This is a genomic window from Caproicibacterium amylolyticum (assembly GCF_014467055.1).
Taxonomy (GTDB): domain Bacteria; phylum Bacillota; class Clostridia; order Oscillospirales; family Acutalibacteraceae; genus Caproicibacterium; species Caproicibacterium amylolyticum.
The window spans coordinates 976,679-1,087,148 of the sequence record NZ_CP060696.1; the positions used below are offsets into that span (position 1 = coordinate 976,679).

Sequence of the window (110,470 nt, forward strand, 5' to 3'; positions counted from 1 at the left end):
TGATACAGTCCAGACAGGCGCTGCCGGACATGTGCATCGTCAGATGTAATGACCGCACGGTTGTCAGATCCGATAAAGCCAACACTTTTTCCATTCTTATCGGTAATTTCGTATCGGTGTTCTTTTTCTTGTGAACGCTGTACATGAAAGCCGTGCGTTTGCAGCTGGCGCAGAAAGTCTTGAATTCGACTTTCTTTTGACTGTTGGTGTTCTTTCAACACATCGCCTTGTACAAGTCCCGACTGTTGTGCATATGCTGCTGTCGCTTGTTCCTGTTCAGATGAGGAAAACAACAGATCCATTGATTCACCGTTTAACCGATATACGTTGAAAAGCGGCCTGTGATTTTCAATATCGTATGTAGTTGTCAGATAAACACTTTTATACTGTGAGAGCTTAAAACCGTCGCCAAGGCTTTCCATGCCCTGATTGTCCAATGAAAACTGTACCATGCTGTCCAATTCCGGCTTTATTTGTTCCAGTCCGCTGACCATGCGGAGAGAAAAATCCGGCATCAGAATTGCGGTAGGGTCGCCGTTTTTCATAAATGTGCAGGGGAATGTACCGTTTCCAATAGTCTGAATCTCATAGCCGGATTTTGTAATAAGGTCAAAAAGGCTAATCATTTGCAGCTCCTTTCTCGGTAATCAGTGTGAGTAGTGCATCCAAGTCTTTCTCGCGGATTGCCTCCATCACTTTGGGCATATCAACGCCACCATCGGCAAGCGCATTGACCTGGTTGACAATTTCAGCATTTTTCATTTTTTTAAGACGTGCTTCATCGGATTTGATTTGTTCTGTCAAAGCATCCCGTTTCTTAATTTTTGCCTGAATGGATTGTTCAAGGCGATCAATATTGCTGTTCATGAAACATACTCCTTCCTTAAAGTAGGTACGACAATTTGTCCGACTTCCCGCTGGGGGCGGTCTTTCCTTTTTCATAGAAGCACCTTATTTCTGAAATGGAGCAAGGGAAAAGTCCACTTTTGCATCCAGTTCCATTTTTGTGACTATCCAATGCCCAGCGCTCTTGCTGTATTTCATGTTCAAACTCATAACACGATTGGAAGTGTTGGACGGCATATTGTCACCGGCAACGGACAGGGTGTAGTAAATTAGTACGTTTTCCTGTGTGTCCGGAAGCGCTTTGGTGTACAGGCGGCTCACAGTGGCATAGGAATAAGTCTTTGTTACCGGCTGAAAAGAAGCAAGGCGCGGAGTGACTGCACCTTGAATTGGCCGGTAGGTTACATCCGGCGCGGAACTGGTAGCAGGTTTGCTTGATGTGCTCGGAGCAGAGGAAACGGCTGCTTTGGCAGGCGCTGAACTTGCAGGTTTCTGCTGTGCAGGTGCGGAACTGATTGGTGCAGCGCTGCTGACTGGGGCAGCAGATGCTTTTGACTGCTCAGAACTGGTATTGCTGAACATTTGCTGCAATGCATCGTCCGTCATATAATCCCGCAGGTACTGCTTCAAAACGTCAGGCGATACGGATGTGTCGGATAGGTCATAGCGGAGGTGCAGCACTTTCTGCGCGTCTGCTGATAGCGTTGCAGTGTAGTCAGTATCAGATGCAGCACTGCTGACCGAGGTGGATTGCGCATTAAAAAATCCTCCTGCATAAGCGCTGCTCAGTGAGGAGGAAGCAGATGCTGCATGGGAGGATACGGTTGTTGCTGCCGGTTTGGCTTTTTTATTCATGATGCTGGATACAAGAACCGTTGCGCAGACAATGCCAGCAATGACACAGATTAAAATGGTTCGTTTCTTTTGATTTGTCATATGAGATTCCTTTCTGTTGTTATTTTACGCGCCCATAAGCATAGAAGTGGGACTGCCAGTAGCTGGAACTGCAGTTTGCATATTGTACATGAGAGCCGCCTTCTTCCAGCATTACACCATTGCCGCAGTAAATTCCAACGTGGGTAATGGTTTCGCCACAGTCGTAAGTGCTTTTGAAGAAAATCAGGTCACCAGCTTTGGCTTCGCTGGGGGAAACAGGTGTGCAGTATTGGTCATAGATGCCTTGTGCAGTTGTACGCGGCATATTTTTTCCGGCCTTTGTGTAAACGTAACACACAAAGCTGGAGCAGTCCATTGCTACACCCGGCGAATTGCCGCCAAGCACATAAGGCGTGCCGAGCAGGCTTTCACCAACCTTTTTCACATTCTGGAATGATACATCGGCATAGCCGAGACCTCCTCCAATACCGGAATAGTAGCGCAGGACGTGTTCAATGTACTGCGGATCGCCGCCCCCACCTCTGTTATGAAAGTCATCAGCCAGTGCTTGTGTCCAGACGTGTGTGCCTGGCCAGGAGGGAGATGTGGCACCTATAATAAAGCCGGTGCCGTAATTGTATGCCTGCAGTGCCAACTTTATATGTTCCATATCGTAAGGAGAAGTACAACCAGCTAAACGCAGCGCTTCTTTTAGTTCCTGTATGCCACACCATATCGAATACTGTGGGTCTTGTATGCCATTTTGAACAGGCGGGTACTTTTTGTTGTAGGCTGTGTTTTCGGCGGCCTGCATCGGGTCAAGCCCTTCACCACCACTTTCCTGCGCCATTACGGCGAGAATCAAGTCAACGTAATCTGTCATGCCAAACTGAGCTGCATAGGCAGAAACGATAGGACGGTAGTTCTGAACGGCGGCGGGGAGGGGAACGGAAGAAGCATTGCTGCCTGATAAGGCGCCAAATGCAGATGAAATCATCAGCAATACTAAAAGCGGCAGCATAATCACACAAATTATAGAAAGTACACTTTTTTTTGATGAAGATGCAATTATTTCACGGCCAAACGCTTTCAATGCTGTCTTTCCGCTGGAAGCAGCCTGCTGTTCGGTTTCTTCTGAAAGTGCCACACTGCTATTGGATGCTTTTTTTCTTCGCGCCAGAGCCGCTGCGCCAAGTCTTTCTTTTTGACTTTTTGAGAGTTTTACAGACGTGATGATGGATGCTGCCTGTTGAGTGGCGGACAATCCGGTAGCGCCTGCATACAGTGCAGGATTACTGCTTCCATTGTAATTGGCAGAGGCAGCTTTTGCAGCTGCTTCTGCAGATTGCGAAGCTTTATTCAGTATGTGTGCGGCCACACTTGCTTTTGCAGAACGGATTTTTGATGTAGACGTTACATCAGCAAAGTATACTGATGGGTTGTCTGCTTGCAAATGTTGGCCAACATCATAGCCACTGGCCTGTTTCTGCTCTGTGTATTGCTGCGTACCGTTTGTATATTCAGGGGACGATGTATCCGTAAATGATGGTGTGTTCTTGGATGAACGCGATTGCGCTGCTTCTTTTTGAGCCTTTTGTGCACGTTTGTATAAATAGGGACGTATGGCAGCCTTTCTAACTGCGATTGTCTGATTTCCGTTCATTATGGTATCTTTGCTGTCACCATAATGCTTTTCACCCCGAGTAGAGGTACGAAGATAAAATCGTTTTTGATGTGAGATAGGAGTGAAAGTGGTTGATTGATGCTTATATGTGTTTTCGTGGTTTTCATAGCGCAACTGTTTTCCGTAGTCACTCACAGTAAGCTGCTTTTTTTCTCCGGTGGCCAAGTCGTGCTGAATCATTCCATTTTTCGTGAACTGAACAACCTCTTTATCGAGCATAAAATCACGTTCCTTCACGACGGCGTTTGTTTACATCAGACATAACGACCTTAAACAATTCCGTGTCATCCGGGTAACGATTATCAAATTCAACAATACTGTTTCCGGCTTTAAACAGCCCACAACCGCTGTCGCTGTGCTGCAGCTTTTTCACCTGGCGTCCGGAGAGATCCATGACCTGAGCCAAATCTTCAATCATATCAGGTTTCTGCCTGTAAAGCATAATGAATTCAGAATTGGAAAGAAGGGATTTTGAATCTTCATTTTTCAGGACATCCCGTACTTCCTGGGTCATACCAGTTGCAATTAAGCCATACTTACGGCCACGCTTCCAGCTGTCAATCAGCCACGAACCTGTATTGGCATTGCGCAATGAGTGATGAATTTCATCATTCCACAACCATGTAGTTTTTAATTTGGCCTGATTTTCAGAAATATGGTTCCAACACCAGTCCTGGATAATTGACATACCCATTAATTTGAGCTGTTTACCCAAATCACGAGTGTTGAAGCAAACTAACCGGTTGTTGATATCTATGTTTGTTTTTTTGGCAAAAATATTAAGCGAGCCTTCTACATAGATTTCCAAAGCACCTTTGAGAGCTTTTGCTTCCGGCTTGTCCTGATTTCCAAGCACTTCATAGAAGTCCTGAAAAGTTGGAATATTTGCTTTGCATGGGTGTTTTATATATTTCGCGTATATTTCTCTTACGCAATGGTCAATTACGGAACGGGTTATGGCATCAATACCATAACGGTAGTTTAAAGTGATTTCCAGCAATGAGATAATAAAATCTGATTTGAATGGAATTGGATCGGGTTCTTCTTCACCACCGTAATACTCATTAATGTCAAAAGGATTGAAATTGGTTTGTGAACCATTTGAAACTTTGATTACCTGACCGCCTAGCAGTTCAACAACCTTTGTAAATTCACCGTCTGGATCAATGATAATCATATCATCGTGTGTACGGAGAAAACACTCAATGATTTCAAGCTTTGCACCCATGCTTTTGCCGGAACCGGAAGCTCCAAAGTAAAACCCGTGCGGATTCATCAGTGTCTTTCTGTCCAGCATCAAAATGTTGTGAGACAAAGCATTCTTACCATAACAAAAGCCAGTAGGTTGTACAATTTCTGTTACGTTAAATGGAGTAAATACAGCGATGGAAGTTGTTTTAAAACTTCGTTTTACAAAAGTATCATTCCGGCCAAGTGGGACTACAGAATTTAGGGCATTTTCATGGTCAAATGTAAATGGGTGAATTGTACAGCCATGTTTTTTGGCAGGAGACATAACTTCTTCGGCAATGAGGTCAACTTCATCTTTGGTTTTACCGCGAACCATGATTAAAACATTTGCCATAAACATTTTTTCATTGCGTGTGCGAAGATCTTCCAAAAAGCGCGTTGTGTTTTTAATTTCCCCTTCCAACTCACGAGGAATTTCAGGTATTGGAATACCCGCTTTGCACTGGCGTGCAATGATATTGTATTTTTCGGTATCGAGCCGTTTTAATTTCTTTTCAACATCTTTAATAGCAATATCCGGGTCGGTTGGTTGTATGTTGATTGTAATAAACATATCGCGGTCGACTTTATCGGTCAGATCGTGAATCAATTCGTCAGATAGGTCATGCGGAAATGCTGAGAAGAAGAGGCACTGAACGTAATCATCACCGAGTTTAATGTAGCGGTCTCCCGGAACTTTATCAATGCCAAAGGGTGCGATTAGATCTTTGTCATATATGCCGTTCCGTAGTGTTTCTTCTCTACTTATAGGTGAGAGATCATCTGGACGATAGTATTCGCGTAACAGAACCAACCGTCCATATTTGTTAAGCTTGTGTGTGGCACATCCCATCGAGCGAAGCTGTGATAAAATGTCAGAATCAATTCTATTAAACCGCTGTTGGGCTGCCTCATAACTATTTTCGAGAATTGTCAACGTAATATATTTCTTTTTGATATAAGAATCAGAGCCAGTAAGACGCTGGTTAGCTGTATTGTTCAAGTCGTTGACAACAGTTTCCAAGTGCGCGCTGGAAGTTTGGGGACACGATACAAGAACATTTACGGCAGTCCGGGCAAGCTGCATATTGACAATATGCATTTGAATACCAATTGTATCATCAAAGGAATTTATGAGGTAGCAGTAATCCTCAAAGGCAGCAGTCCGTGTCTGATCATCGGTATTCGTGTAGTTAATATCATCAAAATTGTATGTGATGCTGTATTGGTGGTTTCCCAAATATGCGATTCCATCTTCATACAAAACATCATACGGAATGCTGCTCTGTGCCGTAGAACGCTTTTTCCACGGAAAATACACATTACTAATTCGCTTGTTGATGATATGCTCTGGGGGAAGAGAGGGCTTCTTTTTATGGGCTTTATTTGCTGTCAAGGTCATAAGTTTCTTCAATCTCCTTTATTTCGTTGTTGAGAATTGCAAAATCCTCATAGTAGTTTCTCATACGGAAAGGACGGTGTTTAGCATATTTGGCATCTTGCAATTTTAGTAGTAGGATGTGTTCAAAATGCAGTCCATCCTTTTTAATTACACTGAAAAAAATAATTGGAACACCAATCATACATGCTGCAAATCCGGCAGAAGTTACGTCACCGGTTAGCAAAAACAATGGGATAAAGACAGCCGCAACAACGATAAATGAAATTACAGCACATACAACTTGCCTCACAGTGAAGTTGCCGAAGAGCTTTGGCTCATATGCACTTATGTCATCCGGAATTTGTACAATCAATTGAAACCCTCCTTAAAATGTGTTCAGAATTCGTTTGGAAAGTTTGTCAGTAGATTTTAGTGCAGCGACCAGTACTACAGATAAGCCTATCAATCCCCAGAAACTACCCATTTGTGTGCCGAAATCTGCGAGACTCGCATTGCCCGCACTTGCATAATTTGCTACGGCTCTGGTTGCCACAATGCTATACAGGTATAGGCATATGATCATGAGAAAGCCTTGCAGAAGGAGAGCGAAAAACTGTTTGAAAAAGTTGAAGGCCAGCTGCCGTTCCTGTGTATTTACCAAGAAGGCCATTGGAACAGGTGAAATCACCCATAACAACGCCATTTCAAACAGTCGCCCAATGACGATTACAAAAATAAAGATTCCAATGATGTGTGAAATCAAGGAGATTGTACCTGTTTGTACCCACAATCCAAATTGACGGCCAAAATCAGCTTGATTAACAGAAGCCATTATGGAATCGACAATGGAATTTGTTTGTGCGGGCGTATAATGTAACGCTGCAATCAATTGTTTGAGGTAGCTGTTAATTATTGTTGTGAAGGCTTCCAACAACGAATAAGTATTGGAGATAATTAAAAACGGGATGATATACTTAATGCTGGTAATTGTAATCAGTTCAGCATCAAGATTGCTTCCGTTTTTTTCGTATACCTGAAGTAAGTCAATCGCCAGGCAAAATGCAAGAATTGTAAAAGCCAAAGGAACAATAGCAACAGTACACGCTTGTAATAACGTATGCCAGCGATCTGCACCAAAATATGATGCAGGGGTTTGTGCGATGTTGTCTCCGGAAGTTGAAAGTTGACCATTGATGACAGAATAAAAATCTGTCAAGTTGTCGCGAATAGCATTTTCAAACATCAGAGTCCTCCTTATTTAATACCAGCCATAGACTGTGCAGTCTGAACTTGCTGAATTGCCCACTGCATTAAAAAGAAAGCAATAGCAGCACCAGATGCACCACCAAGAATTTTTTTTATGCCGGTGCTGTTCTGCTGACCATCACCGTACATGTCATAAATGCCCCAAATTGCAATAATTGCACCGAATACGGTCAAGAAGATTTGCAAAATTTTCATAATAACTACAGAATCCATTTAATTTTCCTCCAATTTAATTTCAGTTATATATTTTGTTTGTATGGTTACTTCTTTACTTGGCGGAGAGCGGTAAAATAGATAACCTTGTTTTTGCCCGTCCGCCAATTGGGAGTAGTTTGGATGTGACTTAATATCATATTTTCGGGAATGGAAAGGAGAAAGCCCCTTGATACTTACAATGCATTCATCCATAGACAATTTTGATATTTCAGTTGCATCCAGCAATTTACGGCCAGCACTTTGCTCATTGATACTGTGATTGCCTTTTCCAGACATCCCTGCACCACTGTCGCCGGTACTTTTTGTAGTAATCGTAGTATCGCCAAGCATTTGTTCTGAAACATATTTTGTTGTCGTTTCACCGGTTCCACCGAGAAATAACTTAATTGGACAGTTCGACAAAATTGTGTCGTAGTCTTCTTTGTAGATATGCTTGATTTGTCCAAGATCTTGATACAGAAGTTCCAGACCAACATTATACTTTCTCATGGTGGCCAGTAAGTTTTCCAAATTCGGGAACTTGCCGATATTTGCAATTTCATCGATAATGCAGTGTAGATGTAAAGGAAGTTCGCGGCCAGGTAATGTTTTAGCTACTTTGGCCTGCGTGTTGAAAAGCACACTGAATAAAATTGCAATCATGTAATTGAATGTACGGTCAGTTTCATCCATAACCAAGAACAAGGCGGTCTTTTCCTGACCGATTTTCTCCAATCCAAGTTCATCTTCAGAAAATAAATCTGAATACTCCTGTATATCGAAATGCTGTAAGCGAATATCGACACTGATGAGAATGGATTTTGCTGTTTTTCCAGCTGCCAGTTTAAAGCCCTTGTATTGCTTGCAAGCAAAGCTTTGCGGATTCTGTTCTTCGAGTTTATGGAAAAGGATGTCAACTGCAGAAACAAAGTCTTCGTCTTCATCCTTAACCTCAGAAGCGTGCAGCAACTTCATAACAGATTCAATATTTTGTTCCTCCGGCGGGCACGTTTCAAGTATGTAGTTAATATGGGCTGACAGCCAAAGCCGTTCTGATTTCACCCAAAAGTCTTCCATTGATTGTGGGTTCGATTTATCGCCGGAGGTGTTGAGAATCAGCATTTCGATGAACTTCTGAACATCAACAGGTGTTTTATAATAATGAAATGGATTGAAATGCAGACTGTTGCTGGGACTGATGACATCAAAAACTTTGATCTTATATCCAGCGGCGGCCAGCATTGCGCCTTCACTGTATAAGTGTTCTCCGCTTGGGTCGGTAATCACATAGCTTCCGTTCATTTGCATGATATTAGGCTTAGCATAGAAGCGGGACTTGCCAGCACCAGTGTCACCTAAAACAAGCACATGATCCGCGAGTCTGGTCTTCTTTTGATCTATAGAAATTTGTTCGGTCTGAGACAAAATAATTGTATTTTGAAACTTTTTGTCTCGGAATGGTTTCAAATCTGACCGTTTACTCCAATGTGAAGAACCGTGTTCAATTCCGGCGTATTTTCGATACTTCGCATAAAATGACAGAGTAAGAAATGCAGTCGTACCAATAGTAAGCAGTATGGCAGTCTTATCGGAATAAGATAATATTGACGGATCAAAATTGCGCAGATATTGAAAAAAGAGATAGCTGCATACCAATGTGATACAACTTGGAATTATGAGGGCCATAATACGTTTTGGTTTTTTCATAAGGTAGGCTCACTCTTTTCACGTTTATGGCTTTTGGATTTAACATTTTCTTGAGCACGTGACCGATTAACCTTGAATGCTTCCTTTTGTGCTTCTTGTATTTTCTGCGCGAGGTCACCATGTTCCTGACCGTCCTTCAGAAAATCTTCCATAGCATGGCCTAGTTTACTCATATCTTTTTGCATATACGAAAAAATATAGTGAGACGGATCATTTTTTTCCCGCACCAGAGAGAAGCGCAGACCATATTTTTTAGCATATTGGTCAAAACCGTGCAATTCTTGTTTTGTAACGGCTGTGCACTCGATGCCTGACTGTTCTTTTGAAGAAGATTTAGTCAATTCATTCATTGACTTTTCCCCAGGCGCATATTCTTTTTCTGCTTTATTTTTATGATAATGCTTTTGAATAGCATGAATGATGCCGCGTAGTGTGGCTGCAGTAAGGTGTTCGGTTGCATGGACTGAATAAGATTCTATTTTATCGACTTCTTTTTCCCCAATCATGATAAACATCTCCTTTTTTGGTTGGAGCTTCTGCGTACACACGCTCCATTGTTCGTTTTGCTTCACTGATTTTTTCTAGGTCAGCCTGCAGGCCGTCATATTGTTGCCACAGCTTTTCTAATTGTGCGGAAGCACTGCTGTACAGATTTTGATACTGTTCTTTTGTCGTAGTATCCTTTGGACTAAGCCCCCTTTCACTTAATACAGCGGCAGCAGATTGATAAGCATTGATACTGTCATGATTTTGCTGGCGATACCGGTCTTTCAGCAATGCAGCATCTAAACCATTCATAATAGGTTGATACTTCTGAATGGCATCAAAGCTGTCGGTGACGACCTGCAAATTGTCAATGCGGTTTTCAAGTTCACGCATGGTGGTTTGCAGCTCAGCAGACTGTCCGACAATTTTTGAAATGATAGCAGTGAAGTCTTCGTAATTTTGAATATTGTTTTCCCGCAGCACTCCTTTCGTGCGAAACATGGATTCAATTTGGTGCAGCTTCTGTGAGTAGGAGAGGGACTGTTCTTCTTCTGGCACAGGAATGTAAACGCCGGTTGCAATGCGCTGGCGTATTGCGGATTCTTTGTAGGCGTCCCCAAGCGTGTAGGTACGGATATTGCGCTTCTGTCCATTAGTCCGATGTCGAAAAGCCAGATACTTTCCAGATGCTTTGCAAAAATAATCCTCGCCCATGAGAGCGAGGAATTCGTTATAGTCTTTTGCTTTTTCAATGCAGCGGTCAATATCGTTTTTAATGTAAGTGCGATAGGATGTGGGGTTTATCCAAGTGTACTTATGCCGCCGGTCACGGTTTCGATTTGGCGTAACAATCGAAAGTCCATATTCTTCGCAAAGCTTGTCACTGACTTCTGCCAGCCGCTTCGGTGTAAACTTGTTTTGACGGAAGCGGGTGAGATCATCACCAATAATATTAAAAGTGATATGGTTGTGCATACAGTGTGAATTTATATGAGTTGCAACAACGTATTGATACTTGACCAGACTTCCATTTTTATTTTTGTTTCCGTACTGTTCCAAAAACTTTTCAGCAAGCTCACAACCCAGCGTATGCGCGGTTTGTGCATCTACTTCGTTAGGCTTAAATGACTGGCGCATGGTCATGAGAATATACTTTGAACGGTTGTCCACAATCGTCCGGCCTTTCACATCCTCATACTGCTTTTGCAGCAGCGCCATTTCTGCTATGGCGGTCTGACTTTCACAATTTTGATAAGTAACATATTTTCCTCCTTCTGTCTTTTCGGGATTTGTGATGTATTTGATGGAATCCCGAATTGTGATTTGGGCAGTACGCCCAGGACGGATGCCTATTCCTTCGATGTAAGTTGTAGCAATATTTCATCCACTCCTTTCCGCACTTCTGAAATATCCTTGGCACGTACATCACCAAAAGTATTGGCAGCGCGTGCCAGCTGGTTAACGTTGGTGCCGAGTTTGTGCAGCTCATGCAAAATCTGTTTAAGCAGCGCGTAATCTTTTTTGATGATGAACCCATCAAGCGCCATTTTGCGAATGTACGCTTCACGATTTTTGATGCCGACCGTGTCCATCTTCAACTTCAAAAGTTGAAGTTCTCCGTCTGAGAAGCGGACTATAATTTCTCGATTGCGAGTTCTCCTTTCCATTATGGTTACCTCCATTTTATAATTTGAAGTTTGCTTGTAATTGATTTTTTTGCGGTAGCAAAGGGTATTAGGGGCAGCGCCCCTAAAGAAATTTCACAAAACCGGTGGAAACCGGTTCTTGCGAAAAGTGGCATTTGGATATCCAAATGCAGTGCTTGCCAGTCATGGAATGCGATTCACTTCGCCTGCGGCGCTTTCACTTTAAGGAGAAGGACTTTCAGGGCGCTGCGGTCACTTTCGTTCTCGGCCGCCACAACGGAATCTTCGAGAATTTGCATTTGCTGTGCTGCCGGATAGGAGGAAAGCTCTGCCAAAATGGCCTGTTCCTCATCCGTGTAAAACACTTTTTTCATTTTGCATTACCTCCTGAATTCATGTTACAATGTTTGACGATAGGTTGTGATAATTTGAATCACTCAACTGTGAATTTTGAAGACATCCTCGAGTTTTTGTGAATTTCAATGCCCTTACCGGATACACCGAAGAAAAAGCCCTGTGGACTTAAGTGCTTGAAAAAATCCTTACCGTACACACTAACCCAATATTCTTGAGGGCTTGAAAATTTAGAGGAATCAATTCTTTTCTCATCCTTGCAGAACATTTTTTTCATTTTCTTTTACCTCCTGAATTTTTGGAAATCGTTCTGCGTTGACTGCCTGTGCTTTCTGCTGTGCGGTGTGTAGTTGCTGGTCGAGGGAAAGCGGCTGTGCGCTTTTTTCCTGCTCACGACTTTTCTGAATCTCTTCAACGGTACTGTCTACCTCGCTGATCAGCTGGTGTGCATTTGCTTGAATGTTGGCAAGAACTTCGGAGAGCTTTTCAAAGTCCATACCAGTCGCCCATGCTGCAATATAATCGAAGCTGTACTCGGAAGTGTCCAGGCCCAGGTGGTCAGCAACGATGAAGGCAGTCGCTTCCGCTTCTACTTCGGCCTGCTTTCGGGGCTTGCCGCTGACAGCGTGCTGCAGTGTTGCATGACCAATTTCATGAATCAGCGTTTTGATGGTTTGTGCATCTGACATTCCATAGTCCAATGCAATTTTTTCGTTGGAAAAATCACAGTAACCATGCGAACCGTCATGCAGATGCTCAAAGACAACCGGGAAAGGGGAGACCTCTTTCAATGCCTGAAATACATCAGCATAGTTGTCAACGCTGCCCTGCAGCAGCGGGCAGATTTCTGGAAGCGGTTCTCCATTCGTTTGTGAAACATCAAAGACGTGCGTTACTTTGAAGCGGAGCAGCGGCTTGGTTTCGATTGTAGTCACAGGGTTGCCCTGACCATCAACCTTGATTGTGCCATCTTCATTATGCTGAGTTGTTTCTACTTTTGCTTTCACCGTGACCGGCGCGAAAATTTCAATTCCTTTCTCGCCGCGCAGCACATGGCGGTTTAGTTTTTTCCAGACGCCAAATCCGGCCACCTGCGAAGCGTCAGGTTTTTGCATCAGTATGAGCAGCGTATTTCTGAAAGAATAGCCGTGGAACAAAGAGGCCATTCTCAAATATTTTTGAAAATGCTCACTCGTGAAAGTTACCTGAATTCCACTTTCCAGCTTTTTCATCAGTTCATCTTTTTGTGCTTTTCTTTCATCTGCTTCCACGAAAATCACATCCTTTCGTCGTATGGCGGCAAACCAGAATCATCAGTGTCTGCGTATTGTGTGGCAGGCTTTCCACCGGCAAAGTCAGCGTTGTTGACAAGTATTTCTGTCTTGTAGCGTTTCTCTCCTGCAGTGGTTTCGTAACTGCTGTTTTGCAGCCGTCCGCTGATTGCTACGAGCTGGCCTTTAACAAAATTGCTGCAGATGAACTGTGCAGTGCGTCCGAAGGCAACGCATTTGAAAAAATCACAGCCGGATTTTTTGCCGCCAATCCACGGCCTGTCAACGGCCAGTGCAAACTGAACAGAAGTGGTTTTTCCCTTTTCGTTGAGCCGTGGTTCGTCTACCATGCGGCCATTTAGTGTACAAATGCTTAACATCTTTTATCCCCTTTCTGCGACAAATTGTCGCACCAATATTCACGTCGGACTGAATCAGTCCATTGGAACCACCCCCATCAATAAAAAATCCGCAGGTACATAAATGCACTGCGGAAATTATTTCGTATTTGATTTAGAACGCTTGCGTGTAATCAGTATCATGGCATCGGCTGCGCCGAGAAGTACGAAGCTCACAAGGTAGGGGAGAGTGGAGTCCTGTCCTGTCTTTGGTGCAGCAGGTACAGATGGTTTCTGTTGCGTAACAGCAGTCTTGACTTTTTGGTTATTGATTTTGACGCTTGCAACCAGATTGGCTTTTACAGATACGGTCTTATCAGCTGCCAGCACATAGCCCTTATTTTTCGCACCAGCCAGTTCGTGAATGGTGTATGTACCGACCGGCAGACCCTTGATTTCAATCATGCCGTGACTGTCAGTGGCAAAGGTTTTGTCGTACTTTTGACCATTGGCAGCGGTTCCGGTCACACGGAACTGAATGCCGTCAAGCTGACCGTCAGTAACACCGTCCATCGTCTTTACGATTTCCAGCGTGCCGGTTTGCAGTTGGTCTTTCATAACGGCCTTGACGATTTCGCCATCCGCTTTGATTTCAAACGGATAAGCTTTTTTGTCAATGGTGTAGTTTGCCGGGGCCTTGACTTCTTGATAGGTGTACTTACCGACCGGCAGCGTGATAACCAACTTGCCATCCTTATCGGTCTTGCCGGTGAAAACGACTTTGCCGGTAGAAGCATCCTTAATGGAAATTTCAGTGTTCGGCAGCGCCTTTGCCGTTACAAAATCGGTCTTTGTAAAAGTAAAGGTGCCGGTCAGAATCTGGTCTTTCATCGCGGCTTTCACAACCTGTCCATCCGTTTTGATGCTGAACGGATAAGCTTTTGTATCCAGCTTGTACTTCGGCGGTGCGGAAACCTCCTGATATGTGTAATCACCTACCGGGATGTCCTTAATCACCAGTTTGCCGGTGTTGTCCGTCTTGCCGGTGAAAACGACTTTTCCGGTTTTTGCATTTTTGATTTCAATCACGCAGTCCGGCAGCGGCTTGTCATCTGCAATATCGGTTTTGGTAAAATCAAACGAGCCGGTACTCGGCTTATCAGCCAGTTCTGCAGCAATTGTCTGCCACGCCGCAATAAAGATGGTATGTATCGTGCTGTCCAGCGTGTAGCCGTCCGGTGCTTTGGACTCCCACCAACTTGCAGCGCCGGTCGGCAAACTGGTAAATTTCAGCTTGCCGGTTGCGTCAGTTTTGGCGGTATGCATCGTGCCAGTGCTGTCTTTGAGAGAAATTTCAGCGCCCGGCAGGAAGCTGCCGGTCAGCTTATCAATCTTGGTAAGCGTAAAATCACCAGTAGACGGGCCAGTCGGTGGATAGTACGGCGGCGTCGGTTCTGGTACATCATATGGCCGGTTGAGCAGCGTCGTTTTGGTTGTTGTGACTTCAATTGTCTGACTGTGTTTTTGGTCGGGTGCACCATTCACATCCGTTCCAACGCCGCACGGGTAGAACAGCAAATCGTACTTTTCACTGTTGAGCGTATAACCGTCTGCTGTTTTCAACTCCTTGACATAAAAATCACCGACCGGAATATCAATGGACAATCCTGTGGGTTTCCCGTTTTTATCGTATGTGATGTTTGTTGCCTTGCCGTTTTCGTCGAAGCTGAATTTGGAAAGCAGCGTGTCTTTTTTTGCAATCACGCTGCCGTCCTTTGCAGAAGTGATATCTTCCGCTGCATACAGACCGAACACGCAATCTTTCAGTGCCTTATCCGGCGTGGTTTTCAGGTGTTTCTGCTCATTTGCCGTATTCCATTTGTAAAGGAAATTGGTCGTGAGATCAAGTGTCTGCGATAGTACAACCGGCTTTTCCGTTTCTTTGGAAGCGGAACCGGTGCCGGTTTTGTCCTTATCGTCCTGTTTCGGCAGTTCCACTATAAAGGTATACGGAGTCGTCATACGTAGGTCGATTTTATCCGGCTCCGGTGTAACGGTCATAGTCGCGGTATACTTGCCGCCGACTGCCAGCAGCTTGGTTGCAACCTTCTGCGCGTTATCCCCTTTTTTAAGGACAATGGTTTGAATGGTGTCACCAAGCTTCGCAGCGGGCAGAACTTCTTTGCCGTCCTTGTCTTTGACGGCAGGAATATTCTGCGCGGCTTTGATGATCACTGTTGCACCGGTGTAATCCAAATCCTTTGCAATCGGCAACTCCACGAACCGTTTGAGCATGTTAATGTGTGCCTGCTGCCGGGTGTCATTTGCGGTGCAGTCAACATGCTCCAGCGGAGCAAGTGGGTCAGCAGTTGCAATGCCGGTCTTGATACCAGCCAGCCGCTTTTCTTCGGCAGTGTAATCCAGATTTTCTTTGGTGATGGTTTTGTCGCTGCTGTTGTTTTGCGTATTGGAACCGATGTAGTGCGGCTCCTGCGGGTTAAGTTTGGTATCATTCAAATCAAAAACAGCGTTGTGCGTGTCTTTGATTTCAAAAGCAATCTTATCATCCGAAAGCGTATAGCCCACCGGGCTGTAAAGTTCCTTGAAATAATACTTGCCCTCATACAGATTGCTGGTGGTAATCTGGCCTTTGCTGTCGGTCATGGCCGTCTCCACAAGCGCGTCTTTTTTGAGCGTATCGGCAAACGTAAAGCTGATTTCGCGGTGCATACCGTATTTATCGTCTATACTGTAGGTCTTGCTGAGCGTGGTGTTGCGGTTGCTGCGCACCGTGCTGTCGATGTCGCGGGCGGTGATATCTTCGGCGGCATACACACCATACACAGCACCAGGCAGTGGAACATTGGTGTAGGTAAACTGCTTGCTTCCGTCACTGCCGGTCACGGCTGTTGCACCGTCGCCGGTCTTGGTGAGAGTTGCAGTGCCCAACACCGGTGCATCCGCGAAGTTAACGACCAGTGTTTGGTCAAGCGGGTCAACCGCACCGTCCAATGTAAAATGCACCGGCTTGTTAGTCAGGTAATAACCCTCACCGACGTGCACTTCGTAAACGTCATAACCGGCACTGCCGTACTCCAGCAGGTCAGCGAGGTTTGCAGCGCCGCCCTTGTCGTTGCCGGTCACGTTGCCTTTTTCATCTGTTTTCCAAACTGTAACCTTATTGAGCGCAGCGGAAACGGTCTGGTTATCTGTTACCCAGCACTTTCTTGTGCAGTCCCAAACCTTAAAATAGAAATTCGAGTAAGGTACGATCTTTCCGGAAACGGAATCTGTTTTCTGGATGCGGACATGCCGCGCGGTTACTTGATTCTCGATATACAAAGGCGCGGTCAGGTTATCCACCGTCTTGACTTCGGCGGTTGGATGCGCGGCTTCGTACTCGGACAGATGCGTGCTGAACGGGTCGGAATTGTCAATTTCGTTCCAGTACGCCCACAAGTCTTGATCAGTCATGTCCTTGTTTGCAATGACCGGAATGTCCGCACTAGCCATCATCACAATTTTGTTGCTGATGATAGTTGCGGCAAAGCTGGCAGCTTCCGCTGCCGTTGCCTTACGCGCGCCTGTTTTATTGAGCACCGCCGCCGTATTGAGGGTGCCGGTGTTATCGTACATGCTGCCGTCCGGGCCGAAATAATAGTCCGCATTGGCAAGAGCGGCATACTGTGTGCGGCACTGGTCGTAATCGCTGAGTGTAATGTAGTCATTGTAACTGTCCGCGTCATACGCGGCGTTGTTTACAACATCACGCAAAACTTTATCCGCATACAAATCCATACGGGTTTTGCCGCCGATGGTGCCGGACAGCGGCGGGTTGTGCTCCACGCCAAGGCCGTTGTCGTTGCCGAGGCCGTCGCCGCCGCGCACAACTGTCCAGTCTTTAATAGTGGCGTTCCAGTTAACTTGTGTGTCTACCCACTGGAACACCGGTGCGGCCTTATCGTACCCGGTAATGGGGTCACGCTCCACTACAATATACTGGCCGTAGGGCAGCAGACGGCTTGTCCATTCACCGGTTTTGTCCGTGGTCTGTGTGTCCACCAAACCCTTAACATTACCGGGGTTTGCGGCAATTTCAGCGGAGGTCATTTTGTGACCGTCCTTTTTGCTGATACCGAAATTGTAAAGCACCGTGGTGTCATTGTGCAGCGCACCAGTCGGGTTCATCTGCGGCGTGGCGCTTAACATATAAATGTCAAACACAATACCGGGCGCTGGAGTCTTGCCCTGGTTATCGTCGCCGTCAACGTTGCCGTTGGGGTCTTTCTCAAGAAATTTATAGCCGTGCAGATAACCGGCTTTGACTTTATCCGGGTTAGTGACAACACCATCCGAAACAGTCGTGCCGGTCATGGCACTGGGGTTGTCCAGCAGCGTAATCTGTGAGGAAGTCAGGTCAGCGTGATTGCCATTGAACAGGCAAACAAATTCCTGATACCATGAACCATGATAGGTGTTATAGTCCGCGTTATCATAGAGCAGGTAGCCTTTCGGGGCATTGGTTTCAATGATTGCGTACCGCACGCCCTGCCGGAGTGGGGAGCTGGAAGCGCTGCCGGAATTGTCCGTTGTGAGTGTCTGTAAGATCTCACCGATTGGACGCCCGCTGTCGTCGTGACCGTCCACGCGGATAATCTGATACTTCGCACCCGCAAAAGTGGCATCGCCCTGCGGTTTATTGCCGGTGGCGGGTTCCCATGTTCCGCCCGCAACAAGGATGCTTCCGGTACCTTTGTCGCGCTTGTGAACTGTAATCACAGACTTTTGCTGATAGTTGTACAGGTCTGTGCCGGAAACGGTGCAGCCGCCGTCATTGCTGTACACATAGTTGCTGGTGCGGCTTCCCGCCCAGGTGTACCCGCCCTGTGTGGTGGTGGTGTTTGCCACCTCGTCAACATAGTTGATAACCGGATTTTCACCCGGCACAGTCACGGAGTAGGAGCCATCACCCTGACTGGTTGTATACATATCGTCCGTTACGTCCTTCATCGGCGGGTCGGTAACGGTCTGCCCACCCGCAGTCATAGCGGCCAACGCCTCCGTATCAATTACCTGATAGGTAACATTGACATGGATTTGGCAGCCGCCAAGGCCACTCTCATCGTCAAACTCACCGTATTTGTGACCGCCGATGGGGGTCTGTACATTCTGTGTATCTTTGACAACGATTTGTGTAACTGTAGCTTTTCCGTTTTTTACTGTTAGTGCATAATAGCCGCTGTCGGCATTGTATTCGGACGGCGGGGTAATCTCATGCACATAGTAGGTGCCATCTTTTTTGACGGTGAAGCCTGCAATACCATCATCACCGGAAATAGCGGTGTTGCTGTCGGTAATGCTGGTATCGGTGATCAGATTGTGGTCTGCATCGTACAAGCCAAATGTTGCGCCGGACAGGGCTTTGCCGGTGATGGCATCTACCTTTTTTACAGTTACTGGGCCGGGAGTTGGAACTACATTTGCCTTTAACTTAAAATACAGCTTTTTGGGTGTAGCCGGTGCCTGTCCCAGCAGAACCTGGTAGCCGTTTGCAGTGCCTTGGTACATGGTAAGTGCACCTTTGCCGTATGTACTGATGCTGGAGTCACTGCGGCGCTTCACTTCAAAAACTGCATTGCTAACTTTCTGCGTAATGGATTGATCATCTGTCTGCGGCATCGAAACATAAATGTGCGTGTCGTCTTTTTTAACAAATGTCAAAGGCAAGCCTTTGGCGTTTGCCTGATTCTGCAGGTCAGAAACAAACATATCATCAATTTCGGATTTGTAACCGACCATCGTTAATTCCAGTGTTTTATTGGAATTGTTTTTTGTCATGACGTTCTTACTTGCGGTATTGCCGCCGTTGGAAGACGTACTTGTAAAGCCGGTTTCCTTGTAGTAATACGCCAGTTGGGTACTTACCTTGTTGTAGCATGTTTTAATTTGCGATAGCAGACTGGCAGGAGCCGTGATTTCATTAATCATACTGGTCGCGTTGCCTTTAAGTTTACCCGCGCTGGTATTCCATTTACTTGGCTTCGCCATCATTTCCCACAAAAGCAGCTGGCGGGTATAAAAATAACATGGATAAATATCTGGGCCACCGCCATAGGTGGGGTCATAGCTGATGGCAAAGGCTCGGCCAATCAGTTCTCTCGTATTGGCATCCACCGTGTTCCAGTAACTATTGTCTACTTTATATGAAGCGCCCGTGTGCATCCTTGCACCCTTGTTCATACAAAACACGTAGTCACCGGATGCCCGCATGAACCAGATAGGTTCGCCTGCGTAGGTGCCGGAAGTGAACTTTAAACCGGTTTCCTCACAGGTCATGGACAAATTGCCAGACTTGCGCAGGCTGCCAATGGAACCCTCCTGCTGCACCCCGCCAGCAGCGTTTACGCTCAAGGCACTGCTGGCAGCAACAATAACAGACATTGCAGCCGCCAGGCAGCGCCGGAATATTTTTCGCATTTCGCTTGTTCCTCCAATTTTATTAATAGACGTCTTATCTGTTGTCATGGCCATGACAGCAAGAAAGCCGTCCGGCGGCGGTCTGATGAAAGGATGTATGCACATTTTTACTCCTGCTTTCGCTTGATGTATTTTTGGCATAAGAAAAGGCGCTCCCCTTCGGGAACGCCCTGCATGAATATTGTGATATTTTGTCACGAATTTGTAGCCCGCCTCGGCTCTTGCACCTGCAGGCGGGCATAAAGAACTGCCGTCAACGGCAAAAGCCAATGGCGGCAGCTAAAAAAGAAAATGTACTAAACTTGTAAGCTTATTTCAGATAGACATACACGGTGTTCCACTTTTCGAGGGTGCTCTTTGTACGGGTTACACGGCCATAGTATAAACCATCACCGGGTTCATATTTGCCGTTGCCGCCGGAAAGTACGATGTTATCACCGTCTACGGATTCTACATATTCAAAGTGTCCTAAAGATGAAGCACCAGGTTCCATAGCAATCGCATTCTTTTTTGGTTCTGTGCCGATTGAATAACCAGCTGCTTTAATCTTCTCATATTCTTCTGGATGCTCATTTGCATATGCTGGAATTAAGCTAAAAATGGAATCAGCAAGAGTGATACCAGTTATCTCCTTTGCTCTACCCGTTACGTATTGCTCACAACCCATGTTCCCACCTTCTGCGGTAGCGTGTAAATTATAGAAGCCCTGATAATACTTGCTTGTAAACACTGGGTCAGGGTTGGTGTCATAGGTCAGGTTTGACTTAAAGGTGGGAATAATCTGCTCCGTGTTGTAGTCTAAGTTTGTGTTGTCAGGAACTGCATTGATACCGTATTCCGTAGCTTTATGTTTTTTAAGTTCTTCCACAAGGTCTTTTGCAGTAGCATCCAAAGCTTTTTCAACGTTTGCAGCGGAGTCAAAAGCGTTACCACTATACTGTTTAGCAGTTGGAGTTGTCCAAACGTTGGCGCTGTCCAAACTGGCATTGTGTGTGTAGCCCATATAGCTCATGTAATCAATGAGATACTGCTTTTTGCGGTTTGCAGCGAGCTGCCCATCCTCGTTATACCAACCATATTTATCTTGTACTTCGCCGCCATAATAATAGATAGGCGCACCATCTTTGTAATCATCTTTATGGTGCTGCACGCCAACTTTAATCTTGCAGTGCCGCACAGCGCTCTGCCCAGGCAGGGTGGTGTAAACAGCAGACTCCTGCCCACAACTGCCAATAGCGCGGACTTTAAAATAATAGGTGTCATTACCGTTTTCAACTTTCTTAACTGTGTTTTCCGTGCGCAGTACCGCACCGTTGCCAGCGGCAATTTGCGGGTTCGAGTGGCTGCCAATCACGGTAAACTTAAAAGCGTAGGTGTTGCCTCTGTCAACGGTGAAATCCATCGTTGTATCGCTCTGGACGTGCGGGGCAGCCGCGAACGCTGCCGGGGCGGACACGCCTGCTGCCAACACTGCTGCCATCAGTACGGATACGGCCTTTCCTGCTTTTTTCATATCTCTCGACTCCTTTTTATAGTTAGATTATGGCTAATAATGTTCGGTTTGTCAAATTTATTGTATATCCTGAAATTGGAAATGTCAACTGGCGCTTTACTGCGACAATTTGTCGGACTCATTTTTCTGAGTGCGCCGTTCCAGCTCGTCAAGGGACAGGCCGAGGGCAGCGCAGATGTCTGCAATCGTCCGATAACTGGGATTGCTATTATCACCACTTTCAATCGCGTGTAGGGTGGAAACAGCGTGGCCGCAGCGCCGGGCGAGTTCTGACAGCGATAAGTCTTGTTCTTCCCGTTCTTCCTTTATAACGTCTTTCAGCATAATATTTACATTCCTTTCGGTATGTGGTAGAGTGTTCGTAGATGAGGTATTCTCCGTCCTAACAAGAACCACTACCACAATGATACCTAGAATAATTACACTAAAAAGTAAAAATACTCCCGTCGTTACCCCGATGGAAACAAACTTTGTATAAAAGTCGGAAAACATTTCAATTATCATCCTTTTGTAGATTTTTTATTTTTGAATATAAGAATGGAGTGATTATTGTGGAGATGAACTATAGTCAAGTAAGTAGACACAATAATTAGGGAAAACATACTGGAAACAGGAATTAAGCCTGATTCCAGAACAGTTCTTCTTTCTCGTTAGGTGTTAGCATTCGAAGAGAGCCATGAGGCCTTCTTGAGTTATAGTATCCTTCAATATATTGGAATATGGACAACTGTAATTCCTGTAGGGAGTGATAAGCTTTCCTGTTGGTTTCTTCTTTTTTTAGATATTTGAAGAAACTTTCACAGCAAGCATTATCAAAAGGATAGCCCTTTTTGGAAAATGATTGCACAACATTAAGAGAATCTAGAAGCTGTCGAAATGAAAAAGCAGTATACTGAGATCCTCGATCAGAATGAAACATAAGTCCAGAAGGGCAGTTTCTTCTATCATAAGCTTTTTTGAACGCAGTCATGACGAGGTCGACATCTGGCTTGCCTGATATGTTCCAGGAGATGACTTTGCGAGAAAATAAATCCATTACAATACAAAGATAATACCATTTGCCGGCAACTTTGATGTATGTGAAATCACTTGCCCAGACAATGTTTGGAGTTTGCTGATTGAACTCCTGGTGAAGGTGGTTGGTACACTCGCCGTTGTCCCGATGCTTATAATTTTTATAAGGTTTTTCGGTGGACATCCGTGGAAGTTTTAGAGTCCTCATCAGTCGGTACACTCGTCCGACACTGATGTTAATGCCATAATCACGCTGGAGAACATAGGTAATCTTGTAAGCTCCAAGACGTTTGTTATAATCTGCATAGATTTTAAGAATAAGCTTTGCAATCGTTTGATTGTCTTTTGTACGATCAGCCGGTTCGGTGTTGTAATGCTTATAGTAAGTACTTCGATTAACGCCAAGAACCTTACAAAGGAGCTTGATATTGTGTTGGAAACGGAGCTTATGAATAGCTTCTAATCGTTGTTTGAGTGTGGCGTGAAGATGGCAATCGCTTTTTTTAGTATAAGGAGTTCCTCCTCAAGCTGAGCATTACGCTTTTGGAGGTCTTTGACCTGCTTAGCAGTTAGTATTTCGCCATCATCCGTTTCGACGATTGAGTATTGTTTAATCCAACGGCCAAGTGCGGTGATAGAAACGCCATACTCTTTACAGAGTGCTGCTTGTGATTTGCCGCCAGATTGATAAAGGTTGACGAGAGTTCGTTTGAAATCTTCGTCATATCGGGTTCCGGTTTTACCAGTGGACATGAGTAAGTGCCTCCTTTTGGGTGTCTACTTAATTATAATTGATAGTTACTTCAGGTGTCCACTTATTTAATATAGATCCAAGACGATAAAGAAAGTGTTAAAATGGTGGAAAACTAATATGCGGTACATCGTAATTTCTGTCTTCATTCCTTTGCTGCTTATTGGAATATTCCCTTTTACAAATGGTGTAAGTATAGGATATGTAATAATTTACTCCATTTTAGCCTTATTAGTTTCATTTGAAATAAAATGTGACCTAGCAAAAAGCATCAGTAAATTTCGTACTTCAATACGCGGCTACCTATGGTTTGGGCTACAACTTTCTGGATTAGCAGTTTTAATATTCGGTATGCTTGCCTTTGAAAACCGTTCGTTTTATGAGAACATTGCTAATCTGAATCAGTATGTTGTTGATATGACTGGAAAATACCTAGATGGTTTTGGCGCTTTACTTGTTTCGGTAATTGTTGTCAGCATTGTATTGTTAGGAGTTTGGCTAGTATTAAGCTTATTTGCTGACGTAAAAATAGTTGTTTTGGTAAATGCGATTTTTACATTTGGAGTAAACTTAATACATCAAATTGTGAATTACATTTTTTCTTTTTTGCCCAATTCTTTTTTTGTTGGGCAAAGTTTTACAGATAAAGAAGCTGAGGTATTTACACAATACTGTCGTGGTATGTCTCCAAAGGGAATGCTTCTTTTAATCCTTAATACATTCTATATGCCGCTGTTTGTAATAGGTGGTATTATTACAATCGTTGGAGTTATAAAAGGCTATCGGCAAAGTTGTAGACAGAATGTTAACAGTTTTAGAGAAATAAAATCAAAAATATTGTAAGCACTTCACCTGCATCCAAATCAGCCATGCGCGCGCTTCATCCTCAATGTACCGACCGGAACGCAACCGGTCATTAATTACCCTCACCCAGTGTACATATTCTTGCTCATTCAGAGGAAGCTTTGCGGTAAGCTGCGGAGCTTCCGCCGTCAGCTGCTGCAGGTAAGCCGCCCGACCATTGGGACTGTCCGGCGGTGCAGGTGCAGCAGTTTTATCTTTTCGCATTACTTTTTCTGCCAGACGTTGTTGCGGAAAAGCCCTTTGCCATGGTTGCGCAAAGTCCAGTCTGCCATAATAAATCCGGCAATCATCACCAGATAGCCGAGAACACAATACAAGGATAGCCAAAGTCCTACCAGCAGAAGCACGGCACCGGCAATCACAGTTGCCCGTGCCGTGCTTTTTTGACGCTTTCGGATATAGTCCGGGTCAAAATTTCTCATCATGAATACCTCCGTGCAGTTTTATTGTGATTGCTGCCAACACAGCGCACAGTACGGCAACGATGTTGGCAGTAACTAAAAATGGTGTGCAGATGCGTAAAAGGACGTAAACAACCAAAGCTGCCATGGTGATTTTTGCAAACAGCCATGACTTCTTTTTCTGATTGTTTGTATCTACGGGGGGAGCAACTAATTGCACTTCCGAAGTCTGCAGATCAATCGCGTCAGCAATAGAAAAGTGTATGTCTAGATCAGCGTCCAGCTTAATTTCGGTGCCTTCCGGCCCGCAGCTGCAGCGCCAGAATGCGTCGTCATGTTGCGTGATTTTCCAGTAGGTCAGGTCAAAATTTACTTGACCGCCGGATGTGTCCATGTGGCGCTCGGCAACGATGTCGCTGACGTGCAGCGGCTTGCCAGTGCATTTGTAACCTGTATCAGTCATTTCCAGTCCCCCTAAATAGCAGTGCTCCGGTGCAGTGCTGCATCTGGTATCGGGATGGTGGGTCACCGAGCAGTGTGCAAAGAGCATTTTTTAAGTCGTATGCGGCGTTAAAGTCCGTTGTTTCCAGCAGCCACAAATGTGTGTGCAGCGGTTTGTCATCGAGCAATGCATCCGCTTTGACAACAAAATATGGCTGACCAGCAAAGTCTTTTCGTACTTCCACCTCAAATGATACAGCTGCAAAATTCTGATTTGATTCAGAATCGTGAATATATACAAACGACTTTCCTGCGACATTTATGCTATGGCCGCAGATTTCAAAAGTTGATGTTTTAGTTCGCATTCAATCCCTCCGTTGCCTCCAAAATGAGATTTTCACAATCTCTTTCATAAGCTTCAATATCGTGGTTAGGCTTGTCCTGCGGCCTAACAGTGGGGGAGGTGTCATACTTTCCCGTCAGAATTTTTGATGCATTGTCCGGGCGCGTAATCCAGTCTATGTCTGCCCGGAACACGCGCTTATCATAGCCTGCAACACGGCCTGTGAGAAAATCACTCCTTTCAACCTGCGTAAACAGCGTGTCCAGGGAACAATGCTGTTGAGAAAGAAACTCCAGCTGATGGTACACTCGCTCTGTATGATTCGGTGTCCAGCCAATGGTTATCGGCTGGGGCAGGGAAGGACACTTCTCTGCAAAAAGCTGCAAAGCAGAATTAACTGTGTTTTGCATGGAGGGGAGGGGTGTTCGCACGTCCCTCCCCTCAGTCTGGATAAAGTCCGTCTGGTTAAGGTCAGTATGGATAGTAGGTAATTTTGACGTTTCTCGCAGGTCATTTTGACTTTTCTCAAGAGTCATTTTTACCTTTCTAGAAGCGTCATTATTACCTTTCTGAATCGGTAATAATGACAGGGGTTCCGGTGCGGATGAGGGGGTAAGTACCTCGTTTTCGGGTGTTTCAGGGATACAATGGGTGTCATTTTTACACATCTGCATATACCTTTCGTACTTTTCAAGCTCTTTGTCACTGTCACTTTCATTGTTAGAGTCCATGTCAACCGAGAATTTTTCGGCATCATCTGCAGCCATTTCGGCGTGCAGTACATAAATGCGATTGCTGCGGCCACACCCTGGTCGTTCTTCTTCAATTAATTTTGCATCGTGCAATTCCTTGAAAGCGTTGCTGACTGTCTTCGGCTGCATCCCCAAAAGGTCAGCAATCGTTTCACGCGGATAGATCAGATAGACTTCGCCATTTTCATTTTTCCAGCCGTGCTTGATGGAGAGTGTCATTCTGTCCAGCAGCAGAGCATAAAGAATTTTGGCTTTCGGTGTCAGTGGTTTGTACTGTGGATTGGCGAAAAGGGCGTAGGGCATACGGATGAACCGTTCCTGCACGGTTTCCTCAATCCTATAACGACGGTTTTTCATAACGTTTCCTCCAATAAAAAAGCACTCCTGATTTTTAGGAGTGCTGCAATTTGCTATCACATATGCCACATTTGCAGTCCAAGTAATGCTAAGAGCACAAACAAGGAAATGACGAGTCCGGCTTTAGCCTTGAAAGATTTTGATTTATGAACTACAATACCTAATACGATAAGATTGATTAAAATGAGCAAGAGCAAAAGTAGAAAAATGGAAATATTGTGCCATGCAATTTTTGAGTTAATCAAAATAATACACCTCCATTGTACAATTTCATCGACTAAGCAATTCCTGTGCAATGTGCTGCAAATATAATCAAAAGCATTCCGACATGATAATTATTCCACTTATAAGCCATGCCAACCAAATTAAACCACAGACTGTACTAGTCTTCTTCAACCTTTCAGTTGCATTTTTTTGGTTCATAAATGCCATTTGGATAAGGCCCAAAAGTCCCAAAATGACGAGATATATAGTAACGAATTCTATTGAAGTCAAAACTGTCACACCTTTCATGAGGAGTAAAATATGAAATACATCAAAAAAGCTGTTGAGTGGCTCAGAAAGCCGAATCAACAATGGATAAAAATAACCACATTCCTGCTTTCAGTCTGCTTAACGGTGTTTTACTTTGTTTTTCCAACGACAGTATGTGGATGGCCATTTTTAATTACCGGCGTAGTAATATTGGTTTTAGCCTTATTTTTCTATTACAGAGAAAAAGAAGCTGAAATTATGTGGTTACTCTGTTCAATCTTTTTCTCTATGTTTGGAGTTGCCTCAGTTTTTATTTGCCTTGAATTCGTAAATAGGAAGAATGATATACCCGCAGAAGTTAAGACTATTGAGATAATTACGTTAATTTTAGGTGTATTTGGGGTAGGCTTTTTTGTGAACACAATTAAGGTGCTCATACATAAGTATAAGAAAATTAACAGGGATAATAAGGGCAACCCGAAATTTCCATATGCAGCCATTGTGTCTATACTTACATCTGCTTTTGGGTTAGTAACGGCAATACTTAATTCTGTAACCTCATTTATGAAGGTACATAGCTAATTAGCCTAAACGGACATTTTGTATAATAAAGCACCGCCCGACAGCGCTTGAAAAGTCAACTGCCATTTTCAGCGGTTATCGCAGATTACGCAGGTTTTTACCTGCTGGCACAAAAACGGCCAGACCACAAGATGTTGTGTTCTGGCCGCTTTTCTGCTATCTTCGATTTCCTCAGGTTTTCTTAAGCTTTGAATAATGCAAGATAATGAGAATTGAGCACTGAAATCATGATAAATATGGCCATGCCAATCCAAAACCAAACAAACCATCTTCCAAATGAATAAAAGTAAACCGCTCCTATCACAAGGTCAAACAGTAAAATGAGAAAACCAAATCGGGAAGCTGCTCGCCCCTTTGCATACCATGGAACTTTCAAACTGTTGCAAACACTGAGCATATCATCGGCTACTTTCCAACCGTCTTCAGATGATTTCATATGAGCTATTTCCTCAAGTATTTCTTTTTCATGAGGATTATAGTCTGCTGCTTTGCGGTTTATGTTGTGATAAGTGTTCCATGCGCTATCAAGTGCCTGCTGCCGAACAATCTCTTGCAACCGCAAACATGCTTTTTCGGAAAATTCAGCGACAAAAGAAGAATTGTCTTTTTCCTGCAGGCGAGAAGCACACCACTTTAATTCCGCCTGATATTTGCCTAACTTTCGGTAATTAGAATATTTCACATTTTCACCTTTTTTCCTGTCCGGTGCAGTCATGGGTTGGCCTCCTCCGGATTGCCGAGCAGTGACCCGCAGAATGGGCAAATTTCAGCGCCGTTGAGTTCTGCAAGCATTTTTCCATATCCCTCAATCGCGCCTAAGTCGTGTTCCTTTTGCCCGGTTATGTCCCACACCACCCCGTCGTGCGAATCATCTCGGAATGTCCATCCGAGCGTTTGGTACAGAAAATTGCTCACAGCTTGAAAATCTTTTGCATACCAACGCATGGTACGCGTATCTTTACAATCCTTTGCGGCCACGTACTTGCTCCATATGTCCGCAAGCCCAAACGCACACTGCTTTTTGATGTCTTCATCGTCGAGGTTTTGCACATACTCAACTTTCATCCTTTTTCACCTTCTTTTTGATAATTTTCAATAAGAAATCTGCCGCAAAAAGGGCAGTTGTTGATAAAACTTGTTTCATACAAAACGGCGTTGTCAGCGCGGATTTTAAATGGTTTATTGGGCTTATGGTCTCGGCATACCACGCATGGCTGTTCTAACGGTTTTAAATCGTTGGTTTTCACCCCTTTTCACCTGCTTCCGGCGGGCGGCGGTAGGCAAGCCACGATTTGCCGTAGTCCTCAAAATAAGCAATTGCAACAACGGCTACTCCGTCGGTTGACGTACTGATTACGCCTCCCGATTTGTGAGAGTAGTGCATATTCGCACTTACAATCGCCCAGTAGTTAGTATCCGAATCGTTTGGGTCGACGGCTTTTACCCACACCGGCTGTCCATCCATTTTTCGCAGCTCGCCCACTGTCAGCGGCTCATTCGGCTGCTGGGCGCGGGTAATAGATTCTTCTGCCATTTCTACAGCATCACATAATTCTTTGCGGGTGCAGTGCAATGGCTGTTGGTTTCGCGCTGCCTCGCCCCATAAAATTTCAATAGCACGTTCTGGACTTAACTGGCATGGCTTTAATTCTTCACTCATTGGTTTCCTCCTTTACATCAACGATTTCGACGGCAACAAGCATTTCTGGCAGGTCATCGGGCAATGTGTCATTGCACGAAAGTTCGTCGCCAGCCCTGTTTTTAAGCGTCATGCTGTACCAACCGTCAGCATAATCTTCGTTTGTATCTTCGTCCGGCTCATTGAACTTAAATTTGCAGTCGTTTTCGACAAACTTTGTATCTTCGTCAAGGTCGTCAAGGACATTTTCAAAGAGCTCTGCGCCCTTGCAGTTTCCGCCTATTTCAAAGGCAATATGACCGGTGTATTCCCACTGCTGAAAGGTGAGTCTTACAGTCTGTATTGCATTGTACATATTCGGATTGTAATTCATTTTTTCCTCCTTTTGTTGAACTGTTTTTTCATGGATTCAAGTTTTTCAGTAGCTTTTTGCACTTGCTTAGGCTTTGCATAGAGCAAAGCTGTTGCACAAGCCTTGCATTTTCTGAGGGAGCAACATCACTCACTTGTAACTTGTGTTCAGCCATGAGCTGTCGAGCTTTGAGAAGCGCTGCTTTTGCTTCGTTTTCATTGGGACTCGTTGAGAGAGCCAGCAACTTTGTTATTTTGCTTTTGATGTCCATAGTGTCACACTCCTTTCGGCCCATCTGGATAGGCATTTTCAAACGCTGCTAACTACAATAAATTGGTGATTACACGAAGCCAATACTCAAAGGCTATTAATTCAGCATTGGTAGTCTTTAACCGCATCTTATAGTAGGATGGCCATGAGTCATCAAACTGGGCAAGTTCAAACTCCTTGATTTCTTGCTCAAGCTGATGAATTGATCGTGCAATTTCTTTTCGAGTATTCATAAAAGCATATTCAGGTTGTTCATTTACAAATTCTAAAAATGCTGTACGAATATTTTTTGTAATTTCGAGTTGGCAGGATTTTTTCACCGAAAAGAATATCAACAACCGCTTTTTTTGCGTTTCTGCAATATTTTTGACTAGTAATGAATTCAGTTGCCTATTTAACCCTCGCCAGTTTACTGCCTTTGTATCCATAAAAGGCACTCCTTTTTATCATTTTATTGGCCCATCAGGATATATGTTTTCAAACTCGGCTAGGCGCTGCACCAATTCCTCTTTTGTGGCCTCACTCCAATAGCCAGATTTAATTCCGTTGCAACGCTCATGTGTCAGGCGCTCATAACGTGCCGGGGCAACTGCATCATTGACCACAATATCATCCTCAGAGAAAACAGTTTCCTGGTTTGGCAGGGGCAGGTTTCCGCTGCTGTCACGGACGTGCTTTTCGACTGCCTTACATTCATGCACCGGCGCAAAAGCTCTATTACCGGCAGATTGAATTTCTGGTATCTCGACCATTTTGCTCTGATTCCCAGCCGGAACAGGTTCCTCTACACCATCCGCTTCGTCAGGTTCCGGCAAATCAATTTTTCCGGCAAAGAAATCAGCCAGAATGTCACTGTACCAGTTGTGAAGGGTTTCCAGTTTCATGAGTCCTCCGGCTTGCTTCAAAGATACTTTCTGACTGGGATTATTTATCAGATAATCTGCAAGGCGTTGCTGATTGCCAGGATAAGTGGTATCGGTCAGCATCACACCAGCCATAACCGGAATGCGTCCAGAATCAACAAAAGCCAGCAGATTGCGGTCCAAATCTGCCAGCTTTATGTAGCGCTGAATGGTTTTAATTGTTTCACCGTAAGTATCAGCGATGGCGGCGGTGCTTTTTTTCTCACCTCGCGCTTCGTAAGCTGCCTTTTGCATTTTGTATGCATGCGCCAGTTCCGAAGGAAGCAGCTCATGACGTTGGTAGAGATTGGTATCTGTTAAAGTCAAATCTGCTTCTGCATCCGTGCATTCGCGCACAATGCACTTTACCTTGCATCCGGCCAGTTCGCATGCACGTTTACGGTTGCGACCTGCCAGGATGATGTACTTATCATCTATCTTGCGGATGATGCAGGGCTGCTGCTGTCCGTTTTCGCGGATACTATCAGCCAACTGCGACAATTTGTCTGAGGCGTAGGCATGAAATGGTTGGTCTGTAATTTCTGTCAATTCAGACGGTTCAAATTCTACAATTTGAATATCGGATGGTAACGTGGTTGCACCCGAACCAAACAGCGTGCCGCTGAACGCTTGCTCCAGCGTCGGAAGTGCCTGTTTTTTCATTCGTTGTCGCTTCCTTTCAGCTGTTTAGCGCGGCAGTTCCACGCTTTAATGGCTTCTTCAGTAGAACAATATACTTCAAAGATACTGTGTGCAATGCACTTTTCATTGGAGCAAGTTATACCGTATGTATCACAGTGCTTATCAGGAAAATAGTCAATTTCCGGCTTTGCCCCACAAAACGGGCACATTTTTATTTTATTGCTCATTTTTTGTCACCTGCAATTCTCTTTGCGGCGGCAAGGTAAGCCTGCCCTACGCGGCTGCTCTTGCGGTGAACAAGGCTGCCGCACAGCGCGTTATCATCATCTGTGCTGTTCCGCGCCTCCTGCAGCATTGGCACAGGCTCTGAAAAAACGAGGCTTCCATAGCTTTCTTGCAAAGCTGCGAAAACCTCGTTGCTCATTTTTGTCTGGCGGCTGTACATGGTGACGAGCATCCCGGCCAAATACGGTTTAACGTCTTGTGTTTGCTTAATAGCCATATATCGCTGCAGCATCTGCGGGATGCAGTCATACGCAAATTTTTCAGCCTGCACAGGCAGCAACAGTTTGTCACTGCATTTTAGCGCGTTGCTGACCAGCAAATTATCAACAGCAGTCGGGCAGTCAAAAAGAATATAGTCGTACTGTGAAAAGAAGTCACGATGAAAAATCCGGTCAAGCACAGTATTGCTCTGACCGTCATTACCAAGCACAGCATAAATGCCGCCCAGCATCTTGTTTGCGGGGATATAGTCTATGTCCTCACGGTCGCTGTGTCGTATGAACAAGCTGTCATCATTCGAGCGGATACCGGATACTTCCTGATAAATCAGCTCAGATACGGTTGGCTTTCCATCTGGCTGATAGCCGAGCCAGCGGGACAAATGTCCCTGCTGATCAAGGTCTACCAGAAGGACACTCTTTTTCAGCAGGTGCAAACCAGCACCGATATTCAATGCCGTTGTTGTTTTGCCGACTCCACCTTTTTCGATAGCTACTGCAATAATCTTGCTCATGATTTTTCTCCTTTACAATGGGGGCTTTTCAGCCACAGACGTTAATATTTTGTCTTTTTGTCATTGTGCTGCCGATTGGCAACAAGTTTACTCATCAAGGAATGTCGAGTAAAACACTTCATCATCCGCAGGCTGGAGGGTCTGTATATGTGAAACCTGCGATTCTTTTGGTTCAGCGTCAACGTACTGCCGGTAATATATGCTGCCACGGTTGCGTTCCGGCTTTGACACATCAAGTATGATATGATTCTCTTTTAATCGTTCAATTTCCTGCGGCAGTTCGTCTGGAAGGGCTGTTAAGCGTATTTTTACCATAACAATTTCTCCTCTAAAAAGTGGTTTTGGTGGGGATTGCATCTGCAATCACAAGACGGATGATATCACAAGTCTTTTTGTTCATCGGTTCACTTCCTTCCCAAGGAGCGACATAATGTGGCTTTTGCGTCGTGTAAAATAAAAAAAATAGACACAGAATTTTGTGCCTACAAATTTAGCAAAAATATTACTGGAAAATCAACATTTGATTTGTAATCAGCAGGTCGTGAGTTCGAGTCTCTCTGCCAGCTCCAATCTGACTGAAAAATGCGGCCTGCGGGTCGCCATATGGAGGAGTTCCCGAGCGGTCAAAGGGGGCAGACTGTAAATCTGTTGCTTCGGCTTCGATGGTCCGAATCCATCCTCCTCCACCAAAGCGAAATGAAGCAAGCTGTTAATGCAGTTTGCTTCATTTTTTATTTTTATCAAATCACATGAGCTTTTGAGGTGTAAGGTGAAAAATTACGATACTCAAAATCTGCAGTTGCTCAATCGCGGCGGTGAAGCAGATATTTACGAATGGCAGAATGACCGCATATTAAGAGTTTTACGCGAATACCGCAGAGGCGGTGATGCGTTTGAAAAAGATAAATATGTTTTTTCACTTTTAGCAGAGCATAAAATTTCTGTTCCAAAAGTATATGAATACTGTACCGCAGATAAAAATCCAGCTGTTATTATACAGAAAATCAATGGGGTGGAACTGACCGATATACTTAAAAAGAACATTTTTCGCCTCTCCAAAGAAACGGAAGCATTGGTACATATGCAGCTGCAAATAGCAGAGATAGATGCTGCTTATCCGCTGAATAGTGTAAAACAGATTGTTGCCTATTTTATGCAAAGCCCGATGGTTACGACGCAGCAGGCGGATTTTGTTAATAAACTTTTGGATGATTTGCCGGACGGCAATAAATTGTGTCACGGCGATTTTCATCCCGGTAATATTTTGGTGCAAAACGGACAGAAATATATCATCGACTGGGGCGGAGCACATCGTGGGTGTTTCCTTTCAGATGCGGCACACACCTATCTGCTGATGAAGCATGTACCACAAATTCCGGGACAGAGTGCCATGCAGCATACTCTTTTACAAGTGGCCGGTGCAATGCTTGCACGGGCATATCTGAAAGCAGCTCGCCGCAGCGGTGCTTTTCAGGAAGAGCAATTTGCAAAGTGGACGGTTGTCATGGCGTTTTTGCGTGTGCATTACGGTTTGCCGGGGGAACGTACCGGAAGGTTAAAGTATATTGAAAAATGCGCCGCAGCATATCATGCTGGAGTTCCGGCAGAAAAATGGTATCGTTTATAGCAAAAGAAAAGGAACCATATCACAGCGATCACTGCTTGATATGGTTCCTTTATGTTTGTCGGAATGGTTGAAGCCCCAGCCGCGATTTTCACAGCTGCGGATAAAAAAGTTTTTTATCAATATGGCGATGAGCAGATAACAGAAACTGCTTTCATGTATTTGACGGTAACTGTTCTACTCTGTACATTATTTTGCCAAAAGCTTTTTCAAATCTGCTTCCGGTGTGCTGATTGGAGCAATCTTGTAGTGCTCAACAAGATAATTCAGCACATTGGGTGAAATAAATGCCGGAAGTGACGGTCCGAGCAAAATGTTTTTAATGCCGAGGTGCAGCAGTGTCAGTAAAATGCATACTGCTTTTTGTTCGTACCACGACAGCACAAAGGACAGCGGAAGTTCATTTACACCGCATCCAAATGCCTGCGCAAGAGCAACAGCAACCTGAATGGCACTGTAAGCATCATTGCACTGTCCCATGTCCATAATACGAGGAAGTCCGGCAACTGTACCAAGATCCAAGTCATTGAAGCGGTATTTGCCGCAGGCAAGTGTAAGAATGATGGAGTCCTTTGGGGTCTGCTTTACGAAATCTGTGTAATAGTTGCGCCCTGGTTTTGCACCGTCACATCCTCCGACAAGGAAAAAGTGACTGATTTGTCCGGCTTTGACCGCTGCAACAACTTTATCAGCGACGGAAAGCACTGTGCCATGGCCAAATCCAGTTGTTACTTCATGCCCGCCATTGATACCGGTAAAGGGTTGGTCTTCCTTGTATCCGCCGAGTTCCAGTGCTTTTTCAATAACCGGGGTAAAGTCTTTGTCTTCACCGATGTGCTGTACGTTTGGGAAAGAAACGACTTCTGTTGTGAATACCCGGTCTTGATAGGAAGCTTTTGGCGGCATTAGGCAGTTCGTGGTAAAGAGGATAGGCGCGGGGATATTTGCAAATTCTTTTTGCTGGTTTTGCCAGGCTGTACCGAAGTTACCCTTGAGGTGCGGGTATTTTTTCAGTTCGGGATAGGCGTGAGCGGGCAGCATTTCACCGTGGGTGTAAATATGAATTCCCTTGCCCTTGGTTTGTTCCAGGAGCAGTTTCAAGTCATGCAGATCATGGCCGGTGATGACGATAAACGGGCCTTTTTCAACGGTCAGCGGAACAGTAGTCGGCACCGGTGTCCCGTATGTTTCAGTGTTGGCTTTGTCCAGCAGCGCCATGCATTTCAGATTGGCTTCACCGGTTTCCAAAACCAGCGGCAGCAAGTCCTTCATTTCGTAATCATACCCAACAGCAAATAAGGCGCGGTAAAAGAAATCGTTGACTTCGCGGTCAGAATAGCCCAGCACCATGGCATGATAAGCATAGGCGGACATGCCCCGAAGTCCAAAAAGAATCAGCGATTTGAGAGAACGAATATCCGCATCGGCGTTCCAAACCTTATTCATATCGTAATCATCGTTGCGGGAACACGGGGATCCGCAAGTCGTGCAGTCCGGAACAAGTTTTCTTTTTTCTGCGAGGATACGGTCAATCATATCCTGTACTGTTTGATTGTTGAAGTTGACATTGGTTATTGTGGTAAAAAGTCCGGCGAGCATTGCCTCGTCTGTGCTTGCGGTTGGTCTGTTTGCGTTGCCGTCAACCGAACGTGCCAGTCCAATCAGAGCACCGGTCAGTTCGTCCTGCAGCTTTGCTGTATCGGCGGTTTTTCCGCATACACCGGCATGGCCTGTACAACCGCTGCACATTGCTGTCTGCTCACATTGAAAACAAAACATTTCACTCATTGTTAAAGTCCTCCTTCAATTATTCTTCTTCACTGATTACGGATACCGGGCAGTTTTCACAGGCTTCCTTTACGGCAGCCTCATCATCAGAAGACGGCTCGGCATATACCTCGGCCAAACCATCATCGGCGATCCGAAAAACATTTGGGCAGGTGCCGGCACACAGACCGCACCCGATGCAGCCGCTTCTGTCAATGATTACTTTCATTTTTTAACTCCTCTCTGTTTGTGGGGAAAACAACAGTCAGCAGCATCTTGAATGCTTCTTCTGCAAAGACGGCGTGTTTAATCTTTGCAGGCATGATTAGTGTTTCACCGGCATGGACATGATAAGGTGTTCCGCCAACAGTAAAACGTCCGGTACCGTCCAGAACCTGCACCATGGCATCGCCTTCGGAATCATGTGCGCTGATTTCTTCATCTTTGTCAAAAGCAAACAGCGTCATGCTGACGAAATCGTTTTGTACCAGCGTTTTGCTTACGACTTGACCTGGCTGTACTTCGACTTGTGCTGTCAGCGGAAGTACAGTTTCTGATTTGATGTTTTTAATGTAGCTCATTGTTTGACCCCTTTCAAAGTTTGTAAAACAAGTATTTGCCTATCATAACATGACATTGATGTTAGAAATCAGTCCAAAATTTCACCTTCCGTGGAAAGTGTAACGACCTGCCACGGAATCATTTTGCCGCTGCGCTGCAGTGCTGTTTTCACAGCGTTTTCAATACCGCCGCAGCAGGGGACTTCCATGCGTACAACTGTAACACTCTTAATGTCATTGCGGCTCAATATCTCTGTGAGTTTATCGGCGTAGTCACCTTCGTCCAGCTTAGGGCAGCCAATCAGGGTGATATGGTTTTTGATGAATCTTTCATGGAAATCAGCGCGCGCATAAGCTGTGCAGTCCGCAGCAATCAGCAGTTTTGTTCCATTGAAATAGGGTGCATTTACAGGCGCCAGTTTGATCTGCACAGGCCACTGCCCAAGCTGTGAAGCGCATCCGGCTTCGGTGACAGCTGCTGTGGGTGTGCTGACTGCGTGACTGATTGTGCGAGCTCTGCTTCCAGGGCAGCCTGCGGGGAAAGAACCAGCTTTTTTGGCTTTATTCGTCAGCACTGCCTTTTCATCGTACGCAGCGGCTTCCCGCTCTGTAAAAGTAATTGCACCAGTTGGGCAGGAGGGCAGGCAGTCGCCTAAGCCATCGCAGTAGTCATCACGCATCAGTTTTGCTTTGCCGTTTACCATTTCAATAGCGCCTTCGTGGCAGGCAGCTGCGCACATGCCGCAGCCGTTACATTTTTCCTCATTAATTTGAATGATTTTACGTTTCATTTATTTTTATCTCCCTTGTTTTTCTGATGTAAGTATATTACAATATTAAAAACAAGTATGTTGTAAAAACAACAAAAGAGGATTATTTTATGGAAAATATTGATTTATTTCTTTTAAAGCGCTCAAAACTTTTTAACGGAACCCAAGAAAAAGAAATTGCAGCTATGCTTTCCTGCCTTTCTGCGGAAAGGAAAAAGTATGACCGCGACAGTTATATCCTGCGGTTGGGAGAGCATGTCCATTTGGTTGGGATTGTACTCTCGGGGCGCATTAATATTGTAAAGGAAGATTATTGGGGTAACCGAAATATCGTGGCGGCAGTCAAGCCGGGCATGTCATTTGCGGAAAGCTATGCCTGTGCAGCGGATATTCCACTTGGGGTCAGTGTGCAGGCGGCAGTGGATGCAGAAGTACTTTGGATGGACATCCGAAAAATACTGTGCACCTGCTCATCAGCCTGCGAATTCCACAACCGCCTGATTCAGAATTTGGTTTCTCTGCTTGCTTCCAAAAACCTGCTGATGAATGAAAAACTGACTTTTTTAGCGCAGCGCAGTACACGCGAAAAGCTGTTGTCCTACCTTTCTGCGGAATCCATGCGGCAGGGAAATGCGGCATTTGAGATTCCCTTTGACCGCCAGCAGTTAGCAGATTTCCTTTCTGTTGACCGCAGCGCTATGTCAAATGAGCTTTCCAAAATGCGCAAAGACGGCATTGTAGAGTACAGCAAGAACCATTTTACTCTTTTACATGATATAGAACAGATTTAGCCGGATTTTCACAAAAAAGGACCAGCCCTGCGGGAGTATCTGCTTCCCGTCGGGCGGCCCTTCTTGTGAAGAATAAACTGAAAAAATTAATGGTTTCTGCGAATTGCATTTACAATCCAGAGGAGAATTACAGCGCCGACGATGGCCACAATCAGACTCCAAAGGTTGAATCCGGTGAATCCGCTTCCACCCAGCAGGCTCATAATGATGCCGCCAATAAAGGCGCCTATGATACCGACAACGATATTAGCCACAGGTCCCATCCTGCTGTCATTTCCCGTAATTTTGCTGGCAATCCAACCTGCCACTGCACCAATGATCAGCCAGCCTATAATCCACAATAACCACTCCATTAATATTCCCCTTTCGGTTCTGCTTAGTGAATAGTATTTGAAAGAGTTCGACAAATATACGCTTTCATTTTGGTAAAAATTAAAATTTTTAATTCCTGAAAAAGTAGCTTTGTGCTCAAAGTAAAGGACAATGCGCCCTAAAATCAGGACTACAGAGTGAATGTTCAAAATCATAAAAAAATGAGGCCGGCTGTATAGTACAGTCTGCCTCATTTTGCATTAAAAAATACTTTCATGGAAAAGAGCTGCACGCTTACACAGGGTAAAACTGCTCATTTGGGAATTTCATTTTCTGAAAATATTCGCATGGTGTGTGGCCGCAGACGTCACATTCGCGCAGCTTCATGATTTTGCAGCTGCAGACTTTTTGGCAGGTAGAGCGTGCCAGCTGTACGGTGCCGATCATGCCAACTGCTGCGTACACATAATTGCAGGGTTCATCATAAGGTCCCCAGCAGCAGGAAGGTTTCAGCCATGCTTTCAGCGGCAGTGCTTCTGCATTTACAAGGAACCGCAGACTGCTGCATTCTTCACCGTTTGTTGTAAAAAGCTTTATCGGCGGTTCTGTGCCGCCGAAAAGCGTTACTGAAAATCTGCAGGAAAGGCCGGCTTCAATCCATGTACGTTCTGCTGCTGGTTCTGTATCATGCGGAATGTCTTGGCAGCATACAATTTGAAAAGGTACGCCTGCAGCATTCAGCAACTGCAGGGAAAACGCAAATGAAAGTACAATATCAGCAGACCAGAATCCGGCTTTCTGCGCAGCAGGCAGTATGCTGCAAACTTTGATTTGTGTGATGCGGAAGCTTTCTGCATCTATTTTGGCACAAGTGGTGCAGAGCGGTGCCGCAATTTCATGTCCCGGCAAAATGACCTTACCTAATTTTTCGCAGTTTTTCCCACTGGGCAGAATGACACAGCTGCATGCTTCCTTTGAGAGTACCGGACCGATGTTCTCACAGCGCTTTAGTATGCACTGATCGTAAATTTGTAAGACAGAAATTGCTTCTTCCGTCATTCCACTCACCCCGTGCTGCTTTTATATTTATTCACACAGTATGCTTCTGCTTCTCAAAAGGTGCAGCGAAGCAGGGAGGTGCCCAAATCCATGAAAACGCTGCTTTGTATTCGGAGCGATTATTTGACCAGTTTTGCGGGGGATTCCAGGCAACTGCTGGAAACAGCCGCATTTTTACGCAGGCATGGTGCGGATGTTCAGATTTGCACTGCAGCTGATTCTATAAAAAAATGTGATGCGGTGCATCTTTTTAACTTGACGCGCATTACGGAAACCTATGCTTTTTTTCAAGCTGCGGTGCAGTACCGAAAGCGCATTTTGCTGACGCCAATCTTTTGGGATTTAAGCAGGTATTATCAGTTTATGAAAGACGAGGTACAGTTGGCACAGTGGGAATATTATAAAAGTTTTCGCAGAGAAATTTTGCAGGGATGCAGCATGGTATGTCCCTCCGGCAGGCTGGAGGAAACCCGTCTGTGTATGGACAGCGGTACGATTTTTCCCAGCACGGTAGTGCCCTGCGGCGTTTTTGCACCACAGCGGGAAGATACTTTAACGGAAAGGATTTTTGCACACAAGCCATATCTTTTCTGTTCAGCGCGAATCTGCCCGCGAAAAAACCAGCTGGCACTCTGCAAAGCGGCAAATCAAATCGGAATTAACGTTGTTCTTGCAGGCAAAGACGAGTGTCAGCCATACCTGACAAAGTGCCTTGCTTACCCAAATGTTTTTTATGCGGGCTTTTTGCGGGAAAATCAGCTTTGGCCAATTTACCGGAATGCGGCGCTGCATGTGCTTTGCAGTTTTGTTGAAACACCCGGGCTTTCCAGCCTGGAGGCGGGACTTGCCGGTGCAGATCTGCTTTCCACCAGCGCAGGAAACGCATATGAATATTTTGGTGAAGATGCTTGTTACTGTGACCCGTATGATGAGAGCAGCCTGAAAGACGCAATTCTTACAGCACTTTCAAAGTCAAAACAGCCTGCCCTGCGGCAGCGAATCCGGGAGCAGTTCCTTTGGGAAAATGCTTTGCAGCCTTTGCAGCAGGTTTACCGAAACTTTGGGTTATGTTCGCCCGCAGTGTAAAAGCAGCGCAGTTCCTTTCCTCTTATAAGCACATTCGCTTTCTCTGGAACATATTGTGGAACTAAGACTGTGATAATTTTGGGGCAACGGCGAGGCGATGTCATGAGGCAAAAAGTTTTGGCAGTGTTTGGTACCAGACCGGAGGCCATTAAAATGGCGCCGCTGGTAAAAGAACTTCTTGGCAGGGACACTTTGCAGACAAAGGTTTGCGTTACAGCGCAGCACAGAGAAATGTTGGACCAGGTGCTGCAAATTTTTCAGATTGTTCCGGATTATGACTTGAATATCATGCGAAAAGGGCAGTCCCTTTCAGAAATCACCACACGGGTACTGCTGGATTTGGACAGCATTCTTACACAGGAACAGCCGGCGCTTGTGTTGGTGCACGGCGATACTACCACTTCTTTTGCGGCAGCACTTTCTGCATTCTATAACCGAATACCGATTGGCCATGTGGAAGCTGGACTCCGGACGTACAAAAAGGATTCTCCCTATCCGGAGGAAGCAAACCGTCAGTTCGTTGACGCTATTTCGGACGTCTTTTTTGCACCAACGGAGCAGTGCCGCCAGAATTTGATCAGAGAGGGAAAGAAAGCCGAGCAGATTTTTGTGACCGGAAATACGGCGATTGATGCATTACAAACAACCGTAGACCTTGATTATCACAGTGAAATAACGGATTGGGTCGGGAAAAGCCGCCTGCTGCTGCTGACTGCGCATCGCCGTGAAAATCTAGGCAGCACCATGGAAGAAATATTTCGTGCAGTTCGGCGCGTTGTGCAGGAAAATGAAGATGTAAAGGTAGTATATCCGGTTCACCCAAACCCGGCTGTTGTCAGTACGGCCGAAAAAGTATTTCATGGCTGTGACCGTGTACTGCTTACAAAGCCGCTGGATGTGGTCCACTTTCACAATCTAATGAGCCGCGCTTATCTGATTTTAACAGACAGCGGCGGTATTCAGGAGGAAGCACCGCATCTTGGCAGGCCGGTTCTGGTTTTGCGGAACACGACGGAGCGGCCGGAGGGTGTGGCGGCAGGTACGCTGAAACTTGCGGGCACTGCGGAAGAATCGGTTTATGAATCTGTCAGTCAGCTGCTTACAGATTCAACGGTATACGGGCAGATGAGCCGTGCGGTGAACCCCTATGGTGACGGTCACGCAAGCAGGCGTATTGCAGACGAAATTGTTCGGCAGCTTTTGCAATCAGATGGCAGCAGATAGGAAGGCAAATTCATGAAAAAATTAATGACTTTGTATCCTTCGGCGGATACTTATGCTGACAGTTCCCTGCCCGCTCAAAATTTTTCCAGTGAAGAATTCTATTTCCTCGGCAATTTTCGATGCAGTACGATTTATCGGGTCTTCATGCAGTTTTGCTTAGATTCTGTGCCAAAGAACGCCAAAATCCTAAAAGCGGTGTTAAAGCTATACTGTACACGAAATGATAAACTGGAGCAGGAAAATCTGTTTGAGATTCATCCGATTGTGGATACATGGCAAGATACAACAATCAATTATGAAAATCAGCCGCGCGGGGACAGACAGTGGATTCCCCTGAAAGCAGAATATGCGGTTTTTGAAAATGTCTGTGCAGATATTACAGATATTGTACGTATTTGGCAGGAACAGCCGCAAACGAACCATGGCCTGCTGATAAAGCCGGCAGATGAAACCAGTACGGAATCGCTGATTGCGCTGCTCAGCAGCAGGCAGGCGTATCAGGCATGGAAACCCTGTCTGCAGCTTACACTGGAACTTCCGGAACAGAAAAAGCCGCAAAGCGAAACGAAAAAAAAGGTCGCGATTGTAACACCGCAGTTTTTGGAGTGGAGCGGGGAAAGGTGCATCTTTGGCGGAGGGGAACGGTACCTTGCGGAACTGGCGGAGCTGCTTGCCGGTATGGGCTGCCAGGTGGATGTTTTTCAACCGTCAAACGGATTGCAGTGGCAGAAAGAGTACAGCGGATTCCGTGTTTTTGGTGTGGGGGACGGCGGTTTTGACGAGGACTTTTTCCTTGCGCTGAACCAGCATTTTTATGAGCTTACGCAGGATTATGACCTGCACATTTACCTGAGTATGGATTTAACGTGTCCGTTTGTGTTCCCGAATTCCATTTGTGTAAGCCACGGTGTTTGGTGGGATTCTACAGAGCGTCCGTGGTGGCGTTCTAAAAAATGGTATGACAGACTGTTTGCGGGGCTCAACAAAATCGATACACTTGTCAGTGTGGATACCAATACCATCAACTGGCTCAATGCAGTCAATCCGCAGATCCAGTGCAAAAAAACTTATATACCAAATTACGCGGACCTTGATATTTTTAAGCCGCAAGAACCTTCTGCTGAGAAAAAAGGCACCGTAAAAGTCCTGTATCCCCGTCGGCTTGTTTCCGGCAGAGGATGGAGTGTTACCAAAGAGGTGGCAAAGGAACTGCTGCAGGAGCGCAGTGACCTTACTTTTTCTTTTGTCGGCAGGGGGCTGGAACAGTCAGAAAGGCAGATGGAACTGCTGGCAGAAAAAAATCCCGGTATCGAATACCGTTGGTACCCCATGGAAGATATGCATCTGGCGTATCAGGATGCAGACATTGTGCTGATTCCGTCCTGCTACACAGAGGGAACCTCGTTTTCCCTGCTGGAAGCAATGGCCTGCGGCAAACCGGTTATTGCAGGGTTAGTCGGCGGTTTGACTGATTTAGTAATAGATGGCTACAATGGCCTGCTCATTCAGGTTTCTGAAGATACACTGAAAAGTGCTGTTCTACGCCTTGCCGACAATGCTGAACTGCGCAGAGAGATGGGGCAGCATGCCCTGCAGGTGGCGCAGAGCTTTTCAAAAAGGTTTTGGGAGCAGCGTTGGAAAAAAGTAATCACGGAACATTTGCAGACCTGAAAAGTTAGTCAGGTGTCACGCCCGGTTCTTTCCAGGAGTAGGCAAAGTGATGGATGGTGTGCGTGTTGGGGGTCAGTTTGATTTCCCGGGTTTCCCATACCATTGGGCAAAAATAATCGTTTGGAAAAATGTGAACATCGTCTTTCAAAATTTGTAATTCATTGCCGCGTTTCAGACCGAATTCTTTTTCCGCCAGTTCTGTCATGAAGATGACATTTGGCTTTAAATCCATGGTGCCGTCCGGGTTAAAAAATGAGCGCCCACGGTAATGCTCCAGCATACAGTGAATCCATGGGTGGTGCGGTACGGCGGCCATAATGCCGGTGGGCATATAGTTATCCTGCTCAAACCCGGAAAAAGCCTGGAAATTCATGAATTTGTCTAAATCACTAATGACTTCAACATCAGTGTCCATATAAATTCCACCGTAGTGATAAAGCGCCCAAAGGCGCACGTAATCGCTGACAAAGGCATATTTTTTACAGTTGTATGCTTCCTGTGTGAACGGTACGCTGTCTACGTCAAAGGTTTTTTCGTTCCAAGTAATAATAGGATATTCCGGCAGATACTTGTTCCAACTTTCTATGCATTTCTGCGCTAGCGGGGTCAGAGGTTTGCCGCCGAACCAGCAGCAGTGAATGACTTGTGGAATAACGCTCATCGTAATCTGCTCCTCCACTTCAAGTTACAGGATATGCCATTCTATGACAGCCTGTGGCGTGGTGTTAATATTGCACGGTGACATGGAACAGGTCTTGTTAATAGGTGATGTTAGATGACGAGGAGTGGATTAACTGTGCCGGGTGACAGCATGAAAAATTACTATATTGCACTGACACCGACTTTGGAAAACACAGCGTGGAGCAAAGCAACGGATGATGTGGAATACTTTCTGTGCAAAATGAATTTTCAGCCAATTCCGGTGTCTGCATGCGGTCAGAACACGGAAGTATGTCTTAGCCAAATGTTAGGGCAGCAGAGCCAAGGCATTGTGCTGCTCCAGTATCCGAAAATTCTGTTTGAAAACTTTAATTTGAGCGGATTTCTGAATTGCATGAAGCGTAACCATCAAAATTATAAATCGGTGGCACTTGTGCACGACCTTGACTCCATTCGTTTTGGAAATTTCTTTTTGGATGGGCAGCTTCCAGAGCTTGCCGCACTCAATCAGTTTGATTACTTGATTGCGGTGAACGACAGCATGGCGGCTGTTCTGAAAGAGCATGGGGCAAAGCCGCCAATTTATTCCCTGACTCTTTTTGATTACCGGCTGGACAGTGGTTTTGAAATGCACAGGAGCTGGTCACCAACTGCTGTGTTTGCGGGAAATCTGAAGTACGAAAAATTTATATATCAACTGCATGAACTTGATTGGAAGTCCAGTACGCTAAATGTATATGGTCCTAATTTCGATGCAAGTAGTTTTGTATCCTGCACAGCGGTCACGTACTGCGGTGAACTGCCGCCGGATGCTTTGGCAACAGAAGTAGCAGACAGTTATGGCCTGTGCTGGGAGGGAGACAGTTTGGACCGCTGCCGTGGAAAAATCAGCGCGTACTTAAAGTATACGAATCCATATAAAGTTTCCTTTTATCTGGCACTCGGCTTGCCGGTGATTCTTTCAAAACAAATGGCGGCGGCGTCCTTTATTGAGCAAAATAATGCAGGGGTCGCCATTGACTCGCTGCGAAAGCTGCCTGAGGTGCTCACAGCCATTTCGGAACGGGAATATCAGTCAATGTGTGAAAATTGTTTGCGGCTTTCCCAAAAGCTGCGGCACGGGTACTTTTTGAGCTGTGCAGTGCAACAGATTGAATATGATATGCAAACCACTTGACTTTAACTGGAGAGATTCCGTTGGCAACTTATTTAAATGAAACAGAACTTTTTGAAAAATGGAAAGCAATCATAGACGGAACCAGCCCACATGCATCCATTCGGATTGGCGACGGGGAAGCTGCGGTTGCCGCGCAAAAGAAAATTCTGTCCATGGACTTTATACAGACAGTCTACCCATGGGTGAGGGCAAATGATATAAATTATTGCGGTGTGTTGCTGCCAAATGAAGATGTGCGTAGAAAACTGGTTAAAGCGCTGCAGCAGGCAGATTTTTTGGGTATCCTTTCGCAAACAGAAAACTGGATGTTCAGGCCGCTTGCAGATATGGTTGTGAAATGCTATCATTTGCAGCCCAAAAGCTGGTTTTATGCATTTGATAATTATATTCTCAGTACGAAAAAAGAATTTTACGAGTATTTCCAAAACAAAAGTGTTTTGCTGGTGGGAAACAAAGCAAAGTACCTGAAAAAAGTGCTTGAAAACCGTTACGGCTGGAACGGCATTGTGGGTATAGTGGACTGTCCGGACTGGCGTTTCCTTGAAATAGCAGAAGCGGAAATGAATCAGTATTTTTATCGGGTAGCATTGGTCAGCGCAGGCGTTCCGGGGAAAATGCTGACCGCGCACGCGAAAGCGGCGGGGAACGTTGGCATTGATTTTGGCTGCGGTGCGGATTTATGTTTGGAGGCGGATGCCGCCGGGCTGTACGCTTGGGAAATGAAAACCGGGCCAAAGCGGAATTTCGTATGTGAATAGTAGACCTTGACTTGTCTTGCTTTTTATGCTAATAATTAAGGAAATTCATGCTGGAATTATCCGGCAGAAAGGGACGTATATTATGGAGACAAGAACAGAAAAGATTGAAAACATGTGCGGCGGCAAGGGCCATGTGATTATCAAGCACATCCTTGGAGAAAAAGAACTGAACGGCAAATGCGGATTGTATGCGCAGGTTACGATTGAGCCGGGCTGCACACTGGGTTACCATGAGCATCACCATGAAAGTGAAACCTACTACATCCTCTCCGGCAATGGTATTTATGATGACAATGGTGTAAAGCGTCCGGTTAAGGCCGGCGACGTCACTTACACTGGTGACGATCATGGTCACGCACTGGATAACGCAGGGGACACTGACCTTGTGTTTATGGCACTCATTATTTTTGACTGAGCATAATATGTAAAAATCCTCCTGTACCGCTGGTTTTTACAGCAGTATAGGAGGATTTTCGTGTACGGGCAAGACCGAAGGTCACGCTTAACCCGCGAATGCCAAATGGCTGCGCTTGAGCGCCGCGCGAATCACATAGAACAGTGGAACAGCAATCACATCCGCAATAATGCCGTTTGTAATGGTTACGCCCAGCTTTACGGTCATGATTGTGTTCAGCGCTTCAGCGGCGTTGCCCAGCAGAACACCTTCAATAAAACCGTGAGTCAGGTACAGCACGCTGTAGCACAGAGAGCCGACAACTGCCGCGATAATTACGCGGGGAATCTGCTTCTTTTGAGCATTGCCATTGAGCAGTTTGCCGTGGATGCCCCATGCAATCATACCGCAGACGAATGCCATCACAAATTTGGTGACAAAGGTCAAAACGCAGGTGTCTGCCCAGCCTTTGAAGATGTCGAAAAGGAAAGCCCCCAGCCCGGCAGCCAGTCCGCCGTAAATCGGGCCGAGAATCAAACCAGCAAAGATGCAGAAAACATTACCGAAACCGAACATTGCTTTGCCTGAAATCGGCAGGGTAATGCTTAAAAAGTGACCGGCCAGCACCAGTGCCGCGAGCATACCGGTAAAGGCAAGATTTACAGTTGCGGACTTGCCTGTTACGTTGTAATTCATATTTTTCATTGCAAAGTACAGGCACACCAGTAAAACAGCACCCAACACGCCTGCAAAGCCGAATGCGCTGGCTCCCTTAAAGGAAGTCATGTTGAAAAATACTGCCGCAAATACAATGCACGCTGCCACCAGTGCCCAGTAAACAACTGTGCGCAGAACACTGCTTTTTTGCGCTTTTTGTTCCATAAAAGATCCCTCCAAATTTTGACTTTACTCAATTAGTCTGCTATAATCATAGAAAATATCTGTACATTTGAAAAGTGACAGTTTATAAAAAAATTAAATGTACAGTTTGAAAGCAGGGACAGCGGAAATGACATATGATTATATTCAACTGGAAAAAGAAAATGACCAGCCACTGTATCTGCAGCTTTATGAGCAGCTGCGTGCCGCGGCGCAGAGCGGCAGCCTGCGCCCAGGGCAAAAACTGCCCAGTATCCGCCGCCTGAGCGAGGACCTTGGCCTTTCCCGTACAACGATTGAAAGTGCATATCAGCAGCTTTGTGTGGAGGGCTATATCGAGGCGCGTCCGCAGCGCGGTTACTTCGTGCTGACAGGCGGGGGAAAGCGGGGCGCACAGCCCGCCGCAGTGAAGCAGGCACCGCCCATGCTGCCGCGGTACAACTTTGGTACGGACGCTGTGGACAGCAGTGTCGCTGATTTAAAAATCTGGCGGCGGCACATTCGCGACATCTTGAATCGGCCGGAAGCACTGGTTCGCTATGGGGAGCATCAGGGAGAACTGCTGCTGCGGGAAGCTTTGCGGGATTACAGCTACGGCGCCCGCGGTGTGGTTTGTTCCTCCGAGCAGGTGGTAATTGGTGCGGGTACCCAGCCGCTGCTTTATATTCTGTGCGGACTGCTGCAGGGGCAGATTGGCGCGGTTGCTATAGAAGAGCCGGGTTTCCCACAGGCAGAGCAGGTCTTTGCAGACTGCGGCATTGAGGTGCTGCATCTGCCCGGTGATAAAAGCGGAATGCAGCCGGAAGCACTGCGCAGAAGCGGTGCTAAAGTGGCTTATGTGACACCTTCCAGCAGGCGAGGCAGCGGCAGTCCGATTCCGCTGCTCCGGCGGCAGGAACTGCTGGAGTGGGCTGCACAAACCGGTGGCCTGCTGATTGAGGATGATTATAATGGCGAGCTTCGCTACCGCGCCCGCCCAATTCCTTCCATGCAGGGTATGGCGGCAGATGGGCGCGTTGTGTATCTCGGCTCTTTTTCCAAGCTGCTGCTGCCAAGTGTGCGCGTCGGATATATGGTACTGCCTATGCGGCTGCTGCCGCTGTATCTCGCGCGAGCACCGCGCTACAATCAGACTGCTTCAAAAGTAGAGCAGCTTGCATTGGCGGATTATGTAAAAAGCGGGCAGCTGGAACGGCAGCTTCGCCGCTTACGCAAGGTTTATGCACAGAAAAGCAGTTTGCTGATGCATTTGCTGCAGGAGGCTTTTGGCAACTGTGCGCAGCTGAATTTACAGGAAACGCCTTTGTGTATTACGCTTCGCTTTCAAAATGCACCATCCCCGGCACGTTTGGCGGAAATTGCAGCGGCAAACAATGTACGGGTGCGCCCAGGTCCGGAGAACCAGGTGACGCTTGGATTTGCAGGCATTCCACTGGAGGACATTGCACCTGGTGTAAGTGCTTTGCAAAAGGCATGGAAGTAAGCTGTATTCTGCATTTCGTCATGAATTTAGAAATATTAAAAAAGCCGCACAGTTAAGTTTTTAGCTTAACTGTGCGACTTTACTTTTTGGTGAACCATCGGGGATTCGAACCCCGGACACCCTGATTAAAAGTCAGGTGCTCTACCGACTGAGCTAATGATTCATATTGGGCTAAACGCTTTACAAAACATGTCGTTTTGTGAACCAGCCCTAATAGAATAGCATTTCTAATTCCGTTTGTCAATAGTTTTTTGCACTTTTTTGAAATTATTCATTGTAAAAGAAAGAATAGGGCAGAGCGCGCAGCGGCCGGGTACGCTGTCGGTAGTCCGGCATTGCTCGTTCCAACTCGCTGTAAAACGCTGCAGAATGGTCTGCATGCAGAAAATGAACATATTCATGCAGAGCAACAGCCTGTATACACGGCCACGGTGTTTCCAGCAGACGGGTACTGAGTGTTATTATTTTTTTTGCAGGGATGCAGCTGCCCCAGCGGGAGGTCATGCGGCGAATCCGCAGATTCACTGCAGATGGAATCGGGCGGTCCGCCAGCAGCACGGCTGCTTCTTGTATGGCTTTTTGAAAAGCAGATGTGCATTCCTGATTCAGCAGCTGTGAAATGCAGTATCTGCGCTGCTCATACGGCAGCGGCTGTGGGGAAGAAAGCAGCAGTGTTTTTTCATCGGGAAATACAGAAACTTGCGGTGCGGCAGCGGTCTGCAGGGTCAGCAGCCGCCCAAAAATGCGAAAGTGTTCTCCATCAGCGTATTGGTGTGGCGGCGGAGCTAATGCCTGCTTCTTTTTCAACTGCTCCAGCGCATGCAGTAAAAATTCACTTTTTTCCCACAACACACGTTCCACTTCTGAAATTGGAACGCAACGGTTTGCAGAGACTATAATCATGCCATCCGCGCGCACATGAATATTGATGTTTTTGACCGGTTTTTGTACCAGTTCATAGGAAAGCCGCTGTTCGCCGCAAAGAATACTGCCCAGTACGACCGCTTTTTTCATTGTTTCACCCCATTGCCACTTTAGAATAACATATTTTTTTCTGTAATGCTATGAAAAAAGAAAAATGGGTTGACACAGCGGTGCAGAATCATTATACTTGTAAACAGTTGATGATAGTAAACTATTCATATTTATAAATAGTTTATGAAGCACAATAATATGTGAATGAATTGTGAATTCAGCAGCACTTCAATTTTAGAGAGGAAGGAAACAAAGTGTCAGAAAGTGATCGGGATTTATTGTTCGTTGCTGCGCACCGCGTTGGTACGTTGTCAGGAAAGCTGTACCACCAGGCGGATTTGACGCACAGCGAGATGATGCTGTTTCACCATGTAAAGCGTATGCAGGGCAGCGAGGGCGTACGTGCCAGCGAACTTGGCCGTCACCTGGGCATCAGCCGTCCGGGTACCAGCCATTTGCTTACCGCATTGGAAAACAAGGGACTGATTGAACGTGTGACCAGCAAAAAAGACCGGCGGGCAGTGTATGTACGCCTGACCGACTGCGGCTTGGAACGCTACCAAAGCATGAATGCGCAGATTATGGAGTGTGTTGGCCGTGTTATGGTACGTTTGGGGCACGAAAAATCTGTTCAGCTGACTATTTTACTGAATGAGCTTGCAGATATTATGGAAGAAGAAATAAAAGCCTGCGCTCAGAAGAAATAGAATTGAATTTAAGAAAGGAAAGACACTATGGGTAGAATTGCTCGATATTTCAAAGCTTATATCGGCCCTATTCTGCTGGCAGTTTTTCTGCTGTTTTGTCAGGCATTGTGCGATTTGTCACTGCCAAATTATATGAGTGACATTGTCAACGTCGGCATACAGCAGAGTGGCATTGAGGATGCAGCACCAAATGCCGTCAGCCAAAAGGGAATGCAGTTTTTCCGCCACTTCATGACGGAGGAACAGCTGAAGCAAATGGACCAAAGTTACGTACTGACGAAAAAAGGAACCGATACCGGCAATTATCCGAAAAATGCGGATGAGGACATTTATACGCTGAAAAGCGGTTCCGACCGCACACAGCTAAGCAACACGTTTGGTGAGGTAACTTGGACATTCATTAACGCGATGGAAACGCTGCAGAAGCAGATGGGCAGCAAGTCTTCTACCACCAGCAGCGGAAGTTCACAAACGGACCTGACGGATATCGACTTTTCCAAGCTGTACCAAATGGAACCGATGCTTGCAAAAATCCCGCAGAAAACGATTTCAGATGCGCAGGACAAAGCAAAGCAGGTGCAGAATTCTATGAAGCTGCAGAGCGGCGCAGTCCTTGTAAAGTCTTTTTATAAGGAACTGGGAGTGGACACCGGCGCCATTGAACAGCGTTACATCATTATGGAAGGTCTCAAAATGCTTGCGTTGACTTTGGGCAGCGCATTGGCAGCAATTCTGGTTGGTCTTTTGGCGGCGCGTGTTTCCTCTGGCCTCAGCCGCAACCTGCGTCGCGACGTTTTCCACAGGGTAAATTATTTTTCCCATGCGGAATTTGATAAGTTCAGCACGGCTTCGTTGATTACCCGTACAACAAATGACATTACACAGGTACAGATGGTTACCATGATGGGCATCCGCATGCTGACGTATGCACCGATTATGGCAATTGGCGGCATCCTGATGGCGGTGCGCAAGAGTGTTTCTATGACATGGATTATTGCACTTGCGGTCATTGTGCTGGTTGGTCTGGTTGGCCTGGTCTTTGCAGTTGCACTGCCGCGCTTTAAGAAAATGCAGAGCCTGATTGACCGCCTGAATCTGGTTGCACGCGAAAACCTGACTGGTTTGATGGTGACCCGCGCTTTCAGCAACCAATCCTTCGAGGAAAAGCGCTTTGATAAGGCAAACTGCGACTTGACAAACAACCAGCGTTTTGTGAACCGTCTGATGACAGTGATGATGCCGGCTATGATGCTGATTATGAACGGTATTTCACTGTTGATCGTTTGGGTGGGCGCTCATCAGGTTTCGCAGAGCACCATGCAGGTAGGCGACATGATGGCCTATATGCAGTACGCAATGCAGATTATCATGAGCTTTTTGTTCATTTCCATGGTCTTCATCTTTGTTCCGCGAGCTTCCGTTTCTGCGGGCCGTATTGCGGACGTTTTGGAAACCGAACCGAGTATTCGTGACCCGGAACAGCCCAAATCATTCAACTCTACCAAAAAGGGCTGGGTCGAGTTTAAAAACGTGTCGTTCCACTATGCGGGCGCGGATGAAGATGTACTGGAGAACATTACTTTTACGGCAAAGCCAGGGCAGACCACCGCATTTATTGGTTCTACCGGTTCCGGCAAGAGTACATTGATCAACATGGTTCCGCGTTTTTACGATGCAACAGCGGGAAGTGTCTGTGTGGATGGACGTGATGTACGCGAAGTGACGCAGAAAGAACTGCGCGAGCGTATTGGCTATGTTCCGCAGAAAGGCGTACTGCTTTCCGGTACGATTGGTTCCAACCTCCACTACGGCAATGAAGATGCTTCTGATGAAGAAATTCGTAAGGCGGCAGAAATTGCGCAGGCAACGGAATTTATTGACAGCAACCCGGAGGGAATGACATCGTCGATTGCACAGGGCGGCGGCAATGTTTCCGGCGGTCAAAAACAGCGCCTTTCGATAGCGCGTGCGCTGGCTTCTGATGCGGAAATCTACATTTTTGATGACAGCTTTTCAGCTTTGGACTTTAAAACAGATGCAGCACTGCGTGCAGCACTGAAAAAGAACATCAGCGGTGCAACTGTTCTGCTGGTGGCGCAGCGTGTGTCTACCATTATGGATGCAGAACAGATTATCGTACTGGATGAAGGTAAAATCGTGGGGTGCGGCACACATCAGGAACTTCTGAAAAACTGCCCAACGTACTATGAGATTGCTTCCAGCCAGCTGACAAAGGAGGAATTGGCATGAGCGAGATGAAAACCTCCACACCTCCGCGCCGCCATGGGCCAATGGGCGGCCCAATGCATGGCGGCCCAATGGGAGTACCGGGCGAAAAGGCAAAGGACTTTTCCGGTACGCTGAAAAAACTGATGAAATATATCGGCAAATATAAAATCAGCGTTTTGCTGGTGTTGCTGTTTGCTGTTATTTCCACGGTGTTTATGATTGTTGGCCCGAAAATCCTCGGTAACGCAACTACTGAAATTTTTAAAGGTCTCATGGGCAAGGTGTCAGGTACCGGTCAGGGAATCAATTTTGAGCGCATTGGGCAGATTATGTTGTTCCTGCTGACAATTTACTTGATCAGTGCGGCTTTCAGCTATCTGCAGGGCTGGATTATGACCGGTGTGACTATGAACACCACTTACCGGCTGCGCAAAGATATTGCCGGCAAAATTCAACGTTTGCCGTTTAAGTATTATGATACAACCACAAATGGTGAAGTGCTTTCCCGCTTGACCAATGATGTGGATACCATTTCACAGAGCCTGAATCAATCGTTGACACAGATTATTACAAGTATTACGCAGTTGGTTGGTTACTTGATTATGATGTTTTCCATCAACTGGCAGATGTCACTGATTGCACTCTGTATTGTACCGGTTTCGGCATTGTTCATTATGCTGGTTGTAAAGCATTCACAGAAGTATTTTAAAGAGCAGCAGGATTATCTTGGCCATGTAAACGGGCACATTGAGGAAATGTACGGCAGCCATGTGGTTGTGCGCGCATTTAACGGTGAGGAGCGTAACGAGACCGCTTTTTCTAAGTATAATGAAAAACTCTATGGTTCCGCATGGAAAAGTCAGTTTCTTTCCGGTTTGATGCAGCCGGTCATGATGCTGATTGGTAACATTGGATTTGTGGTGACCTGCATCCTCGGCGGCTGGTTTGCTGTAAATGGCGTTATTACAGTTGGCGACATTCAGGCGTTTACGCAGTATGTGCGTCAGTTTACACAGCCCATTCAGCAGGTCGCGAATATTTCCAATGTGCTGCAGTCCACCGTTGCGGCGGCAGAGCGTGTGTTTGCTTTCCTCGGCGAAAAAGAAGAATCCGAAGACAGCGAACATGCGATTACGCTGAATACCACCGACAAGCCGGATACCGAACTGAATATCCATGTAGAGGGCAGCGTGCAGTTTGCACACGTGCACTTTGGTTATACACCGGAGAAAACTATCATCAATGATTTCTGCGCTGCAGTAGAGCCGGGGCAGAAGGTTGCAATCGTTGGTCCGACCGGTGCTGGCAAAACAACCATGGTGAAGCTGCTGATGCGTTTCTATGATGTAAATCAGGGTGCCATTCTGGTGGATGGATACGATATCAAAGACTTTAAGCGCAATGACCTGCGTGACCTGTTCGGCATGGTACTGCAGGACACTTGGCTTTACAATGCCTCTATTCGTGAAAACATCCGTTACGGCAATCAAAGCGCAACAGATGAGCAGGTTATTGCCGCTGCCAAGAGTGCACAGGTAGATCATTTTGTGCGTACACTGCCAGGCGGTTATGACATGATTCTGAATGAAGAAGCGAGCAACGTCAGTCAGGGGCAGAAGCAGCTACTTACCATTGCACGCGCCATTCTGGCCAATCCGCAGATTTTGATTCTGGATGAGGCAACTTCCAGCGTGGACACCCGCACAGAGATTCTGATTCAGAAAGCAATGGATAACCTGATGAAGGGACGTACCTCCTTCATTATTGCGCATCGTTTGTCAACGATTCGTGACGCCGACCTGATTCTGGTTATGAATGAGGGCGACATTGTGGAACAGGGAACACATGAGTCGCTGCTTGCAAAGGGTGGCTTCTACGCAAACCTGTACAACAGCCAATTCGTTGAGGCTGCCGAAGCCTGATAGGTTGTAAAATGACAAAGCACCGTTGGATTTATGAAGTGAACCCCAAAAGTTAGACAAGTGATATACTTGTTTAAGGAATGGGGTTCACTTCATTATTCCTGCGGTGCTTTTTGCTGTTTGTCCTTTGAGAGAAATCAGAGAAAAGAAACGTTTTTTGTAAATTGCAGGCGTGAATGTGTTTAAAACCACTTAGTGCCAACGTCTGAACATGAAACTTTTCAACATCTGAAAAGTTGAAACTAACGAAAATTATTTCACAATTTGTGAAAACAGGCATGATTATTGCACATACTGGTTGAAAATGCGGTTGAAAATGTGGAAGACTTTTTAACAGGAATAAATTTACTGCTCTTGAGAACATATATTATGTAAACAAATCAAGTTGTACGTAAAACCTGGCGAATAAAATTATACTTATTAAATTTCCAATATAGAATTAATTTTCGTGAAAAAAGCATTAAAATAAAGGAAAAATTTTTTTTGGGAGGACAGCTGTTTATGAAAAGCCACGTGAAGCCTCGGTGGATTGTTCTTTCAGTTTTAGCAGTTGTCCTTGCGGCAGCAGTCGTTGCAGTTGGTGCACACGTGCTTCAGGCACTTCATAAAACGCAGAATAACCCAAAAGCGGATGTACTTGCAGCACAGATGGTGCAGGAGCTTGGATACAGCGGCTCTTATGTACAGATTGCTGCTGGCTCCGTACAAAAGTATTATCCGGTGGACACTGCTTTGGTGGAAAGTGAGGGCCTGTGGCTTGCCAGTGGCAGCGACAAAGCCGGCGAGCTTTGCTGTTTTCGCCTGCATAAGGCTGAAGATGCAGCGAAAGTAAAGACGGTCATTGGTGAACGACTGAACAGTAAAGCGCAGGTACTGCACGCCCTGAATGCAGACCAGTATCGAATGGTGCAGAACGCCGCAGTTGTGCAGGACGGAAGTTATCTGCTGGTGGCGGTTTCTGCAGACTCAGGCGCAGAAACGGAACTTTTTAAAAAGCTGCTGAATTAAACTTGCAAGATAAAAAGTATTGTGCTATACTATAGTTCGCATTTGCAGAAGTAGTTCAGTGGCAGAACACCAGCTTCCCAAGCTGGTCATGCGGGTTCGATTCCCGTCTTCTGCTCCAAAGAAAAATGTCCGAAAAAACCGCATGGTTGAGCCATTTCTGACTTGCCATGCGGTCTTTTTATACCATTCTGAGCCTCTAATTTATACTGCAAAATATCGTAAAATAACAAAGAATAATTAATAGTGGTGAGTCAGTTAGTGAGTCAAAACTCATTCAGAATCCTTTTTGCTAAGATATTCATCTAGTTTGCTGATATTTTTTTTCTTATATTTTGCGTCAAGATGGGTGTAAATATCGAGCGTTGTCTTTATATCACTGTGGCCTAGTTGCTCTTTCGCTGTCAGCACATCAACTCCAGACAAATACAGCAATGTTGCAAATGTGTGGCGCATCCAGTGAGGCGTGATGTTTGGAATTGTCATTTTAACCTTTTCATGGGTGAACACCGATGTGACTTTGCTTCCGTCAGAAAGCACACTATGCCCATACTTTACATTGAGCAGCAGCAGGTACGAATACCACATTGACCTCCACCCCTGCTTTGTGAGCATCTTTCCTCTTGTGTCAGGGCAGACAAGAATTTTAAGGTTTCCGGTATCAATGTCCTTTTTGCGCTCTGCTTTTAAGAATTTGACTAAATCTTTTGGAACATTTACAATTCTTTTTGCGGAACTAGATTTACCATAGCTTTTCAAACAAGGAGTGCTACCATCATACTCTACAAATTTGTTGACTGATATTGTGCGCTCACTGAAATCAATATCATCCCATGTTAAGGGCGTTAATTCACCGCGCCTTAATCCAGAATACATCATTGTAATAGCGGCTCTCTGCGCTCTGTGCGGTGTGTCAATAATCCACTGCTGTTCTTCATCTGTTAACGCTCTGCGTGGCTCTGGCGGCGTTCCAATGGCAGAATTGTGGTTCTTGCTCTGCTTCACCGGATTTTCTGTGATAACATGATTTTCCAAAGCTATTTCAAAAACATTATATGCAGCCGCTTTCAGCTTCTTTATTGTGCTTTGCGAAGTTGGTCTACTTGTATAGGGGTTAAACTTTGCAAGTGAAATTAATATATCTTCAACGTCTTGTGAACGGATGCCTTTAATTTGGCAATTCCACAAAGGCTTTAGACGGTTGATTCTTCCAATTCGGTTTTTATATTCATTGTTGCATACTTGCAGTTCCGAAGCATTCAGCCATTTGTCAGCCCAACTTTTAAAAGTATCTTTTTGTGCAGATGTGTCAATGCCTGATTTTAGCATCATTCTAGTGTCAACTGCTTTTTTATGTGCTTCTCTTTCCGTCTTGCCATAGCAACTAATTAATTTACCAGTGTTGGGGTCTTTTACTCGTTCACAGTATCTACCATCTGCACGCTTTGTAAGTTTCTCCATGAATAATATTGTGTCCTCCTAAAAACGGGCATAAAAATGCCCGGACTGTTGATTTCAGGCCGGGTTTGGAGTACAATATTTCTTGCAATACATTGTGCTCCGACTCCGGCCGGTGCTACCGCTCTATCCTGTTCCAGCAGGGTAGGGCGGTTTTTTTTATTTACTTACATCAACGAACTGCGCTGAAAACTTGACCGTATCTGTTGTTCCGCCGGTTGTCGTTTTCATTTGCTGTATACCGTCACAAGTGCCGTATACTGTTATGTCGTCACCTTGTAGGACTCTGCCTTTACCAGATTCACTCAAATTGTAATCAATCAGCACGTATCCGCTTGAACTTTCAAGCTGTAAGATGATTTGAAAATGATTGCCCAAGTTTTGCACCTGATAAGCGTTTCCAGACAGTTTGACTTTCTTTCCGCTATAATTGGCGGGGTTCCGCAAGATATCTTTGCAGTCGTATGATTTACACTGCTTTTTGTATTCAGACTCATTAACTGATTTCTTCGGCGCCAACTCCACAGTAGGGGAGGATGTGAGTCCTGCCGCAGCACTCTGTATATCGTTAAATGATATGTTAGCCGGAACCGTTGCGGAAATTGCTACGGAAGCGAGTATTGGTACAGCAATACAGGCTATAACAGAACCGGCATTATGCGTTTTGATTGGGTGGTACCTAAAATACGCAAGAGTCGATTCAGGATTAAGATAATTTACATTTGTGCCATTGCCTTTATATCCGCTTATAGCTTTGCGATAAATCCTTGCAGTTGCTTTTCCATTGGCAACGTTCACAGCATCTATGTTGGAATGTACCATGTGCGCAGCTATTGCAAAGCCAATGGCTGGAACCAATGCGCATATTCCGGGGACTATGTAGATACAGTAAAAGCAAGACACTGAATCAACAGCAAACAATATAGCCAGTATCAGCAAAACCGCATAAGCAAATTTCAGACCGCCACATTTCTTAACGGGTGGATTTGGCAATGGGGAATAGTCACCATTCGTGTTGTCACTTGGCGGTAAAAATTCAGGTGAGCCATACGCGCCCATGAAAATCACTCCTTTTATTCTAGTCCATTTTGGCCGGATGAAATCAGCTTGTTGTTTTGAAAAACAGCATATACGCTTTTGCCGATTCCAAACCAGTTGTAAGTTTTGGTTTCAACTCCATCAGACTTGTTGTTGAAAGTTGCAGTTCCTTTACTTCCCAAAATTTCGCAGCACTTTTCATATGTCATTCCATCAGAAAGCTTTTTATAATTGCTTATGGTTAATTCTCCCGAAGAATTGGAAACGCTGGCTTTAGAACCATTTGAGGAATTACCATGCAAAGGAGCAGTGCTTAATGCAGTGCCGGTCAGGATTACGGCAGCAACTAGAATAGTTGCAATAATCCATTTCTTTCTGTTCTTTGACTTTCCGTCTTCGTATTCATCAGAATCGTCATCTGTATCATTCATTGTGCTAGAAAGGTTCGTCAGGTCAGTTCCGCAATTTGGGCAGAAACCTGATTTCCCAGCGTTAAAGCCGCACTTTGGGCAGAACATAAAAATTTCTCCTCTCATAGATTGACAATTTCAGCCAACCAATTATAATAATATTTGGGGATAAACCTACAGAATATCCTTTTACAAGCCTTTCGGTGTTACCAGCGCCGGAGGGCTTATTTTTTTATGATTCAGTATTAAACGATAGGCCACGGCTTTCCGTATAATAACGCAGCGCCCAGCGAACCGCTTTTTCAGATATATTAAAATACTCGGCCAGTTGCCAAGGCTCAGAATACCCCATGCGCATTGCCTGTTGCAGTTCTTTGAACGGGAGAAAGTGCTCGGCTGCCCATCGGTTAGCTCTGTATTCGTGCTGGCTAATCAAATCAAGTGGGCTGCAAGCTTTGTGTGTTGCGCCAGTGGCGCAGTGACCAATCTCATGTGCTAGCGCACGTTTAGACTCTCCTAATGATGAAAAAGCGGACATGTCAATAAAAATTCCATACTTTTTATTCATTTCGATTGTAACGCTTTTATTCTTGCCTACATTGTATTGAAACACATAAATTCCTTGCTTTTGAATTTCTTTATACAAATCAGAAAATTCAATCATGAACTCATTCCTCGGTTTTCTTTTCCTTGTCCTGCTGCATTTTAAAGAATCGTGCCATTTCAAGCAGCTTCTGCTTGTTTTCATCTGTAAGCTCTTTTGATTCGTCCAAAAACGCATAGGTAAAATCATCAAGTGTAATATCTTCGGGCTTTTTCTCATCAAGAGAGGAAGCCCTTCCTTTTTGCTCATTTCCGAGTAGGTAGTCGACTGACACGCCAAAATAATCAGCTATCTTTTGAATTTTGTCGATTTTAGGCATACTGTTTCCACGTTTCCATTCACTAAGCGAGGACTGCGGAACTCCAGTTTCTTTATAAACTCTATAAGGAGTTACGCTGTTTTTATTCAATAATTCAGCAAAAACAGCGTATGTCTTTTGTACAGTATTCACAAATATCACCCATAATACAATTTTGTAGCATAATGTGCTTGACTTACTACAAGGCGTGTAGTATATTATAGGCATACCACGGTTTTGTAGTAAGCAAACCCAATATGCTTACGTTTTTATATGCTTCACACAACAAAGTAATAATACAACAAAACCGAAGTAAACACAAGTATAACAATATACAAAGAAAGAGGGTGATGTCATGTCAGAATTGTATACTTGCGCCCAAATTGCCGACAGATACCACGTTAAAACGTTGACCGTGTGGGACTGGATTCGCAAGCAAAAACTCCACGCCAAGAAGATTGGCAAGCAATATCTTATCAGCAACGAGGACATTAAAGACTTTGAAAAGGAGGCTACATAATGAATAATTTACAGATTTTCAACCGCGACGGCCAGCTCTATACCGACAGCCGCGAAGTTGCTAAGATGGTTGGCAAAAGGCATGACCACTTAGTACGCGACATTGATGGATACATTGAGGTAATTAGTCATTCCCCAAAATTGGGGGCTGATGATTTCTTCACAAAATCAAGCTATAAAGCAGGCACCGGCAAAACCTACCCCTGTTACCTGATTACGAAAAAGGGCTGTGAGTTTGTTGCCAACAAACTGACCGGCGAAAAGGGAATCTTGTTCACCGCTGCCTACATAGATGCTTTCCATCAGATGGAGGATACCATCAAGCAGTTGCCAGAGAAAGCACCAAACGAAAATGACTGGCGGCTTATCCGGTCAGAGGCTATGAAACTGAATGCCAAGACAAAAGCTTTCAAGGCCATTATGGCCGCAGCAAAGGACAAGCAGCTATCCGCAGTCGCCGCGCAGGTGTATGGCATTAAAGGTATGGAAAGCTTGACCGGAGAGCAAGTCACAGAGTTACCAGAGACCGGTAAGCTGTACACCGCGACTGAAATTGCAAATGCACTGCACACGACAGCCGCAAAGATTGGCAAGGTTGCCAATGCCAACAACCTCAAAACGGACGAATACGGCATCTGGACGCTGGACAAGTCCCGGTACAGTGGCAAGCAAGTCAATACGTTTCAGTATAACCAACATGGCAAGGACAAGCTGAAAGAATTGCTAACTGCTTGAACTTGTACATATCTATTGTATCACAATTAAAGTACAACAAATCGTACTTTGAAAAGCGTTCCGCAAGGGTAGGTGTTTGATATGAAGTTGTACAAGTCATGGAATGATGTTCCGCTCATTCTTCGCACAGAAGATGTTGTAACGCTTTTAGGAATTAACCGTACTATTGCAGTGAAGTGGTGCAAAGCTGGGATTATTCCTGCGACAAAGAAGGGCGGTATTTGGTTCATACAAAAGGCTGACTTGATGAAAGAGTTTTCCCATGCATTCGATATTCCGGCAGGGAGGGAAACAGCTTGACAGTTGAGTCAATCTTCATTATCGGTGTAATCAGCGGAATCATTGCAATGGCACTTGCTGAATTTGCGGTTGTTGCCGCAGCACTGGCTTTGAAACGGAAGAACAGTAAAATTGACATTATGAAGTTTGGAGATGAAAAGGATGGTAACAAAAAAGGTTCTGAATGATATTTGCTGGAAAGCAATGAGCAAAGGCGCTATTGCGCTTTATCCAGAAGAACTTATGCGACTCGCAGTTCATGTAGTGAGGACAAGCCAAAAGCACATTTTCCTGAACGATGTTCAGAAGAACATTCTTGCAGGCAGGGTTGCGGAACTTTCAAGGGAAAAGGCAGGTGAAGCAAAATGGCAAAGCAACCAGTATGCAATCACGATTGCCTAAACTGCCGGTTTCCTGACTGCATAAGCAAAGATTCGGCCACAAAGGAAGAATCGGAAGCCATAGCCAATGCAATCGGAGGCTATGCAACAGAGAATCATACAGGCAGTAAGGAAAGGTGGCGCAAGGATGGTTAATTTGTGTGGCCTTTGTTGCAAAGAGCGTCACGCTGGATGTCACGCAAATTGCAACCGTGGCAAGTTAATGGATGCATACTTTGAGCGCCGCAGAAAGCAGGTAAATACATATAACCAGATGTTTGGGTTTCACAGTTCATGCGGTTCTGAACGCACAGAAAAAATCTTGTGCAGCCATAAAGGCAGGTGAGCAGCAAAAGTGAAAAGGGTACCAATAGAGCCGCTCACGGAAAGTGAGCAGAAAACGGTTGAAGAAAACGAAAAGCTTATTTACGCTTTCTTGAATCGTAAGAGACTTGAAATTGATGAATGGTATGGGGACTGCGCTATTGGGCTAATAAAGGCAGCTAAAACCTACAAAGTGAAATCCCAAAACAAATTTTCTACATACGCTTTTTCTTGCATGTGGAATGAAGTAAAGCACAGATATGCGATTAACGGAGCAAAGAAACGCGTGCCGGACTTTATGGTTATTAGCATGAATACGCCCATCCCGGGAACGTTTGAAAGAACGGTTACGGTTGGAGATTCACTAGAAAGCACGGACATAGTGGCAGAAGTTGACGGAGTGATTGATATCAAATCTGCTATGAAAAGAGCCGACCAACGGATTACTCCAAAAATGAGAAGTGCACTGCATCTGTACATGATGGGGTACAGTATGGGAGATATTTCAAGGAAATGGGGTGTAACAACTAGCGCAGTAGGCGTGCAACTCAACAAGGCAAGAAAAGCGATTAAAGATGAAATAAAAAAATCCGCATCTGTGACTGCAATCACAAACGCGGAAAAGCCCTGACAAAAATATTTACGGATTCATTATACCAGAAAAGGAGCAAAAGTCAAATGAAAATGTTTAAAGGGTTCAATGATAAGTTGCAGTGCACTCCAGACGGCAAGTGCTTCCAGTACGAAGTTGGAGAGTCCTACGAGGAACCAGAAGCAGACTTGTGCCATACAGGATTCCACGCCTGTGAAGCGCCGCTGGATGTGTTTAACCATTACAGACCGGCAGGAGGAAGATTCTGTGAAGTTGATTTGGATGGCGTGTCTAATGAACACGATAGTGAAGATACAAAGCGTGTCGGCAAAAAAATCACGATAAAGGCAGAAATAGGAATTCCGGGACTCGTAAAAGCACAGATTGAGTACGTCAAGGCGCACACGAATTATGAACATACAGACCCCAAACAAGCCACAGCAGGTGAATTCGGTGCAGCCACAGCAGGTGAATCCGGTGCAGCCACAGCAGGTGAATTCGGTGCAGCCACAGCAGGTGAATCCGGTGCAGCCACAGCAGGTGAATTCGGTGCAGCCACAGCAGGTGAATCCGGTGCAGCCACAGCAGGTGAATTCGGTGCAGCCACAGCCGGTTATCGCGGTGCAGCCACAGCAGGTGAATCCGGTGCAGCCACAGCAGGTGAATTCGGTGCAGCCACAGCCGGTAATTGCGGTGCAGCCACAGCCGGTTATCGCGGTGCAGCCACAGCCGGTTATCGCGGTGCAGCCACAGCCGGTAATTGCGGTGCAGCCACAGCCGGTTATCGCGGTGCAGCCGCAGCCGGTTATCGCGGTGCAGCCACAGCAGGTGAATCCGGTGCAGCCACAGCCGGTTATCGCGGTGCAGCCACAGCAGGTGAATCCGGTGCAGCCACAGCAGGTGAATTCGGTGCAGCCACAGCCGGTAATTGCGGTGCAGCCACAGCCGGTTATCGCGGTGCAGCCGCAGCCGGTTATCGCGGTGCAGCCACAGCAGGTGAATCCGGTGCAGCCACAGCTAGAGGAACAGTCAGCGTTGGAAAGAATGGAGTTGGTCTTGCCCGTGGCAACGGAGTTAAAGCTAAAGGCGGTATAGGGGCAATTCTTGTGATATGTGAAGAAAATAATGATGATTGCGGAATTAAGGAATGGAAAGCCATAGAAGTTGATGGTGAAAAAATCAAGCCAGATACATTCTATCGTTTGGAAAACGGCAAGATTGTGGAAGTGAACGAAGATGATTGACGAACTTCCGACAGAAAGAGTTGTTCCACATTCAGTTGAATGCTGTATGTGTGGAGGTATGATTCCGGCTGACAGAAACGAAGAATACACGATTATTGGAAATGATATTGTGTGCAATGACTGTCTACAAGACTACTGCCGCACAAACTATGAACAGTATGCGCCGGACTACATAAAAAGCAATGGCTCTGAATTTGCAGAAGATTTGTGGAGGAACCTTACTCTAAGTGAAAAAGCACAGGTGGCAGAGATTCTTCTACAATCAGAATCCTGCTGCACAGATGTAGCAAAAGAAGTCATGTTTGATTACTGCCTGAAACATCTATTTGACTTCTCATCTTATGTGAAGGAGAAGTACGGAACATGAAAGATGAAACATTACAAAGTCGCATTGTGCGGGTTCAGAGAAAGCGCTGTGACATTTGCAAAGAGCGCGATTCCATTAAGAAACGGCTTGATGCTACTACATATTTCAACCGCCCGCTTGCTGTTGAAGTGCTTGACGATTACAAAGAGCAGATAGCGCAGTGCGATATGTTCGTTGCATATTTGCAGAGAAGAGTGGAGGCGGGAGAGCGTGAATAACAAGTGCAGATGTTGCGACAACCCGCTTGCAGATGGAGAAGTGGAACTCTGCGAAAGATGCAGAGATTTATTGCGGGTAATGAACCCTGATATTCCCATGCGTCAGCGTGTCGGGATGTTGCGAGAGAACTTGCAGGCAGAGCGCAAGAAAACCCAAAAGTTGCTTGCAGAAGATGTAAAGATGGCACAGTGCAAGCATTGCGTATGGTGCCGTTATGTGGACAAGCCCAACCGTAAGATTGCTTGTTCTTCTCCGAGGTGTATTCATGGAATTGGAATTTGACGAAGCGTTGCACCAATACAAAATGGGCGGCATTATTTTTCCGTCAGTTACACAGGTGATGCAGCCACTTCACGATAAAGTGTACGGCACAGACATATCACCTATGACAATGGAGAAAGCGGCAGACAGGGGAACCAGAGTACATAGAAGCATTGAGCAGTATGAGAAGTTCGGGTTTAAGTCTGCGGATGAAGATTGCAAACCTTACTTTGACGCTTACTTGCAATTCAAACACGATTTCCCAGCGAAAGTAATTGCTTCCGAAAAGCGATTTTACCACAAAGCCTTTATGTACGCAGGAACTTGCGATTTGGTTATGCAGATAGGAGAAACAAACATCCTTGCTGACATAAAGACAACACAATCGGTACATAGAAAGATGTGGTCTGTTCAGCTTGCGGCATATGCAGAGGGATTGAAAGCGTTTGACAGCACCTTAATTCACAAGATGGGTGTTATCCACTTGAAAAAGGATGGCACTTACACATGGTACGAACTTAAACCGGATTTCAGCACGTTTCTTGCGTGCCTACAAATCCACAACTTCAAGGAGGACTAACTATATGGCGTGGAATCGCAAAGTAAGATGCACAAAGTCAATAAACGGAAGATTCATTGTAGGCAAGATTTACAGTGTTACTTCGGACGGCAAAATGAAAGATGAAAATGGAGATTACGGATGCGCATGCCGCACAGATTCTTTTAAACATTGGAACAAAGATTGCAATTGGGACGCTTACGCTTTTGAAGAAGTCAAGGAGGAAAACGAAAGTGAACAAATTTAAAGTTGGCGACCGCGTAAGAATGGTTGAGAATTATAAAGACTTTTCGAAAGGCTGCATTGTAACTATTGTCGAAACTGATGACAGCCGTGTTCCTTACCTTGCCAAAGATGAAAAGGGAAATAAACATTGGTTGCATGAATCCGATGTAGCACCAGTTGAGGAACACACAAAGGAAAAGTTCTATGTAGGCCAGCGGGTACGGATTCGCCAATTTGACGATATGAAGGAAGAATTTGGGATTAACGGACGTGGAAATATCGGGTGTAACGAAACTTTCGTCACACTTATGGAACCACTTTGCGGAAAATTTGCCACAATATCAAGCATTTGTGGGAAAAGAATAGGACTGTGCTCTTTCCAAAATTGTGATGATATTAGAACAAATTGGCAGTATTCCACTGACATGATTGAACCGGCAGACAGTCAGACAATCGTTATCCGCTCCGATGGCAAAGTCACGACCGCGTATCTGAAAGACGGGCATAAGACAGTAAAGAGTGCAAAATCAGCCTGTTCACCTATCGACACATTCGACCTTTACACAGGTGCAGACATTGCATTGAAGCGGCTGTTAGGAAAGCCAGTGGAAGAAGTAAAGGCCGCCACAGAGCCAAAGTTCAAGTTCGGAATTGACGAGAAAGTAAAAGTTATAAATTACGGTGCAAATTATCCATGTTATGGAGAGTTTGTGGATAAATATGCTCCACAGCTGTCTAAAAACTATCGTGATTCAAATTTGCCACTCAATGAAGCAGTGTGCCGTGTCATTAGACGTGCAAAACATATGACAAACAAAGGTAAATTGCTTTATATCGTCATGGACATGGAAAGCCTGCAAGTTTACGTTATCGGTGAAGATGGATTGGAGAGTGCGGAATGAGCGAAACCGAATTGACTGTACAGCAGGAAACAAACCAGATGGTGCAGGAAGCGCAGAATGTTTCAATTTCAGACAATGCGCAGTTTGAGTCTGCTACTGACTTGTTGAAAAGGGTTAAGCGGACGAAGAAGAAAGTTGATGAATATTGGGAGCCTGCTATTAGCGCGGCAAACAAGACGCACAAAGAATTGACCGCAAAGCGTAAGGCTATGACTGACATTTGCGACCGTGCAGAGTCTATTGTAAAAGGCAAGATTCTTACATATCAGCAGGAGCAGGATGCAAAGCGCAGGGCGGCAGAAGCGGAAGCGCAGAAACTTGCACAGGCTGAATCGGAGCGGATTCTTGCAGAAGCAGCGGAAGCAGAACAGTCAGGTAATACGATTGAAGCCGCTATCAAGATGCAGCAGGCAGAAACTGTGAGCACGTTCACACCTACTGTTATGGTGGACAAGCCAAAAATCAGCGGAGTTTCGACACGGACAAAAGAAGTCGTTGCTGTTACGGATGATGCAAAAGTTCCGGCATACATTAACGGTTTTGCCATTCGCACAGTGGACACAAAAGCAATTATGCAGTTGCACAAGCTGAATCCATCGTTACAGATTCCGGGCATTGAGTTTCGCAAAGAGCAAGTATTATCAGTGAGAGCCTAAAGGAGGGCTATATATAATGAAAGAATTTTATGTTGGAGACCGAGTGAAAGTTAAAGACGGCTATTACAAAAAAAGCGTTATTGGACAGCTTGGAACGGTAAAATATTTGTCCGGACATGACAGAGAAAAGGCGCCAGCCATGGGGATAGAGTTTGACAAAAGCGTTGGAGGTCATAATGGTAACGGCTACTTCAATGGGAAATGGGGTCATTGCTGGATTGTAGATAATGAATACGTTACGTCTGCTGACTCTGATTTTCCAACCATCGTTATCATCACAGACGGCAAGACCACCACAGCAACCATGCGAAAAGGTCGCAGGGTACTGAAAGAAGCAACCGTAAGCCTTTATTACAAGGACAAGTTCAGCCTTGCAACCGGTGCAGAAGAAGTACTGAAAAAGCTGTTTGGAAAGAGCAGCAAAGTTAAGGAAGTAAAACGTCGTGCAAAGCCGGGAGAGTACATAAAGATTGTCAACCCAGTTTACAGTTTCAATAGATTGGGAGACATTTTACGGATAGATGGAATTCATGATGGATGTTCCCCATTCGTATACGGAAAAAATCATCCTAGAAAAACAACGGACGATGAAGATGAGTGGAATTATTCTATTGGCATGTACGTTGTCCTTGAAAACTACAAGCCGCAGGAGGATAAATAATGGCTAACGAACTTTCTATAAATCAGGCATCATCCACATTACAAATTACAAGTCCTGCCGGCGCATCCGTTGCTGTGCGCTCTGCAAAAGAAGTTGAAGCGATGGTGCTTATGGCAAAGCGTTTTCCACGTGACGAAGTAACCGCAGAAAGCAAAATTATTAAGGCTTGCAAGCGGGAGCGACTCGCGCAAACTGCTACATACGAATACCCGCGTGGCGGTACAAAAGTTACGGGGCCGTCAATCCGTCTTGCAGAAGTCCTTGCGCAGAATTGGGGAAACATTGATTTTGGGTGGACAGAACTTGCAAGAGATAAAAATGTGGATGGAACAGAAACTTCCCATTGCGAAGCATGGGCGTGGGATATTGAATCTAATACCCGCCGCTCCATTCGATTTGATGTACCGCTTGTGAGAGATACGAAGCGTGGGTCTTATGCTCTTACAGAGGAAAGAGACAAGTATGAAATGTGTGCAAACCAAGCAGCAAGGCGCATGAGAGCCTGCCTGCTGAATGTTCTCCCGGGAGACATTATTGAGGAAGCATTGGAAGAATGTAATCACACTCTTGCTAAAAGCGAAATTCCTCTGGAAACGCGAAGAGATAACGCGATTAAGAGTTTTGCAAAAATTGGCGTCACACAGCAGATGCTTGAAAAGTACTTGGGGTGCAAATCTTCTGCATGGTCTCCGAACGATATGTATCGGCTCACTAAGGTGCTCAACAGCATCCACGACGGAATGACTACTCCCGGAGAACACTTCTCTGAACTCTCTGCAAAGCCAATTGCAGGTGAGCAGCAGGGAGAAATTCTAAAGAAGTATGGCGCTGAAAAAGTTGAAAAAGCTTTAAAACTTGGCGGGTATGGCACGCTTAATGACATTACTACCGATACATTAGAACCTTTCACCGCCATTCTTGATTCGCAGGAGGAATAATGAGCGAAGTAACAGAAAAATTCATTGAAACGTACAATGCCAACATTCAGCGGCAGGGTGCGGACAAACTTCTCACATGGCTGAAAACAACCGACTTTTTCACTGCGCCGGCAAGCACACGGTTTCATGGTTCATATGAGGGTGGACTTGTGGAGCACAGCCTGAATGTGTTTCATGAGTTATCAGAAGAATATGACTTGTACATAAAGAAAGCACTTGCAAATGTGGATAGCGCAAAGATGAACGCTGAATCCATTGCAATTTGTGGGCTTCTGCATGATGTGTGCAAAGCAAACTTTTACAGCGTGTCTATGCGAAACGTCAAGAATGAAGAAACCGGTCAATGGGAAAAACAGCCGTTCTATCAGGTTTCAGACCAATTCCCATATGGACACGGCGAAAAGAGTGTGTTTCTCATTGAACGGTTCATGCGGCTGCACGTTGATGAAGCAGTGGCTATCCGTTGGCACATGGGAGGATTTGACGATGCGGTGCGCGGCGGCTGTTTTGCAGAGGGTGACGCTTACGACAAATACCCGCTTGCACTTCTGCTACACATTGCAGATATGAAAGCTACACATTTGGACGAAAGGATTGTCAGCAAATGAAAGAAATTCATTTTTATCTTGGAAGCAAGTGGGAATACGGAACAAAAGTGTATCATGATTTTTATAGTACCAGAATGGCAATCTGGAACGATGAAGTTGTGCATACTACTCAGCTTGTACTTTTATCCACAAAGCTGTTTGAGCAAGGATTCAGGGTGTTCATTCATACCGAACACAGAACCTTTGAAATCAAGCTAGGAAAGAATGAAACAACAAAGCGTATTGTTAATCCAGAAAGCAACATTTTAAAACTGCTTTTGGCCGGTGAATTTGGAAGTATAGAGTAATTCAAAGACGTGGTGGGTGGGAGGAATACGGAGGTTATATGAAACTTAATCCAAATATGACGTTGAAAGAAGTACACGACTGCTGTTGCAACAACGAGCGTTGTACTGACTGCCAGTTTTATTGTGAAAATGTGTGCAAACTTTTAAATTACAATCCAGCATCTTGGAGTTTTGAAGAACATTCATCAGTAAGTACAGTACATAGGTTTCATAGGCATGCAAAGGCTGGAGAGTACATTACCCCTAATTCTTTGTCTTGCTGGTGCTACGGGATGGTTCAAGGACTTGCATATTTGGTTTCCAAACGCGACGACATCCTGAAAAGAGTGGAGTGCATGGTTGGAGATACGAAAATTTGCATGAACGATTTTGAATATGATGTTCTTGAAAATTACGTTCCAGACAAAAAAGAAGCTGCTCCCAGTGCTGGTGACACCGAGAACAGCGGTTACAAAAATACTTATGGTAAGAGTATAGGCTCTGAATTTGAGAATGTCAATACTCTTATTGGAATCAATGCGGATGGTAGCTTGATAATTAAACAGTTAAAGCCTGCTGGAAATGGTGGTGAAAATCCGTGAAGTTTGTGGATATGTTTTGCGGAATGGGAACAATCCGAATGGGATTTGAACAGGCAGGGCATGAATGCGTTTATTCCGTGGAATTTGATAAACACAAACGAGAGATTTACAAAGTGATTTTTGGGGGTGAGCCAGATGCAGGCGACATTACAACAGTGCGAGGGACAGATATCCCTGTTTCCGATTGCTGGTGCTTCGGAGCGCCGTGCCAAGATTTCAGTGTTGCCGGATTACGCGCAGGGCTTGACGGAGAGCGAAGCGGGCTTGTTCGAGAAGTGTTTAGGCTTGTCAGGGAAAAAGAACCCGCAGATAGACCCGAATGGCTTCTCTACGAAAATGTTAAAGGCATGCTCTCAAGCAATAACGGATGGGACTTTGCCGCGATTCAAGCTGAAATGGGGCAATGCGGGTACGATGTGCAATGGCAACTACTCAACTCAAAGAATTTTGGAGTGCCGCAGAATCGGGAAAGAGTGTACACTCTCGGACATCTTAGAAGATGCGGTTCAAGAAAAATATTTCCTATCGGAGAAGGCAACAGCGTACATAACGAAGCCGTACAGGCTGAATCATCAGATAACGAAATTGCACTCTGCCTTACCTCAAAAGGGCAAAGCAACTGGACAGGAAGTTTTGTAAAGCAGATAGGTAATGTAATGCCGACGGCAACCCGTGATAACCCGAATCAAGGCAGAGTGTACGACCCGACAGGATTGGCACCATGCCTAAATAAAATGGAGGGCGGTGGCAGAGAACCGTTAATTACAGAACCCGCAGTTTTACGACCCGTCCGTAACGAATATGGCAAAGAAGTCCGCAAGGCTTATGAAAGCGGAGAGATACAAGAAAGCCGCCACCGAATGACGCAGTTAGAGCCTCGACCAGACGGGATTTCCAACACTTTAAGCACAGTTCAAAAGGACAATCTGCTTTTAGAGCCCCGTGCCGTTGAGGGTGTAAACAGAGGACAAAAAGACCAAAACGGCACCCGTATTCGCCGTTTAACCCCGCGCGAATGTATGCGCTTGCAAGGCGTTGACGATGCCGTGACAGATAAGTTGATAGCCGCAGGAATATCCGATACGCAGATGTATAGGGCTGCAGGAGACGCTTGCACTGTAAATGTGATTTATGAGATTGCAAGGAGGATTTCATGAACTTTATTGTTCCCGGTGAGCCAGTAGGAAAAGGCAGACCGCGTTTTACGCGAGGTGGACACGCTTACACGCCTGCATAGACGGTAAATTATGAGAAGCAGGTGGTTACAGCCTACCAATCAAAGTATGGTGTACAGCCTGCTTTCACGGATAAAAAGCCTGTCACAGTCTGTATTGAAGCGGTATTCGGAATTCCTAAATCGTTCTCAAAAGCAAAGAGAGCAGATGCTTTGAATGGGTGCATTTACCCTACAAAGAAACCAGATGCGGACAATATCGCCAAAATCGTTCTGGACGCTTTGAATGGCGTTGCTTATACAGACGATACACAGGTAATCAATCTTTCGGTACAGAAGCGATACGGAGAAGTGCCGGAAGTGAAAGTCGAGATTACGGAGGTTAATAATGGCTGACATAAAGAAAAAAGCGCGTTGGCATATGACGATTACCAATAACGGAAAAGTTATGTATGACGGCTCGGCGGCAGGAGTTCCTTGCCTTGTTCACGGCAGAATTTACGAAATGAAAGATTTAGTCACCTGCACAAGCGGGAAAAAATACGTAAAATTCATCGTGGCTTCTTACGGAAAGGTAAACACAGAAACAAAGGAACGTCTGCCCGGTTCGCATTTGTACTGCTGCGCGTGGAATGAAACCGCAGAACTTATCAGCAACAATTTTAAGGTTGGAAGATGGATTGACATCTTATGCAATTACGATACACAAAAGTACGGGGACAAGTTTTACAATTCGTTTGTTGTAAAGCAAATCCTTACAGATATGCAGGGAGCAAAAATCGTGCCTGATTTTGATAGTCCTGATTATGTTGGCTTACCCAATCTGCCGTACTGATTGGCGGTGGTACAGTGAACTATTACGAGTTTTTAAAGCAGAAGCAGATTACGACTCCTGTTTGCGGATTCTCTGTTGACAAGAACGGCCTTAATGGAAAGGCTTTCGAGTGGCAGAAAGATATTGTTGCATGGGCGTTGAAAAAAGGTAAAGCTGCACTGTTTGAGGATTGCGGACTTGGAAAGTCAATACAACAGCTTATGTGGGCTGGTGCAGTGGCACAACACACTGGCGGGAAAATCTTGATTGTTGCACCGCTTGCTGTAGCCGGTCAGACGGTACGCGAGGGCAACAAGTTCGGCTATCATGTAAATTATTGCCGCTCACAGGACGCAGCCACATCACCGCTGAACATTACCAACTATGAAATGTTGGAAAACTTTGACGCTTCACAGTTTGTAGGAGTGGTGCTTGACGAAAGCAGTATTCTAAAGAACTTTTCCAGCCGTACAAAAGGATTGCTTATTGAAATGTTTCAAAGCACTCCATATAAGTTGTGCTGTACTGCGACACCATCCCCAAATGACTTCACAGAACTTGGCAATCACGCAGAATTCTTAGGAATTATGAGCCGTGCAGAAATGCTTGCAACGTTCTTTGTACATGATGGTGGAAGCACTCAAGATTGGCGGCTAAAAGGACACGCAACAGAAAAGTTCTTTGAATGGGTGGCTTCATGGGCTTGTTGCATGACTTCACCTGCCGATTTAGGATATGACGATGCAGGATACAACCTGCCACCGTTGAACATCATTCAGGATACCGTGAAGTCAAACAACATGGTAGATGCAGACGGTCAAGAATTATTATTCGCACAGACAACACAAACACTTTCTGAACGCAGAAAAGTGCGCAGAGAATCTTTACATGACCGCTGCAAAATGGCAGCAGATATCGCGAATAGTACGAATGAGCAGATGCTTATTTGGTGTGACTTGAACGATGAAAGTCACGAACTGAAAAGGCTGATTCCAGATGCAGTAGAAGTTTGCGGCGCTGATAGCGCGGATTTTAAGCGCCAATCAATGCTTGATTTTACAGATAGGAAAGCGCGTGTACTTGTTAGCAAGCCTTCATTGTGCGGGTTCGGCATGAACTGGCAGAACTGTCATAACGTCATATTTGCAGGACTTTCAGATTCCTTTGAAGCCTATTATCAAGCCGTGCGCCGGTGCTGGAGATTCGGGCAGTCGCAACCAGTAAACGTACACATTATTACTTCCGAAGCGGAGGGAGCAGTAAAGGCCAATATCCAACGAAAGCAGAAAAGTGCACAGCATATGACACATGAACTAGTGAAGTACACAAAAGCAATTTTGCAGGCAGACATCTATCAAACCACAAGAGTGACAGAAAATTATGTTGCGCCGGATAAGATGGCAACGCCTGCATGGTTGGGAGGAGCAGCATGGATGTAACAGACCAGTACATTGATGATAGAATGGCGCTTTACAACGGCGACAGTTGCGAAGTATTGACCGGTATCCCGTCAGACAGCGTACATTTTGAGATTTATTCCCCACCGTTTGCAAGCTTGTACACATACAGTAACAGTGAACGAGATTTGGGAAACTGCCGCACGAAGTCAGAATTCTTTGAGCAATTCTCTTTTATTGTCAAGGAACTTTACCGGGTGCTTATGCCCGGTAGGCTTATGAGCGTACATTGTATGAACCTGCCTACCAGCAAAGAACGCGACGGATATATTGGTATTGAAGATTTTCGTGGAGATCTGATTCGCTTGTTTCAGCAGGAAGGATTTATTTATCACAGCGAAGTGTGCATTTGGAAAGACCCTGTGATTGCTATGCAACGTACAAAAGCACTGGGACTATTGCACAAACAGATTAAAAAAGATTCCTGCATGAGCAGGCAAGGCATTCCAGACTATCTTGTTACAATGCGTAAACCCGGTGACAATCCAGAACGTGTGACTCACACAAATGAGTCATTTCCAGTGGCAGTGTGGCAACGGTATGCAAGCCCGATTTGGATGGACATTAACCCATCTGACACGCTGAACGCATCATCATGCCGCGATGATAAGGATGAGAAGCATATTTGTCCTTTACAACTTACGGTTATTCGCCGTGCAATCAATTTGTGGACAAACAAAGGTGATACGGTTCTTACGCCATTTATGGGAATCGGAAGCGAAGCATATGTGGCGCTGCAAAATGGGCGTAGAGCCGTTGGAGTAGAGCTAAAGCCCACATGGTATCAGCAGGCAGTACGCAACTGCAAAGGCGTTACGGAAGCCGAACAAACTTCTCTATGGTGAGGCAAAAATATGGAAACATTTTTCATTATTCATTCGTGGATGATACATAAGCTACATCTGTCTGGCTTGAAATTGCAGGTATACGCAATCATTTACGGATTTTCAAAAGACGGTTGCAGCCGGTTCAGCGGAAGCATTACTTATTTGCAGAACTGTACCGGAGGAAGCAGGCAGGGAGTTATTTCAGCGCTGAAAGCTTTGACAGATGCAGGACTGCTTGAAAAGTCAGAGCGAACAGCAAGTGGAGTAACGCTCTATGACTACAAGGCTATTGTAAACTGTGAATCAAAATTACAATCATCCGGAACAGAGCCAGAGCAGAAGCAGAAAGAGCCGTCTGTGATTACTCTTATGCTGAATGACAAGTCGGAGTTTGGAGTTACGCAGAAGCAGGTTGACGAATGGAATCAGCTTTATCCTGCGGTTGATGTGATGCAGGAATTACGCAATATGAAAGGCTGGCTTGATTCCAATCCTGCAAAGCGCAAAACCAGAAAAGGCATTGTACGGTTTGCTAACTCGTGGCTGTCGCGCAAGCAAGACAGAGGGGGAAGTAACAATGGCGGCTACAGTAATAGCTATCGGCAGAAAGAAGAACCGAAAAGCACAGTTGGGGTAGGTGATTATCTGCCTTGAAACCTAATTACGAAGCAGAGCAGGCAGTTATCGGTGCACTATTCCTTGACTCAAAAAAGACAATGCCGCTTGCTGCAATGCATTTGTCAAGTGATGATTTCCTCGTACCAGAGTTCCACACAGCATATTCCGTTTGTGAGGAACTTTACAAAGCAGGAACGGCGATTGATTTTGTCACTGTCATGTCACACCTAACTCCAGAATACAGGCAAGTGCTTTTGGAGGCATCACAAAGCGTACCCACACTTAGTCATACGGCAGAGTACATACAGCAAGTGCGAGAACGTTCAGAGAAGCAGGAAGCGTACACGAAAGCCGCTAATATGCTTTCTGGAATTGACGAGTCTACACCAGTTGACGATTGCCGAAAAATGGCGGCAGAGATTACAAAATCGTTTGTTGACCGGTCAGACTCCAAAGCGTCAAGCGCCGCAGAATTGTTCATTGATTTTACGCACCGGGCAGACCATCAAGGGGAGCAACATCATATTTCAAGTGGATTCAAAAAGTTGGATGATTACATATTCATGGACAAAGGAGACTATGTGGTGGTCGGTGGCAGACCGTCGGCAGGCAAAACAGCTTTCACTTTGCAGCTAATGCTTCATATGGCAAACCCAAAGAAGAATGACAAACCGTATAAGGTTGGATATTTTTCTCTGGAAACCGGGAAAAAGACTGTTGCCGACAGACTGATTTCAAACTATGCACGGATTTCTTACAATGCAATTCAAACTGGCAAAATGGATGATGAAGATTTTGTTGCTATGGCAGAATCCGGCGACAGCTTCATGAAATTGCAGTTTGAGGTAATTCCGGCGGCTGGCTGGAGCGTTGAAAAAGTGCGGTCAGAAACGATTGTAAAGGGATATGACATCATCTTTATTGATTACCTGCAATTGTTAAAAAGCTACGGCAAAGACCGTGTTGAGAAAGCCACAAACATTTCTATTGACTTGCACACAATGGCGCAGGCAGACAACGTATTAATTGTTGCGCTGTCACAGCTAAATCGTGCAGGGGCGGCAGACCCAAAGATGACAGACCTAAGAGAGTCCGGACAGATTGAGCAGGACGCAGACGCAATCATGCTACTTAACTATGATGATAAGCAGCCGGACAAACGAGACTTATGCATTGTAAAAAACAAAAAAGGTAAAATTGGGAAAATACCGTTTTCATTCAATGGAGATTTTCAGAGATTTACGTGGATTGATGCGAAAGTAGGTGAGCCAAATGGAAAACAAATTGCGTGAATGGATTGAGAGTATTTATCCATGTGCAACGTGTCCAATTAAGGGCGCAGGATGCAACGACCATCACAAATGCAGCGCATGGGATAGCTGGTTTGAATGCGCTTGGAGAAGAATCAGGAGGGCTTTCAATGGATGAAAAGCAATTACTCGCAATTAAGATGCGCTTTGAAAAGGCAAGGCAAAGAGGTGCATCTGTGAACGCTATTTTTGATTCAATGATGGATGTTCCAACGCTGATTAAGGCACTGGAGTGCCAGAAAGTGAGTAAATAATGAGCGAAGAATTGACCGTAGAAGAACTGGTTAAGGCAATGCGCCTGTGTGCCGAGAAAACGAAAAATGGTGAAACCTGCGTTACCGGGCAGAAAGACTGTCCATTTGGGGGTAACCGTGATGGATTGCACAGAACGTATGAATCTTGCTACCGCCGACGCACTGGAATCCCTTGCCGCCGAGCGTGATGCTTACAGGGACAAGCTTAAAGCCGCGCTGGCTGAAAATACCTGGCTGGCAGAAAAGGTGCAAATGGAGCACGCACACTGGACGAATAAAAACGATGAAAATGTTTATGTATGTTCTAATTGTGGACATTATTGCCGTGAATTTCTTATACGGCAATCGGGAAATATTCCGATTCAAGGCTTTTGCACTGAGTGCGGAGCCAAGATGAATGAGATTCCACTCCCAGAACCGCCGAAGGAGGAAAAATAATGAATAAAGAAACAGAAACAGCGCTGATTTTTGCAGCTACCATCATTATGCAACAGGTATGCGACAACTCGAAGTTTTCAGAAGCACAGCGTGACAAGATGCGAAAATATGCGCACACTTTAATAGACCTTGCGGATAAGAAGGAGGAAAATAATGACTGAAAAATTGAAGCCGTGTCCATTTTGCGGGGGAGAAGCACGTTATAACAGAAAACAGATATCGCAAGGATGCGTACTTGTTGGATATGATTGTGAACAATGTGGAGCAGCTGCACCCGTTTTTACTGGCCCGGTAGCAATAGAAAAATCCATGAAAATTTCAGCAGCAAAAGCCTGGAACCGCCGCGCCCAGCAGCCGAATGAACCGCTGACGCTGGAGGGACTCAGGAAGATGGATGGACATCCGGTGTGGGTAAAAGCCGTCGACCCAAACAATTCGGATACTAACTACTGGGCGATTGTAAGTGCGAATATGCACTACTCTCACAAATCGGGAGGCGTAATCAGTATGCCAACCGACGGAGTAGCCGTTGTTGCAATTACTTATTTTGAGAACTACAGCAAAACGTGGCTTGCTTACCGCCGCCCGCCGGAAGCAGGTGAAAAGGGATGAATAGAAAAAAGCATATTCCGCTGAAAACGTGTTCCGAATGTATACATATAAACGCTTGCTCTGCGTGGAACTGTGGAAACTTAGAAAACACAGATGCTTCAAGCTGTGCTAATTATGAAACAGTTAAAGATTCAACCGTGTATTTCTTGGGATTCAGAGATGGTAAAAAGGAGCCTGCCCCATGACCGCGCCGAACAACAGCGGCAAGATAATCCTTGACCTGTGTGGCGGGACAGGCTCATGGAGTAGACCATACAAAGAGGCTGGTTACGACGTGCGGCTGATTACCTTGCCTGATAACGACGTGTGTACATATGAGCCACCGGAAAATGTTTACGGTATACTAGCGGCACCGCCGTGCACGGAATTTAGCTTACTTAATTGCAAAGCGGAAAATCGTGAAAGACATTTTGATGTCGGACTTACTACGGTGGTTGCCTGCTTACGGATAATCGCAATGTGCAAGCCGCAATGGTGGGCGTTGGAAAACCCGGTAGGCCACTTGATAGACTACATGGGCAGACCGCAGTTAATATTCCAGCCGTGGGAATACAGCGACCCGTGGACTAAGCGCACAGCTATATGGGGCAGGTTTGTGCCACCCAAAAAGCTATATAGTAGCTGGGACGGCGTCCCGGACAAGTTACCGCTCTACACGCGACCCGGACGTGGCAAGCCCAATTTTGCATATCTGCACAAATCCGCACAAGCACTTATTCCACAGCTTGCATGGGCGCATCCACAGACCGATGCAGATTTCAGAGCCATTACCCCACCCGGTTTTGCAGAAGCCTTTTGGAGGGCAAACAAATGATTATGTCAGACAACCCTTGTTACCTCTGCCAGCAGCGCTCACTTGGCTGCCACGGCCGGTGCAAAGATTACATAGCATACACGCAGTGGCGGCGGTCAATTGGGAAAAGTAGGACGGAAACATGACAAAGAAAAAGCCGTTGTACATTTATATATGAGGACTGTCCAAAGTTGGACAGTCGATGCGGAGGTTTCAAACTCTGCGGTGGCAGAAACGAAAAACGCCTTAACTACATAGTACCAAATTGGAAAGGAAAATGTATGAAAGACTTTTTGACCGGAATTTTACAGCTGCTTTTTTCGATAATTACGCTGTTTGCATGGGCTGGATTTGCCTTTGCCGGATTCGCGTTTTTGGGAGTTGCTTTTCATGTCACATCAATTCAATTGCTGATTATCGTTGGAATGATTGTTTTGGCCTTTATTATCGGCTGTGCAGTCTATGCGGCTGTGCAAGATTGGAGGAAGCGTCACCATGAAAGCAAATATTAATCCAGTTGGCAAGCACACGCGGAAAGCAATTGCAGAAGAAGCGGGCAAGTACATTGCAACGCAGGTTGATAAAATTCAGCAGGACGTTGCAAGACGTACCATGAAAATGATGTGTGTGGCTTTGTACGACGCATTTGACTTTGACTCGGATAAGTGCCGCACCGTACTAAAAGAGCTCTTCAAGATGGCAGAGGAACGGCAGGAACATGAGGAAACATTCTGGTGGACGTTGGACAAGATTTGCATGGGAGAGTTGAATTTGTCTGACCTACTGGAAAAGGAAAATTATGAGGTGATGGACAAATGAGCGAAGTAAATCATCCCAATCATTACAATGCAGGAAAAGTAGAGTGCATTGATGCTATTGAATCAGCAGTGGCACATTGTAATGGATTTGAGGGCTTCTGCATCGGCAACGCTATCAAGTATCTATTCCGCTGGAAAGACAAAGGTGGCGTGCAAGACCTTGAAAAAGCTAAGTGGTATCTCGACAAAGTAATACCAATCGAAAAACAATCGGAGGAAGCTGAAAGGAAAAAGCGGTGGAAAGAAATTTATGAAAAAGGAGAATAAGTGCAAATGATTATTTTAAGTCAGGAGAAAAATAGGCTTATCGATTCAAGTGAAGTGAAAATTGCTAACGCTTTAAAGAGTCGAGATACAGGGGATTTCATAATTTCCCTTTTTCACAACCGTGATGATGCTTTCGGAATTACATTTGGAAGTTACAAATCGAAAGAGAATGCTCAAGCAGTTATGATAGAACTTGCGGAAAATTTGGCGACGTGCGATTCCGAGGACATTTTTGAATTTCCGGCAGACGAGGAAGTCCAGAAAGTGAGCAATGAATATCAAACCCCCTTGGATGCAGCTAGACTTTTTGAAAGTAGACATAAAAAGGAGGACAACAATGATTGAATACAAGTGCGACTTTTGCGGGAAAGTGATTTCGTTAGAGCCTTGCCAAATTCGTACAGCCGATGGGTACAATCCGGCTCACTGGTCGCAAGCATTCATTTATCACCTTTGTCCTCATTGCTTCCACAAAATGAAACTGTTTATGAATATTCAGATAAGGAACGGCAGAAAAGCGGCAAAGCGTAACTTGCGGAAACAGGTTCAAACTGCATCTGATAATATTTGCAAAAAATGTGCTTCCGAAAGTGAATGCGTTCCAAAAGTTGTTGCTGAAGCAATGAAAGAAAGGCCACAAAACACAATTCACTGGCATATGAAGGATGGGTGCCCTTATGTCACGGAGGTATTTCCAGATGGGCACACAACAGAATGGACGACATTAGACCCAGTTAATCAGGAGGATAAATAATGAGCAATCTTAATGTAGTAGCACTGACCGGCAGACTTACAGCAGACCCTGAACTGCGGCACACGCAGAGCGACCTTGCAGTGTGTAGCTTCTCTTTAGCAGTTGACGGAATCAAGAAAGATTCACCGGCAGACTTTATCGACTGCACGGCATGGCGGCAGACGGCAGAATTCGTTAGTCGGTACTTTGACAAAGGCTCCATGATTGCAATTCAGGGACACTTGCATACAGATACATATACCGACAAGGACGGAAACAAGCGTAAAAAAACAGAAGTTGTTGTGGATAATGTGTCATTCTGCGGCTCTAAAGGCAACAGCAGTAGTAGTTCACCTGCACCGCAGAAATCAGCAAAGCAGGCAAAGCCAGAGTACAGCAAGGGGAAAGATTCAGGCGGATTTGAAAGTCTGCCGGATGACTCGGATTTGCCTTTCTAAAGTAGAATAGTTTGGCTGGGTGGGTGTGGTGGTACAAGCTAAACAAAATCATGGAGGATTACATGTATGAACCTTACAGAATGGTCTAAAGAAGTAAACAAAACGGCGGTTGAACACGGATGGCATCCAGATGAAAAAGAACCGTCTTTCGGTGAAGTTGTAGCACTCTGTCACAGCGAACTTTCGGAAGCACTACAGGCGTACAGAGAGGGTCAGCCAATGCGATATGTTGACGGTCACGGGAAACCGGACGGAATTGCCGTTGAAATGGCTGATTGCCTTATCCGCATTCTGGACTGGGCAGGTCAGAACGGCGTTGATATGGAATCAATTGTCAAGCAGAAAGACATTTATAACAAGTCAAGACCGTATAGACACGGCGGCAAGAAGCTGTGAGCAAAAGTCAATACATACACATTCATCCGCCGTAAAGGAGGCACATATGGTTCATTGGAAAAAAGGAAACGGTCACATAAGAACGGTTGAGGACAAGCATAGAATTGAAAAGCTAAAGGCACAGGGCTGCTATTACATCTATAGCAGTGACAACCGTTTGAAGCAAATGTACATTAGTGGATGCAGGTCACTTGCGAAAAACACAACTAACAGAAAAATCAGGCACACTTCAAATATTCCGAATTACGGCGGATATCAGAAGTATGTTGATTACGACTGGTATTTGTGGTAATGAATTAGCACTCAGAAATGGGTGCTTTTTCTTTACTGGCTTCACATTGTGTTCATGAGTTTTCAGTGACGAAATCCGTTCAAATTATATACAATATATATGTAGAAAAATAATTATGGGGATGATTACACGGATATTTCTTATGAGTTTTGCAAGAAGAAAAGGTTTAAAAAGTTCGGAAAACCGGTAATCCTTTTTGGCGTGAAAATGGTTGAGAGTCCAAAAGGAAACGGTCAGTATTTGGCCGTGATGGACAAGAACATTTTCAACGAAACATCGGTTTCTTTTATGCGTAAAAATCGGATGCAGACTTATTTGGTGATGGCGAATTGTACAGACGGCGAAATAGCTGCAACATTGTCAAGTGCAGTAATGATGAAGCTAGTATCAATTGTACCGAATACAGGAGATAAAATCATTTTGCTGGTGCAGCTTTCAAAGCCTTTCCCAAACTTTAAGGAAGCAGCGCAGAAAGCGATTGATAATTATAGAAAGGAGGGACAATGATGGACGCTAAATATCTGGAAGAAATCAAGGCACGGTGCGAAAAAGCAACAACAGGAGAATGGAAAGTAATGTGCCAAGGAAACACTGTGCCGTCACTACAGGTTGTAACAGAAACGACTTGGGAACATCCTGCACAAGTCAATGTTTGCTCATCTATTAGTCCAAAACGTGAAGCTGATTCCGACTTTATCGCCCACTCTCGCACCGATATTCCAGCACTGCTTGCCGAGGTGGAACGGCTGCAAAAAGCTCTTACTGCTGTGATTAAAGGCTATCCTAACGAAGCTTTTGAGAATGCTGCGCTGACATATGAAGTGGAACAACTGAAAACGGAGAAAGCCACGCTGAAAAAGGCATTGGAACTGATGGCAAAGTATATTGTGGAATTCGGACGCGTTGATTATTTCCTTTGTGACAATATTCCACAGCTGCTTCATTTGCAATATCAGCCCAAAAACGACGGCAACTATGAAAATAAGCCGTGCATCAAATGTGTACAGGAATATTTCATTCAGCAGGCACAGGAGCAGGAGGAAGCGAATAAAACGTGATGTATCTTTATGGTGCCCGTGACAAAATTACAGGGAAACTTGTAAGCAATATTACTAATCCTCGTCATAAGTTTTGGGAAAAAAGAGGAACTTGTGAAAAGGCTATTATAAGGTCACGCAGAAAAGAAAATTTAGAACTTGTTACATTTCAACTTATTGAAGTAAAGGAGGAAAAGAAATGAGCGAAATTCTTCACTGGGAGAATTGGACTACACGGAAGCCGCACCGTTGCTTTGGATGCGGAAAGACATATCCTGCCGGTTCGCAAATGGTAAATGCCGCATATGAAGATGATGGTTCCGTAGATAGCTGTTATTGGTGCAAAACATGTCAAGAATACATGCACCGCTATTTTGAATATGGCGACGAAACGGATTTCGGAGAAATTTTTGCAAATGACCCTGACGGCTGGAATACTTTGAGGGCAGAAATGGAGGAATAATCATGCCTGACCTTACACCGAAAGAAGCAATTAAACCGCTGAATTACATGCTATGCTTGGATGATATCAGGAACAACGATAATTATTGTGATGCCATTAATACAGCAATCAATTGTCTTAGAAAGATTGCATCCAGTGAATATGCGCCGGTGGTGCATGCGCACTGGGAGTACGACAAAAACGGGATAGACTGGGGATTAGGTGCTTATCTTTGTTCAAACTGCCACACGAGGAATAACAACTTACCAGCAGACACAAAAATAAATCCGTTGGCGTTTGCAGGTTCACATTACTGCCCACAGTGTGGTGCCATTATGGACGGTGAACCATGCGAAAAAGAGTAAGAATCAATGTGAACCAGCGGCCAGCTTTTGAATTGAATCTATCCATGAATGATTTAGCAGTTGCAACATGGTTCAGACAGTATTTTAATACACATGGTACTGATTATAAAAGTATTCAGTACCAGAAAATTCTTGACGACTTGCCGACTCTGCGAATGAAAAAGCAAGCACTCCAAAAGTTCCCAATTAAGAAATTAGTTGATGCAGGAGTGCTGAAACATTTGACAATAAGAGAGGGCGGGACATTTGCCATGTTTGCGCCCGGCGAAAACTTTGACAGATTGTTTGAGTTGAGAAAGGAAGGATGACAACGAGCGTTAAGAACGTCAAATACAGGAAGCAATCAGGGGGGAAGGAGAAATGATTTTGCGCGAAGAAAAATTGATGAAACAGCTTTGTGACGAAATGGGAATTGAATGGATTGAGGGAAAGCATGAGCCAATGATTAATGGAGTTCCTTGTGGCGAATTGGATATGGAACAGCTTGCGCAGAATCATGTTTTCATAGTTCCAGAGGAACAAGCTGAAAACATTCCAGTCGTCACAAAAGAGCAAATGCAGCATTTGCAAAAGAAGTATGGGAAGTATCTGGTTAGCGAATCCCGCAAAGTTAATCACTTAAAAGGCGATGAAACACATTGAACAACACAATTTACGGTTTCAACCAGCAGGCCAAAAAGGAACAATGGCATGGAAAAAGTTAACCCACAGGTGAAGCTTGAAATAAAAGAATTTGTGTACCATACATATCCGGACGCGTACACGAAAGTGACCGGAACCGAATATTCCAGAGAGAATGACGATACGTGTATTACACTTATATCGGGGCTGATTGAATGTGGCCTTGCCACTATTGATAGCATTAAAGCAGGAGCAGAAACTTTTCTGTTGCTTAACAGCCAGCAGCATAAGGAAATATGGTATTTCCTAAACTCTGCATTTGTTCGTATCCACGTAGTCAGCGGAGGAAAAGCGGATTGATTCATCACAGCAAGAATAGCGCAATGAATTATTTGCACATTCAGTTGAAAGAAACATTCATTGATGACAAGTCACTATCGGCAAAGGCAAAAGGCATATTGCTTCAAATGCTAGCAAAGCCAGATGACTGGAAGTTTTACGAGTCAGCGATTGCTTCCGAATTTTCAGACGGTAACCGGTCAATCAGTTCAGGAATCAAGGAGCTCATTGAGAAAGGCTACATAGTCCGCAGAAAAATGCGAGATGGAAGCAAATTTGCGGGGTATGAGTACGATGTTTATGACCACGCTTACAGCAAAGAAAACGATGAAATTCCGAAACCACATTCTCCGTTTATGCAAAACGCGAAAACGGAAAATGCGAAAACGGAAAATGAAGCACTAGTTACTAATAACTGTACTTATGAATTAAAAAACTTACAATGCACCGGAGCTAATAAATGTAGCTCCAGTGACGATGAAATTTTCAATGGGATTTCAAATGAAGTAGTAAAATTCGTAAAGTCAACGTATCCAAAGCTATACAAAGAACATACCGGAAGCAAAATGGTACTTAACCCAGCATCAGGTAGAGCAGCAATGCTGAAAATTGAAAAGAGCATGAAAGAACTAGGACTTGATGAAAGTGACTTGGAAGCGGCAGCAAAGGAATTCTTTTTGAGCCAAGACCATGGGGACGGAGGAATATTTCTATTTGCAGTTACAGGGATATTGAAGAACAGAGTAAAAAGAGCAGACGAAGATGTTAGAACTGAAATGGAGGAATAATAAAGCATGGACATTGTCAGTACAAGACAGTTACCAAGTGAAAAGCCGGAAGATGATACAGACCGCTACATAGTAAGAAAAGGGCACGCAGATAACGAGTCAAAGGCTAATGCAGCTTGCATAGCGCAAAGAGGAGAAAACGCTCCACTCAATTTAGGAACTGACAAAATGATTATGAGTGTAGCCAGAGGAATGGGAAGAAAGACATTTGAGAACCCAGTACAGATGGCTGCATCTATACAGGGATTTGAACAATGGACGATTGAAAAGAACATTGTGCCGTCTTTCGTAAGCTTAGCACTCTATTTGAATATTTCAAAAAATGATTTATTGTCTTATGCAAGGAATACGGAAACATTTGAAGTAATCACTCTGACAGATGCAGAAACAGGGGAATATGTGTTTTCTTCTGTTAGTCAGGATAAAGTGGATAGGTTTGCAGAAACGCATTATATTGTTGATGATTTGCCAATAAGTAAGAAAGATATGCTAGAATCGTCTGTAAGCGAAGAAAAAAGTGGTAGCGGCAACTTAACCGGAAATGCAAAAAAACGTAGTACAGAGGAAAATGGAAAGCAAGAAAGCATAATCACTGGAAGTTCTATGAAAGTCTCGTTAGCTATAGATAAAGGTATTATAAAAGAAAGCTATAGTACGCTGACTTACCAAGATGTAATGGCACCAACTATGGGGTTGCTTGAGCAAGCGACTCTTTCAAAAGGTTACAACATGAGGAATCCAGCATTGCCTATTTTCATGCTGAAAAACAAGTGTGGAGCGACCATGCATTACACTGATAGGCAGGAAGTTGCGCTGGAAGCACCGCGAACTAACATGGATATGGACGATGGTGAGATATTAGCCGCTGCTGGTAACCTGCCGAAGTAATGCAAGAACTTGCACAATTACTGTATATATATTATATATAGTGATATTCGCGTGCGCACAACATTGTAAAGGGAAAGAGCATGAGGAGGGGAAAATGTATACTGCTGCATAGATTTTTTGGATGCAGTAAGTTGCTGAACCCCTTAACTTGCTAGGAAAAACTGCATAAATGAATAAAACCGCCTGTTTGGGCGGCTTTTTCTGTATATAATCTGCATATTGTCCAAAATGCTCATTTTGTATAATTAGAAAAGTCCAGTAAATAAGCCACTTTCAAGACTTTTCAGGCAGTAATCCGGTATGCATTGAGAAATAAGAGCGCTTTGCTGCACGAATGAATATGCAGGAAGAATAAGCATGCTTTTTACAGTAAGAGCAAATCGCAGTAAGAGAGTAGTTACAGAAGAAAAAATTCAGAAAAAAGTTTTTGAAAATTCGAGTTATAAGAGAAAGTTTGCAGCCAAAATGAAGCTGAATCAGGCTGAACGAGATGTAGGCAGCTCTATGTGGCACGAATAAAGCAGGCTTGTAAAGCCGCTGCGCAACGTTTTGACGCTCATAATTAACTTTACGCACTCAAATAAAAGCGGCTTAGAATCGATTGTAGAGCATTGTATCAAAGCATGCAAAACTGGTGTGGACGGGTAGGCAATAAAAAAGCAGCCTGTAGCGGCTGCTAAATGTATGACTGCGCAATTTTGCGCCGTCCTCATGCACCAACATTTGGGCATAAAAAAGCACCCACAGGGGGCGCTTATCCTACCTCCAACCAACAACCTTAGGACGGTATGGAGTATCATCTATTATTGAGTATCCGGCCTCGGCTAAGGCGTCAAGCTTTTTTGCGCCCCGCTTAGATACTCCTACCAAGATGTCCTCGCTCCAGATGTGTTGCTCATGGCAATCGGCCATGACCGAAAAATAGATTATGTCATTATCCTTGACCGCTGTTATGTTGTAACGCTCCATTTGTTTTTCCTCCTGTTTGTGCTTCACACGTTTATTTTTTTGTGTCGCTCCCTGTGCGGGAGCGTGAATTGAAATAGGGGCAATGGGAGCGGGCTACACTGGTAACCCGCTGGAACGTTGTGCTTATGCAATCTCCTGATATCCCCATACGTTACCGCCATCATATCCCCACATCATGCGTGCCGCGTCCTGTGCATCCTGCAAGCTCTGTGCTGTGTACTCGCACTCATCTACTGTGTTTCCGTCTGCTGTCTCCGCTGTGAGTGCCTCGCCCTTGCCGTTATAGTAGATAGTCATTGTGCCTGCGTCTGTGTCAATCGTTGCGATAGCTGTCCTCATTGTGTTACCTCCTGCCGACTTGCCCGGCTGTTGTTGTGACTGTATTAGTGCTCGCGTTGTGTCTACTGCATCGTTTGTAATATCACGGCACATTGTGCTGCACAGCCCTAATTGCTGCGTGCTTTTCTTCTTTTTCCCGTGCTTTTGCTTGTGCCGCCTGTGCTCCTTCTGGACGCTGTCAATCAGTCCCAACAGCATCCGTGCTATCAATAATAGCAATACGCCGCCCATTGCATCACTCCATTTCATAGTGGGGCGATTTTTTTATATCTGTATTGCCTTGCCTTGACTACTCCTACATTATAACTGTTAACCAATTAGTTGTCAATAGATTTTTGCATATTTTTTCAATTAATTTTTGCGTGGTAAAGAGCACACATACATGCACAGCTAATCGATAGATGCAGGGCGTGCCCCTATTTCAAGCCTATTCTTTCGGCGGGAGGACGTACCTCACCACCCTCAAAAAACAAACGCAAAATACAATTATTCATAAATTTATGCATTAATATTCATAAAACAGCTTGAAATTCATAAAATAAGCAACACTTATTAGTTGACAACTCCAAATTAACATGATATAATTCAAGAAGAAATGGAGTTGTAACTATGAAACAAGCAGGGAGCGAATTCTTGTCCAAAGCGATAGGAATTAAAGTAAAGCAGCTTAGAGAAAAGGCTGGAATGAGCGGCAGGGAAGCTGCTGACAAAATTGGAGTTACAAGACAATGGTTTGCAAAAATTGAGTGCGGCGTGTGTGAACCGTCAATATCATCCTTGCTGAAAGTGACAAAAGCGCTAGACTGCTCAATTTTCGATATACTAGATGAACCGCTTGGGAGAAAGAAAACAAACAATAAATAGAGTGCCTAGAGCGCCTACCGATATGGAGGCGTTCTTTTTTAATGGCAGTAGATTATGCAAGAGCAAAAAAGCAACTAATACACGACATCAAATATCATATGTACGATATGGATGCATCTGAATTGGCATTGAAGCGAGAAGCGTTGCGGTCAATTTATCACAAAGAAAACAATATGCCTGCGGCACTGTTGGAGAATGATGGATTGCGGAAAACACTGAACATCATTTTGAGCAATCCAAAGGGACTCAAGCCGGTGCAGATGCAGAACTACACAGATAAATACTGGTAGACGTTTCTTTTTGCGGCACCGTATGATTTCCACTCCTACTTGATTTACATGGAGAGGAACAGAGAGCCTGATAAGAAGTTCTACCCGCCGCGTGAGCGTGTGCTGCGGCCAATCGTGCAAGACCTGCAAGACTTGGAAGATGGAAAGTTAAAGCGGTTTGGACTGTCTCTGCCCCCGGGCAGTGGATAGTCCACACTAGGAATATTTTATATGGCGTGGGTGATTGGAAAACACCCTGATATGCCTTGTTTGGCATCCGCTTATGCTGACAAGCTGACAAATTCTTTCTACACTGGCGTGCTGCAGCTTATCAAGGATGATGAATACACCTACAAAGACATCTTTCCGGGTTCAAAGCTGGTAAACACAAACTCAAAAGAGGAAACGCTCGACTTACGGAATCAGCACCGGTTTAAAACGTTGACCTGCCGTTCCATTGATGGCGGTTTGACCGGCGCCACACGTTGTGAAAGCCTGCTGTATGCGGATGATATGGTTTCCGGTATTGAGGAAGCAATGAATCGAGACCGCATGGACACGCTATGGTATAAGTTCACAAATGACCTTATGAGCCGTATGAAAATGGGCTGTAAGATGCTGATTATCGGTACTCGCTGGTCTGTGTATGACCCATTAGGGCGGCTTGAAGCAAGGTATGAGGGTGACGGATACAGCAAGTTTGTGCGCATTCCTGCACTGAACGAGGATGGAAGTTCAAATTTTGACTATGATTATGATGTTGGATTCTCACGGGAATATTTTGAAGATATTCGCGACAACATGGACGATATTTCATGGGGTGCAATCTATCAGCAAAGGCCAATAGAGCGCGAGGGTGTGCTTTACCATGAGGACGATTTCCACTATTTTGATGGCAAGTTGCCGCCGGATGCAAAACCTGATTCCATTGTAGCGGTCTGCGACTCTAAAAATCAGGGTAAAGACTATGTGGCAGCAATTTGTGGCTATGTTTATGGCGATACGGTGTACATACGCGATTTGGTATTCAATAATGGTTTGCCAGATGTCACAAAGCCTATGGTTGCAAAACTATGCGTCAGGAATAAAGTATCACAGCTTGATGTTGAGGTGAACAACGGCGGCGGATACTATGCCGAAAGCGTTAGTGACATGATTTCACAAGGCAACGGCAATACATCCGTCAGGACGTTCTTTTCATCTACCAATAAAATCACACGTATTGTTACAGAGTCGGACTACATCATAAAGCACTTCGTTTTCCTTCAACCGTCAAAGCAGAGCAGAGAATATAAGGCCTTCATGCGCAACGTGTGCAGTTTTACAACGAACGGGAAAGCGAAGCACGATGATGCGCCGGACGCACTGTCTATGCTGAGTAACCTTGTAAAGAACTTGACTGCCTACAGCATACGGATGATAGACAGAAGTCAGATTCCTTTGTGAGTTCATAATTCTGTAACAGGTTTTCAGTAGCGAAATTTATTCCTGTACGTTAAAATGTAAGTAGAGTAAGAAATTTCTTACAGGGCGGCGCTCTTTACACTCCTTTCTGCGCCGCTTAACATGCCTAAATAGCATTAACCGGACAAAGCGCCGCACACAATGATGTGCACACGCGGGTTCGACTCCCGCTTTAGGCAACTATACAACCTGTGCAGCTGCATGAAGCACAGCTACCGGATGCAGCCGGTAAAGAAAAGCGGTACTGTATTTTGCAACAGTTCCGCTAAATATGGCACTCGACAAATAGCTGGGAAAGTCGGCTGACCGTAAATCAGTTTCCGTAAGGATTGCAAGGTTCGATTCCTTGGGGTGCCACCAGAATAGCGGTATATCTTTGCGAAGATATAAGCGGATGAAAGCCCCGCTGCGCATTTTGCATATATGCGTTCAGGATTATGCGATGAGTCGCCTCTACCAATATGCTTAATATGGAAGATTGTCTGAGTGGCTTAAAGAGCCTGCTTTGAAAGCAGGTAAGCAGAAATGCAGCAGGGGTTCGAATCCTCTATCTTCCACCAATTCCTAAAGCCAACAGCGTACAGGGATTCAGATAACAGGATTGAAGCAATGCAAGCTTTTAAAAGGAATCCATCCTCCTCTATGGAGGAAGAATCCCAGTCGGCAAGGCGCTAGTCCATGCGAACTGGGCGGTTTAGCAAACTTTTCCGTATTAAGTTTGACTATGTGGGTAATACGCCCTCCGTGAAAGTCGGACGTAAGGCAGAACCGAAAAGCTGCCAGCGCTTATCCGGCGCTATACAAGAGGGTATATGCACCGATGGGCTGCAATGAAAAATGCCCATCAAAATGGGGAATTAACTTAGTTGGAAGAGCACCGGACTCTAAATCCGGGCGACCTCGGTTCGAGTCCGAGATTCCCCACCACATTGAAAACAAGGTGACTGTTTGAAAGCGTATAAAATCGGAGATAGACCAGTTCCAGATTGGGTAAAATCTCTTGTTGACGCAGGAAACGTTATCTTCAAGACAGACGGATGGTGTGAAGCTGGCGACAAATTCACCAGATACAGCGCTCCAGCCGGATTTTACATAGTCCTTGATGATGATGGGAAATGTAAGACTTGCCCACCAGATAGACTTAAAGGAAGTGAATAATAAATGATTGAAGATATTTTATCAACTGCGTGGCTCGGAGAAGGTCACACATTTTTAGGAAGATAGGAAATCTGCACTTCAAGAGAAGTCAGCGAAGAAACTATACCCGAAATTGTCAGCGGCGCTATGATACAGTTTGCAAATAATCAGCAGGAAATCGAATACCTGTATAATTACTACAAAGGCAGTCAGCCAATCGTTTACCGTGAAAAAAAGGTTAGACCGGAAATCAATAACCGCATTGTAATTAACAACGCTCTGGCTATTGTGCGTAACGCAAACGGCTATTTCCTCGGCGAGCCAATCAAGTACACTTCAAAAGGCGGTAGCGATAAAGAGCGCAGCGATATTGACTCTCTAAATGAGTATATGGACAGCGAAGATAAAGCCGCAAACGACATGGATGTTGGCGAAAGTGCTTCCGTTTGTGGCGTTGGATATCGTCTTGTTGCGGTGGATGAAAAATGCGATGAGGATGAAGCACCATTTGAGATTCCGACACTTGATGCACGTTCAACATTCGTCATTTATTCCACTGACTCTGTGAAAAAGCCTGTGCTAGGTGTTACATTCTCTGACATTCTGGATGATTACGGCAACGCAACCGGCAGAGTGTACACGGTGTATGACAACACATACCAATATCAGTATGAAGTCGCTGGAGTACAGACAACTATTACTGCAAAGGACCTTGTAAACGGATATCCAAAAGCACATTTGCTTGGTGCTGTTCCGATTGTGGAGTACAAAAACAATCAGTGCCGTATGGGCGACTTTGAATCCGTGCTGACAATTCTTGACGCGTTGAACAAGCTGCACAGTGACCGTGTAAACAGTGTTGAACAGCTTGTAAACAGCCTGCTTGTGTTTGTGAACTGCCACTTGAAAACGGCAAAAGAGAATGGTGGGACTTCTGATTTTGAAAAGATGAAGCAAGGCATGGCTCTTGAAATGACTTCCGACCAGCAGAATCCAGCAGACGTGAAGTATGTAAATTCCGGTGTCAATCAGAACGAAGCTGAAACGCTTGCACAGACTTTGATTGACTATGTGTACGCCATTACCGGAATTCCTGACCGTAAGGCAAAGGGCGGCGGCACTGGCGACACAGGGGATGCAGTTTATCTGCGTGACGGATACCAGAGCCTTGAAGTTGTAGCACGGTGTAAACAGAGAAATTTCAAGAAGTCAGAAAAGCAAATGCTCCGTATGGTTTGCAAGATTTTAAAGCGATTCAGCAACATTGACATCAAGCCGATGGATGTTGAGGTAAACTTTGTCCGTAACCGCACAAACAATATGCTTAACAAGTCGCAGACACTTTCAACTTTGATGGCGACCAAAGTTCTCACTCCTACAGATGCGATTGAGCTTTCCAACTTTACAGAAATGCCTAACGAAATGGCAAAGCGTGGAGAAGAATATTGGAAACAGAAAGCAGATGAAGCGGCAGCTATGCTTGCGCCTACTGACAACACAGTTCCTACAGGAAATGAGGAATCTAATGCTAAGGGAAGTCAAGATGGAAAGCAATCTGCGAATCCCGCAGACGGCACCGGTTCTAAAGGAAGTACGGTGCAGAAAGTGCAACAAAAAGCTGGGTGAATTCAACGGATACTATGAAATCAAATGCCCACGTTGTGGAAATATGCAGAGTGGGTACATAAAATAAGAGTTCCTAAGAGAACCGAAACTTTCAGCCAATAGGCTGTCTGCTTCGGTTCTTTTTTATCAATGGAGGTAAACAATGAAAGAAATTTATATTCCGACTTCGGTTCTTACGGTGCTGCTTCTAATTCTGAAGATGCTTGCGGTACCGGCTATTCCGTGGGTGGTAGTATTCTTGCCCCTGATTGTTGTAACTGCATTCTTTGCCGTGGCATCTGTGGCAATGACAATTATAATTGCTCGTTATCGTGACAGATTTGAAAAGTTTTTAAAAGACATCGGCCTTACAAAAGCAGATGAATGACAGCGTGAAACAGTGGCGTGATGTAAATAAGCAGATTGATAATATCCGCTTTTTACCGCGTCCAAGCAAAGAGCAGCTTGCGGAACTTGAACATCTAAAAGAAGTCAAAAAGCAAATGCTTCTGCAAATTGGAAGAAATCATTGCGGCTGAAATGCCGCTTTTATGGAAGAACAGGTGTGCACATGAAGTGAGGTTCGATTCCTCAATCTTCCACCACGGCAAGTCTAATAGCCTACTGCCTGCAAAACGACCGCCACAGCGTGCGGTAAAGCTATTCACTTATGCGGATATAGTTCAACGGTAGAACTTCTGACTTCCAATCAGACGGTGCCAGTTCGATTCTGGTTATTCGCTCCATGTTATAGAACCATAAGCAAAGGAAGTGATTAGAATTCACATTGTTAAAGCAGACCTTCCAAGAAGCCTAAGTTCGGTTGAACTGAATGTAATAGGTGACCTACATATTGGTGATAAAGCCTGTGACAGGAAGCTGATTCAGCAACGCATAGACCATATTCATGACGCCGAAAATGCATATTGCATTCTTAATGGCGACCTAATGAACACGGCAACTAAAACAAGCGTATCAGATTGCTATGCTGAAAGGCTCTCCCCAATGCAAGAGATTGAAGAATGCTGCAACTTGCTTTTTCCGATAAAAGACAAGATTGTTTCTATGCAGGACGGCAATCACGAACGGAGAGTTTACCGGCAGGACGGAGTTGACATATCAAGACTGATTGCAAGAGAACTCGGCATAGAAGATAGGTATTGTGCAGAGGGAAACTTCATATTCCTTAGATTTGGAAGCACGTCTGACGGCCACAAGGAAACCAATGGAAGCGGCAAAAGCAGAATGGTATGCTACACCATTTATGCAACGCACGGAAGCGGCGGTGGCCGCAAAGAGGGTTCAAAGATAAATCGCCTTGCTGATATGGAAAGCATTGTGGACGCAGACGTTTACATTCATAGCCATACGCACTTGCCTATGGTGTTAAAAGAATCTTTCTTTAGGGCAGACATTCGCAATAGCACCGTGTCATCGGTAGACAAGCTATTTGTAAACACGTCTGCTTGCCTTGATTATGGCGGATATGGGCAGACGGGTGAATTTAAACCATCTTCAAAAGATACACCGATAATTTACCTAGACGGCACACGGAAGAAATTTTCCGCTTGCTTATAAATCAAAAAAAACAATTAGACGCAACGGCACAGATTGAACACTTACGAGGGCTATATATCTGTTACGGTGCGGCACAACGGAGGAAAGAAAAATGGCAGAAGAAGCTAATACAGCAGTCGGAACCGCTGTTCAGTCCAGCGCTGACGCAAATGTAAGCGCCGTTGCTAATGCATCAACAGGCGATTCAACGGTTGTAACGCAAAAAGCGGACGGAATTACAGTAAAGTCAGAGCCTTTTAAGACTTTTGAATCACAGGGAGATTATGACCGCGCGATTCAGCAGGCATTGAAAACCCGCGAAACCAATCTGCGCGAAGAAATCAAGAGTCAAATGGAAGTAGAGTCCAAAATGACCGCAGACCAGTTGGCTAAAAAGCAGATTGATGATGCAAAAGCGGAAATTGAAGCCGCAAAGAATGACCTTGCGAAAGACCGCAACAGGCTTTCAGCAGAACGCCAGTTCGTACTTGCAGGCGTTGATGAAAAGGCATACTCAAAGATTCTTGACACGGTTGTAACAGCCGACAAGGATACCACTGACGCGGCTGTGAAGTCCGTGATTGACGTTATCAAGGTACAGTCGGAAAAGATTGCCAATGATAAAATCAAGGCTGAAATGGCGAGCGCAAAGCCGCCAAAAGCAGGGAATGCGGACAGTAAGCCTGCAGGTGATTCTTCTACTAACATTCTCAAAGCGCTTGGTAGGGACACTACTGAACACGCAAAAGCGGCAAAGTCCGCAATCGACCACTACAGATTGGGAGGTACAAATAAATGAATGTAAAAACTGAAACGGTTACTGCAACAAAAGAAATTTTGTACAACGACCATTATGTTGGTAAGCCGTACACCGTTAGTGCTACTGGCGTAACCGCGAATTCAGAGGGAAAAAAGATTGTACCGGCTGGCACAATTCTCCCCGCAAACGATGCAACAGCAGAGGGTGTGTTGCTGTTTGACACAAATGTTACAGATGGTGACCGCACCGCAACTATTGTTATCCACGGATTTATCAAAAGCGCGGCGCTTCCGGCAGCACCGGCAGCAGAAGCAAAAACCGCACTGAAAGATATTCAGTTTATCGGCTAATAGGAGGAATAAAATATGGCTGAACTTTAGGACATTTTTACGGCAAATGCAGTTGCAAACGATTGGGCAACTGCGTATTCCAATGAAATCCCGTATCTTGGCAGTGCTTTCTTCGCACCGCGAAAGAAAACCGGGTTAACTGTGTCTTGGCTGAAAGGCACAAAGGGACTTCCGGTTGCAATCAATCTGTCTAGCTTTGATGCAAAGCCGACATTCCGCGACCGTGCAGGTGTGAGCCGTTCTGAAACGGAACTGGCATTCTTCCGTGAGTCTATGATTGTCAAAGAAAAGGACATTCAGGATTTGATGGAAGTGCAGAATCGTGACGCAAATGACCCATTTGTGCAGGACGTTTTGAACCGCATCTTTGATGATGCTGGTACTTTGCGTGATGGCGCTATGGTAGTGCCTGAAATTATGGCATTCAGCCTGCTTGCGCCAGTTGACGGAAGTCCTATCATCAATTTGACCGGAAAAGATGGTGCAAGTTACACCATGAACTATGATGCTAACGGCACATGGAAAGCTAAGCACTACACTGCTCTAACCGGAACAAACTTGTGGAGCGATACGGCTAATTCTAAGCCGCTGTCTGACATTCGTACCATCAAGCGCAACGCTCTGAAAGAGAATGGGACAGTGCTGTCCACTGCCATTATGTCACAGGCAACGTTTGATAATCTGCTAGAGAATGCACAGATTAAGTCCGCAATTCTGGCACAGAACGCTACTGCAAACATCTTCATGGATGATAATCTGCTTGCACAGTTCTTACGCATCAAGTGTGGCATTGATATTATTGTCTACGATAAGATGTACAAGGGCATTGATGGCACTGCACATCCGTTTATGCCGGATGGCTATGTTACATTCCTGCCCGCTGGCGGCTCCGTTGGCACTATGTGGTATGGCATGACACCGGAGGAACGCTCTGCACGTCAGGCTGGCAACCAGCTTGCTATCTTCAACACAGGTATCACCATCACCGTAAGTACCACAAAAGAAGCGCCGTACCAGACCATTACCACCGCTTCCGAAATCCTTGCGCCGTCTTATGAGCGTATGGACGAAGTCTATGTTGCAAAGGTGGCTTGATTGCTGTGAAATTCGACCACATTGTAAAACATGGTGACAAGTTTTATATGGCGGGTGAAGATGTGCCGGTAAAACAGCCGGTGCATACAGATTCTAAGCCTGCTGTAGCAGAATCCGTCACAGAGAAGAAACGAGTAACACGGAAAGGATAATATCAATGGCTACTACACAGCTTGATTAGCTGAAAGTATGGCTTGATATTCCAGTAATCGACACTTCTTAGGATGAAAAGCTGAACCTTATGCTTGACCGGGCAGAGTCGAAAATTAAAGAGCGCAGACGGTCACCGCCTGATGCTCCACTGGAAAGCCAATATAACGAACTGCAAATTCAGATTGCAATTTTTCTTTATAACAAGCAAGGAGCAGAGGGGGAAACGGCTCACAATGAGAACGGAGTCAACCGCTCTTATGAAAATGCTGATATTCCTGATTCCCTGCTGAAAGAAATCATTCCTATGGCGGTGATGGTTTCATGAGAAGCCTGAACAAAGATAAAAAGTCAATCTGGTTTGCAAAGAAATTGCCACCTGTTCCCGAAAAAGACGAAAATGGGCTCGAAACAGGGAACATGATTTCCTGCTATGACGAACCTGCCGAATTCCATGTGAACGTGCAGCCAATAACCGATACGGCAGACATTCAAGAGTACGGTGCTGACGTTTCCAAAATGCAGAAATGTGTGTTCACGCCGTTTGATGTTGAAGGATATTCTCCAGAGGAATTTGAAGCGGCATGGTATGGAGTCACGCCAAACGGAAACTTGCGGGACGATGATGCAGAGCACCAGATGAACAACAACTATACAGTCAAACAGGTAATTTTCACTGGTTGGCAGTATGCTGTGTACATTAAAAAGGTCGCAGGCACAGAAACATGAAAATCTCTTTTGATGCACTTTCTCCATAGTCTGTGGAAGAAGCAAAAAAGCAACTGGAAAGTCTGAATTCCAAGGTTGATTCTACCCTTGCAAGCGTGATTTCGCAGCTTACGCAAGAGGGGTGCGATTACATGAAATCAGTCGTCAAACGCTCTACGGGGGAACTGTCAGACAGCATTTCCAGCACGTTTGATGAATCAACCTGTACTGGAAGAATTTCGGTTGGTTCAGACTACGCTATCTTTGTTGAGTATGGAACCGGGATTAAAGGCGCAACCAGTCCACATCCTAATCCTGCTCCCGGATGGGTGTATGATTCAAACAGTCATGGCACTGCCGGATGGTGGTACTTTGATGAAAAGGCGCAGAAACTACGTTGGACGCAAGGACAACCTGCTAACGCTTTTGTTTACAAGACGGCACAGTATTTGAAACAACGTGCAAAAGAACTAACCGAAAAGGAATTGAGAGTGATTGTGAATGGTTGACCTTACAAATGCAGTTTATACATATGTCAAGAAAGCGGTACTTTCTGTATGTCCTGCTGCACTGGTTGTAAAGCCTTTTCAGAATCAGTCCACACAATTCCCGTATGTCACAGTACAAAATGTTGACTTCCCCGAAATTGAGCACACGCTTGATTATGGAGAACGCAAGTATTCATTTACCTGCCAAATTGAGATTTACACTAAAGGCGGCACTGCTGAAACCACAGCTATGAAAATCCGTTCTGCTATTGCTGATTCTCTGGAAAATGATTTGCACATGAAGTGTGAGTTTTCCGGCACAATGCAGAACGTTTCAGACACGACAATTTATAGGTACGTTATGCGGTATTCATGCCGGTATGACGCTTACCGAAACAAAATCTATTCGTAAAAAATACGGAGGTATAAAATATGGCTGATGCAAATGTTATTGCACTTACTGATATTGGCATTAAACTGATGAAGAAAAATGATGCTGGCTAGTATGAAAAGCTGGTATCCGTTGTTAAGACTCCTGACACCGGTGGCACTCCTAACAAGCTGGAAGTTACCACATTGGACAGTGAATACAAGCAGTACGTTTCCGACCGTCCAGACACGCCTACATACGATTTCGAGTACAACCACACCGAAGCAAACTATACGGCTGTAAGCGGATATGTAAGTTTGAAAACTCCAAAGGATTTTCTCATTGTCTATCAGGATGGCAGTGGCGAACACTTTGTCGGAACCGGTGCAACATGGATTAGCGGTTATTCTGCTGGGCAGGCAGGCAAGTGCTCTCTGGCAGTCAACGTTTCCAGTCACGACCATGTAGCAGACACAAGCACAATGATTGCTACTGTTTAACAGAAACTAAAATTTTAAGGAATGTAACGGAGGTATAACAATATGAATTCTTTTGATGTAAATGTGGGTGAAAAGACCTACAAACTATTCTATGACCGCGCTTCTGTTCGTAAGTTTGAGAGCATCGGCGGCAATGTTTCCGACCTGTAGGACAAAATCTACACTTCTGCCGACAAACTGTTTTACTGCGGGCTTGGTAAGTTCCACCCAAATATCAGCTATTCCGAAGCTGCTGAAATTTCCGATAAGGCAATCGAAGAATTCGGAGTGGATGAAATTTACAGTGCTCTGGTAGAGCCTTTCATGGAGGTTTTTACCGAGGGCGGGAAGTCTGCAAAGAGCAAGACATTTCTCGTGGCTCCGAAGAAAACAGCGTAACAGAACCGCAAAAGCAGTACAAAACTGCAACTGAACAATTTGAATGTGAATTGTTCCCATTGGCCGTAATAGCAGGGTGTAGCTATGACGAGTTTTGGAACGCTGAACCAGAATTGTTTTGGCTTTATGTGAATGCCTACAACATAAAGCATGAAGCTGAAATTGAGTTATGGCAGCAGCGGGCTGATACGGCTGCATGGTTGCAAGGCTACTATGTAATGCAGGCTGTTGGCGCTTGTTTAACTGACAGCGTACAGTATCCGACAAAGCCAGAATCAATGCTTGCTCCCAAGAGCAAGCAAGAGTCTGTAAAAGAGCAGCAACAGTCAATGGAAACATACTTCCGTAAGCGGTCAGAGGAGATTGATAAAATGCTTAACGGCACTGCTCCCAAAGTCATTACGGGAGAACGAAGATGTTAACGAAAACAGGGGTATGGCAGACGTGCTGTATCCCTATTTTTATATAGATGGAGTGTGATTATTTATGGGAGAAGATAACAGCCTTGACATTGAAATATAGGCTTCTGCCACAAAAGCAAATAGCGCATTAGACAAACTGATTGCTAAGATTGAGTCTTTCCAATCATCATTAACTAAATCAATTCCTACGCTGAAATCTTTTACGGCAGAAATGGACAAAATTGCATCATCTTCAAAAGCATTTGCTTCTCTTAAAAAGTTCTATGATACAGAAAAAGAGGGGGCAGAAGTTACAAACAAAAATGTGCAGGCCACCAAAAAAGCAGAATCAAACATGGCTATGTATCAGGCGCGCCTTGACCGTGCCAACGTGTCTATGCAGCGTTCACAGATTCAGGCTGAAAAGTTGTCTGCTGCTCTTGAAAAGACGGCGCAGGCTAAAAAATTTATGGCGGATTCTGACAATTCCATTACTGATTTAGTGGCAAAAGCCGCAGACAGATATGTCAATGGTGGCACTGATAAAATGTCAACCGAAGCTGCACAGTCTGCGTTGCAGCGTCAAGCAAGTGAATCTGTGAGTGCAAACCATTCTATGCAACCGAACGTTTCTGATTTGAGAAAGGCTATGAGCCAGCCTACGCAAGCGCAAGTCAACACGAGCCATTCTACAAAAGCCATTGAGGAAGTGACGCAGTATATTGAACGTCTGAAATCCTCCATGAATGGCATTTCTGGTGATTCTGCTGCACAATTTGCAAATCTTGAAGCACAGTTGCGGTCACTTGCCGCACAGATTGACAATGCCGCCACTGCGTACCAAAATCTGAAAGTAAAGGCACAAGAAGCAGTCGCTTCAAAGGGCGTTGGCAGTGAAGAATATTTAAAACTGGAAAGCAGAGTATTGAAAGCCAGTAATTCCATGAGCAGCCTAACCGCAAAGCAGCAGAAAGTTGTGGAGAAGATGGAGCAGATTGCTTCCGCTACAAATGAAGCTGGCTCTGCTATGGATAAGTTTGGTAATAAATCAGAAAGAGCGGGGAACAAAGCAAGCAGGGGAAGTAACAGCACGCTAACTGTTGCAAAGCACATGATGACTGGAATGGTTTTCTTTCAGGCGTTTACTCTTTTAACAGAGGGAGTAACTACTGGCTTGCAGCACATGGCACTTGCAAATAGCCAAGCAAATGCTACAATGTCAGCGCTTGCTACAAACAGCTTGTACTTAAAAGATAGCATAGCGGCGGCACTTATGCCCGCAATTCAAGCTTCAATTCCGTTAATAAACCTTTTGTCTGAATGCCTTGCAAATGTTTTCAATACGATTGGAATGCTTACTGCACGAATTTTCGGCCATGCTAAAACGGTTACTATTGCTAAAAAGTCTTATGTCGATTATGCTAAAACTATTAGTGAGTCTGGAAATAATGCAGCAGAAGTCGCTGCAAAAGAAGCAGATAAGGCGGCAAAGGTTGCAGCACAGAACGACAAATCAGCTGCGGCGGCAGACAAGCACAACAAAAAGTTGAAAGAACTCAAACGTACTATCATGGGGTTTGATGAAATAAATGCTTTGCAGGACAAAAACAAAGGCGAAGTGCAGACCCCTACCATTAAAACTCCTGACTATAGCAGCATTAAAGACAACGGTATGCCAGATCCATCAACTGAATTTGAAACAGTGAAAATTCCCGGTTGGATTGACAAAATTGGTGGAATGACAGACCAAGTTGAAAAATTCATCAAAGGCTGGTGGGATGGACTCACTGACAAGCAGAAGTGGGCTGCAAAAAAAGGTGCTACTGCCGGATTTGTAATAGGCGGCATCATTGGCGGCTTGCTGTTTGGGAAAAAAGGAATTTTGCTTGGTGCTGGTATTGGTGCCGGAGCTGGAGCATTCATTGGAGCATGGTGGGAAAAACTTACCACTCCTGAGAAATGGAGAGTTGGAATTGGCGCTAGCGTTGGTGGCATCATTGGTGGAATCATTGGCGCTATAATTTTCAAGAACCCAAAGGCATTTTTGGCTGGAGCGTTGATTGGAAGTGGAGTAGGCGCATTAATTGCTGACTGGTGGGGAAAACTCACAGACTCTCAAAAGTGGAGTACAGGCATTGGAGCCGGTGCTGGCTCAATAATTGGGGGAATAGTTGGTGGCATCTTGACTGACGGGAATCCAATAGGAATAGCTGTTGGTGCTTTGCTTTTAGGCACAATTGGAGGAATTATTGGTGATTGGTGGAGCGGACTAACTGACTCTCAAAAATGGCAGTATGGCATTGGTGCAGGTGCAGGTGCTACAGTTGGAGGAATCATTGGAGGAATACTCACAGGTGGAAACCCAATTGGAATTGCAGTGGGGGCTTTACTCGGCGGGACCGCTGGAGCAATTATAAGTGATTTGTGGGGAAAACTTACCGATTCTCAAAGATGGGGAGTTGGAATTGGCGCGACCGCTGGAACCGTAATAGGTGGTATCATTGGCACAATTATTTGTCCCGGAATTGGAACTGCGCTAGGAGCACTGCTTGGTGGCGCTGGTGGAATTGCCGCTGGAAAGTTTTGGACAGATATGACGCAAAAAGAAAAATGGTCTGCCGGAATTGGCGCTGGTGCTGGCGCAATTATAGGTGGAATCATCGGAACGCTTATCTGCCCCGGAATTGGAACAGTGCTTGGCGGACTTTTAGGAAGCGCCGGTGGAACAGTAATCGGAAAGTTTTGGGCAAACATGACAACAAACCAGAAGTGGAAAGTTGGGGCTGGTGCAACTGCCGGTACTGTTATAGGAACAATTATAGGCACACTCATATGCCCCGGAATCGGGACTAAACTTGGCGCACTCCTTGGCGGTGCCGGAGGAACCGCTATAGCAACGTTCTGGTCTACTATGACAAAGAAGCAGCAGTGGAACGCTGGAATAGGTGCAACGGCTGGCACTGTTATTGGTGGAATCATTGGAACAATCATATGCCCCGGAATTGGGACTGTATTGGGCGCGATGTTGGGCAATACAGCCGGTTCGATTGTCGGAAAATTTTGGGATGACTTAATCAATAATTTTAAAAACTATGGTGCGCAGTGGAAAGCGGCACTTTCTGGAGATTGGAAAAAGCTAAATTGGTTACAAAAGCATGATACTACAGACCCAGATAAGTACAATGCTAGAGAAGAAAATGGGTTTAGTTCCATATTCAACAAAAGCGGTACAAGTAGCCATCCGGGAGGCCCCGCTATCGTCAACGACGCACCGGGTTCCACATATCGTGAATTGATTCAGTATCCAAATGGAAAGAAGTTTATTCCGGATGGAAGAAATGTACTAATTCCCGACCTGCCCGTTGGAACTAAAATCTTTCCTGCCGATGTCACTCAAAGAATGATTCCACATTATGCAAAGGGAACGGTTGATGGAAATAGTGCATTGCAGGCTACACAACAATCTATTACCATAGCAAATGTATTCAATGTTGATGGTAAGACAGATTCCAGCATTTTGGGAGAATCCGGTGCAAAGGTTAAGCAGATTACAGACAATCTTCGTACTTCTGCCGACACCCGCAAGAAAATTGTTTCAGACGAAACAGACTATACCGCAAAAAAGTATCAGGAAATCTCTGCAAGCCTGAACAATTCTGTGCCTACGCTTCTGAAAGGAATCAGCGCAAATGTTTCTGATACATCTTCCGCTATCCAGACAGACACAAACACAAAGTGGAATGGGATTAGCACATTCCTTGATGGAAAGTTCAGTGGGATTTCCAAGAGTGCAAACACAAATTTCTCTGCTGCAAAGTCTTTTGAACAGAGCAACTTTGCGTCTGCTGAACGTGATGTGAGTTCCAAAACTTCCAGAATGTACAGCAATGCTTCCGGTAAATTCAAAGCAATTTCATCTGATGCAAGTACTTATTTCAGTAAAGTGAAACAGTCGGCACAGATTTACATGAGCGATTCTGACAACATTGTGAATCAGCATTCCAAAGCCATCAACAACAATGTTGCTGATAAAATTGGCGGCGCAATTAACGGTGTAGTGGCAGGTATCAACTCTGTGCTGTCTGCGGTTGGTTCTAAGGCAACTGTAAAGCCAATCAGCATCAAGCGCTATGCCTATGGTTCAGGGCATCATCCCGGCGGTGCGGCACTTGTTAACGACCAGTCAGGCTCTACTTATCGTGAATTGGTTCAACTTCCAAGCGGCCATGCTTTCATTCCGCAGGGACGCAATGTGCTGATTCCTGATTTGCCTGCCGGTTCGTCTGTACTGCCTGCAAAACAGACAAAGCAGATGTTCCCACACTATGCGAATGGTGTAGGCGACTTCTTTGGCACTTCTAAGGCTGTTCTAGACACTTTTTCTACAAACATGTGGAATTACCTAGACAAACCTGAAATGCTCTTACACGCCGCTGTAGACAAAAGCACAGCCATGCAATCAATTAACTTCCCATGGAATGAGATGGAAAGGAGCACAGTACAGTTCTTGACAAGTCATTCTGTTGACTTCATCAAAAAGCAACTTGCAGAGTTTACGGCACCTGGGAATGGCACTGTAGAAGCATTTTTGAAGATTGCGGAAGCAGAACTGGGCTATCTGGAAAAGGGTTCAAACAGCAGTCTGGACGATAAAGCAGCCAATGCCGGTCATGCAGATTTTACAAAGTTTGGGCGTGACTTCGGAATGAACGGTGCCGCTTGGTGCGATATGTTCGTGTCTTGGTGTTTGAAACGTGCGGGAGTGGATGAATATCTATCTGCTTCCTGCGAGGATTCCATGAGCCATTTCAAGTCAGCTAACCGCTGGACTAACAATCCTGCACGTGGCGATTTGATTTTCTATGATTGGGACAAGAACGGTACTGCCGACCATATCGGCATCGTTGAGAGCATTGCAAGTGGCCTTGTAAATACGATTGAGGGAAACACAAGCGGAAGCAATGGTGCAGAGGGTGTATTCAGGAAGCGCCGCAATGCAAATTCTGGAAACATCCTCGGCTATGGCATTCCACATTTCAAGAGCGCAATGGAAGCTGCAATAAGTGCAGTCGCAAATGTAGGCTCTGGAGTTGAGCAGTGGAGAAGCCTTGCATCTAAGGCGCTTATGATGACCGGCCATTACTCTACGCACAATGTTGATTTACTACTTTCGCAGATGCGCACAGAGTCAGACGGGCAGGTCGACCCGCCAGACCTGCATGACGTAAATTATTACGCCGGGCATCCGTCTAAAGGCTTGATGCAATTAATCCCTGAAACATTTTCGACTTACGCTTTGCCCGGATACAACACGAACATTCTTGACCCGTTATCAAACATCATCGCGTCCATCCGTTACACATGGGCGCGTTATGGTTCTCCTGACGGCGTATGGGGGCAAGGACACGGATACGCAAAAGGTATCGGAAACATCGATTGGGGCGGTTGGAACGCAAATGGAGGCATCTATGACGCACCTACGCTGATAGGCATAGGCGAAAAAGGAAAAGAAGCCGCTTTACCAATGCGTAAAGAGTCCTATGCAGAGATTGCACAGGGCATTGCTGAACAGCAGACAAATGGCAATTCAGCAAATTCATCCAATCAGAATGAACTTGTAAATCAGGTTGGCGCAATCCTTGCAATTTTGCAAAGTAACAGCGGAAAACCAATTCAACTTCATGTTACAGCAGACCTTGACGGCAAGAGCATTTACGATTCAACTCAAAATTACAAAGCAATCGATAGTAGACGTTACGTTCCAACTCATTAACGATTAGGCTCACTTGATTTTTCAAGTGGGTCTTTTCTTTTGCCCTTTTTCCCTTGACCGGAAATATTTTTTTCGCAAAGCGTTTTTACTTTCTGCGTGGAGATTTTTTTAAAAACTCCGCGCTTTATATATATTATAATTATATTATATTTAAATAAAGGATTAGAGGTAGTCAAGAAACTAGACTACCCTAGTCAAATTATTTGACTACCCCTAGTCAAGAAATTAGACCACCTAGTCAAGAAAATTGACTACCAAATGGAAGCAGCTATTAACATTGAGTTCACAGGTTTTGAGTGGCGAAATCAGTTCAAGCATGCTAGAATAAAAATATAATTAAAAAATTTTTCGTTTTCATAGAACGCCATAGGAGCGTCATATTCAGAAATGAGTGTGATGCTCTTTTTTTATTGTAAAGGACGGTGAAGCTGAATGGCACAATCAACATTGATGGTAAACGGAAATACCATTGAAACCCCGCAATCTATGGAATGGGCATTACAGGACATATCAGATTCGGAAGCAGGGCGCGACCAGTAGGGGCAGATGCACAAAGATAGAGTTGCACAGTAGGTGAAGCTAACGTGCACATGGCCGCCATTGACGGAAGCAAGGGCATCTGTGCTGTTGCAACACGTTCAGCCAGAAACATTTCTGCTGACATATCCAGACATAAGGCTTGGAGGATACCGCACTGCAACGTTTTACGTAGGTGACAGAAGCGCACCAGTAAGTTACATGGTAAAGCAAAATGGACGGTTTGACCAGTCTATGATTTCAAACATAAAATTTGATTTTATCGAAGTGTAAAGGTGGCGATAGATTGAAACCAGTATCGGACGATTTTTAGAAATTTGTTCTGCTGAATGGCAGAGAATTCCACTTCAAAGCAGATGTGAAGTTGGCAAACGGAACAGAATTCCCGCTAAAAGATGCAGACATCATGCAAGGCAGTGTAACCATTGACAGCGGAGTTTCTTCAAAGTCTGATTATACAGTCGGCTCCGCGATTACAGACTTATGTACAATCATGCTGAATAACTTTGACGGAAAGTTTACGCAGTACGATTTCTGCAAAGCAAGCATTACCGTGTACATTGGAATGGTTGTCAAGCGCGATTATACCGGCGACACGGTAGAATGGGTGAAGCAAGGTGTATACAACGTATATGACTACAAGGGTCGCAATACAATAACGGTTTCTGCATATGGAAATCTCTCTAAGTCAGACAGCAAAGTTGACATGGATGTTACTTATCCGGTCACATTGGGAAACCTTGCACAGCAGGTTTGTGACAAGTGCGGAATTTCACTGAAAACGAAAACTTTTCAGAATAGTGATTACCAGATTTTCAGAGACCCGCAGTATTCATCTTCCACTTATCATGAAGTGATTGCGGATATTGCACAGCTATCAGGATGCTATGCACAATGCAATCCAGACGGAGAACTTGAATTCAAGTGGTTCGACTATTCAACCACGCCGTACAATATTAGCAGTTACCAGAAGTATGAGCCAGCAAAAGATGATATTACCGTGACCGGCGTTAAGATTGACAGCAAAAATGTTGATGCAAAATCCGGCACAGACGGTTATGTAATTACGCTAAAAGACTCCGACAACAAGCTACTGCAAGCTGCTATCTATGAGCAAGTAATTTGTGACGAATGGGCAGTGAACATTAATTCTGCTATTACCAGCAAGGATACGGATGTACCTGCGCGACTGGCGGGAATCAAGTCACAATGCATTGAGTTGCAAAACTATTGCAGTCGGTACGGCGGCACATACAACCCCACAGACGCGGAACGTAAAACCTTTGTGGACAGCGCAAAACAGTATGATTCAGATGTGAAGTCCTGCATTGCGTATCTTAAAGACAGCGCAACAACTGTTGCAACTGCCGCATTTGAGCCAAAGCAGACTATGCCGGACGGGTTGACGAAATATATCAGCAGTTATTATGAAACCGCTCAAACCAGTATGGCGCAGGAAGAAGCGGACTTAACCGCTGACTTAGGATATATCACGAAAAAGACGGACAAGGAAAGCGGCACAAACGCATGGACGTGCATAAATGCGCTGGTAGATGTGTTGTATAACGACATTGCGCGGATACAGGCTGATAATTGTTTTGCGGGAATTGATGCGGCAAAGATTGAATACAAGGGCAAGCTGCTGACGTCTGCTGATTTTTCGGATTTACCCGGCAGACTGGCTACAGTCCGGCAGCACCGCGACGTGGCAAATGTGCAGCAGGTTGTGGACAACATAGCTCCACACCTGATAGGCAACACCATTACACCGTATTCGGCAACGATTTATAGCAACCCTGCACTGGAAGCGGGGGACATTGTGGACATTGAGGGACACAAGAGTGTCATTACAAATCTCACATACAAACTCAATTCTGCTGAAACAATCAGTGCAGAAGCAAAGTCACAGGCAGAAAATTCCTCCGATTTTTATTCTGAATCCGAAAAGCTGTGGGATGAATTACAATCGCTGAATACGAAGTCTGAAGAACTGCGTATCAAAATCCAGAAGTTGGCAGATGGGCTGGAAAGCACTGTTTCGCGTGGCGACGAAATGAGCGACATTAAGCAACTGTACAATTCGATTGATTTGAGCGTGTCTGATTCTGAAAAGAAAACCAGTGCAGAAATCAAGATGACCGCCGACTCTATCACGTCATCCGTCAATGACAAGGTGGGCGGTTTGCAGTCGCAGATTACACAGCAGGCAGACGAAATCAGCAGCAAGGTGTCGCGAACAGAAGTTAATTCGGTTGTTAGCACAGCAATTACGCAGAGTTCAGACGCTATTGTGTACGCATTCAACCACAAGGACGGTTCAAGCCAATCCGTACAGTTTACAGGTGACGGATTTGACTTTTACTACAATGGCTCTAAGCTGGGGCATTTGGGCGTGAATAGTAACCCTGAAACAGGTACGTATGATATGTGTTTCCAGCCCACAAGCGGACATGGCACATATTTTAGTAACAGTGGCAGCTATGCACAGGTAGTTATTGGCAAAGTTAAAGCCGATGAATTCCACGCAAACGGATTGATTGCCACGAGTGGCACAGTAGATTGTAGTGGGCTTACGATTAACGGTATAAATGGCTGGAATGGCTCAATCGGACCACTGACAAAATCTGATGGCGGGACGGTTACAATAAATTTCAGCAGTGGAATTATGACGGGGTGGAATTAATATGGCAGGAATTGAACAGCCGCAGTATACGGTAAATGTATCGCAAGAAAATTTAATCAACAAATTTGCTGTGCAGGGCGAAGAAAATTCGCGCGTACTGACTCTGCATCTGGTTGAAAATGTCAGCACAGAAAATGCACTGCAACAAACAGAAATCCGGCAGAAGCCGCTTGACCTGACCGGTTGCACAGCACGGTTGTATACCAAAAAGCCGGACGGCAACGCAACGTTTATCAACGGCGAAATCATAGCCACAGGCGCAGACGGAAACCCGAATACCGTTACATTTGTGCTTTCCCAGCAGACAACGGCGGCAACGGGAAATGCACACTGCACAGTGGCAGTGTTTGGCAGCAACGGCACAGAGCTGAAAGCTACCGGCATTACGCTGGACATTGCGGCTGACGATATGGAACAAACGATTGTGTCTACAAGCGAGTTTGTTTCGTTGGCAGAAGCACTAGGCTCTGTGCAGGAGTCAGAGCAGAAAGCCGATAAAGCTGTGCTCGATGCGCAAACAGCCGTAACAAACGCCACTACAGCAATTACAGACATTACGCAAAAGCAGGCAGCTATGGACACTGCGGAGAGCAACCGCGTAACCGCCGAGTCAGGGCGCGTCACAGCCGAGTCGGGCAGAGTTACGGCAGAGCAGTCACGTATAGCAGCGGAGCAAACGCGGCAGACAGCAGAAACAAAGCGTGAAACAGACTCACAAGCTGCCATCACTGCCGCCAACGCTGCCACAGAAAAAGCAAACCATGTGCCGCAGCGTGATGCAAGTGGCGTGTGGAAAGATTGGGACACCGAAAGTCAGACGTACAAAAACAGTGCAGACCAGTGGAAAGGCGAAAAAGGCGACACCGGCGCGGCATTTGCGTATGGTGAGTCGTATACAACGGTTGATGCGCTGAAAGCAGCATACCCGACTGGCGATGCAAAAGGGCATCTGGTTAATGGTACAGCGTATGTGTGGGATGGTACGGCATGGGTAGCAACAAGTGTTGACTTGACAGAGTATTACAAAAAGACAGAGTCCGACGCAAAATATGCAGGTATCAACCATACGCACACGGCTGCACAGGTTGGCGCACGGCCTGACACGTGGATGCCCACTGCTGCGGATGTAGGTGCTCGACCGTCAACATGGACGCCTACTGCGTCCGATATCGGATTAGGCAGAGTCGCCAACGCTGCGAACATTGTTAGCACATCTGCGCCAAGCGGCGGCAGTGACGGCGATACATGGGATGTGGTTGGCTCATGAGCAGGTATGCGAAAAGCGGAGGAGTTCTGCATGAAATAACAGGCAGATATGCGAAGGTTAATGGCGTGTGGCAACAAGTCACAGCAAGATACGCTAAAAATAACGGCGCGTGGAATCAGGTATATTCCAGTGGAAAAAAGTTATCCGATTTGCCAGTTGGCAGTCTGCTAAAAATCAATGAAAGTGGTGTGCCGCAACAATATATTGTCGTGCATCAAGGCAATCCTAATACGTCAATTTACGATAGTAGCTGCCATGGGACGTGGATACTTAGAAAAAACGTTGTGTCAAGTATGGCTTGGGAATTTGGCAACTATTCCAGTTCTCCAATTCATTCATATTTAAACGGTTCTTTTTTAGCTACATTTGATTCTGATACACAGTCAAACATATTACAAATAAAAATTCCATACGCAGAGTCTTACGACAGTTCCACAATTAACGCGCTAGCCAATGGGTTATCAACAAAAATATTTATTCCTGCTGTGAAAGAACTTGGCATAGTGCAATATCCCTTGAGTACAGAGCAATCTACAATTCCAGACGAAGGTGCCGTGCTGTCCTACTTTGATTACCCAAACGGAAGCGATTTGTATTTATCAAGAAGTACGAATTCAGAATGGTGGACACGTTCTTTATCTTTGTCAGCAGCTAGATATGTGATTTATGTGCATTCAACCGGAGAAATCACGGCGTCAGAAAATTGCACTAATTCATCAGGCGTTCGTCCCGCCATGATTCTTAATTCTACTGCCCTTGTTTCCACGTCCCCTGATTCAGACAACTGCTATACACTACAATAAATTTTTGGAGGTATTTTATATGGCGACAACAATCAAATTCCCAGACGGTTCTACGTTTCCGGCAGTTTCAGTAATTTCCGGTCAAACGTATATGCAAAACGCCCAGCGCAAAACGTTGGAGATTCACATCAACAAAGAAGATGCAGATTTCACAAAATTAGAAGCTGTGTCTCGCAATCCTGCATCGTTAACAATCAATGACGGAACCTGTGACAACGTTTACAGCAATTACTCATTGCGTGCTAATTTTGAACTGCGCCCGGTTGTGACTGCCGTTGCAACGGATACAACGCCGGAGCAGACGCATGAGCAGTACATAGTGACACTGGCACAGCTTAGCTACATTGAGGTGCAACTTGCAGCAATTTTGGCAGCACAGGGAGGTATAAAATAATGGCAAAAGTATATTTAGACCCCGGCCACGGCGGCTATGACAGCGGCGCGGTCGGATGTGGAAAACGCGAAGCAGATTGCGCACTGGAGATTGCGAAGCGCGTGTGCGCTCTCCTACCGGGCAAATATTTCGACTGCAAAATGAGCCGGACAAGCAATCATACACCCAATGACAGCGACCCGAGCGCTGACCTTGGCAGACGTGCAGCAGAGGCAAATGCATGGGGCGCGGACGTGTTTGTTAGTATCCACCTGAACGCAGGCGGCGGGCATGGAGTTGAAACCTACAGAAGCGTTGCGGGTGGCAAATCAACCACGCTGGCTATTGACATTCAGCAGGCGGTGCAGTCCACAACCGGCATGCCTGCGCATGGGGAGCCGGTTAAAATCAAAATCGGTGACGGCGGGCGTGACTGGATTTGCGTAATCCGCGAAACAAATATGCCCGCGTGCCTTGTGGAATGTGGATTTATCGACAACCCGACTGACATGAACGGCTGGAATGCGGACAAATATGCACAGGGAATTTACAACGGAATCTGTAAATATTTCGGTATTACCACTGCTGTTCCTGTCACAAAGCCGACACTGCGGTATGC

Annotated in this window: 138 protein-coding genes, 7 tRNA genes and 1 pseudogene (2 of these 146 cut by a window edge); 93 read left to right on the plus strand and 53 right to left on the minus strand. The window is 45.1% G+C overall.

Features of this window, described 5'->3' with window-relative positions:
* From H6X83_RS04465 to H6X83_RS04560, 20 genes are all read right to left on the minus strand, one after another.
* On the minus strand, positions 1-626 hold the 5' end (the start) of the coding sequence (locus H6X83_RS04465; RefSeq protein ID WP_212507955.1) for a hypothetical protein. The gene continues 970 nt to the left of window position 1, outside the view; 626 of the gene's 1,596 nt are visible here — the first part of the coding sequence; the start codon lies at positions 624-626; the stop codon falls past the left edge of the window.
* The gene (locus tag H6X83_RS04470) at positions 619-867 is read right to left on the minus strand and encodes a hypothetical protein (RefSeq protein ID WP_212507956.1); all 249 of its coding nucleotides are present in this window, start codon (positions 865-867) and stop codon (positions 619-621) included. Before H6X83_RS04470 ends, H6X83_RS04465 begins: the two co-directional genes overlap by 8 nt.
* Positions 868-951: 84 nt before the next feature.
* The gene (locus H6X83_RS04475; RefSeq protein ID WP_212507957.1) at positions 952-1,782 is read right to left on the minus strand and encodes a hypothetical protein; all 831 of its coding nucleotides are present in this window, start codon (positions 1,780-1,782) and stop codon (positions 952-954) included.
* A gap of 19 nt (positions 1,783-1,801) precedes the next feature.
* Complete coding sequence (locus H6X83_RS04480; protein ID WP_212507958.1) at positions 1,802-3,625, minus strand: bifunctional lytic transglycosylase/C40 family peptidase; 1,824 nt, start codon at positions 3,623-3,625, stop codon at positions 1,802-1,804.
* Between the two features lie 4 nt (positions 3,626-3,629).
* Positions 3,630-6,038, minus strand: a complete 2,409-nt coding sequence (locus H6X83_RS04485) for a VirB4-like conjugal transfer ATPase, CD1110 family (protein ID WP_212507959.1) — start codon at positions 6,036-6,038, stop codon at positions 3,630-3,632.
* A complete protein-coding gene (locus H6X83_RS04490) occupies positions 6,019-6,390 on the minus strand; it encodes a PrgI family protein (protein ID WP_212507960.1) in 372 nt (123 codons plus the stop codon). The genes H6X83_RS04485 and H6X83_RS04490 overlap by 20 nt, the downstream gene beginning before the upstream one ends.
* A 12-nt stretch (positions 6,391-6,402) precedes the next feature.
* Positions 6,403-7,260, minus strand: a complete 858-nt coding sequence (locus H6X83_RS04495) for a VirB6/TrbL-like conjugal transfer protein, CD1112 family (RefSeq protein WP_212507961.1) — start codon at positions 7,258-7,260, stop codon at positions 6,403-6,405.
* Positions 7,261-7,271: 11 nt separating this feature from the next.
* Positions 7,272-7,496, minus strand: a complete 225-nt coding sequence (locus tag H6X83_RS04500; RefSeq protein ID WP_212507962.1) for a hypothetical protein — start codon at positions 7,494-7,496, stop codon at positions 7,272-7,274.
* The gene (locus H6X83_RS04505) at positions 7,497-9,185 is read right to left on the minus strand and encodes a VirD4-like conjugal transfer protein, CD1115 family (RefSeq protein WP_212507963.1); all 1,689 of its coding nucleotides are present in this window, start codon (positions 9,183-9,185) and stop codon (positions 7,497-7,499) included.
* Entirely contained in the window at positions 9,182-9,691 is a 510-nt protein-coding gene (locus tag H6X83_RS04510; RefSeq protein ID WP_212507964.1) for a DUF3801 domain-containing protein, read from the minus strand. The genes H6X83_RS04505 and H6X83_RS04510 overlap by 4 nt, the downstream gene beginning before the upstream one ends.
* The gene (locus H6X83_RS04515; RefSeq protein WP_212508489.1) at positions 9,666-11,048 is read right to left on the minus strand and encodes a relaxase/mobilization nuclease domain-containing protein; all 1,383 of its coding nucleotides are present in this window, start codon (positions 11,046-11,048) and stop codon (positions 9,666-9,668) included. Before H6X83_RS04515 ends, H6X83_RS04510 begins: the two co-directional genes overlap by 26 nt.
* On the minus strand, positions 11,021-11,338 hold the full coding sequence (locus H6X83_RS04520; protein WP_212507965.1) for a plasmid mobilization protein: 318 nt from the start codon (positions 11,336-11,338) through the stop codon (positions 11,021-11,023). Before H6X83_RS04520 ends, H6X83_RS04515 begins: the two co-directional genes overlap by 28 nt.
* A gap of 176 nt (positions 11,339-11,514) precedes the next feature.
* Positions 11,515-11,691 carry a hypothetical protein gene (locus H6X83_RS04525; protein ID WP_212507966.1) on the minus strand — a complete coding sequence of 59 codons (177 nt, stop codon included), beginning with the start codon at positions 11,689-11,691 and terminating at the stop codon, positions 11,515-11,517.
* A gap of 59 nt (positions 11,692-11,750) precedes the next feature.
* Entirely contained in the window at positions 11,751-11,948 is a 198-nt protein-coding gene (locus H6X83_RS04530) for a hypothetical protein (RefSeq protein WP_212507967.1), read from the minus strand.
* On the minus strand, positions 11,923-12,942 hold the full coding sequence (locus tag H6X83_RS04535; RefSeq protein WP_212507968.1) for an ArdC family protein: 1,020 nt from the start codon (positions 12,940-12,942) through the stop codon (positions 11,923-11,925). The genes H6X83_RS04530 and H6X83_RS04535 overlap by 26 nt, the downstream gene beginning before the upstream one ends.
* 5 nt (positions 12,943-12,947) lie before the next feature.
* Complete coding sequence (locus H6X83_RS04540) at positions 12,948-13,322, minus strand: single-stranded DNA-binding protein (RefSeq protein WP_212507969.1); 375 nt, start codon at positions 13,320-13,322, stop codon at positions 12,948-12,950.
* Between the two features lie 117 nt (positions 13,323-13,439).
* Complete coding sequence (locus H6X83_RS04545; RefSeq protein ID WP_212507970.1) at positions 13,440-19,757, minus strand: prealbumin-like fold domain-containing protein; 6,318 nt, start codon at positions 19,755-19,757, stop codon at positions 13,440-13,442.
* Between the two features lie 310 nt (positions 19,758-20,067).
* Positions 20,068-21,270 (minus strand): hypothetical protein, encoded by a 1,203-nt coding sequence (locus H6X83_RS04550; protein ID WP_212507971.1) that lies wholly within the window; start codon positions 21,268-21,270, stop codon positions 20,068-20,070.
* 96 nt (positions 21,271-21,366) lie between these two features.
* Entirely contained in the window at positions 21,367-21,594 is a 228-nt protein-coding gene (locus H6X83_RS04555; RefSeq protein ID WP_212507972.1) for a helix-turn-helix domain-containing protein, read from the minus strand.
* 292 nt (positions 21,595-21,886) lie between these two features.
* Positions 21,887-23,037 (minus strand): IS3 family transposase gene (locus H6X83_RS04560; protein WP_246419068.1). Its coding sequence is split into 2 segments (ribosomal slippage): positions 21,887-22,779 and positions 22,779-23,037, totalling 1,152 coding nucleotides; the frame shifts between segments, so codons are not numbered across the junction.
* Positions 23,038-23,155: 118 nt separating this feature from the next.
* Here H6X83_RS04560 and H6X83_RS04565 point away from each other — a divergent pair.
* Positions 23,156-23,878 (plus strand): hypothetical protein, encoded by a 723-nt coding sequence (locus H6X83_RS04565; protein ID WP_212507973.1) that lies wholly within the window; start codon positions 23,156-23,158, stop codon positions 23,876-23,878.
* Here the strand turns inward: H6X83_RS04565 and H6X83_RS04570 are convergent.
* From H6X83_RS04570 to H6X83_RS04590, 5 genes are read right to left on the minus strand one after another with little or no spacing between them, the layout of a single operon-like run.
* On the minus strand, positions 23,864-24,103 hold the full coding sequence (locus tag H6X83_RS04570; RefSeq protein WP_212507974.1) for a hypothetical protein: 240 nt from the start codon (positions 24,101-24,103) through the stop codon (positions 23,864-23,866). The two genes, H6X83_RS04565 and H6X83_RS04570, sit on opposite strands and share 15 nt — an antisense overlap.
* Positions 24,103-24,324 carry a hypothetical protein gene (locus tag H6X83_RS04575; RefSeq protein WP_212507975.1) on the minus strand — a complete coding sequence of 74 codons (222 nt, stop codon included), beginning with the start codon at positions 24,322-24,324 and terminating at the stop codon, positions 24,103-24,105. Before H6X83_RS04575 ends, H6X83_RS04570 begins: the two co-directional genes overlap by 1 nt.
* Positions 24,308-24,763, minus strand: coding sequence for a hypothetical protein (locus tag H6X83_RS04580; RefSeq protein WP_212507976.1), 456 nt, complete (start codon positions 24,761-24,763; stop codon positions 24,308-24,310). The genes H6X83_RS04575 and H6X83_RS04580 overlap by 17 nt, the downstream gene beginning before the upstream one ends.
* Positions 24,756-25,106: a hypothetical protein gene (locus tag H6X83_RS04585; protein ID WP_212507977.1), complete on the minus strand. Its 351-nt coding sequence runs from the start codon at positions 25,104-25,106 to the stop codon at positions 24,756-24,758. The genes H6X83_RS04580 and H6X83_RS04585 overlap by 8 nt, the downstream gene beginning before the upstream one ends.
* Positions 25,096-26,193, minus strand: coding sequence for a replication initiator protein A (locus H6X83_RS04590; RefSeq protein WP_212507978.1), 1,098 nt, complete (start codon positions 26,191-26,193; stop codon positions 25,096-25,098). The genes H6X83_RS04585 and H6X83_RS04590 overlap by 11 nt, the downstream gene beginning before the upstream one ends.
* Before the next feature lie 525 nt (positions 26,194-26,718).
* Between H6X83_RS04590 and H6X83_RS04595 the strand changes: the two genes are divergently transcribed.
* On the plus strand, positions 26,719-27,249 hold the full coding sequence (locus H6X83_RS04595; RefSeq protein WP_212507979.1) for a hypothetical protein: 531 nt from the start codon (positions 26,719-26,721) through the stop codon (positions 27,247-27,249).
* A 181-nt stretch (positions 27,250-27,430) separates the two neighbouring features.
* Here H6X83_RS04595 and H6X83_RS04600 read toward each other — a convergent pair whose 3' ends face one another.
* The 11 genes from H6X83_RS04600 to H6X83_RS04650 all read right to left on the minus strand — a co-directional run bounded on the left by H6X83_RS04600 (position 27,431) and on the right by H6X83_RS04650 (position 32,387).
* Positions 27,431-27,964, minus strand: coding sequence for a hypothetical protein (locus H6X83_RS04600; protein WP_212507980.1), 534 nt, complete (start codon positions 27,962-27,964; stop codon positions 27,431-27,433).
* Complete coding sequence (locus H6X83_RS04605) at positions 27,961-28,314, minus strand: hypothetical protein (protein WP_212507981.1); 354 nt, start codon at positions 28,312-28,314, stop codon at positions 27,961-27,963. Before H6X83_RS04605 ends, H6X83_RS04600 begins: the two co-directional genes overlap by 4 nt.
* Entirely contained in the window at positions 28,311-28,496 is a 186-nt protein-coding gene (locus H6X83_RS04610; protein WP_212507982.1) for a hypothetical protein, read from the minus strand. The genes H6X83_RS04605 and H6X83_RS04610 overlap by 4 nt, the downstream gene beginning before the upstream one ends.
* The gene (locus H6X83_RS04615) at positions 28,493-28,909 is read right to left on the minus strand and encodes a hypothetical protein (protein ID WP_212507983.1); all 417 of its coding nucleotides are present in this window, start codon (positions 28,907-28,909) and stop codon (positions 28,493-28,495) included. Before H6X83_RS04615 ends, H6X83_RS04610 begins: the two co-directional genes overlap by 4 nt.
* On the minus strand, positions 28,902-29,261 hold the full coding sequence (locus H6X83_RS04620; protein WP_212507984.1) for a DUF5406 family protein: 360 nt from the start codon (positions 29,259-29,261) through the stop codon (positions 28,902-28,904). Before H6X83_RS04620 ends, H6X83_RS04615 begins: the two co-directional genes overlap by 8 nt.
* 28 nt (positions 29,262-29,289) lie before the next feature.
* Entirely contained in the window at positions 29,290-29,511 is a 222-nt protein-coding gene (locus H6X83_RS04625) for a DUF2786 domain-containing protein (protein ID WP_212507985.1), read from the minus strand.
* A 52-nt stretch (positions 29,512-29,563) separates the two neighbouring features.
* On the minus strand, positions 29,564-29,938 hold the full coding sequence (locus H6X83_RS04630; protein WP_212507986.1) for a hypothetical protein: 375 nt from the start codon (positions 29,936-29,938) through the stop codon (positions 29,564-29,566).
* Between the two features lie 18 nt (positions 29,939-29,956).
* On the minus strand, positions 29,957-31,075 hold the full coding sequence (locus H6X83_RS04635) for a ParB/RepB/Spo0J family partition protein (RefSeq protein WP_212507987.1): 1,119 nt from the start codon (positions 31,073-31,075) through the stop codon (positions 29,957-29,959).
* Positions 31,072-31,281 carry a Lar family restriction alleviation protein gene (locus H6X83_RS04640; protein WP_212507988.1) on the minus strand — a complete coding sequence of 70 codons (210 nt, stop codon included), beginning with the start codon at positions 31,279-31,281 and terminating at the stop codon, positions 31,072-31,074. Before H6X83_RS04640 ends, H6X83_RS04635 begins: the two co-directional genes overlap by 4 nt.
* A complete protein-coding gene (locus tag H6X83_RS04645) occupies positions 31,278-32,072 on the minus strand; it encodes a ParA family protein (protein WP_212507989.1) in 795 nt (264 codons plus the stop codon). The genes H6X83_RS04640 and H6X83_RS04645 overlap by 4 nt, the downstream gene beginning before the upstream one ends.
* An 87-nt stretch (positions 32,073-32,159) precedes the next feature.
* Positions 32,160-32,387, minus strand: coding sequence for a hypothetical protein (locus tag H6X83_RS04650; protein WP_212507990.1), 228 nt, complete (start codon positions 32,385-32,387; stop codon positions 32,160-32,162).
* A gap of 290 nt (positions 32,388-32,677) precedes the next feature.
* Between H6X83_RS04650 and H6X83_RS04655 the strand changes: the two genes are divergently transcribed.
* Positions 32,678-32,761: transfer RNA gene (locus H6X83_RS04655), tRNA-Tyr, on the plus strand.
* An 80-nt stretch (positions 32,762-32,841) separates the two neighbouring features.
* The gene (locus tag H6X83_RS04660; RefSeq protein WP_212507991.1) at positions 32,842-33,699 is read left to right on the plus strand and encodes a phosphotransferase; all 858 of its coding nucleotides are present in this window, start codon (positions 32,842-32,844) and stop codon (positions 33,697-33,699) included.
* A 186-nt stretch (positions 33,700-33,885) separates the two neighbouring features.
* Here H6X83_RS04660 and hcp read toward each other — a convergent pair whose 3' ends face one another.
* The 4 genes from hcp to H6X83_RS04680 all read right to left on the minus strand — a co-directional run bounded on the left by hcp (position 33,886) and on the right by H6X83_RS04680 (position 36,814).
* Entirely contained in the window at positions 33,886-35,484 is a 1,599-nt protein-coding gene (hcp, locus tag H6X83_RS04665; RefSeq protein WP_343063136.1) for a hydroxylamine reductase, read from the minus strand.
* 19 nt (positions 35,485-35,503) lie between these two features.
* Positions 35,504-35,692, minus strand: a complete 189-nt coding sequence (locus tag H6X83_RS04670) for a ferredoxin (RefSeq protein WP_212507992.1) — start codon at positions 35,690-35,692, stop codon at positions 35,504-35,506.
* Positions 35,676-36,044, minus strand: a complete 369-nt coding sequence (locus H6X83_RS04675) for a cupin domain-containing protein (protein ID WP_212507993.1) — start codon at positions 36,042-36,044, stop codon at positions 35,676-35,678. The genes H6X83_RS04670 and H6X83_RS04675 overlap by 17 nt, the downstream gene beginning before the upstream one ends.
* Positions 36,045-36,112: 68 nt before the next feature.
* Complete coding sequence (locus H6X83_RS04680; protein ID WP_212507994.1) at positions 36,113-36,814, minus strand: ATP-binding protein; 702 nt, start codon at positions 36,812-36,814, stop codon at positions 36,113-36,115.
* An 89-nt stretch (positions 36,815-36,903) separates the two neighbouring features.
* On the opposite strand from H6X83_RS04680, the gene H6X83_RS04685 reads away from it, so the two are divergent.
* On the plus strand, positions 36,904-37,584 hold the full coding sequence (locus H6X83_RS04685; protein WP_212507995.1) for a Crp/Fnr family transcriptional regulator: 681 nt from the start codon (positions 36,904-36,906) through the stop codon (positions 37,582-37,584).
* Between the two features lie 86 nt (positions 37,585-37,670).
* Here H6X83_RS04685 and H6X83_RS04690 read toward each other — a convergent pair whose 3' ends face one another.
* Positions 37,671-37,937, minus strand: a complete 267-nt coding sequence (locus H6X83_RS04690) for a GlsB/YeaQ/YmgE family stress response membrane protein (RefSeq protein WP_425489203.1) — start codon at positions 37,935-37,937, stop codon at positions 37,671-37,673.
* Between the two features lie 253 nt (positions 37,938-38,190).
* Complete coding sequence (locus H6X83_RS04695) at positions 38,191-38,955, minus strand: hypothetical protein (protein WP_212507996.1); 765 nt, start codon at positions 38,953-38,955, stop codon at positions 38,191-38,193.
* Between the two features lie 90 nt (positions 38,956-39,045).
* Between H6X83_RS04695 and H6X83_RS04700 the strand changes: the two genes are divergently transcribed.
* The 3 genes from H6X83_RS04700 (at position 39,046) to H6X83_RS04710 (ending at position 42,936) form a co-directional block, all read left to right on the plus strand.
* The gene (locus tag H6X83_RS04700; protein ID WP_212507997.1) at positions 39,046-40,041 is read left to right on the plus strand and encodes a glycosyltransferase family 4 protein; all 996 of its coding nucleotides are present in this window, start codon (positions 39,046-39,048) and stop codon (positions 40,039-40,041) included.
* 102 nt (positions 40,042-40,143) lie between these two features.
* Positions 40,144-41,265: a non-hydrolyzing UDP-N-acetylglucosamine 2-epimerase gene (gene wecB, locus H6X83_RS04705; protein WP_212507998.1), complete on the plus strand. Its 1,122-nt coding sequence runs from the start codon at positions 40,144-40,146 to the stop codon at positions 41,263-41,265.
* A gap of 12 nt (positions 41,266-41,277) precedes the next feature.
* Positions 41,278-42,936, plus strand: coding sequence for a glycosyltransferase (locus H6X83_RS04710; RefSeq protein ID WP_212507999.1), 1,659 nt, complete (start codon positions 41,278-41,280; stop codon positions 42,934-42,936).
* A gap of 4 nt (positions 42,937-42,940) precedes the next feature.
* On the opposite strand, the gene H6X83_RS04715 is transcribed toward H6X83_RS04710, so the two are convergent.
* A complete protein-coding gene (locus tag H6X83_RS04715; protein WP_212508000.1) occupies positions 42,941-43,597 on the minus strand; it encodes a glycosyltransferase family 32 protein in 657 nt (218 codons plus the stop codon).
* A 114-nt stretch (positions 43,598-43,711) separates the two neighbouring features.
* On the opposite strand from H6X83_RS04715, the gene H6X83_RS04720 reads away from it, so the two are divergent.
* The 3 genes from H6X83_RS04720 (at position 43,712) to H6X83_RS04730 (ending at position 45,946) form a co-directional block, all read left to right on the plus strand.
* Entirely contained in the window at positions 43,712-44,773 is a 1,062-nt protein-coding gene (locus tag H6X83_RS04720; RefSeq protein ID WP_212508001.1) for a glycosyltransferase, read from the plus strand.
* A 20-nt stretch (positions 44,774-44,793) separates the two neighbouring features.
* On the plus strand, positions 44,794-45,531 hold the full coding sequence (locus H6X83_RS04725) for a GT-D fold domain-containing protein (protein ID WP_212508002.1): 738 nt from the start codon (positions 44,794-44,796) through the stop codon (positions 45,529-45,531).
* An 82-nt stretch (positions 45,532-45,613) separates the two neighbouring features.
* A complete protein-coding gene (locus H6X83_RS04730; protein WP_212508003.1) occupies positions 45,614-45,946 on the plus strand; it encodes a cupin domain-containing protein in 333 nt (110 codons plus the stop codon).
* An 87-nt stretch (positions 45,947-46,033) separates the two neighbouring features.
* Here H6X83_RS04730 and H6X83_RS04735 read toward each other — a convergent pair whose 3' ends face one another.
* Entirely contained in the window at positions 46,034-46,807 is a 774-nt protein-coding gene (locus tag H6X83_RS04735) for an ECF transporter S component (protein ID WP_212508004.1), read from the minus strand.
* A gap of 127 nt (positions 46,808-46,934) precedes the next feature.
* On the opposite strand from H6X83_RS04735, the gene pdxR reads away from it, so the two are divergent.
* On the plus strand, positions 46,935-48,287 hold the full coding sequence (pdxR, locus tag H6X83_RS04740) for a MocR-like pyridoxine biosynthesis transcription factor PdxR (protein ID WP_212508005.1): 1,353 nt from the start codon (positions 46,935-46,937) through the stop codon (positions 48,285-48,287).
* Between the two features lie 87 nt (positions 48,288-48,374).
* On the opposite strand, the gene H6X83_RS04745 is transcribed toward pdxR, so the two are convergent.
* Positions 48,375-48,450 (minus strand) — tRNA-Lys (locus tag H6X83_RS04745).
* Between the two features lie 104 nt (positions 48,451-48,554).
* Entirely contained in the window at positions 48,555-49,301 is a 747-nt protein-coding gene (locus tag H6X83_RS04750) for a M48 family metallopeptidase (protein WP_212508006.1), read from the minus strand.
* Positions 49,302-49,516: 215 nt separating this feature from the next.
* Between H6X83_RS04750 and H6X83_RS04755 the strand changes: the two genes are divergently transcribed.
* The 5 genes from H6X83_RS04755 (at position 49,517) to H6X83_RS04775 (ending at position 55,246) form a co-directional block, all read left to right on the plus strand.
* A complete protein-coding gene (locus tag H6X83_RS04755) occupies positions 49,517-49,969 on the plus strand; it encodes a MarR family winged helix-turn-helix transcriptional regulator (RefSeq protein WP_212508007.1) in 453 nt (150 codons plus the stop codon).
* 27 nt (positions 49,970-49,996) lie between these two features.
* Positions 49,997-52,219, plus strand: coding sequence for an ABC transporter ATP-binding protein (locus H6X83_RS04760; protein WP_212508008.1), 2,223 nt, complete (start codon positions 49,997-49,999; stop codon positions 52,217-52,219).
* Entirely contained in the window at positions 52,216-54,120 is a 1,905-nt protein-coding gene (locus tag H6X83_RS04765) for an ABC transporter ATP-binding protein (RefSeq protein ID WP_212508009.1), read from the plus strand. Before H6X83_RS04760 ends, H6X83_RS04765 begins: the two co-directional genes overlap by 4 nt.
* A gap of 501 nt (positions 54,121-54,621) precedes the next feature.
* Positions 54,622-55,128: a DUF4358 domain-containing protein gene (locus H6X83_RS04770; RefSeq protein WP_212508010.1), complete on the plus strand. Its 507-nt coding sequence runs from the start codon at positions 54,622-54,624 to the stop codon at positions 55,126-55,128.
* Positions 55,129-55,172: 44 nt separating this feature from the next.
* Positions 55,173-55,246, plus strand: a tRNA-Gly gene (locus H6X83_RS04775).
* A gap of 152 nt (positions 55,247-55,398) precedes the next feature.
* Here H6X83_RS04775 and H6X83_RS04780 read toward each other — a convergent pair.
* From H6X83_RS04780 to H6X83_RS04800, 5 genes are all read right to left on the minus strand, one after another.
* Complete coding sequence (locus H6X83_RS04780) at positions 55,399-56,586, minus strand: tyrosine-type recombinase/integrase (protein WP_212508011.1); 1,188 nt, start codon at positions 56,584-56,586, stop codon at positions 55,399-55,401.
* A gap of 156 nt (positions 56,587-56,742) precedes the next feature.
* On the minus strand, positions 56,743-57,642 hold the full coding sequence (locus H6X83_RS04785; protein ID WP_212508012.1) for a hypothetical protein: 900 nt from the start codon (positions 57,640-57,642) through the stop codon (positions 56,743-56,745).
* 14 nt (positions 57,643-57,656) lie between these two features.
* Positions 57,657-58,052 (minus strand): hypothetical protein, encoded by a 396-nt coding sequence (locus H6X83_RS04790; protein WP_212508013.1) that lies wholly within the window; start codon positions 58,050-58,052, stop codon positions 57,657-57,659.
* 211 nt (positions 58,053-58,263) lie between these two features.
* Entirely contained in the window at positions 58,264-58,695 is a 432-nt protein-coding gene (locus H6X83_RS04795) for an ImmA/IrrE family metallo-endopeptidase (RefSeq protein WP_212508014.1), read from the minus strand.
* Positions 58,696-58,699: 4 nt separating this feature from the next.
* Positions 58,700-59,086, minus strand: coding sequence for a helix-turn-helix domain-containing protein (locus H6X83_RS04800; protein ID WP_246419513.1), 387 nt, complete (start codon positions 59,084-59,086; stop codon positions 58,700-58,702).
* 202 nt (positions 59,087-59,288) lie between these two features.
* On the opposite strand from H6X83_RS04800, the gene H6X83_RS04805 reads away from it, so the two are divergent.
* The 49 genes and pseudogenes from H6X83_RS04805 to H6X83_RS05045 all read left to right on the plus strand — a co-directional run bounded on the left by H6X83_RS04805 (position 59,289) and on the right by H6X83_RS05045 (position 85,530).
* Positions 59,289-59,453, plus strand: coding sequence for a helix-turn-helix domain-containing protein (locus H6X83_RS04805; RefSeq protein ID WP_212508016.1), 165 nt, complete (start codon positions 59,289-59,291; stop codon positions 59,451-59,453).
* Positions 59,453-60,187: a Rha family transcriptional regulator gene (locus H6X83_RS04810; RefSeq protein WP_212508017.1), complete on the plus strand. Its 735-nt coding sequence runs from the start codon at positions 59,453-59,455 to the stop codon at positions 60,185-60,187. Before H6X83_RS04805 ends, H6X83_RS04810 begins: the two co-directional genes overlap by 1 nt.
* Before the next feature lie 81 nt (positions 60,188-60,268).
* Positions 60,269-60,487: a helix-turn-helix domain-containing protein gene (locus H6X83_RS04815; protein WP_212508018.1), complete on the plus strand. Its 219-nt coding sequence runs from the start codon at positions 60,269-60,271 to the stop codon at positions 60,485-60,487.
* Positions 60,484-60,654: a hypothetical protein gene (locus H6X83_RS04820; RefSeq protein ID WP_212508019.1), complete on the plus strand. Its 171-nt coding sequence runs from the start codon at positions 60,484-60,486 to the stop codon at positions 60,652-60,654. The genes H6X83_RS04815 and H6X83_RS04820 overlap by 4 nt, the downstream gene beginning before the upstream one ends.
* A complete protein-coding gene (locus tag H6X83_RS04825; protein ID WP_212508020.1) occupies positions 60,629-60,868 on the plus strand; it encodes a hypothetical protein in 240 nt (79 codons plus the stop codon). The genes H6X83_RS04820 and H6X83_RS04825 overlap by 26 nt, the downstream gene beginning before the upstream one ends.
* 333 nt (positions 60,869-61,201) lie before the next feature.
* Positions 61,202-61,801: a sigma-70 family RNA polymerase sigma factor gene (locus H6X83_RS04830; RefSeq protein ID WP_212508021.1), complete on the plus strand. Its 600-nt coding sequence runs from the start codon at positions 61,202-61,204 to the stop codon at positions 61,799-61,801.
* A gap of 47 nt (positions 61,802-61,848) precedes the next feature.
* Positions 61,849-63,006 carry a DUF7666 domain-containing protein gene (locus H6X83_RS04835; RefSeq protein WP_212508022.1) on the plus strand — a complete coding sequence of 386 codons (1,158 nt, stop codon included), beginning with the start codon at positions 61,849-61,851 and terminating at the stop codon, positions 63,004-63,006.
* Entirely contained in the window at positions 62,999-63,373 is a 375-nt protein-coding gene (locus H6X83_RS04840) for a hypothetical protein (RefSeq protein WP_212508023.1), read from the plus strand. Before H6X83_RS04835 ends, H6X83_RS04840 begins: the two co-directional genes overlap by 8 nt.
* A complete protein-coding gene (locus tag H6X83_RS04845; RefSeq protein WP_212508024.1) occupies positions 63,370-63,591 on the plus strand; it encodes a hypothetical protein in 222 nt (73 codons plus the stop codon). Before H6X83_RS04840 ends, H6X83_RS04845 begins: the two co-directional genes overlap by 4 nt.
* 266 nt (positions 63,592-63,857) lie before the next feature.
* Positions 63,858-64,433 (plus strand): hypothetical protein, encoded by a 576-nt coding sequence (locus tag H6X83_RS04850; protein WP_212508025.1) that lies wholly within the window; start codon positions 63,858-63,860, stop codon positions 64,431-64,433.
* A 4-nt stretch (positions 64,434-64,437) separates the two neighbouring features.
* Complete coding sequence (locus tag H6X83_RS04855) at positions 64,438-64,659, plus strand: hypothetical protein (protein WP_212508026.1); 222 nt, start codon at positions 64,438-64,440, stop codon at positions 64,657-64,659.
* The gene (locus tag H6X83_RS04860; protein WP_212508027.1) at positions 64,646-65,539 is read left to right on the plus strand and encodes a hypothetical protein; all 894 of its coding nucleotides are present in this window, start codon (positions 64,646-64,648) and stop codon (positions 65,537-65,539) included. The genes H6X83_RS04855 and H6X83_RS04860 overlap by 14 nt, the downstream gene beginning before the upstream one ends.
* Entirely contained in the window at positions 65,536-66,195 is a 660-nt protein-coding gene (locus H6X83_RS04865) for a hypothetical protein (protein ID WP_212508028.1), read from the plus strand. The genes H6X83_RS04860 and H6X83_RS04865 overlap by 4 nt, the downstream gene beginning before the upstream one ends.
* A 16-nt stretch (positions 66,196-66,211) precedes the next feature.
* Positions 66,212-66,856, plus strand: coding sequence for a CAP-Gly domain-containing protein (locus tag H6X83_RS04870; protein ID WP_212508029.1), 645 nt, complete (start codon positions 66,212-66,214; stop codon positions 66,854-66,856).
* Positions 66,856-67,794 (plus strand): hypothetical protein, encoded by a 939-nt coding sequence (locus H6X83_RS04875; RefSeq protein WP_212508030.1) that lies wholly within the window; start codon positions 66,856-66,858, stop codon positions 67,792-67,794. Before H6X83_RS04870 ends, H6X83_RS04875 begins: the two co-directional genes overlap by 1 nt.
* Positions 67,794-68,402 carry an HD domain-containing protein gene (locus tag H6X83_RS04880; RefSeq protein ID WP_212508031.1) on the plus strand — a complete coding sequence of 203 codons (609 nt, stop codon included), beginning with the start codon at positions 67,794-67,796 and terminating at the stop codon, positions 68,400-68,402. The genes H6X83_RS04875 and H6X83_RS04880 overlap by 1 nt, the downstream gene beginning before the upstream one ends.
* Positions 68,399-68,689, plus strand: coding sequence for a hypothetical protein (locus H6X83_RS04885; protein ID WP_212508032.1), 291 nt, complete (start codon positions 68,399-68,401; stop codon positions 68,687-68,689). The genes H6X83_RS04880 and H6X83_RS04885 overlap by 4 nt, the downstream gene beginning before the upstream one ends.
* A 38-nt stretch (positions 68,690-68,727) precedes the next feature.
* Complete coding sequence (locus tag H6X83_RS04890) at positions 68,728-69,270, plus strand: hypothetical protein (RefSeq protein ID WP_212508033.1); 543 nt, start codon at positions 68,728-68,730, stop codon at positions 69,268-69,270.
* The gene (gene dcm, locus H6X83_RS04895) at positions 69,267-70,427 is read left to right on the plus strand and encodes a DNA (cytosine-5-)-methyltransferase (RefSeq protein WP_246419516.1); all 1,161 of its coding nucleotides are present in this window, start codon (positions 69,267-69,269) and stop codon (positions 70,425-70,427) included. Before H6X83_RS04890 ends, dcm begins: the two co-directional genes overlap by 4 nt.
* 92 nt (positions 70,428-70,519) lie before the next feature.
* Positions 70,520-70,840, plus strand: a pseudogene (locus H6X83_RS04900) (RusA family crossover junction endodeoxyribonuclease); the annotation flags it as partial.
* Positions 70,833-71,279, plus strand: coding sequence for a single-stranded DNA-binding protein (locus H6X83_RS04905; protein WP_212508034.1), 447 nt, complete (start codon positions 70,833-70,835; stop codon positions 71,277-71,279). The pseudogene H6X83_RS04900 and the gene H6X83_RS04905, both read left to right, overlap by 8 nt.
* Positions 71,280-71,293: 14 nt before the next feature.
* Positions 71,294-72,697: an SNF2-related protein gene (locus tag H6X83_RS04910; RefSeq protein ID WP_212508035.1), complete on the plus strand. Its 1,404-nt coding sequence runs from the start codon at positions 71,294-71,296 to the stop codon at positions 72,695-72,697.
* Positions 72,688-73,560 (plus strand): DNA-methyltransferase, encoded by an 873-nt coding sequence (locus H6X83_RS04915; RefSeq protein ID WP_212508036.1) that lies wholly within the window; start codon positions 72,688-72,690, stop codon positions 73,558-73,560. The genes H6X83_RS04910 and H6X83_RS04915 overlap by 10 nt, the downstream gene beginning before the upstream one ends.
* A gap of 9 nt (positions 73,561-73,569) precedes the next feature.
* The gene (locus H6X83_RS04920) at positions 73,570-74,196 is read left to right on the plus strand and encodes a hypothetical protein (RefSeq protein WP_212508037.1); all 627 of its coding nucleotides are present in this window, start codon (positions 73,570-73,572) and stop codon (positions 74,194-74,196) included.
* Positions 74,193-75,452, plus strand: a complete 1,260-nt coding sequence (locus H6X83_RS04925) for a replicative DNA helicase (protein WP_212508038.1) — start codon at positions 74,193-74,195, stop codon at positions 75,450-75,452. Before H6X83_RS04920 ends, H6X83_RS04925 begins: the two co-directional genes overlap by 4 nt.
* 128 nt (positions 75,453-75,580) lie before the next feature.
* Positions 75,581-75,724, plus strand: a complete 144-nt coding sequence (locus H6X83_RS04930; protein ID WP_212508039.1) for a hypothetical protein — start codon at positions 75,581-75,583, stop codon at positions 75,722-75,724.
* 120 nt (positions 75,725-75,844) lie between these two features.
* Positions 75,845-76,162: a hypothetical protein gene (locus tag H6X83_RS04935; RefSeq protein ID WP_212508040.1), complete on the plus strand. Its 318-nt coding sequence runs from the start codon at positions 75,845-75,847 to the stop codon at positions 76,160-76,162.
* Positions 76,162-76,323 carry a hypothetical protein gene (locus H6X83_RS04940; protein WP_212508041.1) on the plus strand — a complete coding sequence of 54 codons (162 nt, stop codon included), beginning with the start codon at positions 76,162-76,164 and terminating at the stop codon, positions 76,321-76,323. Before H6X83_RS04935 ends, H6X83_RS04940 begins: the two co-directional genes overlap by 1 nt.
* A complete protein-coding gene (locus H6X83_RS04945; RefSeq protein ID WP_212508042.1) occupies positions 76,316-76,774 on the plus strand; it encodes a Lar family restriction alleviation protein in 459 nt (152 codons plus the stop codon). The genes H6X83_RS04940 and H6X83_RS04945 overlap by 8 nt, the downstream gene beginning before the upstream one ends.
* 181 nt (positions 76,775-76,955) lie before the next feature.
* Positions 76,956-77,588: a hypothetical protein gene (locus H6X83_RS04950; RefSeq protein WP_212507904.1), complete on the plus strand. Its 633-nt coding sequence runs from the start codon at positions 76,956-76,958 to the stop codon at positions 77,586-77,588.
* Between the two features lie 260 nt (positions 77,589-77,848).
* Positions 77,849-78,079, plus strand: a complete 231-nt coding sequence (locus tag H6X83_RS04955) for a hypothetical protein (protein ID WP_212508043.1) — start codon at positions 77,849-77,851, stop codon at positions 78,077-78,079.
* Entirely contained in the window at positions 78,063-78,386 is a 324-nt protein-coding gene (locus H6X83_RS04960) for a hypothetical protein (protein WP_212508044.1), read from the plus strand. Before H6X83_RS04955 ends, H6X83_RS04960 begins: the two co-directional genes overlap by 17 nt.
* A complete protein-coding gene (locus H6X83_RS04965) occupies positions 78,383-78,652 on the plus strand; it encodes a DUF3310 domain-containing protein (RefSeq protein ID WP_212508045.1) in 270 nt (89 codons plus the stop codon). Before H6X83_RS04960 ends, H6X83_RS04965 begins: the two co-directional genes overlap by 4 nt.
* Positions 78,653-78,658: 6 nt before the next feature.
* The gene (locus tag H6X83_RS04970) at positions 78,659-78,997 is read left to right on the plus strand and encodes a hypothetical protein (protein WP_212508046.1); all 339 of its coding nucleotides are present in this window, start codon (positions 78,659-78,661) and stop codon (positions 78,995-78,997) included.
* Positions 78,990-79,406 carry a hypothetical protein gene (locus H6X83_RS04975; protein ID WP_212508047.1) on the plus strand — a complete coding sequence of 139 codons (417 nt, stop codon included), beginning with the start codon at positions 78,990-78,992 and terminating at the stop codon, positions 79,404-79,406. Before H6X83_RS04970 ends, H6X83_RS04975 begins: the two co-directional genes overlap by 8 nt.
* Positions 79,406-79,843 (plus strand): single-stranded DNA-binding protein, encoded by a 438-nt coding sequence (locus H6X83_RS04980; protein ID WP_212508048.1) that lies wholly within the window; start codon positions 79,406-79,408, stop codon positions 79,841-79,843. The genes H6X83_RS04975 and H6X83_RS04980 overlap by 1 nt, the downstream gene beginning before the upstream one ends.
* A gap of 66 nt (positions 79,844-79,909) precedes the next feature.
* Positions 79,910-80,239 carry a nucleoside triphosphate pyrophosphohydrolase family protein gene (locus tag H6X83_RS04985; protein ID WP_212508049.1) on the plus strand — a complete coding sequence of 110 codons (330 nt, stop codon included), beginning with the start codon at positions 79,910-79,912 and terminating at the stop codon, positions 80,237-80,239.
* A gap of 46 nt (positions 80,240-80,285) precedes the next feature.
* On the plus strand, positions 80,286-80,531 hold the full coding sequence (locus tag H6X83_RS04990) for a hypothetical protein (RefSeq protein ID WP_212508050.1): 246 nt from the start codon (positions 80,286-80,288) through the stop codon (positions 80,529-80,531).
* A 207-nt stretch (positions 80,532-80,738) separates the two neighbouring features.
* Positions 80,739-81,038, plus strand: a complete 300-nt coding sequence (locus tag H6X83_RS04995) for a hypothetical protein (RefSeq protein ID WP_212508051.1) — start codon at positions 80,739-80,741, stop codon at positions 81,036-81,038.
* Positions 81,035-81,589, plus strand: a complete 555-nt coding sequence (locus H6X83_RS05000; RefSeq protein ID WP_212508052.1) for a hypothetical protein — start codon at positions 81,035-81,037, stop codon at positions 81,587-81,589. The genes H6X83_RS04995 and H6X83_RS05000 overlap by 4 nt, the downstream gene beginning before the upstream one ends.
* Positions 81,586-81,771: a hypothetical protein gene (locus H6X83_RS05005; RefSeq protein WP_212508053.1), complete on the plus strand. Its 186-nt coding sequence runs from the start codon at positions 81,586-81,588 to the stop codon at positions 81,769-81,771. Before H6X83_RS05000 ends, H6X83_RS05005 begins: the two co-directional genes overlap by 4 nt.
* On the plus strand, positions 81,768-82,031 hold the full coding sequence (locus tag H6X83_RS05010) for a hypothetical protein (RefSeq protein ID WP_212508054.1): 264 nt from the start codon (positions 81,768-81,770) through the stop codon (positions 82,029-82,031). Before H6X83_RS05005 ends, H6X83_RS05010 begins: the two co-directional genes overlap by 4 nt.
* A 2-nt stretch (positions 82,032-82,033) precedes the next feature.
* Positions 82,034-82,375, plus strand: a complete 342-nt coding sequence (locus H6X83_RS05015) for a hypothetical protein (RefSeq protein WP_212508055.1) — start codon at positions 82,034-82,036, stop codon at positions 82,373-82,375.
* Positions 82,360-82,683, plus strand: coding sequence for a hypothetical protein (locus H6X83_RS05020; protein WP_212508056.1), 324 nt, complete (start codon positions 82,360-82,362; stop codon positions 82,681-82,683). The genes H6X83_RS05015 and H6X83_RS05020 overlap by 16 nt, the downstream gene beginning before the upstream one ends.
* Positions 82,684-82,735: 52 nt before the next feature.
* Positions 82,736-83,017, plus strand: coding sequence for a hypothetical protein (locus H6X83_RS05025; RefSeq protein WP_212508057.1), 282 nt, complete (start codon positions 82,736-82,738; stop codon positions 83,015-83,017).
* 48 nt (positions 83,018-83,065) lie between these two features.
* A complete protein-coding gene (locus H6X83_RS05030) occupies positions 83,066-83,356 on the plus strand; it encodes a hypothetical protein (protein ID WP_212508058.1) in 291 nt (96 codons plus the stop codon).
* Entirely contained in the window at positions 83,353-84,123 is a 771-nt protein-coding gene (locus tag H6X83_RS05035) for a helix-turn-helix domain-containing protein (protein WP_212508059.1), read from the plus strand. Before H6X83_RS05030 ends, H6X83_RS05035 begins: the two co-directional genes overlap by 4 nt.
* A 6-nt stretch (positions 84,124-84,129) precedes the next feature.
* Positions 84,130-85,011, plus strand: a complete 882-nt coding sequence (locus tag H6X83_RS05040) for a hypothetical protein (protein WP_212508060.1) — start codon at positions 84,130-84,132, stop codon at positions 85,009-85,011.
* Positions 85,012-85,368: 357 nt separating this feature from the next.
* Positions 85,369-85,530 (plus strand): hypothetical protein, encoded by a 162-nt coding sequence (locus tag H6X83_RS05045; protein WP_212508061.1) that lies wholly within the window; start codon positions 85,369-85,371, stop codon positions 85,528-85,530.
* A 240-nt stretch (positions 85,531-85,770) separates the two neighbouring features.
* Here the strand turns inward: H6X83_RS05045 and H6X83_RS05050 are convergent, their stop codons facing one another.
* Both H6X83_RS05050 and H6X83_RS05055 read right to left on the minus strand, forming a co-directional pair.
* Positions 85,771-85,980 carry a hypothetical protein gene (locus H6X83_RS05050; protein ID WP_212508062.1) on the minus strand — a complete coding sequence of 70 codons (210 nt, stop codon included), beginning with the start codon at positions 85,978-85,980 and terminating at the stop codon, positions 85,771-85,773.
* 123 nt (positions 85,981-86,103) lie between these two features.
* On the minus strand, positions 86,104-86,319 hold the full coding sequence (locus tag H6X83_RS05055) for a hypothetical protein (RefSeq protein WP_212508063.1): 216 nt from the start codon (positions 86,317-86,319) through the stop codon (positions 86,104-86,106).
* A 609-nt stretch (positions 86,320-86,928) separates the two neighbouring features.
* Here H6X83_RS05055 and H6X83_RS05060 point away from each other — a divergent pair.
* From H6X83_RS05060 to H6X83_RS05185, 27 genes are all read left to right on the plus strand, one after another.
* The gene (locus H6X83_RS05060) at positions 86,929-87,183 is read left to right on the plus strand and encodes a helix-turn-helix domain-containing protein (protein ID WP_212508064.1); all 255 of its coding nucleotides are present in this window, start codon (positions 86,929-86,931) and stop codon (positions 87,181-87,183) included.
* 41 nt (positions 87,184-87,224) lie between these two features.
* Positions 87,225-87,473 (plus strand): hypothetical protein, encoded by a 249-nt coding sequence (locus tag H6X83_RS05065; protein ID WP_212508065.1) that lies wholly within the window; start codon positions 87,225-87,227, stop codon positions 87,471-87,473.
* A 210-nt stretch (positions 87,474-87,683) separates the two neighbouring features.
* Positions 87,684-88,898, plus strand: coding sequence for a phage terminase large subunit (terL, locus tag H6X83_RS05070; protein ID WP_212508066.1), 1,215 nt, complete (start codon positions 87,684-87,686; stop codon positions 88,896-88,898).
* Between the two features lie 122 nt (positions 88,899-89,020).
* Positions 89,021-89,095: transfer RNA gene (locus H6X83_RS05075), tRNA-Val, on the plus strand.
* A gap of 94 nt (positions 89,096-89,189) precedes the next feature.
* Positions 89,190-89,276, plus strand: a tRNA-Tyr gene (locus H6X83_RS05080).
* A 112-nt stretch (positions 89,277-89,388) separates the two neighbouring features.
* Positions 89,389-89,476, plus strand: a tRNA-Ser gene (locus H6X83_RS05085).
* A 709-nt stretch (positions 89,477-90,185) separates the two neighbouring features.
* Positions 90,186-91,679: a phage portal protein gene (locus H6X83_RS05090; RefSeq protein ID WP_281391068.1), complete on the plus strand. Its 1,494-nt coding sequence runs from the start codon at positions 90,186-90,188 to the stop codon at positions 91,677-91,679.
* Positions 91,672-91,746, plus strand: coding sequence for a hypothetical protein (locus H6X83_RS14770; protein WP_425489209.1), 75 nt, complete (start codon positions 91,672-91,674; stop codon positions 91,744-91,746). The genes H6X83_RS05090 and H6X83_RS14770 overlap by 8 nt, the downstream gene beginning before the upstream one ends.
* Positions 91,747-91,821: 75 nt before the next feature.
* Positions 91,822-92,046 carry a hypothetical protein gene (locus H6X83_RS05095; RefSeq protein WP_212508068.1) on the plus strand — a complete coding sequence of 75 codons (225 nt, stop codon included), beginning with the start codon at positions 91,822-91,824 and terminating at the stop codon, positions 92,044-92,046.
* Positions 92,047-92,330: 284 nt separating this feature from the next.
* Positions 92,331-92,404: transfer RNA gene (locus tag H6X83_RS05100), tRNA-Gly, on the plus strand.
* Between the two features lie 25 nt (positions 92,405-92,429).
* The gene (locus H6X83_RS05105) at positions 92,430-93,236 is read left to right on the plus strand and encodes a hypothetical protein (protein WP_212508069.1); all 807 of its coding nucleotides are present in this window, start codon (positions 92,430-92,432) and stop codon (positions 93,234-93,236) included.
* Positions 93,237-93,327: 91 nt separating this feature from the next.
* A complete protein-coding gene (locus H6X83_RS05110) occupies positions 93,328-94,014 on the plus strand; it encodes a capsid assembly scaffolding protein Gp46 family protein (RefSeq protein WP_212508070.1) in 687 nt (228 codons plus the stop codon).
* Positions 94,011-94,325 carry a hypothetical protein gene (locus H6X83_RS05115; RefSeq protein ID WP_212508071.1) on the plus strand — a complete coding sequence of 105 codons (315 nt, stop codon included), beginning with the start codon at positions 94,011-94,013 and terminating at the stop codon, positions 94,323-94,325. The genes H6X83_RS05110 and H6X83_RS05115 overlap by 4 nt, the downstream gene beginning before the upstream one ends.
* A gap of 87 nt (positions 94,326-94,412) precedes the next feature.
* Positions 94,413-95,420, plus strand: coding sequence for a major capsid protein (locus H6X83_RS05120; RefSeq protein WP_246419607.1), 1,008 nt, complete (start codon positions 94,413-94,415; stop codon positions 95,418-95,420).
* A gap of 5 nt (positions 95,421-95,425) precedes the next feature.
* Positions 95,426-95,572: a hypothetical protein gene (locus tag H6X83_RS05125; protein WP_212508072.1), complete on the plus strand. Its 147-nt coding sequence runs from the start codon at positions 95,426-95,428 to the stop codon at positions 95,570-95,572.
* A gap of 80 nt (positions 95,573-95,652) precedes the next feature.
* Positions 95,653-95,898 carry a phage head-tail connector protein gene (locus tag H6X83_RS05130; protein ID WP_343063145.1) on the plus strand — a complete coding sequence of 82 codons (246 nt, stop codon included), beginning with the start codon at positions 95,653-95,655 and terminating at the stop codon, positions 95,896-95,898.
* Positions 95,895-96,299, plus strand: a complete 405-nt coding sequence (locus H6X83_RS05135; protein WP_212508074.1) for a hypothetical protein — start codon at positions 95,895-95,897, stop codon at positions 96,297-96,299. The genes H6X83_RS05130 and H6X83_RS05135 overlap by 4 nt, the downstream gene beginning before the upstream one ends.
* Positions 96,300-96,331: 32 nt before the next feature.
* On the plus strand, positions 96,332-96,787 hold the full coding sequence (locus tag H6X83_RS05140; protein ID WP_212508075.1) for an HK97 gp10 family phage protein: 456 nt from the start codon (positions 96,332-96,334) through the stop codon (positions 96,785-96,787).
* Positions 96,780-97,178, plus strand: coding sequence for a hypothetical protein (locus H6X83_RS05145; RefSeq protein WP_212508076.1), 399 nt, complete (start codon positions 96,780-96,782; stop codon positions 97,176-97,178). The genes H6X83_RS05140 and H6X83_RS05145 overlap by 8 nt, the downstream gene beginning before the upstream one ends.
* Positions 97,179-97,342: 164 nt before the next feature.
* Positions 97,343-97,636, plus strand: coding sequence for a hypothetical protein (locus H6X83_RS05150; protein WP_212508077.1), 294 nt, complete (start codon positions 97,343-97,345; stop codon positions 97,634-97,636).
* 437 nt (positions 97,637-98,073) lie between these two features.
* Positions 98,074-98,436, plus strand: a complete 363-nt coding sequence (locus H6X83_RS05155; protein WP_212508078.1) for a hypothetical protein — start codon at positions 98,074-98,076, stop codon at positions 98,434-98,436.
* Positions 98,437-99,400: 964 nt separating this feature from the next.
* Positions 99,401-104,188 (plus strand): CHAP domain-containing protein, encoded by a 4,788-nt coding sequence (locus tag H6X83_RS05160; RefSeq protein WP_212508079.1) that lies wholly within the window; start codon positions 99,401-99,403, stop codon positions 104,186-104,188.
* Between the two features lie 901 nt (positions 104,189-105,089).
* Positions 105,090-107,408 carry a hypothetical protein gene (locus H6X83_RS05165; RefSeq protein ID WP_212508080.1) on the plus strand — a complete coding sequence of 773 codons (2,319 nt, stop codon included), beginning with the start codon at positions 105,090-105,092 and terminating at the stop codon, positions 107,406-107,408.
* Between the two features lies 1 nt (position 107,409).
* Entirely contained in the window at positions 107,410-108,675 is a 1,266-nt protein-coding gene (locus H6X83_RS05170; RefSeq protein ID WP_212508081.1) for a BppU family phage baseplate upper protein, read from the plus strand.
* Positions 108,672-109,478, plus strand: coding sequence for a DUF6273 domain-containing protein (locus H6X83_RS05175; protein ID WP_212508082.1), 807 nt, complete (start codon positions 108,672-108,674; stop codon positions 109,476-109,478). Before H6X83_RS05170 ends, H6X83_RS05175 begins: the two co-directional genes overlap by 4 nt.
* A 19-nt stretch (positions 109,479-109,497) precedes the next feature.
* A complete protein-coding gene (locus H6X83_RS05180; protein WP_212508083.1) occupies positions 109,498-109,872 on the plus strand; it encodes a hypothetical protein in 375 nt (124 codons plus the stop codon).
* Positions 109,872-110,470, plus strand: the 5' portion of a protein-coding gene (locus H6X83_RS05185) for an N-acetylmuramoyl-L-alanine amidase family protein (RefSeq protein ID WP_212508084.1). 250 nt of this gene lie beyond the right edge of the window; 599 of the gene's 849 nt are visible here — the first part of the coding sequence; the start codon lies at positions 109,872-109,874; its stop codon lies off the right edge, out of view. Before H6X83_RS05180 ends, H6X83_RS05185 begins: the two co-directional genes overlap by 1 nt.

Coding starts and splice junctions, on each gene's coding strand:
- H6X83_RS04485 (WP_212507959.1), bottom strand. CDS start 6,038: ATGACCTTGACAGCAAATAAAGCCCATAAAAAGAAGCCCTCTCTTCCC.
- H6X83_RS04615 (WP_212507983.1), bottom strand. CDS start 28,909: ATGAGTGAAGAATTAAAGCCATGCCAGTTAAGTCCAGAACGTGCTATT.
- wecB (WP_212507998.1), top strand. CDS start 40,144: ATGAGGCAAAAAGTTTTGGCAGTGTTTGGTACCAGACCGGAGGCCATT.
- H6X83_RS05180 (WP_212508083.1), top strand. CDS start 109,498: ATGGCGACAACAATCAAATTCCCAGACGGTTCTACGTTTCCGGCAGTT.
- H6X83_RS04850 (WP_212508025.1), top strand. CDS start 63,858: ATGGAATTGGAATTTGACGAAGCGTTGCACCAATACAAAATGGGCGGC.
- H6X83_RS05110 (WP_212508070.1), top strand. CDS start 93,328: ATGGCAGAAGAAGCTAATACAGCAGTCGGAACCGCTGTTCAGTCCAGC.
- H6X83_RS04790 (WP_212508013.1), bottom strand. CDS start 58,052: ATGAATGATACAGATGACGATTCTGATGAATACGAAGACGGAAAGTCA.
- H6X83_RS05175 (WP_212508082.1), top strand. CDS start 108,672: ATGAGCAGGTATGCGAAAAGCGGAGGAGTTCTGCATGAAATAACAGGC.
- H6X83_RS04780 (WP_212508011.1), bottom strand. CDS start 56,586: ATGGAGAAACTTACAAAGCGTGCAGATGGTAGATACTGTGAACGAGTA.
- H6X83_RS04630 (WP_212507986.1), bottom strand. CDS start 29,938: ATGGATACAAAGGCAGTAAACTGGCGAGGGTTAAATAGGCAACTGAAT.
- H6X83_RS05040 (WP_212508060.1), top strand. CDS start 84,130: ATGGACATTGTCAGTACAAGACAGTTACCAAGTGAAAAGCCGGAAGAT.
- H6X83_RS04870 (WP_212508029.1), top strand. CDS start 66,212: ATGAAAGAATTTTATGTTGGAGACCGAGTGAAAGTTAAAGACGGCTAT.
- H6X83_RS04505 (WP_212507963.1), bottom strand. CDS start 9,185: ATGAAAAAACCAAAACGTATTATGGCCCTCATAATTCCAAGTTGTATC.
- H6X83_RS04540 (WP_212507969.1), bottom strand. CDS start 13,322: ATGTTAAGCATTTGTACACTAAATGGCCGCATGGTAGACGAACCACGG.
- H6X83_RS04475 (WP_212507957.1), bottom strand. CDS start 1,782: ATGACAAATCAAAAGAAACGAACCATTTTAATCTGTGTCATTGCTGGC.
- pdxR (WP_212508005.1), top strand. CDS start 46,935: ATGACATATGATTATATTCAACTGGAAAAAGAAAATGACCAGCCACTG.
- H6X83_RS04890 (WP_212508033.1), top strand. CDS start 68,728: ATGAAACTTAATCCAAATATGACGTTGAAAGAAGTACACGACTGCTGT.
- H6X83_RS04770 (WP_212508010.1), top strand. CDS start 54,622: ATGAAAAGCCACGTGAAGCCTCGGTGGATTGTTCTTTCAGTTTTAGCA.
- H6X83_RS04720 (WP_212508001.1), top strand. CDS start 43,712: ATGACGAGGAGTGGATTAACTGTGCCGGGTGACAGCATGAAAAATTAC.
- H6X83_RS04525 (WP_212507966.1), bottom strand. CDS start 11,691: ATGAAAAAAGTGTTTTACACGGATGAGGAACAGGCCATTTTGGCAGAG.
- H6X83_RS04680 (WP_212507994.1), bottom strand. CDS start 36,814: ATGAAACGTAAAATCATTCAAATTAATGAGGAAAAATGTAACGGCTGC.
- H6X83_RS04575 (WP_212507975.1), bottom strand. CDS start 24,324: ATGATGAGAAATTTTGACCCGGACTATATCCGAAAGCGTCAAAAAAGC.
- H6X83_RS05135 (WP_212508074.1), top strand. CDS start 95,895: ATGAGAAGCCTGAACAAAGATAAAAAGTCAATCTGGTTTGCAAAGAAA.
- H6X83_RS04975 (WP_212508047.1), top strand. CDS start 78,990: ATGATTGAATACAAGTGCGACTTTTGCGGGAAAGTGATTTCGTTAGAG.
- H6X83_RS04930 (WP_212508039.1), top strand. CDS start 75,581: ATGGATGAAAAGCAATTACTCGCAATTAAGATGCGCTTTGAAAAGGCA.
- H6X83_RS04940 (WP_212508041.1), top strand. CDS start 76,162: ATGAATAAAGAAACAGAAACAGCGCTGATTTTTGCAGCTACCATCATT.
- H6X83_RS04960 (WP_212508044.1), top strand. CDS start 78,063: ATGAAAGCAAATATTAATCCAGTTGGCAAGCACACGCGGAAAGCAATT.
- H6X83_RS04825 (WP_212508020.1), top strand. CDS start 60,629: ATGGTAACAAAAAAGGTTCTGAATGATATTTGCTGGAAAGCAATGAGC.
- H6X83_RS04950 (WP_212507904.1), top strand. CDS start 76,956: ATGACCGCGCCGAACAACAGCGGCAAGATAATCCTTGACCTGTGTGGC.
- H6X83_RS05025 (WP_212508057.1), top strand. CDS start 82,736: ATGATTTTGCGCGAAGAAAAATTGATGAAACAGCTTTGTGACGAAATG.
- H6X83_RS04875 (WP_212508030.1), top strand. CDS start 66,856: ATGGCTAACGAACTTTCTATAAATCAGGCATCATCCACATTACAAATT.
- H6X83_RS04885 (WP_212508032.1), top strand. CDS start 68,399: ATGAAAGAAATTCATTTTTATCTTGGAAGCAAGTGGGAATACGGAACA.
- H6X83_RS04570 (WP_212507974.1), bottom strand. CDS start 24,103: ATGCGAAAAGATAAAACTGCTGCACCTGCACCGCCGGACAGTCCCAAT.
- H6X83_RS04935 (WP_212508040.1), top strand. CDS start 75,845: ATGGATTGCACAGAACGTATGAATCTTGCTACCGCCGACGCACTGGAA.
- H6X83_RS04880 (WP_212508031.1), top strand. CDS start 67,794: ATGAGCGAAGTAACAGAAAAATTCATTGAAACGTACAATGCCAACATT.
- H6X83_RS04805 (WP_212508016.1), top strand. CDS start 59,289: ATGTCAGAATTGTATACTTGCGCCCAAATTGCCGACAGATACCACGTT.
- H6X83_RS04650 (WP_212507990.1), bottom strand. CDS start 32,387: ATGGTAAAAATACGCTTAACAGCCCTTCCAGACGAACTGCCGCAGGAA.
- H6X83_RS04580 (WP_212507976.1), bottom strand. CDS start 24,763: ATGACTGATACAGGTTACAAATGCACTGGCAAGCCGCTGCACGTCAGC.
- H6X83_RS04980 (WP_212508048.1), top strand. CDS start 79,406: ATGAGCAATCTTAATGTAGTAGCACTGACCGGCAGACTTACAGCAGAC.
- H6X83_RS04795 (WP_212508014.1), bottom strand. CDS start 58,695: ATGATTGAATTTTCTGATTTGTATAAAGAAATTCAAAAGCAAGGAATT.
- H6X83_RS05050 (WP_212508062.1), bottom strand. CDS start 85,980: ATGGAGCGTTACAACATAACAGCGGTCAAGGATAATGACATAATCTAT.
- H6X83_RS05145 (WP_212508076.1), top strand. CDS start 96,780: ATGGTTGACCTTACAAATGCAGTTTATACATATGTCAAGAAAGCGGTA.
- H6X83_RS05170 (WP_212508081.1), top strand. CDS start 107,410: ATGGCAGGAATTGAACAGCCGCAGTATACGGTAAATGTATCGCAAGAA.
- H6X83_RS04965 (WP_212508045.1), top strand. CDS start 78,383: ATGAGCGAAGTAAATCATCCCAATCATTACAATGCAGGAAAAGTAGAG.
- H6X83_RS04510 (WP_212507964.1), bottom strand. CDS start 9,691: ATGATTGGGGAAAAAGAAGTCGATAAAATAGAATCTTATTCAGTCCAT.
- H6X83_RS04995 (WP_212508051.1), top strand. CDS start 80,739: ATGGTTGAGAGTCCAAAAGGAAACGGTCAGTATTTGGCCGTGATGGAC.
- H6X83_RS04600 (WP_212507980.1), bottom strand. CDS start 27,964: ATGACTGCACCGGACAGGAAAAAAGGTGAAAATGTGAAATATTCTAAT.
- H6X83_RS04695 (WP_212507996.1), bottom strand. CDS start 38,955: ATGACGGAAGAAGCAATTTCTGTCTTACAAATTTACGATCAGTGCATA.
- H6X83_RS04905 (WP_212508034.1), top strand. CDS start 70,833: ATGGCTGACATAAAGAAAAAAGCGCGTTGGCATATGACGATTACCAAT.
- H6X83_RS04550 (WP_212507971.1), bottom strand. CDS start 21,270: ATGAAAAAAGCAGGAAAGGCCGTATCCGTACTGATGGCAGCAGTGTTG.
- H6X83_RS04915 (WP_212508036.1), top strand. CDS start 72,688: ATGGATGTAACAGACCAGTACATTGATGATAGAATGGCGCTTTACAAC.
- H6X83_RS04765 (WP_212508009.1), top strand. CDS start 52,216: ATGAGCGAGATGAAAACCTCCACACCTCCGCGCCGCCATGGGCCAATG.
- H6X83_RS04500 (WP_212507962.1), bottom strand. CDS start 7,496: ATGGATTCTGTAGTTATTATGAAAATTTTGCAAATCTTCTTGACCGTA.
- H6X83_RS04815 (WP_212508018.1), top strand. CDS start 60,269: ATGAAGTTGTACAAGTCATGGAATGATGTTCCGCTCATTCTTCGCACA.
- H6X83_RS04840 (WP_212508023.1), top strand. CDS start 62,999: ATGATTGACGAACTTCCGACAGAAAGAGTTGTTCCACATTCAGTTGAA.
- H6X83_RS04750 (WP_212508006.1), bottom strand. CDS start 49,301: ATGAAAAAAGCGGTCGTACTGGGCAGTATTCTTTGCGGCGAACAGCGG.
- H6X83_RS04845 (WP_212508024.1), top strand. CDS start 63,370: ATGAAAGATGAAACATTACAAAGTCGCATTGTGCGGGTTCAGAGAAAG.
- H6X83_RS04715 (WP_212508000.1), bottom strand. CDS start 43,597: ATGAGCGTTATTCCACAAGTCATTCACTGCTGCTGGTTCGGCGGCAAA.
- H6X83_RS04645 (WP_212507989.1), bottom strand. CDS start 32,072: ATGAGCAAGATTATTGCAGTAGCTATCGAAAAAGGTGGAGTCGGCAAA.
- H6X83_RS04625 (WP_212507985.1), bottom strand. CDS start 29,511: ATGGACATCAAAAGCAAAATAACAAAGTTGCTGGCTCTCTCAACGAGT.
- H6X83_RS05095 (WP_212508068.1), top strand. CDS start 91,822: ATGAAAGAAATTTATATTCCGACTTCGGTTCTTACGGTGCTGCTTCTA.
- H6X83_RS04785 (WP_212508012.1), bottom strand. CDS start 57,642: ATGGGCGCGTATGGCTCACCTGAATTTTTACCGCCAAGTGACAACACG.
- H6X83_RS04685 (WP_212507995.1), top strand. CDS start 36,904: ATGGAAAATATTGATTTATTTCTTTTAAAGCGCTCAAAACTTTTTAAC.
- H6X83_RS04970 (WP_212508046.1), top strand. CDS start 78,659: ATGATTATTTTAAGTCAGGAGAAAAATAGGCTTATCGATTCAAGTGAA.
- H6X83_RS04640 (WP_212507988.1), bottom strand. CDS start 31,281: ATGAGCAATAAAATAAAAATGTGCCCGTTTTGTGGGGCAAAGCCGGAA.
- H6X83_RS04670 (WP_212507992.1), bottom strand. CDS start 35,692: ATGAAAGTAATCATTGACAGAAGCGGCTGCATCGGGTGCGGTCTGTGT.
- H6X83_RS05060 (WP_212508064.1), top strand. CDS start 86,929: ATGAAACAAGCAGGGAGCGAATTCTTGTCCAAAGCGATAGGAATTAAA.
- H6X83_RS04735 (WP_212508004.1), bottom strand. CDS start 46,807: ATGGAACAAAAAGCGCAAAAAAGCAGTGTTCTGCGCACAGTTGTTTAC.
- H6X83_RS04480 (WP_212507958.1), bottom strand. CDS start 3,625: ATGCTCGATAAAGAGGTTGTTCAGTTCACGAAAAATGGAATGATTCAG.
- H6X83_RS04810 (WP_212508017.1), top strand. CDS start 59,453: ATGAATAATTTACAGATTTTCAACCGCGACGGCCAGCTCTATACCGAC.
- H6X83_RS05065 (WP_212508065.1), top strand. CDS start 87,225: ATGGCAGTAGATTATGCAAGAGCAAAAAAGCAACTAATACACGACATC.
- H6X83_RS05000 (WP_212508052.1), top strand. CDS start 81,035: ATGATGGACGCTAAATATCTGGAAGAAATCAAGGCACGGTGCGAAAAA.
- H6X83_RS04605 (WP_212507981.1), bottom strand. CDS start 28,314: ATGAAAGTTGAGTATGTGCAAAACCTCGACGATGAAGACATCAAAAAG.
- H6X83_RS04635 (WP_212507987.1), bottom strand. CDS start 31,075: ATGAAAAAACAGGCACTTCCGACGCTGGAGCAAGCGTTCAGCGGCACG.
- H6X83_RS05115 (WP_212508071.1), top strand. CDS start 94,011: ATGAATGTAAAAACTGAAACGGTTACTGCAACAAAAGAAATTTTGTAC.
- H6X83_RS04990 (WP_212508050.1), top strand. CDS start 80,286: ATGGTTCATTGGAAAAAAGGAAACGGTCACATAAGAACGGTTGAGGAC.
- H6X83_RS04710 (WP_212507999.1), top strand. CDS start 41,278: ATGAAAAAATTAATGACTTTGTATCCTTCGGCGGATACTTATGCTGAC.
- H6X83_RS04555 (WP_212507972.1), bottom strand. CDS start 21,594: ATGCTGAAAGACGTTATAAAGGAAGAACGGGAAGAACAAGACTTATCG.
- H6X83_RS04565 (WP_212507973.1), top strand. CDS start 23,156: ATGCGGTACATCGTAATTTCTGTCTTCATTCCTTTGCTGCTTATTGGA.
- H6X83_RS04470 (WP_212507956.1), bottom strand. CDS start 867: ATGAACAGCAATATTGATCGCCTTGAACAATCCATTCAGGCAAAAATT.
- hcp (WP_343063136.1), bottom strand. CDS start 35,484: ATGAGTGAAATGTTTTGTTTTCAATGTGAGCAGACAGCAATGTGCAGC.
- H6X83_RS04760 (WP_212508008.1), top strand. CDS start 49,997: ATGGGTAGAATTGCTCGATATTTCAAAGCTTATATCGGCCCTATTCTG.
- H6X83_RS04730 (WP_212508003.1), top strand. CDS start 45,614: ATGGAGACAAGAACAGAAAAGATTGAAAACATGTGCGGCGGCAAGGGC.
- H6X83_RS04590 (WP_212507978.1), bottom strand. CDS start 26,193: ATGAAAAACCGTCGTTATAGGATTGAGGAAACCGTGCAGGAACGGTTC.
- H6X83_RS04700 (WP_212507997.1), top strand. CDS start 39,046: ATGAAAACGCTGCTTTGTATTCGGAGCGATTATTTGACCAGTTTTGCG.
- H6X83_RS04595 (WP_212507979.1), top strand. CDS start 26,719: ATGAAATACATCAAAAAAGCTGTTGAGTGGCTCAGAAAGCCGAATCAA.
- H6X83_RS04985 (WP_212508049.1), top strand. CDS start 79,910: ATGAACCTTACAGAATGGTCTAAAGAAGTAAACAAAACGGCGGTTGAA.
- H6X83_RS04920 (WP_212508037.1), top strand. CDS start 73,570: ATGGAAACATTTTTCATTATTCATTCGTGGATGATACATAAGCTACAT.
- H6X83_RS05020 (WP_212508056.1), top strand. CDS start 82,360: ATGCGAAAAAGAGTAAGAATCAATGTGAACCAGCGGCCAGCTTTTGAA.
- H6X83_RS05055 (WP_212508063.1), bottom strand. CDS start 86,319: ATGAGGACAGCTATCGCAACGATTGACACAGACGCAGGCACAATGACT.
- H6X83_RS04855 (WP_212508026.1), top strand. CDS start 64,438: ATGGCGTGGAATCGCAAAGTAAGATGCACAAAGTCAATAAACGGAAGA.
- H6X83_RS04545 (WP_212507970.1), bottom strand. CDS start 19,757: ATGCGAAAAATATTCCGGCGCTGCCTGGCGGCTGCAATGTCTGTTATT.
- terL (WP_212508066.1), top strand. CDS start 87,684: ATGGCGTGGGTGATTGGAAAACACCCTGATATGCCTTGTTTGGCATCC.
- H6X83_RS04520 (WP_212507965.1), bottom strand. CDS start 11,338: ATGGAAAGGAGAACTCGCAATCGAGAAATTATAGTCCGCTTCTCAGAC.
- H6X83_RS04675 (WP_212507993.1), bottom strand. CDS start 36,044: ATGAGCTACATTAAAAACATCAAATCAGAAACTGTACTTCCGCTGACA.
- H6X83_RS04945 (WP_212508042.1), top strand. CDS start 76,316: ATGACTGAAAAATTGAAGCCGTGTCCATTTTGCGGGGGAGAAGCACGT.
- H6X83_RS04620 (WP_212507984.1), bottom strand. CDS start 29,261: ATGAATTACAATCCGAATATGTACAATGCAATACAGACTGTAAGACTC.
- H6X83_RS04530 (WP_212507967.1), bottom strand. CDS start 11,948: ATGAAAAAAATGTTCTGCAAGGATGAGAAAAGAATTGATTCCTCTAAA.
- H6X83_RS05045 (WP_212508061.1), top strand. CDS start 85,369: ATGCTTTTTACAGTAAGAGCAAATCGCAGTAAGAGAGTAGTTACAGAA.
- H6X83_RS05160 (WP_212508079.1), top strand. CDS start 99,401: ATGGAGCAGATTGCTTCCGCTACAAATGAAGCTGGCTCTGCTATGGAT.
- H6X83_RS05030 (WP_212508058.1), top strand. CDS start 83,066: ATGGAAAAAGTTAACCCACAGGTGAAGCTTGAAATAAAAGAATTTGTG.
- H6X83_RS05010 (WP_212508054.1), top strand. CDS start 81,768: ATGAGCGAAATTCTTCACTGGGAGAATTGGACTACACGGAAGCCGCAC.
- H6X83_RS04690 (WP_425489203.1), bottom strand. CDS start 37,937: ATGGAGTGGTTATTGTGGATTATAGGCTGGCTGATCATTGGTGCAGTG.
- H6X83_RS04585 (WP_212507977.1), bottom strand. CDS start 25,106: ATGCGAACTAAAACATCAACTTTTGAAATCTGCGGCCATAGCATAAAT.
- H6X83_RS04865 (WP_212508028.1), top strand. CDS start 65,536: ATGAGCGAAACCGAATTGACTGTACAGCAGGAAACAAACCAGATGGTG.
- H6X83_RS04835 (WP_212508022.1), top strand. CDS start 61,849: ATGAAAATGTTTAAAGGGTTCAATGATAAGTTGCAGTGCACTCCAGAC.
- H6X83_RS04495 (WP_212507961.1), bottom strand. CDS start 7,260: ATGTTTGAAAATGCTATTCGCGACAACTTGACAGATTTTTATTCTGTC.
- H6X83_RS05015 (WP_212508055.1), top strand. CDS start 82,034: ATGCCTGACCTTACACCGAAAGAAGCAATTAAACCGCTGAATTACATG.
- H6X83_RS04955 (WP_212508043.1), top strand. CDS start 77,849: ATGAAAGACTTTTTGACCGGAATTTTACAGCTGCTTTTTTCGATAATT.